This window comes from Methylobacterium sp. P5_C11 (genome assembly GCF_054049775.1).
Window position 1 is genome coordinate 1 of record NZ_JBFULS010000006.1, and the last position, 109,654, is coordinate 109,654.

The 109,654-nt window shown below is 70.8% G+C and carries 112 protein-coding genes, 1 tRNA gene, 1 other RNA gene and 1 pseudogene (1 of these 115 cut by a window edge); 59 read left to right on the forward strand and 56 right to left on the reverse strand.

Annotation, left to right across the window (positions count from 1 at the left end; all coding sequences use genetic code 11):
- On the reverse strand, window positions 1-231 hold a 231-nt coding region (locus ACXJKQ_RS05225; RefSeq protein ID WP_457104708.1), incomplete at its 3' end, for a sugar phosphate nucleotidyltransferase.
- Window positions 232-417: 186 nt separating this feature from the next.
- On the opposite strand from ACXJKQ_RS05225, the gene selA reads away from it, so the two are divergent.
- Both selA and ACXJKQ_RS05235 read left to right on the forward strand, forming a co-directional pair.
- Complete coding sequence (gene selA, locus ACXJKQ_RS05230; protein ID WP_457104709.1) at window positions 418-1,848, forward strand: L-seryl-tRNA(Sec) selenium transferase; 1,431 nt, start codon at window positions 418-420, stop codon at window positions 1,846-1,848.
- Between the two features lie 135 nt (window positions 1,849-1,983).
- Complete coding sequence (locus tag ACXJKQ_RS05235; protein WP_457104710.1) at window positions 1,984-2,454, forward strand: MarR family winged helix-turn-helix transcriptional regulator; 471 nt, start codon at window positions 1,984-1,986, stop codon at window positions 2,452-2,454.
- Window positions 2,455-2,475: 21 nt separating this feature from the next.
- Here ACXJKQ_RS05235 and ACXJKQ_RS05240 read toward each other — a convergent pair whose 3' ends face one another.
- Window positions 2,476-3,834 (reverse strand): pentapeptide repeat-containing protein, encoded by a 1,359-nt coding sequence (locus tag ACXJKQ_RS05240; RefSeq protein WP_457104711.1) that lies wholly within the window; start codon window positions 3,832-3,834, stop codon window positions 2,476-2,478.
- A 44-nt stretch (window positions 3,835-3,878) separates the two neighbouring features.
- Window positions 3,879-6,197 (reverse strand): FdhF/YdeP family oxidoreductase, encoded by a 2,319-nt coding sequence (locus tag ACXJKQ_RS05245; protein WP_457104712.1) that lies wholly within the window; start codon window positions 6,195-6,197, stop codon window positions 3,879-3,881.
- Window positions 6,198-6,352: 155 nt separating this feature from the next.
- Here ACXJKQ_RS05245 and ACXJKQ_RS05250 point away from each other — a divergent pair, with 155 nt between their 5' ends.
- A complete protein-coding gene (locus tag ACXJKQ_RS05250) occupies window positions 6,353-6,526 on the forward strand; it encodes a metallothionein (protein ID WP_457104713.1) in 174 nt (57 codons plus the stop codon).
- A 410-nt stretch (window positions 6,527-6,936) separates the two neighbouring features.
- On the opposite strand, the gene ACXJKQ_RS05255 is transcribed toward ACXJKQ_RS05250, so the two are convergent.
- Window positions 6,937-7,224 carry an MTH1187 family thiamine-binding protein gene (locus ACXJKQ_RS05255; protein ID WP_457104714.1) on the reverse strand — a complete coding sequence of 96 codons (288 nt, stop codon included), beginning with the start codon at window positions 7,222-7,224 and terminating at the stop codon, window positions 6,937-6,939.
- A 117-nt stretch (window positions 7,225-7,341) separates the two neighbouring features.
- Window positions 7,342-8,244: a LysR substrate-binding domain-containing protein gene (locus ACXJKQ_RS05260; protein WP_457104715.1), complete on the reverse strand. Its 903-nt coding sequence runs from the start codon at window positions 8,242-8,244 to the stop codon at window positions 7,342-7,344.
- Window positions 8,245-8,352: 108 nt separating this feature from the next.
- On the opposite strand from ACXJKQ_RS05260, the gene kdgD reads away from it, so the two are divergent.
- The 3 genes from kdgD (at window position 8,353) to gudD (ending at window position 12,164) form a co-directional block, all read left to right on the forward strand.
- Window positions 8,353-9,267, forward strand: a complete 915-nt coding sequence (kdgD, locus tag ACXJKQ_RS05265; RefSeq protein ID WP_457104716.1) for a 5-dehydro-4-deoxyglucarate dehydratase — start codon at window positions 8,353-8,355, stop codon at window positions 9,265-9,267.
- Between the two features lie 98 nt (window positions 9,268-9,365).
- Window positions 9,366-10,721: an MFS transporter gene (locus tag ACXJKQ_RS05270; protein ID WP_457104717.1), complete on the forward strand. Its 1,356-nt coding sequence runs from the start codon at window positions 9,366-9,368 to the stop codon at window positions 10,719-10,721.
- 93 nt (window positions 10,722-10,814) lie between these two features.
- Window positions 10,815-12,164, forward strand: a complete 1,350-nt coding sequence (gene gudD, locus ACXJKQ_RS05275; RefSeq protein WP_457104718.1) for a glucarate dehydratase — start codon at window positions 10,815-10,817, stop codon at window positions 12,162-12,164.
- Between the two features lie 21 nt (window positions 12,165-12,185).
- Here gudD and ACXJKQ_RS05280 read toward each other — a convergent pair whose 3' ends face one another.
- The 8 genes from ACXJKQ_RS05280 to ACXJKQ_RS05315 form a co-directional block, all read right to left on the reverse strand.
- Complete coding sequence (locus tag ACXJKQ_RS05280; RefSeq protein ID WP_457104719.1) at window positions 12,186-13,727, reverse strand: amidohydrolase family protein; 1,542 nt, start codon at window positions 13,725-13,727, stop codon at window positions 12,186-12,188.
- A 26-nt stretch (window positions 13,728-13,753) separates the two neighbouring features.
- A complete protein-coding gene (locus ACXJKQ_RS05285; RefSeq protein WP_457104720.1) occupies window positions 13,754-14,560 on the reverse strand; it encodes an ABC transporter ATP-binding protein in 807 nt (268 codons plus the stop codon).
- Between the two features lie 19 nt (window positions 14,561-14,579).
- Window positions 14,580-15,506: an ABC transporter permease gene (locus tag ACXJKQ_RS05290; RefSeq protein ID WP_457104721.1), complete on the reverse strand. Its 927-nt coding sequence runs from the start codon at window positions 15,504-15,506 to the stop codon at window positions 14,580-14,582.
- 4 nt (window positions 15,507-15,510) lie between these two features.
- Entirely contained in the window at window positions 15,511-16,563 is a 1,053-nt protein-coding gene (locus ACXJKQ_RS05295; RefSeq protein WP_457104722.1) for an ABC transporter substrate-binding protein, read from the reverse strand.
- Window positions 16,564-17,015: 452 nt separating this feature from the next.
- Entirely contained in the window at window positions 17,016-17,561 is a 546-nt protein-coding gene (locus ACXJKQ_RS05300; RefSeq protein ID WP_457104723.1) for a GNAT family N-acetyltransferase, read from the reverse strand.
- A gap of 22 nt (window positions 17,562-17,583) precedes the next feature.
- On the reverse strand, window positions 17,584-18,477 hold the full coding sequence (locus ACXJKQ_RS05305) for a hypothetical protein (protein ID WP_457104724.1): 894 nt from the start codon (window positions 18,475-18,477) through the stop codon (window positions 17,584-17,586).
- 11 nt (window positions 18,478-18,488) lie between these two features.
- On the reverse strand, window positions 18,489-19,475 hold the full coding sequence (locus tag ACXJKQ_RS05310) for an SPFH domain-containing protein (RefSeq protein ID WP_457104725.1): 987 nt from the start codon (window positions 19,473-19,475) through the stop codon (window positions 18,489-18,491).
- A 73-nt stretch (window positions 19,476-19,548) separates the two neighbouring features.
- A complete protein-coding gene (locus ACXJKQ_RS05315) occupies window positions 19,549-20,280 on the reverse strand; it encodes an NUDIX hydrolase (protein WP_457104726.1) in 732 nt (243 codons plus the stop codon).
- A 250-nt stretch (window positions 20,281-20,530) separates the two neighbouring features.
- Between ACXJKQ_RS05315 and ACXJKQ_RS05320 the strand changes: the two genes are divergently transcribed.
- From ACXJKQ_RS05320 to ACXJKQ_RS05330, 3 genes are all read left to right on the forward strand, one after another.
- Window positions 20,531-22,708 carry a marine proteobacterial sortase target protein gene (locus ACXJKQ_RS05320; RefSeq protein ID WP_457104727.1) on the forward strand — a complete coding sequence of 726 codons (2,178 nt, stop codon included), beginning with the start codon at window positions 20,531-20,533 and terminating at the stop codon, window positions 22,706-22,708.
- Window positions 22,705-23,295, forward strand: coding sequence for a class GN sortase (locus tag ACXJKQ_RS05325; RefSeq protein WP_457104728.1), 591 nt, complete (start codon window positions 22,705-22,707; stop codon window positions 23,293-23,295). Before ACXJKQ_RS05320 ends, ACXJKQ_RS05325 begins: the two co-directional genes overlap by 4 nt.
- 92 nt (window positions 23,296-23,387) lie before the next feature.
- Window positions 23,388-24,140 (forward strand): helix-turn-helix domain-containing protein, encoded by a 753-nt coding sequence (locus tag ACXJKQ_RS05330; RefSeq protein ID WP_457104729.1) that lies wholly within the window; start codon window positions 23,388-23,390, stop codon window positions 24,138-24,140.
- Between the two features lie 46 nt (window positions 24,141-24,186).
- Here ACXJKQ_RS05330 and ACXJKQ_RS05335 read toward each other — a convergent pair.
- A tRNA-Gly gene (locus tag ACXJKQ_RS05335) sits at window positions 24,187-24,260 on the reverse strand.
- A 45-nt stretch (window positions 24,261-24,305) separates the two neighbouring features.
- Entirely contained in the window at window positions 24,306-25,148 is an 843-nt protein-coding gene (locus ACXJKQ_RS05340; protein ID WP_457104730.1) for a 3-keto-5-aminohexanoate cleavage protein, read from the reverse strand.
- Between the two features lie 175 nt (window positions 25,149-25,323).
- Between ACXJKQ_RS05340 and aroQ the strand changes: the two genes are divergently transcribed.
- The 12 genes from aroQ to ACXJKQ_RS05400 all read left to right on the forward strand — a co-directional run bounded on the left by aroQ (window position 25,324) and on the right by ACXJKQ_RS05400 (window position 36,387).
- Window positions 25,324-25,791, forward strand: coding sequence for a type II 3-dehydroquinate dehydratase (aroQ, locus tag ACXJKQ_RS05345; protein WP_457104731.1), 468 nt, complete (start codon window positions 25,324-25,326; stop codon window positions 25,789-25,791).
- 143 nt (window positions 25,792-25,934) lie between these two features.
- Window positions 25,935-26,636 carry an orotate phosphoribosyltransferase gene (locus ACXJKQ_RS05350; RefSeq protein ID WP_457104732.1) on the forward strand — a complete coding sequence of 234 codons (702 nt, stop codon included), beginning with the start codon at window positions 25,935-25,937 and terminating at the stop codon, window positions 26,634-26,636.
- A gap of 13 nt (window positions 26,637-26,649) precedes the next feature.
- Window positions 26,650-27,729 carry a dihydroorotase gene (pyrC, locus tag ACXJKQ_RS05355; RefSeq protein WP_457104733.1) on the forward strand — a complete coding sequence of 360 codons (1,080 nt, stop codon included), beginning with the start codon at window positions 26,650-26,652 and terminating at the stop codon, window positions 27,727-27,729.
- 143 nt (window positions 27,730-27,872) lie between these two features.
- Window positions 27,873-29,318 carry an amidase gene (locus ACXJKQ_RS05360; protein ID WP_457104734.1) on the forward strand — a complete coding sequence of 482 codons (1,446 nt, stop codon included), beginning with the start codon at window positions 27,873-27,875 and terminating at the stop codon, window positions 29,316-29,318.
- A gap of 423 nt (window positions 29,319-29,741) precedes the next feature.
- Window positions 29,742-31,517 (forward strand): acetolactate synthase 3 large subunit, encoded by a 1,776-nt coding sequence (locus ACXJKQ_RS05365; protein ID WP_457104735.1) that lies wholly within the window; start codon window positions 29,742-29,744, stop codon window positions 31,515-31,517.
- 82 nt (window positions 31,518-31,599) lie between these two features.
- Complete coding sequence (gene ilvN, locus ACXJKQ_RS05370; RefSeq protein WP_210032530.1) at window positions 31,600-32,142, forward strand: acetolactate synthase small subunit; 543 nt, start codon at window positions 31,600-31,602, stop codon at window positions 32,140-32,142.
- Between the two features lie 121 nt (window positions 32,143-32,263).
- Window positions 32,264-32,527 (forward strand): AbrB/MazE/SpoVT family DNA-binding domain-containing protein, encoded by a 264-nt coding sequence (locus ACXJKQ_RS05375; protein WP_457104736.1) that lies wholly within the window; start codon window positions 32,264-32,266, stop codon window positions 32,525-32,527.
- Window positions 32,517-32,906, forward strand: coding sequence for a type II toxin-antitoxin system PemK/MazF family toxin (locus ACXJKQ_RS05380; RefSeq protein WP_457104737.1), 390 nt, complete (start codon window positions 32,517-32,519; stop codon window positions 32,904-32,906). Before ACXJKQ_RS05375 ends, ACXJKQ_RS05380 begins: the two co-directional genes overlap by 11 nt.
- Window positions 32,903-33,547, forward strand: a complete 645-nt coding sequence (locus ACXJKQ_RS05385; protein ID WP_457104738.1) for a glutathione S-transferase family protein — start codon at window positions 32,903-32,905, stop codon at window positions 33,545-33,547. Before ACXJKQ_RS05380 ends, ACXJKQ_RS05385 begins: the two co-directional genes overlap by 4 nt.
- 81 nt (window positions 33,548-33,628) lie before the next feature.
- Entirely contained in the window at window positions 33,629-34,285 is a 657-nt protein-coding gene (locus tag ACXJKQ_RS05390; protein ID WP_457104739.1) for a TetR/AcrR family transcriptional regulator C-terminal domain-containing protein, read from the forward strand.
- Window positions 34,286-34,297: 12 nt separating this feature from the next.
- On the forward strand, window positions 34,298-35,317 hold the full coding sequence (ilvC, locus tag ACXJKQ_RS05395; protein WP_457104740.1) for a ketol-acid reductoisomerase: 1,020 nt from the start codon (window positions 34,298-34,300) through the stop codon (window positions 35,315-35,317).
- Between the two features lie 416 nt (window positions 35,318-35,733).
- Entirely contained in the window at window positions 35,734-36,387 is a 654-nt protein-coding gene (locus ACXJKQ_RS05400) for a pyridoxamine 5'-phosphate oxidase family protein (protein ID WP_457104741.1), read from the forward strand.
- Between the two features lie 4 nt (window positions 36,388-36,391).
- Here the strand turns inward: ACXJKQ_RS05400 and tam are convergent, their stop codons facing one another.
- The 5 genes from tam to ACXJKQ_RS05425 form a co-directional block, all read right to left on the reverse strand.
- The gene (tam, locus tag ACXJKQ_RS05405; protein WP_457104742.1) at window positions 36,392-37,171 is read right to left on the reverse strand and encodes a trans-aconitate 2-methyltransferase; all 780 of its coding nucleotides are present in this window, start codon (window positions 37,169-37,171) and stop codon (window positions 36,392-36,394) included.
- 22 nt (window positions 37,172-37,193) lie between these two features.
- A complete protein-coding gene (locus ACXJKQ_RS05410) occupies window positions 37,194-37,895 on the reverse strand; it encodes a haloacid dehalogenase type II (protein ID WP_457104743.1) in 702 nt (233 codons plus the stop codon).
- A complete protein-coding gene (gene trpS, locus ACXJKQ_RS05415) occupies window positions 37,892-38,956 on the reverse strand; it encodes a tryptophan--tRNA ligase (protein WP_457104744.1) in 1,065 nt (354 codons plus the stop codon). Before trpS ends, ACXJKQ_RS05410 begins: the two co-directional genes overlap by 4 nt.
- A gap of 93 nt (window positions 38,957-39,049) precedes the next feature.
- Window positions 39,050-39,811 carry an endonuclease III domain-containing protein gene (locus ACXJKQ_RS05420; protein ID WP_457104745.1) on the reverse strand — a complete coding sequence of 254 codons (762 nt, stop codon included), beginning with the start codon at window positions 39,809-39,811 and terminating at the stop codon, window positions 39,050-39,052.
- Window positions 39,812-40,027: 216 nt separating this feature from the next.
- A complete protein-coding gene (locus ACXJKQ_RS05425) occupies window positions 40,028-40,771 on the reverse strand; it encodes a GyrI-like domain-containing protein (protein WP_457104746.1) in 744 nt (247 codons plus the stop codon).
- 194 nt (window positions 40,772-40,965) lie between these two features.
- Between ACXJKQ_RS05425 and dapF the strand changes: the two genes are divergently transcribed.
- Both dapF and mtaB read left to right on the forward strand, forming a co-directional pair.
- On the forward strand, window positions 40,966-41,853 hold the full coding sequence (gene dapF, locus ACXJKQ_RS05430) for a diaminopimelate epimerase (protein ID WP_457104747.1): 888 nt from the start codon (window positions 40,966-40,968) through the stop codon (window positions 41,851-41,853).
- Window positions 41,853-43,079 (forward strand): tRNA (N(6)-L-threonylcarbamoyladenosine(37)-C(2))-methylthiotransferase MtaB, encoded by a 1,227-nt coding sequence (gene mtaB / locus ACXJKQ_RS05435; protein ID WP_457104748.1) that lies wholly within the window; start codon window positions 41,853-41,855, stop codon window positions 43,077-43,079. The genes dapF and mtaB overlap by 1 nt, the downstream gene beginning before the upstream one ends.
- 304 nt (window positions 43,080-43,383) lie before the next feature.
- Here mtaB and ACXJKQ_RS05440 read toward each other — a convergent pair whose 3' ends face one another.
- The gene (locus tag ACXJKQ_RS05440) at window positions 43,384-44,058 is read right to left on the reverse strand and encodes an RluA family pseudouridine synthase (RefSeq protein WP_457104749.1); all 675 of its coding nucleotides are present in this window, start codon (window positions 44,056-44,058) and stop codon (window positions 43,384-43,386) included.
- 57 nt (window positions 44,059-44,115) lie between these two features.
- Here ACXJKQ_RS05440 and ftsY point away from each other — a divergent pair, with 57 nt between their 5' ends.
- Both ftsY and ACXJKQ_RS05450 read left to right on the forward strand, forming a co-directional pair.
- Window positions 44,116-45,480, forward strand: a complete 1,365-nt coding sequence (ftsY, locus tag ACXJKQ_RS05445; RefSeq protein WP_457104750.1) for a signal recognition particle-docking protein FtsY — start codon at window positions 44,116-44,118, stop codon at window positions 45,478-45,480.
- A 131-nt stretch (window positions 45,481-45,611) separates the two neighbouring features.
- On the forward strand, window positions 45,612-46,226 hold the full coding sequence (locus ACXJKQ_RS05450; protein WP_457104751.1) for a septation protein A: 615 nt from the start codon (window positions 45,612-45,614) through the stop codon (window positions 46,224-46,226).
- 2 nt (window positions 46,227-46,228) lie between these two features.
- Here the strand turns inward: ACXJKQ_RS05450 and ACXJKQ_RS05455 are convergent, their stop codons facing one another.
- The 3 genes from ACXJKQ_RS05455 to ACXJKQ_RS05465 are packed head-to-tail and all read right to left on the reverse strand — an operon-like array spanning window position 46,229 to window position 47,791.
- Window positions 46,229-46,843, reverse strand: coding sequence for a DsbE family thiol:disulfide interchange protein (locus ACXJKQ_RS05455; protein ID WP_457104752.1), 615 nt, complete (start codon window positions 46,841-46,843; stop codon window positions 46,229-46,231).
- A complete protein-coding gene (gene ccmD / locus ACXJKQ_RS05460; protein ID WP_457104753.1) occupies window positions 46,840-46,983 on the reverse strand; it encodes a heme exporter protein CcmD in 144 nt (47 codons plus the stop codon). The genes ACXJKQ_RS05455 and ccmD overlap by 4 nt, the downstream gene beginning before the upstream one ends.
- Window positions 46,984-46,993: 10 nt before the next feature.
- Entirely contained in the window at window positions 46,994-47,791 is a 798-nt protein-coding gene (locus tag ACXJKQ_RS05465) for a heme ABC transporter permease (protein ID WP_457104754.1), read from the reverse strand.
- A gap of 256 nt (window positions 47,792-48,047) precedes the next feature.
- On the opposite strand from ACXJKQ_RS05465, the gene ACXJKQ_RS05470 reads away from it, so the two are divergent.
- Window positions 48,048-48,722 (forward strand): trna delta -isopentenylpyrophosphate transferase, encoded by a 675-nt coding sequence (locus ACXJKQ_RS05470; RefSeq protein WP_457104755.1) that lies wholly within the window; start codon window positions 48,048-48,050, stop codon window positions 48,720-48,722.
- 31 nt (window positions 48,723-48,753) lie between these two features.
- Window positions 48,754-49,065 (forward strand): hypothetical protein, encoded by a 312-nt coding sequence (locus ACXJKQ_RS05475; RefSeq protein ID WP_457104756.1) that lies wholly within the window; start codon window positions 48,754-48,756, stop codon window positions 49,063-49,065.
- Window positions 49,066-49,074: 9 nt separating this feature from the next.
- Here ACXJKQ_RS05475 and ACXJKQ_RS05480 read toward each other — a convergent pair whose 3' ends face one another.
- Both ACXJKQ_RS05480 and ACXJKQ_RS05485 read right to left on the reverse strand, forming a co-directional pair.
- The gene (locus ACXJKQ_RS05480; RefSeq protein WP_457104757.1) at window positions 49,075-49,821 is read right to left on the reverse strand and encodes a tRNA1(Val) (adenine(37)-N6)-methyltransferase; all 747 of its coding nucleotides are present in this window, start codon (window positions 49,819-49,821) and stop codon (window positions 49,075-49,077) included.
- Window positions 49,818-50,042, reverse strand: a complete 225-nt coding sequence (locus ACXJKQ_RS05485) for a putative signal transducing protein (RefSeq protein ID WP_457104849.1) — start codon at window positions 50,040-50,042, stop codon at window positions 49,818-49,820. Before ACXJKQ_RS05485 ends, ACXJKQ_RS05480 begins: the two co-directional genes overlap by 4 nt.
- 168 nt (window positions 50,043-50,210) lie before the next feature.
- Here ACXJKQ_RS05485 and ACXJKQ_RS05490 point away from each other — a divergent pair, with 168 nt between their 5' ends.
- Window positions 50,211-51,230, forward strand: a complete 1,020-nt coding sequence (locus ACXJKQ_RS05490) for a polyprenyl synthetase family protein (protein WP_457104758.1) — start codon at window positions 50,211-50,213, stop codon at window positions 51,228-51,230.
- Between the two features lie 185 nt (window positions 51,231-51,415).
- On the opposite strand, the pseudogene ACXJKQ_RS05495 reads toward ACXJKQ_RS05490, so the two are convergent.
- Window positions 51,416-51,843 (reverse strand): annotated as a pseudogene (locus tag ACXJKQ_RS05495) (MarR family winged helix-turn-helix transcriptional regulator).
- A 133-nt stretch (window positions 51,844-51,976) separates the two neighbouring features.
- On the opposite strand from ACXJKQ_RS05495, the gene ACXJKQ_RS05500 reads away from it, so the two are divergent.
- Together ACXJKQ_RS05500 and ACXJKQ_RS05505 are read left to right on the forward strand one after the other, a co-directional pair.
- Window positions 51,977-53,794: a chloride channel protein gene (locus ACXJKQ_RS05500; RefSeq protein ID WP_457104759.1), complete on the forward strand. Its 1,818-nt coding sequence runs from the start codon at window positions 51,977-51,979 to the stop codon at window positions 53,792-53,794.
- A gap of 14 nt (window positions 53,795-53,808) precedes the next feature.
- A complete protein-coding gene (locus tag ACXJKQ_RS05505) occupies window positions 53,809-54,270 on the forward strand; it encodes a hypothetical protein (RefSeq protein ID WP_457104760.1) in 462 nt (153 codons plus the stop codon).
- 19 nt (window positions 54,271-54,289) lie between these two features.
- Here ACXJKQ_RS05505 and ACXJKQ_RS05510 read toward each other — a convergent pair whose 3' ends face one another.
- Both ACXJKQ_RS05510 and ACXJKQ_RS05515 read right to left on the reverse strand, forming a co-directional pair.
- Window positions 54,290-55,162 carry a 4-(cytidine 5'-diphospho)-2-C-methyl-D-erythritol kinase gene (locus ACXJKQ_RS05510; protein WP_457104761.1) on the reverse strand — a complete coding sequence of 291 codons (873 nt, stop codon included), beginning with the start codon at window positions 55,160-55,162 and terminating at the stop codon, window positions 54,290-54,292.
- Between the two features lie 66 nt (window positions 55,163-55,228).
- Window positions 55,229-56,479 (reverse strand): molybdopterin molybdotransferase MoeA, encoded by a 1,251-nt coding sequence (locus ACXJKQ_RS05515; RefSeq protein ID WP_457104762.1) that lies wholly within the window; start codon window positions 56,477-56,479, stop codon window positions 55,229-55,231.
- 143 nt (window positions 56,480-56,622) lie between these two features.
- Between ACXJKQ_RS05515 and ACXJKQ_RS05520 the strand changes: the two genes are divergently transcribed.
- Both ACXJKQ_RS05520 and ACXJKQ_RS05525 read left to right on the forward strand, forming a co-directional pair.
- Window positions 56,623-57,762: an aminotransferase class V-fold PLP-dependent enzyme gene (locus ACXJKQ_RS05520; protein WP_457104763.1), complete on the forward strand. Its 1,140-nt coding sequence runs from the start codon at window positions 56,623-56,625 to the stop codon at window positions 57,760-57,762.
- Window positions 57,763-57,892: 130 nt separating this feature from the next.
- Window positions 57,893-59,230 (forward strand): hypothetical protein, encoded by a 1,338-nt coding sequence (locus ACXJKQ_RS05525; RefSeq protein WP_457104764.1) that lies wholly within the window; start codon window positions 57,893-57,895, stop codon window positions 59,228-59,230.
- 43 nt (window positions 59,231-59,273) lie between these two features.
- On the opposite strand, the gene ACXJKQ_RS05530 is transcribed toward ACXJKQ_RS05525, so the two are convergent.
- A complete protein-coding gene (locus ACXJKQ_RS05530; protein ID WP_457104765.1) occupies window positions 59,274-60,272 on the reverse strand; it encodes a lipid II:glycine glycyltransferase FemX in 999 nt (332 codons plus the stop codon).
- Between the two features lie 296 nt (window positions 60,273-60,568).
- Window positions 60,569-61,834, reverse strand: a complete 1,266-nt coding sequence (locus ACXJKQ_RS05535) for a glycosyltransferase family 4 protein (protein WP_457104766.1) — start codon at window positions 61,832-61,834, stop codon at window positions 60,569-60,571.
- Window positions 61,835-61,940: 106 nt separating this feature from the next.
- Here ACXJKQ_RS05535 and ACXJKQ_RS05540 point away from each other — a divergent pair, with 106 nt between their 5' ends.
- The gene (locus tag ACXJKQ_RS05540; protein ID WP_457104767.1) at window positions 61,941-63,113 is read left to right on the forward strand and encodes a DUF1972 domain-containing protein; all 1,173 of its coding nucleotides are present in this window, start codon (window positions 61,941-61,943) and stop codon (window positions 63,111-63,113) included.
- A complete protein-coding gene (locus ACXJKQ_RS05545; protein ID WP_457104768.1) occupies window positions 63,107-64,354 on the forward strand; it encodes a glycoside hydrolase family 5 protein in 1,248 nt (415 codons plus the stop codon). Before ACXJKQ_RS05540 ends, ACXJKQ_RS05545 begins: the two co-directional genes overlap by 7 nt.
- A 75-nt stretch (window positions 64,355-64,429) precedes the next feature.
- Here the strand turns inward: ACXJKQ_RS05545 and ACXJKQ_RS05550 are convergent, their stop codons facing one another.
- On the reverse strand, window positions 64,430-65,728 hold the full coding sequence (locus tag ACXJKQ_RS05550; protein WP_457104769.1) for a VpsF family polysaccharide biosynthesis protein: 1,299 nt from the start codon (window positions 65,726-65,728) through the stop codon (window positions 64,430-64,432).
- A complete protein-coding gene (locus tag ACXJKQ_RS05555) occupies window positions 65,725-67,830 on the reverse strand; it encodes a GumC family protein (protein ID WP_457104770.1) in 2,106 nt (701 codons plus the stop codon). The genes ACXJKQ_RS05550 and ACXJKQ_RS05555 overlap by 4 nt, the downstream gene beginning before the upstream one ends.
- Before the next feature lie 457 nt (window positions 67,831-68,287).
- On the opposite strand from ACXJKQ_RS05555, the gene ACXJKQ_RS05560 reads away from it, so the two are divergent.
- The 7 genes from ACXJKQ_RS05560 to ACXJKQ_RS05590 all read left to right on the forward strand — a co-directional run bounded on the left by ACXJKQ_RS05560 (window position 68,288) and on the right by ACXJKQ_RS05590 (window position 73,150).
- Window positions 68,288-68,539 carry a hypothetical protein gene (locus tag ACXJKQ_RS05560; protein ID WP_457104771.1) on the forward strand — a complete coding sequence of 84 codons (252 nt, stop codon included), beginning with the start codon at window positions 68,288-68,290 and terminating at the stop codon, window positions 68,537-68,539.
- 68 nt (window positions 68,540-68,607) lie between these two features.
- Window positions 68,608-68,764: non-coding RNA, 6S RNA (gene ssrS / locus ACXJKQ_RS05565), on the forward strand.
- Window positions 68,754-69,371 carry a 5-formyltetrahydrofolate cyclo-ligase gene (locus ACXJKQ_RS05570; RefSeq protein ID WP_457104772.1) on the forward strand — a complete coding sequence of 206 codons (618 nt, stop codon included), beginning with the start codon at window positions 68,754-68,756 and terminating at the stop codon, window positions 69,369-69,371. The genes ssrS and ACXJKQ_RS05570 overlap by 11 nt, the downstream gene beginning before the upstream one ends.
- A gap of 3 nt (window positions 69,372-69,374) precedes the next feature.
- Entirely contained in the window at window positions 69,375-70,193 is an 819-nt protein-coding gene (locus ACXJKQ_RS05575) for a TIGR00282 family metallophosphoesterase (protein WP_457104773.1), read from the forward strand.
- A gap of 206 nt (window positions 70,194-70,399) precedes the next feature.
- Window positions 70,400-71,380, forward strand: coding sequence for a flagellar motor protein MotA (locus ACXJKQ_RS05580; RefSeq protein ID WP_457104774.1), 981 nt, complete (start codon window positions 70,400-70,402; stop codon window positions 71,378-71,380).
- On the forward strand, window positions 71,380-72,393 hold the full coding sequence (locus tag ACXJKQ_RS05585) for a peptidoglycan -binding protein (RefSeq protein ID WP_457104775.1): 1,014 nt from the start codon (window positions 71,380-71,382) through the stop codon (window positions 72,391-72,393). The genes ACXJKQ_RS05580 and ACXJKQ_RS05585 overlap by 1 nt, the downstream gene beginning before the upstream one ends.
- A 250-nt stretch (window positions 72,394-72,643) precedes the next feature.
- Window positions 72,644-73,150, forward strand: coding sequence for a methyl-accepting chemotaxis protein (locus ACXJKQ_RS05590; RefSeq protein WP_457104776.1), 507 nt, complete (start codon window positions 72,644-72,646; stop codon window positions 73,148-73,150).
- A gap of 63 nt (window positions 73,151-73,213) precedes the next feature.
- Here ACXJKQ_RS05590 and ACXJKQ_RS05595 read toward each other — a convergent pair whose 3' ends face one another.
- Complete coding sequence (locus tag ACXJKQ_RS05595) at window positions 73,214-75,058, reverse strand: ABC transporter transmembrane domain-containing protein (RefSeq protein ID WP_457104777.1); 1,845 nt, start codon at window positions 75,056-75,058, stop codon at window positions 73,214-73,216.
- A gap of 240 nt (window positions 75,059-75,298) precedes the next feature.
- Here ACXJKQ_RS05595 and rpmE point away from each other — a divergent pair, with 240 nt between their 5' ends.
- Both rpmE and ACXJKQ_RS05605 read left to right on the forward strand, forming a co-directional pair.
- The gene (rpmE, locus tag ACXJKQ_RS05600; RefSeq protein ID WP_012322259.1) at window positions 75,299-75,547 is read left to right on the forward strand and encodes a 50S ribosomal protein L31; all 249 of its coding nucleotides are present in this window, start codon (window positions 75,299-75,301) and stop codon (window positions 75,545-75,547) included.
- A 298-nt stretch (window positions 75,548-75,845) separates the two neighbouring features.
- Window positions 75,846-77,207, forward strand: coding sequence for a diguanylate cyclase domain-containing protein (locus ACXJKQ_RS05605; RefSeq protein ID WP_457104778.1), 1,362 nt, complete (start codon window positions 75,846-75,848; stop codon window positions 77,205-77,207).
- 12 nt (window positions 77,208-77,219) lie between these two features.
- Here the strand turns inward: ACXJKQ_RS05605 and rcdA are convergent, their stop codons facing one another.
- From rcdA to ACXJKQ_RS05630, 5 genes are all read right to left on the reverse strand, one after another.
- A complete protein-coding gene (gene rcdA, locus ACXJKQ_RS05610; protein ID WP_457104779.1) occupies window positions 77,220-77,750 on the reverse strand; it encodes a protease adaptor protein RcdA in 531 nt (176 codons plus the stop codon).
- A 185-nt stretch (window positions 77,751-77,935) separates the two neighbouring features.
- The gene (locus tag ACXJKQ_RS05615; RefSeq protein ID WP_457104780.1) at window positions 77,936-80,080 is read right to left on the reverse strand and encodes a TonB-dependent receptor family protein; all 2,145 of its coding nucleotides are present in this window, start codon (window positions 80,078-80,080) and stop codon (window positions 77,936-77,938) included.
- 44 nt (window positions 80,081-80,124) lie between these two features.
- Window positions 80,125-80,604: a hypothetical protein gene (locus ACXJKQ_RS05620; RefSeq protein ID WP_457104781.1), complete on the reverse strand. Its 480-nt coding sequence runs from the start codon at window positions 80,602-80,604 to the stop codon at window positions 80,125-80,127.
- Window positions 80,605-80,751: 147 nt separating this feature from the next.
- Complete coding sequence (locus ACXJKQ_RS05625; protein ID WP_457104782.1) at window positions 80,752-81,714, reverse strand: DUF1775 domain-containing protein; 963 nt, start codon at window positions 81,712-81,714, stop codon at window positions 80,752-80,754.
- A gap of 42 nt (window positions 81,715-81,756) precedes the next feature.
- Entirely contained in the window at window positions 81,757-82,143 is a 387-nt protein-coding gene (locus tag ACXJKQ_RS05630; RefSeq protein WP_457104783.1) for a hypothetical protein, read from the reverse strand.
- Between the two features lie 231 nt (window positions 82,144-82,374).
- Between ACXJKQ_RS05630 and ACXJKQ_RS05635 the strand changes: the two genes are divergently transcribed.
- Entirely contained in the window at window positions 82,375-83,673 is a 1,299-nt protein-coding gene (locus tag ACXJKQ_RS05635; protein ID WP_457104784.1) for a L,D-transpeptidase family protein, read from the forward strand.
- Between the two features lie 209 nt (window positions 83,674-83,882).
- Window positions 83,883-85,538 (forward strand): calcineurin-like phosphoesterase C-terminal domain-containing protein, encoded by a 1,656-nt coding sequence (locus ACXJKQ_RS05640; RefSeq protein WP_457104785.1) that lies wholly within the window; start codon window positions 83,883-83,885, stop codon window positions 85,536-85,538.
- A gap of 42 nt (window positions 85,539-85,580) precedes the next feature.
- Here the strand turns inward: ACXJKQ_RS05640 and ACXJKQ_RS05645 are convergent, their stop codons facing one another.
- A complete protein-coding gene (locus ACXJKQ_RS05645) occupies window positions 85,581-86,159 on the reverse strand; it encodes a type 1 glutamine amidotransferase domain-containing protein (RefSeq protein WP_457104850.1) in 579 nt (192 codons plus the stop codon).
- Window positions 86,160-86,313: 154 nt separating this feature from the next.
- Here ACXJKQ_RS05645 and ACXJKQ_RS05650 point away from each other — a divergent pair, with 154 nt between their 5' ends.
- A complete protein-coding gene (locus tag ACXJKQ_RS05650) occupies window positions 86,314-86,517 on the forward strand; it encodes a hypothetical protein (RefSeq protein WP_457104786.1) in 204 nt (67 codons plus the stop codon).
- 10 nt (window positions 86,518-86,527) lie between these two features.
- Here ACXJKQ_RS05650 and ACXJKQ_RS05655 read toward each other — a convergent pair whose 3' ends face one another.
- Window positions 86,528-86,917 (reverse strand): hypothetical protein, encoded by a 390-nt coding sequence (locus tag ACXJKQ_RS05655; protein ID WP_457104787.1) that lies wholly within the window; start codon window positions 86,915-86,917, stop codon window positions 86,528-86,530.
- Between the two features lie 317 nt (window positions 86,918-87,234).
- Here ACXJKQ_RS05655 and ACXJKQ_RS05660 point away from each other — a divergent pair, with 317 nt between their 5' ends.
- Both ACXJKQ_RS05660 and ACXJKQ_RS05665 read left to right on the forward strand, forming a co-directional pair.
- On the forward strand, window positions 87,235-87,444 hold the full coding sequence (locus ACXJKQ_RS05660; protein ID WP_091712733.1) for a cold-shock protein: 210 nt from the start codon (window positions 87,235-87,237) through the stop codon (window positions 87,442-87,444).
- Between the two features lie 221 nt (window positions 87,445-87,665).
- A complete protein-coding gene (locus ACXJKQ_RS05665; protein ID WP_457104788.1) occupies window positions 87,666-87,902 on the forward strand; it encodes an AsnC family transcriptional regulator in 237 nt (78 codons plus the stop codon).
- Window positions 87,903-87,930: 28 nt separating this feature from the next.
- Here the strand turns inward: ACXJKQ_RS05665 and ACXJKQ_RS05670 are convergent, their stop codons facing one another.
- Entirely contained in the window at window positions 87,931-88,746 is an 816-nt protein-coding gene (locus ACXJKQ_RS05670) for an inositol monophosphatase family protein (protein WP_457104789.1), read from the reverse strand.
- 407 nt (window positions 88,747-89,153) lie between these two features.
- Here ACXJKQ_RS05670 and ACXJKQ_RS05675 point away from each other — a divergent pair, with 407 nt between their 5' ends.
- Complete coding sequence (locus tag ACXJKQ_RS05675) at window positions 89,154-89,609, forward strand: DUF6101 family protein (RefSeq protein WP_457104790.1); 456 nt, start codon at window positions 89,154-89,156, stop codon at window positions 89,607-89,609.
- 11 nt (window positions 89,610-89,620) lie between these two features.
- On the opposite strand, the gene ubiA is transcribed toward ACXJKQ_RS05675, so the two are convergent.
- Window positions 89,621-90,571, reverse strand: a complete 951-nt coding sequence (gene ubiA / locus ACXJKQ_RS05680) for a 4-hydroxybenzoate octaprenyltransferase (protein ID WP_457104791.1) — start codon at window positions 90,569-90,571, stop codon at window positions 89,621-89,623.
- An 87-nt stretch (window positions 90,572-90,658) separates the two neighbouring features.
- Entirely contained in the window at window positions 90,659-91,141 is a 483-nt protein-coding gene (locus ACXJKQ_RS05685) for a hypothetical protein (protein WP_457104792.1), read from the reverse strand.
- A gap of 221 nt (window positions 91,142-91,362) precedes the next feature.
- Here ACXJKQ_RS05685 and ACXJKQ_RS05690 point away from each other — a divergent pair, with 221 nt between their 5' ends.
- The 5 genes from ACXJKQ_RS05690 to ACXJKQ_RS05710 all read left to right on the forward strand — a co-directional run bounded on the left by ACXJKQ_RS05690 (window position 91,363) and on the right by ACXJKQ_RS05710 (window position 95,163).
- A complete protein-coding gene (locus tag ACXJKQ_RS05690; RefSeq protein ID WP_457104793.1) occupies window positions 91,363-92,115 on the forward strand; it encodes a 16S rRNA (uracil(1498)-N(3))-methyltransferase in 753 nt (250 codons plus the stop codon).
- A 286-nt stretch (window positions 92,116-92,401) separates the two neighbouring features.
- Window positions 92,402-93,769: a glutamate--cysteine ligase gene (locus ACXJKQ_RS05695; protein ID WP_457104794.1), complete on the forward strand. Its 1,368-nt coding sequence runs from the start codon at window positions 92,402-92,404 to the stop codon at window positions 93,767-93,769.
- Between the two features lie 99 nt (window positions 93,770-93,868).
- A complete protein-coding gene (locus tag ACXJKQ_RS05700) occupies window positions 93,869-94,132 on the forward strand; it encodes a hypothetical protein (protein ID WP_457104795.1) in 264 nt (87 codons plus the stop codon).
- 159 nt (window positions 94,133-94,291) lie between these two features.
- Window positions 94,292-94,549: a sulfurtransferase TusA family protein gene (locus ACXJKQ_RS05705; protein WP_457104796.1), complete on the forward strand. Its 258-nt coding sequence runs from the start codon at window positions 94,292-94,294 to the stop codon at window positions 94,547-94,549.
- Window positions 94,550-94,587: 38 nt separating this feature from the next.
- The gene (locus tag ACXJKQ_RS05710) at window positions 94,588-95,163 is read left to right on the forward strand and encodes an NUDIX domain-containing protein (protein WP_457104797.1); all 576 of its coding nucleotides are present in this window, start codon (window positions 94,588-94,590) and stop codon (window positions 95,161-95,163) included.
- A 2-nt stretch (window positions 95,164-95,165) separates the two neighbouring features.
- Here ACXJKQ_RS05710 and ACXJKQ_RS05715 read toward each other — a convergent pair whose 3' ends face one another.
- From ACXJKQ_RS05715 to ACXJKQ_RS05740, 6 genes are all read right to left on the reverse strand, one after another.
- Entirely contained in the window at window positions 95,166-96,029 is an 864-nt protein-coding gene (locus ACXJKQ_RS05715; protein WP_457104798.1) for a WecB/TagA/CpsF family glycosyltransferase, read from the reverse strand.
- Window positions 96,022-97,497, reverse strand: coding sequence for a GumC family protein (locus ACXJKQ_RS05720; protein WP_457104799.1), 1,476 nt, complete (start codon window positions 97,495-97,497; stop codon window positions 96,022-96,024). The genes ACXJKQ_RS05715 and ACXJKQ_RS05720 overlap by 8 nt, the downstream gene beginning before the upstream one ends.
- 278 nt (window positions 97,498-97,775) lie before the next feature.
- Window positions 97,776-98,858, reverse strand: a complete 1,083-nt coding sequence (locus ACXJKQ_RS05725) for a glycosyltransferase (protein ID WP_457104800.1) — start codon at window positions 98,856-98,858, stop codon at window positions 97,776-97,778.
- Between the two features lie 44 nt (window positions 98,859-98,902).
- Window positions 98,903-100,867 (reverse strand): glycosyltransferase, encoded by a 1,965-nt coding sequence (locus ACXJKQ_RS05730; RefSeq protein WP_457104801.1) that lies wholly within the window; start codon window positions 100,865-100,867, stop codon window positions 98,903-98,905.
- Between the two features lie 104 nt (window positions 100,868-100,971).
- Window positions 100,972-102,018, reverse strand: coding sequence for a selenide, water dikinase SelD (gene selD / locus ACXJKQ_RS05735; RefSeq protein ID WP_457104802.1), 1,047 nt, complete (start codon window positions 102,016-102,018; stop codon window positions 100,972-100,974).
- A 41-nt stretch (window positions 102,019-102,059) separates the two neighbouring features.
- The gene (locus ACXJKQ_RS05740; RefSeq protein WP_457104803.1) at window positions 102,060-102,779 is read right to left on the reverse strand and encodes a cytochrome c biogenesis CcdA family protein; all 720 of its coding nucleotides are present in this window, start codon (window positions 102,777-102,779) and stop codon (window positions 102,060-102,062) included.
- Between the two features lie 160 nt (window positions 102,780-102,939).
- Between ACXJKQ_RS05740 and ACXJKQ_RS05745 the strand changes: the two genes are divergently transcribed.
- The 3 genes from ACXJKQ_RS05745 to ACXJKQ_RS05755 all read left to right on the forward strand — a co-directional run bounded on the left by ACXJKQ_RS05745 (window position 102,940) and on the right by ACXJKQ_RS05755 (window position 104,125).
- Window positions 102,940-103,449, forward strand: a complete 510-nt coding sequence (locus tag ACXJKQ_RS05745) for a metallophosphoesterase (RefSeq protein ID WP_457104804.1) — start codon at window positions 102,940-102,942, stop codon at window positions 103,447-103,449.
- 126 nt (window positions 103,450-103,575) lie between these two features.
- Window positions 103,576-103,899: a hypothetical protein gene (locus ACXJKQ_RS05750; protein ID WP_457104805.1), complete on the forward strand. Its 324-nt coding sequence runs from the start codon at window positions 103,576-103,578 to the stop codon at window positions 103,897-103,899.
- Between the two features lie 4 nt (window positions 103,900-103,903).
- A complete protein-coding gene (locus ACXJKQ_RS05755; protein ID WP_457104854.1) occupies window positions 103,904-104,125 on the forward strand; it encodes a hypothetical protein in 222 nt (73 codons plus the stop codon).
- Here the strand turns inward: ACXJKQ_RS05755 and ACXJKQ_RS05760 are convergent, their stop codons facing one another.
- Window positions 104,126-104,428: a hypothetical protein gene (locus ACXJKQ_RS05760; RefSeq protein ID WP_457104806.1), complete on the reverse strand. Its 303-nt coding sequence runs from the start codon at window positions 104,426-104,428 to the stop codon at window positions 104,126-104,128.
- Between the two features lie 111 nt (window positions 104,429-104,539).
- Between ACXJKQ_RS05760 and flaF the strand changes: the two genes are divergently transcribed.
- Window positions 104,540-104,911, forward strand: a complete 372-nt coding sequence (gene flaF / locus ACXJKQ_RS05765; RefSeq protein ID WP_457104807.1) for a flagellar biosynthesis regulator FlaF — start codon at window positions 104,540-104,542, stop codon at window positions 104,909-104,911.
- 13 nt (window positions 104,912-104,924) lie between these two features.
- On the opposite strand, the gene ACXJKQ_RS05770 is transcribed toward flaF, so the two are convergent.
- Window positions 104,925-105,335 carry a flagellar biosynthesis repressor FlbT gene (locus tag ACXJKQ_RS05770; RefSeq protein WP_457104808.1) on the reverse strand — a complete coding sequence of 137 codons (411 nt, stop codon included), beginning with the start codon at window positions 105,333-105,335 and terminating at the stop codon, window positions 104,925-104,927.
- A 156-nt stretch (window positions 105,336-105,491) separates the two neighbouring features.
- On the opposite strand from ACXJKQ_RS05770, the gene ACXJKQ_RS05775 reads away from it, so the two are divergent.
- A complete protein-coding gene (locus ACXJKQ_RS05775; protein WP_457104809.1) occupies window positions 105,492-106,265 on the forward strand; it encodes an SDR family NAD(P)-dependent oxidoreductase in 774 nt (257 codons plus the stop codon).
- A 79-nt stretch (window positions 106,266-106,344) separates the two neighbouring features.
- Here ACXJKQ_RS05775 and ACXJKQ_RS05780 read toward each other — a convergent pair whose 3' ends face one another.
- From ACXJKQ_RS05780 to uvrC, 4 genes are all read right to left on the reverse strand, one after another.
- Complete coding sequence (locus tag ACXJKQ_RS05780) at window positions 106,345-106,575, reverse strand: hypothetical protein (RefSeq protein WP_331294072.1); 231 nt, start codon at window positions 106,573-106,575, stop codon at window positions 106,345-106,347.
- A gap of 215 nt (window positions 106,576-106,790) precedes the next feature.
- The gene (gene moaD / locus ACXJKQ_RS05785) at window positions 106,791-107,042 is read right to left on the reverse strand and encodes a molybdopterin converting factor subunit 1 (protein ID WP_457104810.1); all 252 of its coding nucleotides are present in this window, start codon (window positions 107,040-107,042) and stop codon (window positions 106,791-106,793) included.
- A 54-nt stretch (window positions 107,043-107,096) separates the two neighbouring features.
- Window positions 107,097-107,696: a CDP-diacylglycerol--glycerol-3-phosphate 3-phosphatidyltransferase gene (pgsA, locus tag ACXJKQ_RS05790; RefSeq protein ID WP_457104851.1), complete on the reverse strand. Its 600-nt coding sequence runs from the start codon at window positions 107,694-107,696 to the stop codon at window positions 107,097-107,099.
- 73 nt (window positions 107,697-107,769) lie between these two features.
- Window positions 107,770-109,654 carry the 3' portion of an excinuclease ABC subunit UvrC gene (gene uvrC, locus ACXJKQ_RS05795; protein ID WP_457104811.1) on the reverse strand. 182 nt of this gene lie beyond the right edge of the window, so 1,885 of the gene's 2,067 nt are visible here — the last part of the coding sequence; its start codon lies off the right edge, out of view; the stop codon is at window positions 107,770-107,772.

Below are 109,654 nucleotides of genomic sequence, written 5' to 3' on the forward strand. Positions count from 1 at the left end.
GTCGCGCTGCTCGGCGACGATGAAGCGGGCCTCCGCCGAGGCGATCACGGTCGCCTTCGCGAACACGGAAGCGTCCGACACCCGCGCCAGCGTCGCCTGGAAGGTCGAGGTCGTCGCGTCCACCAGCCGGGCGAACTGCTTCGGCATGCTCTCCCGAGACGCCGGCCACAGACGCGTCCCCGTCCCCCCGCACAGGATCATCGGGTGGATCAGGATCGAAGGTCGGGACATGGCGGGGTCTCCCGAGAAGTCTGGGCGGTGTGGCGCGGCCAAGCCCGCTCCGCGCGCATGCGGATGGATGTCGGCCGGTTTCCGGCTCTGCCCTTACCGTCGGGCCGGTAGCTGAACAACCTGCGCGGATTATCCGCGCGTGGACGGACTGGCCCCATCGCGGGGGATGGTTATGTCTGGCCTGTCATGAATGCGCCCGTCCCCACCCGCCCGGCCGATGATCCGGCGCCGTCGCAGCGCCGGATCCCCGCGGTGGAGCGCCTCGTCGGCGCCGCGCCGCCGGAGGTTCTCGACGTCTACGGGCGGACGGCGTTCACCGGGGCGATACGGGATATCCTCTCGGAGATCCGGGCCGGAGGCGCTCCCGTGCCGGACGCGGCGGCGATCCGGGCCGACGCGGCCGCACGGCTTGCCGCCGCGCGCCGCCCGTCGCTGCGGCCGGTCTTCAACCTGACCGGAACGGTGCTGCACACCAATCTCGGCCGCGCCCTGCTGCCCCGCTCGGCCGCCGAGGCGGTGGCCGCCGTGATGGTGCAGGCGAGCAACCTCGAATTCGACCTCGCGACCGGCGCCCGCGGCGAGCGGGACGACCACGTCGAAGGCCTGATCTGCCGCCTGACCGGGGCCGAGGCCGCGGTGGTCGTCAACAATAACGCGGCTGCGGTCCTGCTGGTGCTGAACGCCCTGGCCATGCGCAAGGAGGTGGTGGTCTCCCGGGGCGAGCTCGTGGAGATCGGCGGCTCGTTCCGCGTGCCGGATGTGATGGTGCGAGCAGGCTGCCGGCTCCGTGAGGTCGGCACCACCAATCGCACGCATCTGCGCGACTACGCGGAGGCGATCGGCCCGCGCACCGGCCTCGTGATGAAGGTGCATCCGAGCAACTACGCCATCGCGGGTTTCACGGCCGCGGCGGATCCGGCCGCCCTGCATGCCCTCTGCCGCGAGCGGGGCGTGCCGCTCGCGGACGATCTCGGCAGCGGCAGCCTCGTCGACCTCGCCGCCTACGGTCTGCCTCCCGAACCGACGATCCGGGCGGCCCTGGAGCGGGCGGACGTTGTCACCTTCAGCGGGGACAAGCTCCTCGGCGCGGTCCAGTGCGGCATCGTCGCCGGCCGGAAGGACCTGATCGCCCGGGTGCGCAAGAATCCGCTGAAGCGGGCACTGCGCGTCGACAAGATGACCTACGCGGCGCTCGAAGCGGTGCTGCGGCTCTATCTCCATCCCGAGCGGCTACGGGAGGAGTTGCCGACCCTGCGGCTGCTGACCCGCGGTCGCGACGCAATCGCCGCGCAGGCCGCGCGTCTCGCCCCCGCGGTAGCGGAGCGGCTCGCCGGCCGGGCTGTGGTTTCGGTCGCCGACTGCATCAGCCAGATCGGATCGGGCGCCCTGCCGGTGGAGACGTTGCCGAGCGCGGCCCTGGTCCTGGCCCCGGAACCTGCGGGCGGCCGGGGTGCCGGCGGGCGCTGCCAGCGCCTCGCCGGTGATCTGCGCCGGCTGCCAACGCCGGTCATCGGCCGGATCGGCGATGATGCCGTCCGCCTCGATCTCCGGACGCTCGAGGACGAGGCGGCCTTCCTCGACACCCTGTCGGCACTCGGCCAAACACCGCACCGGTGACGGAACCCTTAGGGTTGTTGAGAGAAGGGACCGTGCGGCCTGACCTTGCGCGCCGCCTTCCCATGTTATGGTATGATGACGAACCCGCGGTCGCGGTTGAGAATGGCGGCGTCTGGACCGCGATGGGCGAACGACATGGCGTACACGGCCGATCCGGTGGAGGCAGAGCGGGAGACCGATCCCCTGCTCCTCGATAACCAGCTCTGCTACGCGCTCTATGCTGCCGCGCATCGGATGACCAAGTCGTACCGGCCGCTGCTCGAGCGGCTCGGCCTGACATACCCGCAATATCTCGTTCTGCTGGTGCTGTGGGAACAGGACGGCGTGACCGTCTCGGAGATCGGTCGTCGCCTGCGTCTTGATTCCGGCACGCTGACGCCGGTGCTGAAGCGCCTGGAGGGCGCGGGCTTCCTGCTCCGGACGCGCCGCCAGTCCGATGAACGCGAGGTCGAGATCGCCCTCACGCCCGCGGGCGCCGCCCTGCGTGCCGAGGCGGTTTCGGTCCGCGAGAGCGTGATGTGCCAGCTCGAGCTCAGCGAGCCGGAGATCCGAGCCCTGCGCAAGGACCTGAGCCTCGTCATCGAGCGGCTGAGCGTCAACGACTGAGGATCGCGCGGCGCGCGGGGCTCACCGCCGCAGGCGGTTCCCCAGGACGAAGCCGTAGAGTCCCATCAGGATGATGCCGACGGCGCCTTCGAGGCCGACCAGCAGGTTGGTAACGCGGCCGGTGGGCTTGAGGCCGATCTCCGGCGGGTTCGCGGTCATCATGTTGAGCGCGCTGTAGCTCAGGAGATCGAGGGGATTGTAGGTCGGCCCCGCCTCCGGCCCCTCCAGGATGAACAGGCCGCCGGTGAGCCCGAAGAGGCCCGCGAACACAACGATCAGAAGGGCGAAGGCCCGGGCGATGCGCGACAGGCTCTCGCCGTAATCGCAGAGCCATTCGACGAAGCGGTCCGCGGTCCAGCGATAGCCGTGCCGCAGAAGACCGGCCCAGTCCCGCGCGCCCCAGGCGGTGCGGGCCTGCCGTCCGGCATGAAAGCGGCCCATCCGGCGTCCGCGCTTGTAGGCCCAGCTCGCCGCGTCGTGGCTGCCGATGCTCTTCCAGTTCTGCTCCAGGGCGAGGTAGCTCGCCTGCGCCAGCTCGTATGCGCCGGCGACCTCCTCGCCCACGGCACCGCCGAGCTGCTCGACGCTCATCCGGGTGCCGTTGAGCCACGCGCCGGCGAAGCGAGCATGCCGCAGGCGGCAGGTCGCGAGGTTCAGCCGCACGAGATCGGTGTCCGAGAGATCGGCACCCGAGAGGTCGGCGCCGTCGAGCTTCGCCCCGGCGAAGTTTGCGCCCCGCAGTCGCGAGCCGGCCAAGCTCGCCTTGGTCAGGCTGGCATCGGCGAAATCCGCGTGGGTCAGGTTGGCGTCGGCGAGCTTGGCTTCATCGAGCCGCGCCGCGCGGAATACGGTGTCGTCGGCATCAGCCCCGGAGAAGTCGGCCCCCCATAGATCGGCGCCCGCGAAGTCCGTGCCGTCCAGGAGGGCGCCGGACAGGTTGGCGAAGCGCATCGCGGCCTGCCCGAAGCGGGCATCCTCCAGCATGGCGCCCGCGAATTTTACCTGACCGGCGACGACGCCGGTGAAGTCCGCCCCCGACAGGTCGGCCTCCGACAGGTCGGCCTCCTCAAGGATCGCGCCCGTAAAGCGGGCCGAGCGCCCGAGCGCGCCCGCGAGGTTCGCCCGGCGCAGATTGGCACCGGACAGGTCGGCCTCCTCCATCCGCGCGCGGGACAGGTCGGCGCCGGCGAGCGCGAGGCCGCCGGACTCGGCATCGGCGCCGGCCCCGCCGTCCAGCGCGTCCTGCCCGGCGCTCAGCTGCGACAGGTCCGAGCCCGGCTCCTGCACGGGTGCCCCGGTGGCGATGCGGTCGAGCAGCCCGCGCAGCCGCGGCTCGGTCTGAGCGTCCCGTCGCGCGTCGGGTGGGGTCACTTGGTCCATGGTGTTCCTTGCCGGAACGCGCGACCGGACGCCAGACGCGCTGCTCAGGCCGCGCGCGGCTCGGCCGTGACCCGGACGGCGATCGCCTTCGCGGCGGGAGTCTTGGACTGCTCGTCGTGATGCCAGAGCGGCAGCAGGACGTTCAGCTCAGGATAATAGCCTGCGCAATTGCCCTCGGGGATATCATAGGCCACCACCCGCAGGCCGCCGACGCGCCTCGGCACCTGATCGTAGGCCTCGGTTGCGACTTCGACGCTGCCGCCGTCCTTCAGGCCGAGGCGGGCGATGTCCCGGCGGTTCATGAACAACACGTCGCGGGTGCCCTTCACCCCGCGGAAGCGGTCGTCGTAGCCGTAGACCGTGGTGTTGAACTGATCGTTCGAGCGCAGGGTGATCAGGTCGAGCACGTCCGGACCGCGGGCGGGAAGGTCCGGATCGGCCTCCAGACCCTCGGGCACGGCGAAGTTGGCCTTGCCGGACTCCGTCTCCCACTTCCGGTCGCGGGCGCCCAGGGGCTTGAGGATCCCGCCCGGCTGGAACATCCGGCCGTTGAGGTCGTGGAACACGTTCGGGTAGGTCGCCTCGATCGCGGTGCGCACGCGACCATAATCAGCGACCCAGGCATCCCAGTCGATCCGCGGGTTCGGGGGCAGCGTCGCCTTGGCGATCTCCGCCACGATCCAGGGTTCGGAGCGCACGTGCGGCCCGACCGGGTCGGCCACGCCCCGCGAACCGTGGAATTGCGCGGTGGAGCTCTCGATCGAGACCGCCTGTGGCCCGCTCGCCTGCCGGTCGATCTCGATCCGGCCGAGACAGGGCAGGATGTAGGCGACGGCGCCGTTCACCAAGTGGGAGCGGTTGAGCTTGGTCGAGATCTGGACGGTGAGGCGCTGGCGGCGCCAGGCGGGCTCCATCCGGCCGGTATCGGGGATCGCCCGCAGGAAATTGCCGCCGAGCCCGATGAAGGCCTTCACGCGACCGTCGAGGAGGCCCTCGCAGGTCTCCACCGTGTTGAGCCCCTTCTCCCGCGGCGGCTCGAAGCCGTAGAGGTCCTTCAGCCTGTCGAGCGGCGCCAGTTCCGGCTTCTCGGTGATGCCGACGGTGCGCTGGCCCTGCACGTTCGAGTGGCCGCGCACTGGACAGATCCCGGCGCCGGGCTTCCCGATATTGCCGCGCAGGAGCAGCAAGTTGACGAGCATGCGGACCGTCTCGGTGCCCTTGCGGTGCTGGGTCAGGCCCATCCCGTAGATGCCGATCACCGCCTTCGCGCGGGCATAGACCGCGGCGGCGGCCTCCAGGGCGGTCCGGGTCAGGCCGGAGCGCCGCTCCAGCGTGGCCCAGTCCTGCCCGTCGCAGAACGTGATGAACGACTCGAAGCCGTGGGTGTGCTCGGCGATGAAGGCGTGGTCGAGCACCCGGGGCTTGCCATTGGCCTCCGCGGCCTGGTCCAGGGCGAACAGGGCCTTGCACAGCCCGGTGAGCGCCGCGAGGTCGCCGCCGGCCTTCACCTGGTGGTACTGGGTCGAGATCTTCGTGGACGAGCGGGTGAGCATCTCCACCGGCGATTGCGGGTCGGTAAAGCGCTCCAGCCCGCGCTCGCGCAGCGGGTTGAAGGTGATGATCTGCGCGCCCCGGCGCCGCGCCTCCTGGAGCGGGTGCAGCATCCGCGGGGAATTCGACCCGACGTTCTGGCCGAAGAAGAAGATCAGGTCGGTGGTCTCGAAATCCTCCAGCAGCACCGTGCCCACGGGTGCGCCGATCGATTGCGGCAGCGCCACCGAAGTGGGCTCGTGGCACATGTTGGAGGAGTCCGGCAGGTTGTTGTTGCCGTAGAGCCGCGCCAGCAGCGCCCACATGTAGCTGGTCTCGAGGGAGGCCCGTCCCGAGGCGTAGAACACCACCGAGCGCGGATCCTGCGCGCGCAGGTCCTTCAGCTCCCGGCCGATCTCGGCGACGGCCTCCGCCCAGGCGACAGGCCGGTAGCGATCCGTCGCCGGGTCGTAGCGCATCGGATGGGTCAGGCGGCCCTGCTCCTCGAGGGCGTAGTCGCTCCAGCCGAGAAGTTCCGTCACCGTGTGCTCGGCGAAGAAGTCCGGGGTCGCACGGCGGCGCGTCTGCTCCCAGGCGGTCGCCTTGGCGCCGTTCTCGCAATACTCGAAGGCCAGGGGCTTGGCGGGCTTCGCCCAGGCGCAGGAGGTGCACATATAGCCGTCCGGCTTGTTCTGCTTCAGCAGCATCGCCGAGCCGGTGACCGGCACGCCCTCGCGGGTCAGGATCTCGACGAGGGAGCGGGCCGAGCCCCAGCCGCCCGCCGGCCCGTCATAGGGCTCGATCCGGACGTCGTCGGTGTTCTGATCGGCCATGGCGCCCTCCACCCGGCACAGCGATCACCGGACCGGGGGAACGCGCGAGCGGGCGAATCGGATCACGGGCGCGGCACCGCGCCCCGGAATGGTTCCCTTGCCGCGGCCGCGGCTCTAACGTCGACGCATGGAGCGGACCGCCGGAGGAGGACATCATGGCCAGCGTCGACGTCGAGATGGTGAAGTGCGCCTGCCAGGACTGCGTCTGCGTGATTCCGGTTGCCAAGGCCGTGTCGCGGGACGGCAAAGCCTATTGCTGCGACGAGTGCGCGGACGGCCACAGGGATCACGCCGGCTGCGAGCATGCCGGCTGCGCCTGCCACGGCTAGAGCCGTTCCTGATCTTGTTGCAACGGTCTGAAGGACAGGCATCTCCGGTCGAGACAGTCGCGACGCGCCCCCCCTCTCCCGTGCGGGAGAGGGTTGGGGTGAGGGATCAGGTCTTTCCGGAAAGTACTCGCGACTCACCCTGTCCCTCTCCCGCACGAGAGAGTGGACCCGCGCCTCGCTCGGCCAGGGCACGGCTGTCGTCACCGTGCCAACCTGATCGGGAGCGACTCTGGGTCTGTTCCCGACCTCGGTAAGATCAGGCCTCCCAGAGGGTCAGGCGCTCTCGTTTTTGGCGCCGAAGGCGGACCCTGAATCCCGACGCTCTGTCGGTGTGAGACTTGCCGCTGCGGCGGGACTGGGTTTCCGAATCTTCTGCACGACCCCGGGACGACGGGCCGGGGCGGTCGCGGTCAGGAGACAGCGGCGAGCTTGTCGGCCATCGACTGATCCTTGTCCCGGCGCGTCGAGAAGATCAGCGTGAAGAAGGTCCGCTGGACGCCGAGTTCGGCGAGCTTCGCCTCGCACCGCTCGGCCAGCGCGCAGATCTCCGACAGCTCGCCCTCGATGTTGGTGCCGTTGGGATGCATCGCGGCGGTGAGGCCGCTCGACTCGATGATGTCCTTGATCGCCCGCACGTAGGGCGAGACCGACGGGCCGACGCCCATCGGCACGATGCAGAGGTCGGCCGAAACTTTCATGGTGCCTGCCTGATCCGGGAGGGGCGGCCCCGTCACGGTACCGCGACCGGCGGCGGGGCGAGCGGGCAGCCTATCGCCGGCCGCGGCGACTTTCCAGGCCGGCACCCGGACCGGCCGTCACGCGGCGCCGGTCTCCAGCGCCGCGGCGCGCACCGAGGGCAGGCACGGATTGGCGTTGTCGCTGCGCCACGCGAGCCACAGCTCCGGCCCGGTCGTGGCCGGCAGAGCGATCGGCCGGAGCCGGATGTCGGCCATGCTGTTGCCCCGGGCGCTGCCCGGCACCAGCGCGACGCCGATGCCGGCGCCGACGAGGGCCAGCATCGCGTGGACCTGGTTCACCCGCTGCACGATCCGCGGCTGCACGCCTCCGGCCTCGAACAGCCGGTCGAGGAGGTCGATGAAGTAGCGCCCACCCCGGGGCGACCACGTCACGAAGGCCTCGCCGTCGAGATCCCGCAGGGTCGGCGTACGGACTGTCGCGAGGCGATGCCCGCGCGGGACCGCGAGCAGGAACCGCTCCCGGGCGAGGGGAGCGGTCGCGATCGGGGTCTTCGGATCCTGGAGGACCGGGGCCGGTCGCAGGATCGCGAGATCGACCCGGTTGTCGCCAAGCGCCTGGATCTGCTCGTCCGAGACCATCTCCTCCAGCACGAGATCGACCTCCGGCAGCGTCCGGCGGACATGGGCCACGACCTGAGGCAGTGTCCGGTAGGCCGAGGCGGCGGTGAAGCTGAGGCGCAGCACCCCGCTCTCGCCCCGGGCGGCGCGCCGGGTGATGCGCGCGGCGTTCTCGGCCGCCGCCAGCACCCGGTAGGCCTCGGCCAGGAAGGTGCGGCCCGCCGGGGTCAGGCGCACCGCGCGCGTGGTCCGCTCCAGCAGCGTCACGCCCAGCGTCTGCTCCAGCATCTGGATCTGCCGCGACAGGGGCGACTGGGTCAGGTTCAGCCGCGCCGCGGCCCGGCCGAAATGCATCTCCTCGGCGACGGCGACGAAGCTGCGGGCGTGGCCGAGGTCGAACATTGATGCAGGATCCGGGATAATCCAGCCAAAATCAACGTTGGACGCATTTAACGCTGGCGCCTACCCCCGGACGCGACACCGAACGGTGCGATCCAGGGAGAGGAATCGATGGCGAGCATGACCCCGGCCGAGATGGCGCGCGTGCTGGGCTCCGGCCTGCTGTCCTTTCCGGTCACGCATTTCCGCGACGACCTCGGCTTCGACGAGACCGCCTATCGGGACAATCTCGGGCGCCTCGCCGACTACAAGGTGTCGGGCCTGTTCGCCGCCGGCGGCACCGGGGAGTTCTTCTCGCTGACGCCCGCCGAGATCGACCGCGTCCTGCGCGCCTGCGTCGAGGAGACCCGCGGACGGACCCCGGTCATCGCCCCCGCCGGCCAGGGCACCGCCCTGGCGGTCGAGATGGCGCGGGCCGCCGAGGCCGCCGGCGCGGACGGGATCCTGCTGCTGCCGCCCTACCTCGTCGGATCCGAGCAGGTGGGCCTCGCCGCCCATATCGAGGCGGTGTGCCGGGCGACCTCCCTGGGGATCATCGTCTACAACCGCGCCAACGCCCAGCTGAACGAGCAAACGCTCGCCGGCCTGTGCGAGCGCTGCCCGAATCTCGTCGGCTTCAAGGACGGCGTCGGCGACGTCGAGCTGATGACCCGGGTCTACGCCGCGCTCGGAGACCGCCTGACCTATATCGGCGGCCTGCCCACCGCCGAGACCTTCGCGCTGCCGTACCTGGAGATGGGCGTCACCACCTACTCCTCGGCGATCTTCAACTTCCTGCCCGAATGGGCGCTGTCCTTCTACGACAGCGTCCGCCGCCGGGACCGCGACGCCGTCTACCGGGAGCTGCGCGCCTTCGTCCTCCCCTACATCGCGATCCGCAACCGCAAGCGCGGCTACGCCGTCTCGATCGTCAAGGCGGGCATGAGCGCCGTCGGCCGCCACGCCGGGCCGGTCCGGCCGCCGCTGACCGAGCTCGACGCGGCCGAGCGCGCCGAGCTGACGGCCCTGATCGGCGACCGCCGCTGAGCCCCCGCAACACGCACAACGACGGACCCGCCGAGCCAACCGCGGCCACGACCCGCTTCCCGGATCAACCGGGCGGCGACGAGCCAGGGAGAACGTCCATGAGTGCCAGTTCGACCGGCGCGCCGAGCACCCTGCTCGCCGCCGCCGATGCGGGTCGCCGCACCCGCGTCCGCCTGCTGATCGTGGCGATGCTGTTCGCCGCCACGACGATCAACTACGCCGACCGCGCGACCATCTCGATCGCCGGGCCCGACATGGCCAAGGAACTCGGCCTCTCGCCGGTCCAGATGGGCTACGTCTTCTCGGCCTTCGCGTGGTCCTACGTCCTCGCCCAGATCCCGGGCGGCTGGCTCCTCGACCGCTACAGCGTCAAGTGGGTCTACGCCGCCGCCGTCGCCCTGTGGTCGGGCTTCACGCTGGTCCAGGGCGCCGTCGGCTTCTTCACCGGCCTGACCGCGGTGATCCTGCTCTTCGCCCTGCGGCTGGCCGTCGGCCTCACCGAGGCGCCGGTCTTCCCCGCCAACGCCCGGATCGTCGCCGCGTGGTTCCCGACCCGGGAGCGCGGCATGGCCTCGGCGTTCTTCAACTCGGCGCAGTACTTCGCCACGGTGCTGTTCACGCCGCTGATGGCGTGGATCGTCCACAATTTCGGCTGGCACCACGTCTTCACCAGCATGGGCCTGCTCGGCCTCGTCTTCGCGGTGGTGTGGCTGCGCGTCGTTGACAGTCCGAAGAACCACCCGTCGATGAACCAGGCGGAGCGAGACTACATCGAGGCCGGCGGCGCGCTGCTCGACATGGACGGCCAGAGCCGGACCAAGCAGGGCGATGCCGGCCGGACGCTGCGCCAGCTGCTCGCCAATCGCATGCTGCTCGGCATCTATGTCGGCCAGTACTGCATCACCGTGCTGACCTACTTCTTCCTGACCTGGTTCCCGGTCTACCTCGTCAAGGAGCGCGGCCTGTCGATCCTGCAGGCGGGCTTCGCGGCGGTGCTGCCGGCGCTGTGCGGCTTCATCGGCGGCATCCTCGGGGGCGTGATCTCCGACCTGCTCCTGCGCCGCGGCTTCTCGCTGACAGCGGCGCGCAAGATCCCGATCGTCGGCGGCATGCTGCTGTCGATGAGCATCATCGGCTGCAACTACGTCCAGACGGACGCGGTGGTGGTCGGGCTGATGGCGCTCGCCTTCTTCGGCAAGGGCATCGGGGCGCTCGGCTGGGCGGTCGTCGCCGACACCTCCCCGCGGGAGAGCGGCGGCCTCTCGGGTGGCCTGTTCAACACCTTCGGCAACACCGCCGGCATCACCACGCCGATCGCCATCGGCTACATCGTCCAGAGCACGGGCTCGTTCAATGGCGCCCTGGTCTTCGTCGGCCTGAACGCCCTCGTCGCCTGCTTCTGCTACCTCGTGGTGGTCGGCGAAATCCGCCGCGTCGAGCTCAAAGCCCACTGACCCGCGGCCCGGGCCGGTCCGCCGCGACCGGCCCCGTTCCGATCCCGCCTCGCGCCCGGCGCAGACCGGCCGGGGGCTCCCGAGGAGGATTCCATGCCGAACGACAGCCGCCACGCCGCCCGCCACACCCCGACCGTGACCGCCATGAATGTCGTGCCGGTGGCCGGCCACGACAGCATGCTGCTCAACCTCTCGGGCGCGCACGGGCCGTACTTCACCCGCAACCTCGTGATCCTCACCGACTCCACCGGCGCCACCGGCCTCGGCGAGGTTCCCGGCGGCGAGGGCATCCGCAAGACCCTGGAGGATGCCCGGGACCTCGTGGTCGGGCAGCCGCTCGGCGCCTGGAACGCGGTGCTCAACGCCATGCGGGCGCGCTTCGCCGACCGCGACGTCGGCGGGCGCGGCCTGCAGACCTTCGACCTGCGCGTCACCATCCACGCGGTGACGGCCGTCGAATCCGCCTTCCTCGACCTGCTCGGCCAGTACCTCGACGTGCCGGTCGCGGCGCTCCTGGGCGAGGGCCAGCAGCGCGACGCTGTCGAGATTCTGGGCTACCTGTTCTACGTCGGCGACCGCACCCGCACGGATCTCGATTACCGCGCGCCGACCGCCCGCGACGGCTGGTTCCGCCTGCGCGACGAGGAGGCGCTGACCCCGGAGGCCGTCGCCCGGCTCGCCGAGGCCGCCTACGACCAGTACGGCTTCAACGACTTCAAGCTGAAGGGCGGCGTGCTGCGCGGCGAGGAGGAGATCGCCGCCGTCACTGCGATCCACGAGCGGTTCCCCAAGGCGCGGGTCACGCTCGACCCGAACGGCGCGTGGTCCCTCGCGGAAGCGATCCGCCTCTGCAAGGGCCAGGGCCACGTCCTGGCCTACGCGGAGGATCCCTGCGGCGCCGAGGGCGGGTTCTCGGGCCGCGAGATCATGGCGGAGTTCCGCCGCGCCACCGGCCTGCCCACCGCCACCAACATGATCGCCACCGACTGGCGGCAGATGAACCACGCGATCCAGCTCGGCGCCGTCGACATCCCGCTGGCCGACCCGCATTTCTGGACGCTCGCCGGCTCGGTCCGGGTGGCCCAGCTGTGCCGCGATCACGGTCTCACCTGGGGCTCGCACTCGAACAACCATTTCGACGTGTCGCTCGCGATGTTCACCCACGTGGCCGCGGCCGCGCCCGGCAACGTCACGGCGATCGACACCCACTGGATCTGGCAGGACGGCGAGCGCCTGACCAGGGAGCCGCTGGCGATCCGCGGCGGCCTCGTGCGGGTGCCAGAGCGGCCGGGCCTCGGCATCGAGCTCGACATGTCGGCGGTCGAGGAGGCGCACGCCCTCTACCGCGACCACGGCCTCGGCGCCCGCGACGACGCGGCCGCCATGCAGTTCCTGATCCCGGGCTGGACCTTCGACAACAAGAAGCCCTGTCTGGTCCGCTGACGGCCGGCCCGGGCGCGCGCCTCAGACGCGCGAGCTCGGGCGGTAGAACGGCTCGTGCCGCGACGGGTCGATGTAGTCGGCGTAGAAGCGGCGGGCATGGGGCAGCAGCGCCTTCGAGAGCTGGCGCCGCTCGACCTCGTCGTCCGACAGCGCCCGCGACAGGTCGTCGTGGAGCGCCTTCAGGGCGGCGTCCTTGTCGACCCGGGTGAAGCGCCCGTCGGCGTAGAGTACCTCGCCCTCGCACAGCACCGTGGTGACGCCGCCGGTCTTGGCCCGCTGGATCACCGCGTCGAGGAGCGGCGTCTCCGGGTCGAGATACGGGTAGGCGATCTGGTCCCAGTCGATCAGGACCATGTCGGCGCCCTTGCCGACCTCGATCGTGCCCAGGCTGTCGCCGTACGGCGTGGTGCGGGCGCCGCCGACGGTCGCCATGCGCAGCACCTGCGCCATGCTCGGCACGTCGGCCTCGTCCATGCCGGGCACCCGGTGGGCGCGCAGCACGAGGCGCATCTCCTGCAGCATGTCGCGGTCGTCGTTGATCCCGGCCTCGTCGAGGCCGATCGCCGTGTTGATCCCCTTGGCCTCGAAGCGGTTGAGCGCCGCCACGCCCGAGCGCAGCCGGAAGTTCGACGAGCAATTGTGGCAGATGCAGGTGCCGGTCGCCGCCACCCGGTCGATGTCGGCTTCGTTGAGCCAGACGCCGTGGCCGAGCGTCAGGCGGAGCCCCAACATGCCGAACCGGTCGAGGTACTCGACGGCGGTTCCGCCGCCGCGCTTTTCCGCGTAGGCCTTCTGGTAGGCGGTCTCCACGAGGTGCATGTGCATCGGCACGTCGTAGGATTCGGACAGGCCGGCCAGCCCTTCGAGGGCCGCGTCGGAGCACCAGTGGAGGTTGGCCGGCGCGAGCTGGATCTTCGCCCGCGACGCGCCCTCCTGGGCGGAGTGCAGGCTGCGGAACAGGGAGAAATTGTCCTCCAGGGACATCTGGAAGCGCTCGAACCAGCGCTTCATCGGGTCCTGCAGCGGCGCCGGCAGGCTCGCCACGAAGTCCATGTCGGCCTGGTAGACGAGGCGGTTCTGGTCGCGGACCGCGAAGCAGTACGAGACCCGCATGCCGATGTCGCGGTAGGCCCGCAGCACCTCGTTGGAGCGCGCCTCGACCTCCTCCAGGCTGCCGGGCATCCAGCCGTGGATGTGCTGGACCGTGGTGATCCCGGAGCCGACCATCTCGAAGGCCGAGTACAGGGTGTCGAGGTAGAGGTTCAGGTTGCGCGTCACCATCCGGGTGACGAACCACAATTCGAGCGGCATGTCGGGGGAGCCGAGCTGCACCGGCGTCAGGCCGACATGGTGGTGGCCGTTGACGAAGCCCGGCAGCAGGATCTCGCGGCCCGAGCCGATCACGGGGGCGTCGGGGTAGCGGGCGTGCAGGTCCGCGTAGGTGCCGACCGCCGCGATGTTTCCGTCCTTCTGAAGGACCGCGCCGTCGGCGATCTCCTCCCAGCGGTCGTGATCGAGGGTGCGGGTGATCATCCGCCGGCTGCGGATCAGCGATGTGGCCATGGTCGTGTCCGTGTTGGGGATTGGGGTCAGACGAGCGCTTCCTGCTCGGCGAAGGCCCGGTCGACCTCGTCGCGCAGGAGCTCGGTGAGGTGCCGCCGCATCGCCTCGGCCTCGGGCGAGAACGGGTCGCGCGGGCGGGCGAGGTCGTTGCGGACGATGGTCTTGATCCGCCCGGGACGGGCGGTGAACACCACGACCCGGTCGGCGAGCGCGACCGCCTCGTCGATGTGGTGGGTCACGAACAGCACCGAGGCGCCGCTGTCGCGCCAGACGTCGAGCAGGAAGTCCTGCATCTTCTGGCGGGTCTGGACGTCGAGCGCCGCGAAGGGCTCGTCCATCAGCAGCACCTTCGGGCGCATGGCGAGCGCGCGCGCCACCGCCACCCGCTGGCGCATGCCGCCGGACAACTCGTCCGGCCGCTTGTCGAACGCCTCGGCGAGGCCGACGCGCTGGAGCGCGGTCCGCGCGATGCTCCGGCGCTCGGCCTCCGGCACGCCCTTCAGCGACAGGCCGAAGCTGACGTTCTGCCAGACGCTCAGCCAGGGCAGGAGCGAGGTCTCCTGGAAGATCAGGCTGCGCTCCGGCGAGGGGCCGGTGACGGCCTCGCCGAACGCCAGGAGCTCGCCCCCGGAGGCGGCCTCCAGCCCGGCGATCAGGTAGAGCAGCGTGCTCTTCCCGCAGCCCGACGGCCCGAGGAACACCACGAACTCGCCGGGCCGCACGGTGAGGTTGATGTCGCGCAGCGCCTCGTGGGCGCGGGCGGTGCCGCCCGCCCAGACCTTGGCGACGCCGCGGCAGGAGACGGCGTCGTCGGAGCCGAGATCAAAGGCCAAGGGATCAGAGGCCAAGGGATCAGAGGCCAAGGGAGGACCCCGCGTCGCGCGGAAGCCAGTACAGCAGCCGTCGCTGCACCACCCGGAACAGCAGGTCGAAGGCGAAGCCCAAGAGGCCGATCAGCGTGATGGTGAAGAACACGAGCGACGGGTTGAAGGTGTTGCGCGCCAGCATGATCACCTGGCCGAGCCCGTAGCCGACGCCGGTCGCCTCGGCGACGAGCACCACCATCCAGGCGCCGAACAGGTTGAGGCGCAGCACCGCGAGCAGCCCCGGCAGGATCGCCGGCACGATCACCCGCGCGTAGATCTGGCGCTTCGTTGCCCCCATGGTCCGGGCGACGTTGATGTAGTTCCGGTTGACCCCGTCGATCTGGTGAATGGTCGAGAGGACCATCGTGAAGAACAGGGCGATGAACACCATGAAGATCGCCGGGGCGTTGCCGATCCCGAACATGAAGATCGCCACCGGCAGCCACGCGATCGGCGAGACCGGCGCCAGGAGCGTGATGGTCGGCAGTGTCAGCCGCTCGAACAGCGCGACGTAGCGGATCGCGACGCCGACCAGGATCGACAGGGTCGCGGCCAGGGCGAGGCCCGCCAGCACCCGGCCCGTGGAGGCGAGCACCGTGATCAGCACCGCCATGGCGGGGCTCGGGCCGGCATTCATGCCGGTGCCGATCTGCCAGCGCTGGGCGGTGTTGAAGAAGCGCGCCTGCTCGGCGAGGTTGCCGAGGAAGATGTGCGGCGGCGGCAGCAGCTTGGCGTCGGCGATGCCGAAGGCCCAGAGCAGTTCCCAGAGGCCGGCGAAGCAGCCGACCGAGACCAGCATCCAGCCGGTCCGCTGCAGGAGCGGGACGAAGCCGTCGGGCAGCGCGAGGCGCTGACCGAACGGGAGGCGCGGCCGGACGTGCGGGACGGCGGCGCGGGCGAGGAAGATGGCCATCCGTTCAGGCCGACTTCAGCTTGAGCTTGCCGTAGAGGTCCGGGTTCTCGGCGATCACCTGCTCCAGCAGGGTCCAGTCGATCGCGTCGCGGCCGGGCTTCTTCTTGATGTAGCCCATCTCGGCGACGGAATCGGTCCGGTCGAGGATGAACTGCGTCTGGTTGCGGGCGTCGACCACCGAGGGCTGCCGGCCCATGGCGAGCTGGGCGTTGCTCATCGAGGTCTTGTAGTAGGAGCCGACGAGCTTGTTCAGGGCGGCCTGGGGGTCGCCCTCTGCCAGGGCCTGGGCCTTCATCATGCCCTTGATCAGCGCCTTCACGGCGGCCGGGTTCTTGGCGATCAGCTCGTTGCGGACCGCCAGCACGCAGTCGGTGTAGCCCTTGCCGTAGATGTCGGTGCCGTCGGAGAGCTTCACGGCGCCCTTCACGTCGGTGAGGAGCGCGGTGCCGTAGGGCTCGATCGTCGAGATGATGTCCAGCGCCCCGGCGCGGAACGCCTCCACGGCTTCCGGCGTCGAGCCCATGTAGCGGACCGTGATGTCCTTGAAGGCGACGCCGTTCTTCTTCAGCCAGTCGTAGGGCAGCACCTCAAGCGTATCGAGCTGGAAGGTGCCGAGCGTCTTACCCTTGAGCTTCTCCGGGCTGTCGAGGCCCGGCTGGGCGACCAGCACGCAGCCCTCGATGCCGCCGCCGGCCACGATCTTCACCGGGGCGCCCGCGTCGTAGAGCGCCATGAAGCTCGTGTAGGGCATCACGCCGGCATCGACCTGGCCCATGCCGAGGAAGGTGACCTGATCCGAGAAGGTCGGCGTGTTGACGAAGTCGATGGTCAGCCCGTCATCCTTGGCGAGCTGCATCGCCTCGGCCAGGAAGAAGTTCAGGTTGCAGAAGCCGGTGCCGTGGGTCGCCCGGATGCCGGTGGCCGCCGCGGCCGGGCTGGTCAGGCCCGGACCCACCGCCAGGGTCAGCGCTGCGGCGGTCCCGCCGAGGAAGCGCCTGCGGCTGGGCTTGAACCGCGTGAAATCCGGGACGCGATAATCGCCGTGACGGTCGCACATATCGACTCTCCTCAGAGGGCGGATCGCGCGATCCGCCGGACGGCGCGTGCCGGTGCTGAAACGGAGGGATCGGAGCTCGGGACAGGCTCAAGGCAGTCGCGGAGATCCGGTCGCCCGGCACCTCACCACATCGACGGCACGCCAACCTCTAGCCGCCGCCGGGGCGACGCTGCGCTGGTGAATACGAACCAAGAAGCGTGCCAGATGCGGGGATCGGCCGTATTGGCGGCGCGCCTTGCCCGTCGGCGCTGTCGAAGACCTGCACCGCTCCGTCCTTGCGAGCGGAGCGAAGCAATCCAGCCGCGCCACGCCTCCGGACGTCGGACTGCCCGGGGTCACGTCGCTGCGCTCGTGATGACGGACGTGTCGCACCGACCGGTCCGACGCCCGCGAAAGCGGCGGAATGCCGCCGGCGTATTCAGCCGGACTCTTCGAACGATGCCGGGCCGGCCTCAGCCGCGTGAAGAACGCGCCGCCCATTCCCGGCGCAGGATGGCGTACTGCAGCGTGTTCTCGAAGATCGGGTTGCCCTGATCGTCCTCCGCGAAGGCGATGAACTCGCGGAACAGACCCTCGGGGCGCATCCCCAGCGCCTCGCACAGGCGGCGCGAGGCGGCGTTGTCCTCCTCGACATAGGCGTAGAGCCGCCGCGCCCGCCGCTCGGAGAACAGGTATCCGAACAGAGCGGTCGCGGCCTCGCGGGCGTAGCCCGCGCCGCCGTAGGCGGCGTTGAAGTTCCAGCGGAGCGAGAAGGTGTCGGGCGGTTCGGGCAGGCAGAACAGGTCGCCGATCAGCCGGTCGGACGCGGCCAGACACACGGCCACGTGCTCGTCGTCGCGGCCGCGCCGATCGGCCTCCGCCCGCGCGTCGGCCGGCGTGTCGAGGCGGCCGCTCAGGAAGCAGCGCGCCCGCGGCCTGTGCAGGTAGGCGAACAGGTCGGCGGCGTCGTCCGGCCTGAAGCGCCGCAGGATCAGGCGGTCGGTCCGGATGGCGATCATCGGGCTTCCGGACGCGGCCGCCCTACGCGGCCACGAGGTTGAAGGTGCGGTCGGCCGGCGCGAGGCTCACCCGCCGCCCCCAGTCGAAGGGGACGAAATCCTGCTCGATCCCGTCCGAGAACACCACGCCGCCCTCGTTCATCCGCGACACCACCGTGAGGGGCGATCCGGCGAACTTGCCGCCGCGCAGGTCGGTGCCGGTGGCGACACTCGGGAACGGCTCGCGCACCCAGTAGCCGAAGGCCGCCTCCTCGATGCCCACTTCCACGGTGAGGTGCGTCGCCTCGCTGATCGAGCGCGCCCAGCCGGTCAGGCCGGTGCCCGAGGCCACGATCAGACCGCTTGACGCGTGGTCCTCCGCCCGCGCCCCGTCGTCGATGCGGTAGCGCGCCGACTGGTGGCTGCGGTGGCCGACGAAGATCTCGTTCAGGGCGAGGAGCCGCTCGCCGCCGTCGAAGGTCGCCTGCACCATGGTGCGCCGCTGCAGGGGGACGGCGCCGGCCGCGCTGGCGGGCAGCAGGGCGCGCAGGGCCTCGACCCGCGCCCGGGCCAGCACGCCGTCGTAGAGGTCGGGCGCCGGGTTGACGCCGACCACCGGCTGCCCGTCGAGGTACTTGGCGACGTTGGCCACGAGCCCGTCCTGCCCCACGGCCACGACCACGTCCTCGGGGGCGAACAGGAAGCGGTCGAGGTCGGGGCGCCGCACCAGGGCCTGCCGCCAGTCCAGGGGCACGGCGGACCGGGCCTCGGCGAGCACGGCCTGGAACTGGGCGTGGCGCGCCTCGACCTCCGCGAGCGTCTGGCCCCGGCTCTCCAGGAAGAACCGGACCTGGCCGCGGGTCGCGTGCCGGGCGATGAGCAGCGCGTAATCCGTGTCGCGGATCACGAAGACCACGCGGGGGGTGACTGCCGACATGACGGGCCTCCTCAGCGGGGCGCGAGCCGCGGGGAAACCGCGCCCCGGAACTCGCCGAGGACGGCCGCCAGCAGGTCGGGCGTGACGTTGACGTGCTCGATGGTCTCCAGCTTGCCGGCGAGTTCCCGGGCCGCCAGCCCGAGCAGGACGGCGGGCGGCATGTCCCGGTAGATTGCGGCGCGGCGCTGCTCCGCCTCGGCCCGGGCGCCCTCGACGAGCCGGATCCGCTCGGCCTCCGCGGCCGCCTCCAGGCCGCGGGCCTCGGCGACGCCGGCGGCGCGGTCGCGGGCGTTCTCGGCTTCCTGCGCGATCAGCACGGTCTCGCGCCGGGCCAGCTCGGTCTTCGTCGCGAGCTCGTTCTCGGCGATGGCGCGCTCCTTCTCGACCGCTAGGGCGCGCCGCGAGAAGGTCGCCTCGTCGGCCTTCTGCTGCAGGGCCTCGAAGGTCGGCGTCTGCAGGGCGCGCTCCAGCTCGCTGGTCGGCGCGAGGTTGGTGAGCCGCACCGACACCGCCGCGACGCCGATCTCGGCCAGCGCCGGGGCGTCGGACAGCACCCGTTCCAGCACGGCGCGCAGCGGCTCCGGCCCGGCGTCGAGGAGGGCGCCGATCGGGCTCGCCCCGAGATACTGGAGCGCCGCCTGGCTGGCGATGCCGCCGAGGCGGGCCTCGATCCGCTCGATCGGCTCGCCCTGCAGGCGCCCGGTGCGGAGGTCGATCGAGAAGTCGACCCGGCTCGCCAGCAGCTCCGGATCGACGACGTGCCAGCCGATCGTCCCCTGGACCACGACGGTCTGGAAGTCCCGGCTGCGGCCGCGGACGAAGAGCGTCATCTCGCGGTCGTCCACCGGCACCTCGCTGATGCTGGCGGTCTCGGGCCGGAACCAGAAGACCAGACCCCGCCCGCTCTGCCGGACGCGGCCGTTGCGGAAGCGGATGACGTGGCTGCTCGCCTCGCTCCGGAGCTGGGCGATGACGCCGATGTTGCGGACCGTGGCCATGATGGTCTCCTCGAAGCGCTCTCCGCCGAAGTGGATGCCGGTTCGGCTCAAGAGGGCGCGGTGAAACAAAGGCTTAGAACTGGCCTGACCTGTCGAAGCGGAAGAGTTCGGCGGGGCGGAACGCCGTCCCGGTCTCGCGGGCGCCCGTCGGCGCGATCCAGCCCCGGTCGCGCATGCGGCGGCGGAAGGCGGATTTGTTGAGGGGCGCGCCGCGGATCGCCGCGTGCACATCCTGGAGCTGCCGGAGGGTGAAGCTCTCCGGGAGTAGCGCGAAGCCGACATCCGTGTAGTCGAGCTTGCCGCGCAGCCGCTTCACGGCCAGCGCGAGGATGTCGGCGTGGTCGAAGGCGAGGGCGAGGGGGGCGCAGTCCTCCGCCTCGGCCGAGACCGGGCCGCCGGCCTCGCCCGACCACGGCACGACCAGCGTCGCCGCCGCGAGCCCGGCGCCGCTCGCCAGGGCCTCGGCGACGGCCACCTCCGGCAGCAGCGCCAGGTAGGCGACCGAGACGATCCGCATCCGCGGATCCCGGTCCACGGCGCCGAAGGTGTAGAGCTGCTCGAGCCGCGCCCGCCCGATCCCGGCCTTGTCGCGCAGGACGCGCACCGCGGCGGCGTCGAGGGTCTCGGCGATGCCCACGAACCCGCCCGGCAGCGCCCAGAGGCCTGCCTGCGGCTGCTGGCTCCGCCGCAGCAGGAGAGCGGCGAGCCGGCCCGCCCAGATCCCCAGCAGGACGAGATCCACCGCCAGGGCGGGCCGCTCGTAGGCCGCAGGATCGTAGGAAGCCAGGAACTCGGATTCGGTCATCGGTCTTTTCTGCTCATGTTGAGCATAACTAAGACGCAGATTGCGCATAGGTCAAGCCGAGGGTGGATCCGCCGGGAAGCGCCGAGGGGCGCACAGCTCCGCACCGGCTCCGCACAGATCCGCCCGGGCGCGGCCGGCCGGTGCGGTCCGAGCCTGGAAAAGGGCGAAGCTTCTCGTGGCGACGGAGGGGCTGGCGCGGGAGCTTCAGCGGCGAGCCGGCCCCGATCCGCCGGCGCAGGAGGTTTCCCCGATGCCGTTCTTCGCTCCACGATCCGCGGTCGAGCCGCCCCGCAACGCCGCGCTGTCGCCGCTCTTCCTCGCGCTGCTCGCGCTCCTCGTCATGCTAGCCTCGGCCCACGCGGAGCCGGGTCGAGATCGAGGTGGCCTCACGCTGCGCGGGCCGGCCGGCACCGCGCCGGTCGAGGCCGTCCAGCTCGCGACCGACATCAGCGTCGACGTCAGCGGCCCGACCGCCCGGGCCACCGTCACCCAGGCCTTCCGCAACGTCACGGCGGACTGGGTCGAGGGCACCTACGTGTATCCCCTGCCGGAGGACGCGGCCGTCGACGGGATGAAGCTCGTCGTCGGCTCCCGCGTCATCGTCGCCGAGATCCGCGAGCGGGCGGCGGCCAAGCGCGCCTACGAGGCCGCGAAGGCGGCCGGGCAGTCGGCGGCGCTGACCGCGCAGGAGCGGCCCAACGTCTTCACCAACGCGGTCGCCAATATTGGCCCCGGCGAGACGGTGGTGGTCCAGATCACCTATCAGCAGACGATCCCCGTCTCCGGCGAGACGCGGACGCTGCGCCTGCCCCTCGTGGTCGCGCCCCGCTACACTCCCGCCCCCGCCTCCGTGGACGCGGTCTCCCTCGACGGCGTGGCCGAAGCGGCCCGCGACCCGGTTCCGGATCGCGCCCGGATCAGCCCGCCGGTGCTCGACCCGGCCCTGTCCCTGCCGACCAACCCGGTCGCCGTCACCGTGCGGCTCCAGGCGGGTTTCGCGGTCGGCGCCGTTCAGAGCGCCACCCACGCGATCCGCGTGACCGAGACCGGCCCGGAGGCGCGGACCGTCACGCTCGCCGAGGGCGTCGTCCCGGCCGATCGCGACCTCGAGCTGACCTGGGCGCCGATCCCCAGCCGGGTGCCCGGCCTCGGCCTGTTCCGCGAGACCGTGGCGGGCCGGACCTACCTGCTGGCCACAGTGAACCCGCCGACGATCGAGGCCGACGCGGCCGCCCGGCCAGCGCGCGACGTCACCTTCGTCATCGACAATTCCGGCTCGATGTCGGGCGCCTCGATGCGGCAGGCCAAGGCCGGGCTGCTGGCCGGCCTCGGCCGCCTGACCCCGCGGGACCGCTTCAACGTCATCCGCTTCGACGATACCTGGGACGCGCTGCATCCCGAGCCGGTCCCGGCGACGCCGGCGGCCCTGGCGGAGGCTGAAGCCTTCGTCGCCGCCCTGGAGGCCCGCGGCGGCACCGAGATGCTGGCGCCGCTCAAGGCGGCCCTGGCCGATCCCCACCCGGAGGACGGGCGCGTGCGCCAGGTCGTGTTCCTCACCGACGGCGCCGTCGGCGACGAGGAGCGGATCTTCGCGGCGATCCACGCCAATCTCGGGCGCACGCGCCTGTTCATGGTCGGCATCGGCTCGGCGCCCAACGGCCACCTGATGCACCACGCCGCCGAGATCGGCCGCGGCAGCTTCACGGAGATCCGCGACCTCGCGCAGGTCGGCGAGCGGACCCGCGCGCTCTACGAGAAGCTGGAATCCCCCGCCGTCACCGACCTGACCGCGACCTTCTCGGTCCCGGGCGTCACGGTCACGCCGGGCGCGCTGCCCGACCTGTATCGCGGCGAGCCGCTGGTCTTCGCCGCGCTTCTGCCGGGGGCGTCGGAAGGAACCGTCACCGTCTCGGGCCGGGTGGGCGGCAGGACCTGGACCCGGACGCTTCCCCTCGCCGAGGCGGGCGCGGGGGCCGGCATCTCCAAGGTCTGGGCGCGCTCCCGGATCGGCGAGACCGAGACGGCGCGCATCACCGGGCGCCTCGGCGCGGACGCGGCCGACGCCACCATCCTGGCGCTGGCCCTGGAGCACGGCCTGACGACGCGGCTGACCAGCCTCGTGGCGATCGACGCCACCCCGCGCCGCGCGCCGGGCACGCCCCTCGTCGCCGCCGACCTGCCGCTGAACCTGCCGGCGGGCTGGGACTTCGCCAAGGTGTTCGGCACGGACCGGCCGGGCGTCGCGCCCGCCGACGAGGAAGCGGCGCGGATCGTGCCGATCCGGGCCGAGGGTGCGGCCGTCGACCTGCCGCGGACCGGGGCCGGGATCCTGGCGCGGCTCGGCCTGGGCCTGCTCCTCGCCCTGCTGGGCCTCCTGCTGGGCGCCGGCCTGACGGTCGGCGGCCGGCGGACCGGGGACGCGCGATGAGCCGCCGTCCGGTGACCGGACTGGGGAGGGCGCTGGCCGCCCTCCTCACTCTCGCGGGGCTCGGGCTCGCCGCGCAGGCCGCCTGGATCCCCGCCAAGGCCGCCCTGGCGCAGGTGCTGCTGGAGCGCGCCTTCGCCCGCACCCTGGCCGAGGGCCGGCCCGCCCGGCCCTGGCCCTGGGCCGATACCGAGCCGGTCGCCCGGCTCACCCTCGCGGGCCGCAGCTACGTGGTGCTGCGGGGCGGGAGCGGGCAGGCCCTGGCCTTCGGCCCCGGCCACCTGGACGGCACCCCGGAGGCCGGCGCGCCCGGAATCGCGGTCATCGCCGCCCACCGCGACACGCAGTTCGCGGTGCTGGGGCAGCTCGGTCCCGGCGATCCCGTCGCGGTCACCGGCCGCGACGGCCGGACCCTCCGCTTCCGCGTCACCGGCACGCGGGTGGCGCGCTGGGACGCCTCGGGCATCGACCCGCAGGCCCCCGGGCGGCACCTGGACCTCGTCACCTGCTGGCCCCTGGAGGCGCTGCAGGCCGGCCCGCTCCGGCTGATCGTCGAGACCGAGCTTGATCCGGAGGCGGGGCGTTCCTGACGGCTCGGCGTGGACAGTCAGCTTGGCCGCGCTTGCGCAAATGTGCGGTTTCGTGCGGATCTGTGCGGGTCAAGCCCGTGCGAGCCGTGCCTGTGAGCGAGATCGAACTGTCCGAGGCGCAGAGCCGCGCCATTGCCCAGACCGTGCGCGAGGCGCTGGCCCGCCGGCGCATCTCCCGGCAGACGCTGGCCGAAGAGGCCCGGATCAGCATCTCGACCCTGGAGAAGGCGCTCGCCGGTCGCCGGCCCTTCACCCTGGCGACGACGATCCGCCTGGAGGAGGCCCTCGGCCAGTCCCTCCGCCAGGAGCCGGGGCGACCGGCGCCGGAGGCGGCCCGCCACGCGCCCGACGAGCTCGGCTCCTACTCGCGGGAGAGCGTGGCCTGGATCGAGGGGCGCTACCTCACCCTGCGACCCTCGTTCGGGTCCGCGGGCGCGATCTTCGCCTACCGGACCGAGATCGCCTGGGATTCGGACGCGGCCCGCCTCGTGTTCCGCGAGGCCGAGCGGCTCGATGCCCCCTTCGCGCAATCCGGCAGCGTCGCCGTGCCGAGCCAGTCGGGCATGATCTACCTGGTGACCAACTGGCACGGGCAGCACCGCCTCGCGGTGCTGTGCCGCCCGAACATCCAGGGCGAGATGTACGGGGTCCTGACCACCCTCCACGCGGGGCGCGGCACGCAGCTGACCCCGGCGGCGGCGCCTCTGGCGCTGCTGCCCGAGCAGGCGGGCGCGCACGGGTACGGGCGGATCGGGCCGGAGGAGCCGGGCTACGCCCCGTACCGGGCCTCTCTCGCCCGGGTGCACGACGACGGCTACGCAACCTTCTTCAAGGGTGTCGCCTGACGGGATCTGATAGGGAGTGGCCCGGAGGCGCGGAGCGCGGCGGGCTTGGAGCGGGTACCGGGAATCGAACCCGGGTATTCAGCTTGGAAGGCTGCTGCTCTACCATTGAGCTACACCCGCGCGGGCGGACCGTTAGCACGCCGCTCCGCCCGTGAGAAGGTGGGTTCAGGCCAGACCCAGCGCGGCGCGGGCCTCCGCGGGGGTGGCGACGCGGCGGCCGTGACGGGCCACCGCCGCGGCGGCGAGCCCGACCAACTCGGCGTTGCTGGCCGCGAGGCGGTCCTTCGTCACCCGGATGTTGTCCTCCAGGCCGGTGCGGACCGCGTCGGCGCCGCGGGCGAGCGCCCAGTCCATCACGATCGCCTGGTTGCGGCCGATCCCGGCCGCCGTCCAGGTCGCCTCCGGTAGGATCCGCCGGGTCTCCGCGAGCAGGATGTCGAGGAGGTGCTCCTCGGCCGGCATCGCGTTCTGGACGCCCATGACGAACTGTACGTGCGGGCGCGCGTCGATCAGGCCCGCCGCCACGAGGCGCTTGGCGCCGTGCAGGTGCGAGAGGTCGAAGATCTCGATCTCGGGCCGGACGCCGTACTGCTTCATCTGGCTGGCGAGGTCCGTCACGAGGCTCGCGGAATTCTCGTAGACGATCGTCGGGAAGTTCACCGAGCCGGTGGACAGGGAGGCCATGTCGGGCCGGTGCTTGAGCGAGAGACCGCGGGCGGCCGGATCGCGCCCGCGCCCGCCCGTCGAGAACTGCACGATCATCCCCGGGCAATGCTTGCGCAGCCCCTCCTGCACGGCCGCGAACTTGTCCGGGTCGGAGGAGGGCGACTCGTCGTCGTTGCGAACGTGGATGTGGCAGAGCGTGGCGCCCGCCTCGAAGGCTTGGTGCGTCGACTCGATCTGCTCGGCGACGGTGACCGGAATGGCCGGGTTGTCTTTTTTGCGCGGCACGGAGCCGGTGATCGCCACCGCGATGACCACGGGCGCGTCGCTCCGGGATCCTGCCATTCGCCTGTCCTCCCTGCCTCAACGGGCTTCCGCGACCGGGATAGCGCCGTGGGATCCGGATCTGAACCGCCCGGCGCGGGCGGCAGGTCCGTGTGCGGGACATCTCCGGCCAGATGACAGCCTGGACTTGTGTCTCGCGGGCGCTTGCCGCACCTCTCGCTCCGCGAGGCACACGATGAACGACACCGTCCTGGTCCTGAACGGGCCGAACCTGAACCTGCTCGGCAAGCGCCAGCCGGAGATCTACGGCCGCGAGACGCTGGCCGACGTCGAGGCCCTGTGCCGGGAGACCGCCGCGGGCCTCGGCCTCGCGGTCGATTGCCGCCAGAGCAATGCCGAGCACGTGCTGATCGACGCGATCCACGAGTTTCGGGTCGGCTCGGCCGGCATCGTCATCAACGCGGGCGCCTACACCCACACCTCGGTGGCGCTCCTCGACGCGCTGAACACCTGCGAGGTGCCGGTGATCGAGTGCCACATCTCGAATGTCCACCGCCGCGAGGCCTTCCGCCACCACTCCTACATCTCCCTCTCGGCCACGGCCGTGCTGGCTGGGTTCGGGATCCACGGCTACGCGCTCGCCATCCGGCACCTCGCGCATCTGCGGGCCGACAAGCCCCCGCGGGTCGACGGGACCGCTTGAGGCGCGGATAGCGCCGCGATCAGGGTTGACGCTGGCGGAGACAGGGCGGAGGAGGGCGGTCAGGCCTCATTTCCACGCACGCTCCCCGGCCGGACCGGTCCTCTCGGCCCCGGAGAGCGCCCCAAGCGGAGCGCGCACGCCGCATGACCAGTCCCTTCCTGCCCCTCGACCGGACAGTGATCGCCCGGGAGGCGGCCAAGATGTTCCTCGAGATCGAGGCGGTGCTCTTCTACAAGGACGAGCCGTTCAAGTTCACCTCGGGTTGGGCGAGCCCTGTCTACACCGACAGTCGGAAGATCATCTCGTTCCCGCGCCTGCGCTCGGCACTGATGGACTTCGCCACCGCCACGATCGTGCGGGAGATCGGCTACGAGAAGCTCACGCACATCGCGGGCGGCGAGACCGCCGGCATCCCCTTCGCGGCCTGGATCGCCGACCGGATGATGCTGCCGATGCAGTACATCCGGAAGAAGCCCAAGGGCTTCGGCCGCAACGCCCAGATCGAGGGCGAGATCGTCGAGGGCGCCCGGACGCTGCTCGTCGAGGACCTCGCCACCGACGGGCGCAGCAAGGTCAATTTCTGCAAGGCCCTGCGCGATTCGGGCGCCCAGGTCGATCACTGCTTCGTGCTGTTCTACTACGACATCTTCCCCGACAGCGCCGCGCTGATGGAGGAGATCGGCATCAAGCTCCACTATCTCACCACCTGGTGGGACGTGCTGGCGGTGGCCAAGGAGATGGGCACCTTCGATCCGAAGACGCTCGACGAGGTCGAGCGTTTCCTCAACGCGCCGGCCGCGTGGTCGGCGGCCCACGGCGGCATCTCCGCCTTCGGCCAGGCCTGAGGGACAAATCACGATGGGCGTCGCCGAGCTGTTTCCCGCCGAGCGCCAGGAGGCGAAGCCGGTCGAGCGGATCACGATCCGCCGGCCGGACGACTGGCACATTCACCTGCGCGACGGCGCGATGCTAAAGGCGGTGCTGCCCTACACGGCGGCGCAGTTCGCCCGGGGCATCATCATGCCGAACCTCGTGCCGCCGGTGACCACGGTCGCGGCCGCGCGGGCTTACCGGGACCGGATCCTCGCCGCGCTGCCGGCCGGCATGGATTTCACGCCGCTGATGACCTGCTACCTGCGGGACGACACCGATCCGGACGAGATCGAGCGGGGCTTCGCCGAGAAGGTCTGGGTCGCCGCCAAGCTCTACCCGGCTGGCGCGACCACGAACTCGCACGCGGGCGTCACCGACCTCAACGGGATCGCGCCCGTGCTGGAGCGCATGGAGCGGATCGGCATGCCGCTGCTGATCCACGGCGAGGCGACCGACCCGGAGATCGACATCTTCGACCGCGAGGCCGCCTTCATGGAGGGCAGCCTGATCCCGCTGCTCGGCCGCCACCCGGGGCTGAAGGTCACCGTGGAGCACGCCACCACGGCGGAGATCCTCGACGTTGTCCGGGAGCACCGGAGCCGGTGCGCGGCCACGATCACCCCGCACCACCTCGTGATCAACCGCACCCACATCTTTCAGGGGGGCCTGCGCCCGCACCTGTACTGCCTGCCGGTGGCTAAGCGCGAGCGGCACCGGCTCGCCCTGCGCAAGGCCGCGACTTCCGGCGAGGCCTGCTTCTATCTCGGCACCGACACGGCTCCCCATGTCCGCGGCGCCAAGGAGGCGTCCTGCGGCTGCGCCGGCGTGTTCTGCGGGCCTTCCGCGCTCCAGACCTACGTGCAGGTCTTCGACGAGGAAGGGGCGCTGGACCGGTTCGAGGCCTTCGCGTCGCTGAACGGCGCCCGCTTCCACGGGCTGGAGCCGAATGCCGGGACCGTCACCCTGGAGCGCCGGGAGGGCCGCATCGCCGAGGCCGTCACAGTCGACGACACGGCGGTGGTTGTGTTCCGGGGTGAGGAGACGCTGCCGTGGTCGGTGGCGTGACGGCCGCAAAAAGGCTGCAAGCCGTCACCGCTTCGCTGCGCTCGCAAAGACGGTCATCAGCAATCCATCCTTTTAGCTAAAGCCATCTTTGCCTGGATCCGACCTCCGGTTACCGATCTTCCGTCGATCCGGAGGAGGGCAAGATGCAGGACGCGCGACAGGACGGCATCACGGCCATGGGCGCGGTAGACCTCGCCGCCGCCATCCGTGGCCGCGTGATCTCCTGCGTGGAGGTCATGCGCGCCTATCTGGAGCGGATCCATCGGATCAACCCGCAGGTGAACGCCCTCGTGGGCCTCGCCGACGACGCCGCGCTCCTGCGCGAGGCCGAGGCCGCCGACGCCGCCCTGGCGCGCGGTGATGCCATCGGCCCGCTGCACGGTTTCCCGCTGGCCGTGAAGGATCTCGACCCCGTCCGCGGCCTGCGATTCACCCAAGGCTCGCCGATCTTCGCCGACCGGATCGCCGAGACCGACTCGATCATGGTGACGCGCCTGCGCGCCGCCGGGGCGATCTTCATCGGCAAGACCAACATCCCCGAGTTCGGCCTCGGCTCGCATAGCTTCAACCCGGTCTACGGGGCCACCGGCAACGCCTACGATCCGGCCAAGACGGGGGGCGGGTCGAGCGGCGGCGCCGCCGTGGCGGTGGCCCTGCGGATGCAGCCGGTCGCCGACGGCAGCGACCATGCCGGCTCCCTGCGAAACCCCCCGGCGTTCAACAATTGCTACGGCCTGCGTCCGAGCTGGGGCCGGATTCCCGCCGAGGCCAAGGACGTGTTCAGCCCCGGCCTCGGCGTGCTCGGCGCCATCGGCCGCACGCCCGCCGATATCGGCCTGATGCTGTCCGTCCAGGCAGGCTACGATCCGCGTTGCCCGAACGCCATCCGCCAGGACCCGTCCGGTTTCGCGACGCCCCTCGCCCGGGACTTCCGCGGGACCCGAATTGCGTGGCTCGGCGATTGCGGAGGCCAGATCCCGTTCGATCCCGGCGTGCTCGACCTCGGTCGCTCCGCGCTCGCCACCTTCGTGGAGATCGGCTGTAGCGTCGAGGAGGCGGTGCCGCGCTTCGACATGGAGCAACTCTGGCAGGACTGGCTGGTGCTCCGCGCCCTGACGGTCGCGGCGGCGCTCCGTCCGTTCTACGACGAGCCCCGCCACCGGGCTCTGCTCAAACCGGAGGCCGCCTGGGAGGTGGAGCGGGGGCTCGCCCTCGGAGCCGATCGGATCATCGCGGCCCTGGAGGGCCGCACGCGCTGGTACGAGACCCTGCGGCGCTTCGCGGAGGCCTACGACTACCTCGTGATGCCGAGCGCGCAGGTCTTTCCCTTCGACAAAGCGTTGCGCTGGCCCGAGACGGTGGGCGGGCAGGCGATGGACACCTATCACCGCTGGATGCAGATCACGATCCCGGTGACGATGTCCGGCTTGCCGTCCCTCGATGTGCCGGCGGGTTTCGGAGAAAGCGGTCTGCCCACCGGCATCCAGATCGTTGGCCCCAACCACGGCGAACTCGCCTGCCTGCAGCTCGGCGCGGCCTACGACGCCGCGAGCAACTGGGTCCGGCGCTACCCGCCGCCGCTCGCGTGAGCAGCGCCGGGAATAGAAACCGCGCGCCCGGCCTGACGAACGCGTTGACCAGCCTCACATGCTCCGCTATGAGGCCCAACACTTCACGCGCGACCGGTGTCGATCCAAATCGGATCGCTGGCCGCCGCGAGGCGAGTTCGGATATCCGATGACCACGATCCTTATTGTAGCGGTAGCGTCACCGACGGGGCGGCCCTGAGATAGGGCCGCAATCCGAGTGGTGGCGCATGCAGGGTCCCTCGGGACCCTTTTTTATTGCCCGCTTCAGGACGGAGCGGGACCGGCGCAGACGGGATACCGAAGCGGACGGCACGTTCGGGCGAGGCGGGGACCGCCCCGCATGACGAGGGTGCGGTGGGAGAGGGCGGGGCAAGGCGGCGGTCTGAGGACCGCGGTGGCTCCGGAGAGCGCGAGGAGACGAGCATGAGCGGCGAGGTCATGACCGGGGCCGAGATGGTCATCCGGGCCTTCCAGGATCAGGGTGTCGACACGCTGTTCGGGTATCCGGGTGGCGCCGTACTTCCGATCTACGACGCGCTCTTCCACCAGAACGCCGTCAAGCACATCCTCGTCCGCCACGAGCAGGGCGCCGTCCACGCGGCCGAGGGCTACGCGCGCTCGTCCGGCAAGGTCGGCTGCGTCCTCGTCACCTCGGGTCCCGGCGCCACCAACATCGTCACCGGGCTGACCGACGCGATGCTGGATTCGATCCCGCTGGTCTGCATCACCGGCCAGGTCCCGACGCACCTGATCGGCACCGACGCGTTCCAGGAATGCGATACGGTCGGCATCACGCGCCACTGCACGAAGCACAATTACCTGGTCAAATCGATCGACGACCTGCCGCGCATCCTGCACGAGGCGTTCTACGTCGCCGCCAATGGCCGGCCGGGTCCGGTCGTCGTCGACCTGCCCAAGGACATCCAGTTCGCCTCCGGCCTCTACGAGCGCCCGGAGATCGCGAGCCACAAGACCTACCGCCCGGCCGTGAAGGGCGATTCCGACCGGATACGCGCGGCCGTCGAGCTGATGGCGACCGCGCGCCGGCCTGTCTTCTACACCGGCGGCGGCGTGATCAACTCGGGTCCGGAGGCCTCCCGCCTGCTGCGCGAGCTCGTCCGCGAGACCGGCTTCCCGATCACTTCGACGCTGATGGGCCTCGGCGCCTATCCGGGTACGGACGAGAAGTTCCTGGGCATGCTCGGCATGCACGGGACCTACGAGGCCAACCTCGCGATGCACGAGTGCGACGTGATGATCTGCGTCGGCGCCCGGTTCGACGACCGGATCACCGGCCGGCTCGACGCGTTCTCGCCCTTCTCCAAGAAGATCCACATCGACGTCGACGCCTCCTCGATCAACAAGGTGGTCAAGGTCGATATCGGGATCGTCGGCGACTGCGCCTCGGTGCTGGCCGACATGCTGGAGGCGTGGCGCGCCCTGCCGTCGCGGCCCGAGAAGTCCAACCTCGAATCGTGGTCCCAGAAGATCAGCACCTGGAAGGCGCGGGACTGCCTCGCCTACTGGCCGTCGGGCACGATCATCAAGCCGCAATACGCCGTGCAGCGCCTCTACGAGGCCTGCAAGGCCCGCGAGACCTACATCACCACCGAGGTCGGCCAGCACCAGATGTGGGCCGCCCAGTACTTCAAGTACGACGAGCCGAACCGCTGGATGACCTCCGGGGGCCTCGGCACGATGGGCTACGGCCTGCCGGCGGCGATCGGCACGCAGCTCGCGCATCCGGACGGGCTCGTGATCGACATCGCCGGCGAGGCCTCGATCCTGATGAACATGCAGGAGATGTCGACGGCGGTGCAGTACCGCCTGCCGATCAAGGTCTTCATCCTGAACAACGAGTACATGGGCATGGTCCGGCAGTGGCAGGAGCTGCTTCACGGCTCGCGCTACTCGCAGAGCTACTCGGAGAGCCTGCCGGACTTCGTCAAGCTGGCGGAGGCCTACGGCGCCAAGGGCATGCGCTGCGAGAAGCCGGGCGACCTCGACGGCGCCATCGCCGAGATGCTCGCCCATGACGGCCCGGTGATCTTCGACTGCATCGTCGACAAGACCGAGAACTGCTTCCCGATGATCCCATCGGGCAAGGCGCACAACGAGATGCTCCTGTCCGATTACCTCGGCGAGACCGGCGTCGAGCTCGGCGACGTGATCTCCGAGGAAGGCAAGATGCTGGTGTGAGGACGGGCGGCCCGGCGTCACCGCCGGGCCGCGATCCGCCGCTGCGGCGGCGATGGGTCGAGCGACGAGGACGAGGCCGGCGATGAACGCGATGAACACCCACTACCCCGATGCCGTCCGCGTCGAGCCGGTGAACCGGCACACGCTGGCGGTGATCGTCGACAACGAGCCCGGCGTGCTCGCCCGCATCTCGGGTCTGTTCTCCGGTCGCGGCTACAACATCGAGAGCCTGACCGTCTCCGAGACCGAGGAGGCGCGCCATATCTCGCGCATCACCATCGTGACCACCGGGACGAACGCCGTGATCGAGCAGATCAAGGCGCAGCTCGACCGGCTGGTGCCGGTGCACCGGGTCGTGGACCTGACGCTCCAGGGCAACGCCCTCGAGCGCGAGATCTGCCTCGTGAAGGTGAAGGGCGAGGGCGAGCATCGGAGCGAAGCGCTACGTCTCGCCGCCGCCTTCGGCGCCAAGACTTTGGACGCCACGCTCAACTCCTTCGTGTTCGAGCTGACCGGCGCCACCGAGGATGTCGACCGGTTCGTGCGCCTGATGAGCGTGATCGGGCTGGTGGAGATCTGCCGGACCGGCATCTCCGCGATGGGGCGCGGGGCGGAGCCGCTGTAGGTCTCGCAGGACGGTCTTGCCTACACCTGTCGACGTCGGACGGGCGATCGTCCCTGCATGTACGCTCCTCAACGGCCGATCACGTCTGCTATGATGTGGTCTCCGCAAGGGAGGCATTGCGATGGAAGCCAAGGTCGTCCGGTGGGGCGATGACTTCGCCATCAAGCTCACGCCCGTGGAGGCCGAAGAACTCGGCGTCCGTGAAGGCACGACCGTAGAGGTGAAAAGGGCAAGCTCGCCCGCGCCGCGCCCTGTCGTGAACGGGGAGCCCGTCATGACGCTCGCCGAGATGATCGCCGAGATGGAACGCCTCGGCCCCTCGCATCGACCGGAACTGGTCGATTGGGGACCGGATGTCGGTTCAGAGATCATCCGTGACGACTGATTCCGAACCGCTTGAAGCCGGCACCCTCGTCTGGGTTGATCTCAGGCCGAGCCTGGGCCGCGAGCAGGATGGCGTGCGACCGGCCGTTGTCGTATCGAGCAGAGACTTCCACAGGCTGAACGCAACGGCCATCGTCTGCCCGATCACCGGCAACGTGAAACCGTGGCCGACCAAGGTCATCCTGCCGCCCGGCCTCGCGGTCTCCGGCGCCGTCCTGACCGATCAGATCCGGTGTCTCGATCGCGCCAAGCGCGGCTTCCGTCGTGTTGGAGCTGTAACGGACGAAGTTCTGCTCGCCATCCGTATCAAGCTTCATGAGTTGATCGGGATTGCGGTCGTCCCACCGCTCGCGCCGTACCCCAACCAGGAGTCACAGTGACCGCCCGCACCCTCTACTACGCCCCCGGCGCCTGCTCGCTCGCCGCCCACATCATCCTGGAGGAATCCGGGCTGCCCTACGAGGGCGTCAAGCTCGATCTCGCCGCGGGCGACCAGCGGCGGCCGGAATACCTGTCCATCAACGACCGCGGCCGCGTGCCGGCGCTGACCGAGGACGGCTGGGTACTGACCGAGTGCGCGGCCATCATGCGCCACGTCGCCCGTCAGGTGCCGGACAAGGCGCTGTGGCCCACGGATCTCCGCGAGCAGGCCGCCGCCGACGAGTGGCTCGGCTGGCTCGCCTGCAACCACCACATCACCTACGCCCATGTCCGCCGCCCTGAGCGCTACACTGAGGACGAGAGCGCCTTCGACGGCATCAAGGCCAAGGCCGCCAACACCTACGCGGATCTCGCCACCATGACCGAGGTGCGCCTCTCGCACGGCGGCTGGGCCGTGGGCGACCGCTTCAGCGTCGTCGATGCCTACCTGACGGTCTTCTGGTTCTGGGCCAACGGCCCGGTGCTTCGGTTCGACATGGCCGGGCGCTTCCCGGCGTGGACCAGCCATGCGCGCCGCGTCGCCGAGCGACCGGCCGTGCAGGCCGTCTTCGCCCGCGAGGGGCTGCCGCTCCCGCGCTGACGGCGTCCGGTCGCGGCCCTCTTGCCGCGGCCGTCGAATCGGCCTACAGCGCGTACCGTACGGTACGGTACGCAATTCGCGATGATGCAGGCCAGCGCCACAGCAGAGCAGGACGCCCCGTCGGCACGCCAGCAGGCGGTGCTCGACGCCGTGCTCGGCCTGATGGTCGAGGACGGCGAGCAGCTCACCATGGACGCGGTTGCGCGCCGGGCGAGCTGCTCGAAGGAGACGCTCTACAAGTGGTTCGGCGACCGGGACGGGTTGCTGACCGCGACGGTGCGCTGGCAAGCCTCCCGGGTCCATGCCGGGACTGATAGCGCTCAGGTGCTCGACGGCGCGACCCTGCGGGAGCGCCTGCAGGACTTCGCCGTGACGTGGCTGGAGGTCATCACCGGCCCGACCTCGGTGGCGCTGAACCGCATCGCCATCGCGCATGCGGGCACGCGCAAGAGCAATCTCGGCGGCATCGTGCTCGCGAACGGCCGCTTCGCCATCGGCGAGCGGGTGAAGCCCGTGCTGGAGGCGGGGCGCGCCGCCGGCCTGCTCACCTTCGCCGACAGCGAGGCCGCCTTCCGCACCTTCTTCGGCCTCGTCGGCCGGGATATCCAGATTCGCCTTCTGCTCGGCGAGACCCTCGACCTCGACGGGGCCGAGATCCGGCGCGATGCGGGCCGCGCCGTCGAGCAGTTCCTGGCCCTCTACGGCCGGGCCAACCCCGACCCGAAACACCGAACTTAAGAGGAGACAGACATGCGGGTGTATTACGATCGCGACGCCGACCTGAACCTGATCAAGGGCAAGAAGGTCGCCATCGTCGGCTACGGCAGCCAGGGCCACGCCCACGCGCTCAACCTGCGCGATTCCGGCGTGAAGGACATCGTCATCGCGCTCCGCGAAGGCTCCGCCACCGCCAAGAAGGCCGAGCACGAGGGCTTCAAGGTCCTGTCGGTCGCCGAGGCCGCCAAGTGGGCCGACGTGGTGATGATGCTCACCCCCGACGAGTTGCAGGGCGACATCTACCGCGAGTCCCTCGAGGGCAACATGAAGCAGGGCGCCGCGCTCCTGTTCGCCCACGGACTCAACGTCCACTTCAACCTGATCGAGCCGCGCAAGGACCTCGACGTCCTTATGGTCGCCCCGAAGGGTCCGGGCCACACCGTGCGCTCCGAGTACCTCCGCGGCGGCGGCGTGCCGACCCTGATCGCCATCGCGCAGGACGCGTCCGGCAACGCCCACGACCTCGGCCTGTCCTACGCCTCGGCGAATGGCGGCGGCCGCGCCGGCATCATCGAGACAACCTTCAAGGAGGAGTGCGAGACCGACCTGTTCGGCGAGCAGGCCGTGCTCTGCGGCGGCCTCGTCGAGCTGATCAAGGCCGGCTTCGAGACCCTGGTCGAGGCGGGCTACGCCCCCGAGATGGCCTATTTCGAGTGCCTCCACGAGGTGAAGCTGATCGTCGACCTCATCTACGAGGGCGGCATCGCCAACATGAACTACTCGATCTCCAACACGGCCGAGTACGGCGAGTACGTCACCGGCCCGCGCATCGTCACGCCCGAGACCAAGGTCGAGATGAAGCGCGTGCTGAACGACATCCAGTCGGGCACCTTCACCCGCAACTGGATGCTGGAGAACAAGGTCAACCAGACCTCGTTCAAGGCGACCCGCGCCAAGCTCGCCGCCCACCCGATCGAGGAGGTCGGCGCCAAGCTCCGCGGCATGATGCCGTGGATCTCCGAGAAGGCGCTGGTCGACAAGACCCGCAACTGATCGCTTCGGATGACGACGCGGCCGGGCTTCGCTCGGCCGTCAGGGGCCCGGTCACGCGAAGGCGTGACCGGGTTTGCTCTTTTCCGTGGCGCACCCTTTCCCGGACGCCTGAAACGCAGTGGAAGGTGATCCGGGAACCAGCACAAGAAGCGCCGCGAAAGCGGCACAGGTTGTTGCAGGCAGACGCTTCGCGAAGTCTCTCGCTGGATCCCGGGTCGCATTCCGCTGACGCTCCCTGCGCCCGGGAAAGGGGCGCGCGTGAACGGTCTCACGGCTGGCCCGTCTGGCCGCGCCATATTGTGTCTGGGCAGGCAGGATCACCCGCCCAACGCCCAGGTTGCCGAAGGCGACCCTCATGACCATAAGCCCCGCAGCGGTCCCACCCCTACGAGGACCGGCACGCGGAGAGGACACCCATGGCATCGCTCTATTCCGACGCGCACCGGGCGCTGCAGGAGGAGTTCGGCACCACCAAGCTCGCCGTGCGCCTCGACGAGGACTGGGTCCACGAGAGCATCCAGCCGGACGAGGCCGCCTTCATCGGCTCCCGCGACATGTTCTTCCTCTCGACCGTCGATCCGGACGGGATGCCGACCGTCTCCTACAAGGGCGGCCCCACCGGCTTCGTGAAGGTGCTCGACCCCGGCACGCTGGTGTTCCCGGGCTTCGACGGCAACGGCATGTTCTACTCGATGGGCAACATCGAGGGTCAGGCCAAGGTCGGCCTGCTGTTCATCGACTTCGAGACGCCGCACCGCATCCGCGTGCAGGGCCACGCGACGCTGCTGCGCGACGACGCCCTGATGGCCGAATACACCGAGGCCAAGTACCTCGTGAAGGTCGCGGTGACGAAGATCTGGATCAACTGCCCGCGCTACATCCACAAGTACCGGAAGCTCGAGCAGAACAAGTACGTGCCGCGGCCCGGACGCGAGACCCCGCTCGCCGCCTGGAAGCGCCTCGACCTCGCGGGCGACGTGATCAGCGACGCCGACAAGGCCCGCGTCGCCCAGGAGGGCCGGCTGGAAGTCTCGGAGTACGAGGCGCTGATGGCCCGCGGCGAGGCCTGAGCCGCTACCGCGCCCGCGCCACGATGAACACCCGCGGGAAGGCGAGCAGGCGCCGCCCGTCGCTGCGCGGCGGGTAGGCGGCGTCGATCGCGCGGGTGTAGGCCGCCAGGAAGCCGGCCCGCTTCTCCGCATCCAGCGGGTCGAGGAACGGCCGGAGCCCGGTCGCGCTGACCCACTCCACGATGGCGGCGGCGTCCGCCATGCGGTGGTGGTAGGCGGTGCGCCAGACATCGACCTCGGCGGCGCGCGGCGCCAGCAGGTCGTAGTAGGCGGCGGGTTCCAGCATCCGCCCGAGGCGGCCGGCAATGGCCGGGCCGCCGATCGCGGCCGCCCAGGCGCCGTCCGCCGCGACCGCGCGCATCAGGCGGTGGGTGGGTTCGGAGAGGTTGTCGGGCATCTGCACGGCGAGGACGCCGCCCGGGGCGAGGAGGCCGAACAGCCGCGGCAGCAGGCTCGCGTGGTCCGGCAGCCACTGGAGGACGGCGTTGGCGTAGATCAGGTCCGGGGCGCGCTCGGGCACCCAGGTCGCGGCGTCGGCCTGCGCGAAGGCGAGGCCGGGCAGGCGGGCGCGGGCGCTCTTCAGCATGGCGGGCGACGTGTCGAGGCCAATCACCTCGGCGTCCGGATAGCGCGCCGCGATCAGCGCGGTGGAATTGCCCGGCCCGCAGCCGAGATCGACGGCCAGACGCGGCGCGTCGAGGGGCACGCGGGCGAGGAGCTCGGCGGCGGGGCGGGTCCGCTCGTCCTCGAAGCGGGTGTAGAGGGCGGGGTTCCAGTCGGCCATCACACCCTTTTGTCCGATCCGTTCAGCAGCCGAGCCGGTCGGCGAGGTCTGCCAGGTCCCGCGCCGCGTGGGTCACTGGCACCGTCGGCGCGGTCTCGCCGCCGGCCGGGCCATGCTCGTGCGGGCGGGCGATGTGGGCTGTGGCGAGCCCGTGGCTCGCGGCCGCCGCGAGGTCGTTCGCGTGGGCGGCGACCATCATGGTCTCGCCCGCCGCGAAGCCGAAGGCCGCGACGGCGTCGCGGTAGAGCGCCGGCTTCGGCTTGTAGTCGCGGGAATAGCCGGCGCCGAGGATGGCGTCGAAGATCAGGCCGTTGCGGCGGGCGAGGTCGGCCATCAGCCGGACAGGCCCGTTGGAGTTCGGCGCCAGGAGGTGCTTCTCGCGCAGGCGATGCAGCGCGTCCGGCACCTCGGGCCACGCGTCGAGCCGGTGCCACGCCTGGACCAGCTCGCCCCGCACGGCCTCGGAGACGCCCGCGATGCCGAACTGCGCCAGCACGTCGGGCAGCGATTCGGCCTGGAGCGTGTCGAGGTCGACGTAGGGTCGGGCGCCGGAGCGCACCGTCTCCATCGAGGGATTGTACCGCGCCCGCCACGCGTCCGCGAAGGCGCCGGCATCGAGGTCCGGCGCGAGGGGCGCGAGCAGCCGAGCCGCCTCGCGGGCGACGCCGGAGCGCCAGTCGACCAGCGTCCCGAAGACGTCGAAGACCAGCGCCCGGACGGTCACCGCACCGCCTGGAGGCTCGGACCGCGCCGGACGAAGCCGACGATGTCCTTGACCGCATCGAGCGTCTGCGCCGCGATAATCTCGGCCCGGGCGGAGCCATCGGCCAGCACGGCGTCGATATGGCCCGGATCGGCGGTGAGGCGGCGCATCTCCCCGGCGATCGGCGCGAGGCTCGTCACCGCGAGGTCGGCGAGCGCCGGCTTGAAGGCCGAGAATTGCGCCCCGCCGTAATCGCGCAGCACCTCTTCGCGGGTGATGCCGGCGAGCGCGGCGTAGATCCCCACGAGGTTGTCGGCCTCGGGCCGCTCCTTCAGCCCCGCCACATCGGAGGGCAGGGGCTCCGGATCGGTCTTGGCCCGGCGGATCTTCTGGGCGATGGCGTCCACGTCGTCCGTGAGGTTGATGCGGGAATTGTCGGACGGGTCCGACTTCGACATCTTCTTGGTGCCGTCGCGCAGGGACATGACCCGGGCGGCCGGGCCGCCGATCAGCGGCTCGGTGATCGGGAAGAACGCGTCGCCGTGGCCGTGCGCGGCGATCGAGCCCGAAAAATCGGTGTTGAACTTCTGGGCGATGTCCCGGGTCAGCTCCAGGTGCTGCTTCTGGTCCTCTCCGACGGGCACGTGCGTCGCCCGGTAGGCCAGGATGTCGGCGGCCATCAGGACCGGGTAGTCGTAGAGGCCGATCGAGGCGTTCTCCCGGTCCTTGCCGGCCTTCTCCTTGAACTGGGTCATGCGGTTCAGCCAGCCGAGGCGGGCGACGCAGTTGAACACCCAGGCGAGCTCGGCGTGCTGCGGCACCTGGCTCTGGTTGAACACGATCGACCGCTTCGGATCGATGCCGGCGGCGAGGAAGGCGGCCGTGACCTCGCGGATCTGGCCGCGCAGTGCCTCAGGGTCCTGCCAGACGGTGATCGCGTGCAGGTCGACCACGCAGTACAGGCACTGCGCGTCGCGCGCCTGCATCTCCACGAAGCGCTTCACGGCCCCGAGATAGTTGCCGAGATGCAGGTTGCCGGTGGGCTGGACGCCCGAGAAGACCAATTCGGTGAACGCGGCCATCGGCGCCGATCCTGAGCAAGGGAAGACCGGGGCTCCGCGCCGTCCGGGCGCGGGGTTACTCGCACCCGTAGGCCGGAATGGTCAAGGACGCGCTCACGGCTCCCGCGTGGGCAGCTTCGCGCTGGGGCAGAGGTCGACCAGCACGCAGCGCCCGCAGGCCGGGCGCTGATGATGGCAGACCTTCTGGCCGTGCAGCATCAGGATCTCGTGATTGTCGTAGAGATCCTGCGCGCTCCAGTCGGCGGGGAGCTGCGCCCGCAGGATCTGGTGCGCCGGGCCGACATCGACCCGCCCGCCGATCAGCCCGAGGCGCTGGGCGACCCGGTGATGGTGGCTGTCCACCGGCAGGGCCGGCATCCGCAGGGTGGAGAAGGACAGGACCGCCGCGCTGGTCTTCGGCCCGACGCCCGGGATCGCCTGCAGCCACGCCCGCGCGGCCTCGACCTCCATGTCGGCCAGGAAGGCGAGGTCGAGGCTGCCGCACCGGGCGCGCAGCGCCCGGAGCACGTCGCGGATGCGCGGCGCCTTCAGCTCCGGCCAGGTCACGCCCGCGATGGCGGCCTCGATCTCCGGCACCTCCGCGTCGATCACCGCCTCCCAGTCGGTGAAGCGCGCGCGCAGGGCCTTGAAGGCCCGGCCGGACTCGGCGTTGCGGGTCCGGTGCGACAGGAGCGAAGAGATGAGTTCGCTGACCGGATCCAGGCTGTGGAAGTACGGGATCGGGCAGCCGTAGACCGGGCAGAGCCGGGCATGGACCGCGAGCGCCTTCTCGGCGAGGGCGGGATCCGTGACGGCGGGGGCCGGCTTGCGGCGCGGATGCGGGGCGGTCCCGGTTCTAAGATCGGCGGCGGGCATGTCGGGCGAATCCGCGAGCCCGTATCGCTGTTCCTGGCAGTTCGAGGCAGCGGCGATCTGTCCGCCTGCCGGGCTCGCACGCTTCCGGCGGAGAGCACGGCCGGCGGCGACGCGCGACCTGTTCCCTCTCCCGCACGGGAGAGGGGACCCGCGCCCGATCCTGAAGCTATCGTCGGAGCAGAAGGGCGCCGCACGCCCGCGCCGGATGGCGGTCGCCTACTTCACTAGCGCATAAATATTCACATCCAGGTTGTCGTCGGTGCCGTCCTTGAGGTCTGTGGCGTATTCCTCGACGAACCGGTCCTGCACGACGATGTCCTTGGCGTCGAGATAGGCGGTCAGCGTCTCGTAGGTGCTGTCGATCGACTCGTAGGAGCCCTTGTGGGCGAAGCGCAGCGCCTTGCCGGAGGGCGTCGTGCCGAAGCGCAGGCCGTCGGTCTCGGCCGGCGCCGGGCTGGGCGCGGCCGCCACGGGGATCATCGCCTCGAACTCGAACCCGTCGTCGTCGGTGCGGGTGAAGACCGCCAAGGGCCGGCCCGCCGGCGCGACGCCGAGCTTGGCGAGGTCGGCCTCCATCCGCGCGAAGGCCTGCTTCAGGTTCGGCACGGCCTCCTCCCACTTGGTCTTGCCCGACAGGATCGCGGCGGGCTTGGCCGGCAGGGTGACCTCGTCGACGTCGCCCGGCTCGCCGGCCTTGTCGATGAGCGTCGGGCGCGCGGGCGTTCCCACGGCGGATTGTCCCGCGGGCGGGGGGGCCACCGATTGCTGCGGGGCCGGGGCCGCGCTCTTGTTCGGGTCGGCCACCGGGTTCGGCGCCGTCGTGGTCGGCAGCGGGTTCGTCTGGGCCGGCGCGGGCGCCGCGGACGGCGGCGGCGCGGGCTGCTGCTGCGCGGCGATCGGACCGCCCGACGCGAGCACGAGGGCGGTCGAGAGGGCAACGAGCGGACGAAGGCGGATCACGGGCGGCGCTCCGGTCGAGGCCCGCGGATGATCGCGCGGGCTCCCGCCGCGTAACCTAGTGGCGAACGGGACGGCCCGCGAGGGCGCCGTGGACGAGAGCCGCGGGTGCGGCGCATCTGCCACGCCGCTGCACCCCTCGCGTCGGGCGGTCGCTTTTGCGATATAGCCGGCCCCTTCCTCACCTGCGGGACCGCATGAGCGCACTCGCCCACAGACGCTTCCTGAAGATGCACGGCGCCGGCAACGCGATCGTGGTGCTGGACCTGCGCGGCTCCGTCGCGACGGTGCGGCCCGAGGAGGCGCGGGCGATCGCCCAGGATCCCGCCTCGGCCTTCGATCAGCTGATGGTCCTGCACGATCCCGTGAGCCCGGGCACGGACGCGTTCCTGCGAATCTACAACACCGACGGTTCGGAATCGGGCGCCTGCGGCAACGGCACGCGCTGCGTCGCCTACGCGATGCTCGACGACCCTGCCATGGCCCGGCCGGCCGAGGGCGGGCGGCTGACCCTGGAGACTCCCGCCGGCCTGCTGGGCGTGCGCCGCGTCTCGGAGCGGGCCTTCACGGTCGATATGGGCCGGCCGCGGCTCGCCTGGGACGAGATCCCCCTGTCGGAGCCCTTCCCCGACACGCGCCGGATCGAGCTGCAGATCGGCCCGATCGACGATCCGATCCTGCACTCGCCGGCCGTCGTGAACATGGGCAACCCGCACGCGGTGTTCTTCGTGGAGCAGGATCCGGGGTCCTTCGATCTCGCCCGGATCGGCCCAATGCTGGAGAATCATCCGCTGTTCCCGGAGCGCGCCAACATCTCGGTGGCGCAGGTGACGGGCCGCGAGACGATCAAGCTGCGCGTCTGGGAGCGCGGCGCCGGGCTGACGCTCGCCTGCGGCACCGCCGCCTGCGCCACCGTGGTGGCTGCCTCGCGCCTCCGGATGATCGGCCGGCAGGCCAGCGTCGCGCTGCCGGGCGGCGAACTGTTCGTCGAGTGGCGCGCCGACGACCACGTCCTGATGACCGGCCCGGTCGCGCTCGTCGCCGAGGGGACCCTGGCGCCGGAGCTGTTCGACAGCGCGGCCTGATGGCGGTCGAGACCCTCACCTTCGGCTGCCGCCTCAACACCGTCGAGTCCGAGGCGCTGCGGGCTCACGCGGCGGCGGACGGGCGCGACCGCGTGGTGGTGAACACCTGCGCGGTCACGGCCGAGGCCGGGCGGCAGGCCCGCAAGGCGATCCGGCGCATCGCGCGGGAACGGCCCGGGGCCGAGATCGTCGTCACCGGCTGCGGCGCCGAGGTCGAGACGGAGGCTTACGCGGCCATGCCGGAGGTGGCCCGCCTCGTCGGCAACGCCGAGAAGCTGCGGCCCGACGGCTGGTCGTCGGCCGCGACCGGCCCGGGCGCCGTCATGGCGGCGCGGGTGGCCGAGCCGACGCGGATCGAAGCCATGGCCGGGCACACCCGCGCCTTCGTGCCCGTGCAGAATGGCTGCGACCACCGTTGCACCTTCTGCGTGATCCCGTTCGGCCGCGGCGTCTCGCGCTCGGTGTCGGCTTCCGACGTGATCGCGCAGGTCCGGACCCTCGTGGCACATGGCGGCCGCGAGGTCGTGCTCACCGGCGTCGACCTCACCGCCTACGGCCGGGATCTCGCCGGCCCGGCCCCGTCGCTGGGTGGCCTCGTGCGGTCGATCCTCCGGGCGGTGCCCGACCTCCCGCGCCTGCGGCTCTCCTCCATCGATTCCGTGGAGGCCGACGACGCCCTGCTGGCGGCGATCGCCGAGGAGGAGCGGCTGATGCCCCACCTGCACCTGTCGCTGCAGGCCGGCGACGACCTGATCCTCAAGCGCATGAAGCGCCGGCACCTGCGCGCCGACGCGATCCGCTTCTGCGCGACGGTGCGGCGGCTGCGGCCCGACATGGTGTTCGGCGCCGACCTGATCGCGGGATTCCCGACGGAGACGGAGGCGCAGTTCGCCCGCTCCCTCGCCCTCGTGGCGGAATGCGGCCTGACGCACCTGCACGTCTTCCCCTATTCCCCGCGCCCCGGGACGCCGGCCGCGCGCATGCCGCCGGTGGCGCCGGATGCGATCCGCGCGCGGGCGGCGCGGCTGCGGGAGGCCGGGTCCGACGCCCTGCGCCGGCACCTCGACGCCCAGGTCGGCCGCCGTCTCACGGTGCTGGCGGAGCGCGGCGGCGTCGGGCGGAGCCCGGATTTCACCGCGGTGCGGTTGCCGGGCGCGGCCGAGGCGGGAACGTTCCACGACTTCGCCATCGCCGGCCACGACGGCGCGCGGCTGATCGGGGCCTAGCGCTACCCGTTCCCGTCGAGACAGAGCCTGCGTGGCCGACCGTGACGCGGGTCCCCTCTCCCGTGCGAGAGAGGGACAGGGTGAGGGATGTGCGGCATCCGCAGAAAGCTCGACGGACCCGCACGTCGACCGCGTGCTCGATCCTGACGCTTCTCGCCCCTCACCTCAGCCCTCTCCCGCACGGGAGAGGGGGCGCGTCGCGCTCTGCCGCTGCCGATATGCTCCGCCGGACGCGTGCGAACCGCGTCGCCTGTCCGCGGCATTGAGGCGGGCGCCGTAGCCCCGCGCCGGATCGCGCCGCGGCTCACGCCCCCATCGCCGCGACGGCCTCGGCGATGTGTGGCGGCGGCGGCGCCGTCACGGTGATCGCGTCGCGCTTCGGGTAGAGCGGGATCGACAAGGTCCGCGCGTGCAGGTGCAGGGCGCTGCCCCGCGGGGCCCCGCCGTAGATCGCGTCGCCCAGGATCGGCCAGCCGGAGGCGGCACAGTGCACGCGGAGCTGATGCGTCCGGCCGGTGACCGGCTTCAGCGCCAGCCAGGTCCGCCCGCCGGCGCGGCCGAGCACCCGCCAGTGCGTCAGCGACGGGTCGCCCGCGGGGTCGGCCTTCATCCACCACGAGCGCGGATCGTCCGAGCGGCGGGCGAGCGGCAGGTCGATGCTGCCGACCTCCTCCGCGGGGCCGCCCTCTACGATCGCCCAGTAGGTCTTGTCGATGGCGCTGCCGGAGAACAGCTTGCCGAGCCGCGCCAGGGCCTTGGCGTGGCGGCCGAGCGCGAGGCAGCCGGAGGTGTCGCTGTCGAGCCGGTGCGCGGCCTCGGGGCGGCGGGGCAGGCCGAACCGGAGGGCGTCGAGGTGGTCGGTGAGCGTCTCGCCGCCGCGGGGACCGGGATGGACCGGCAAACCCGCCGGCTTGTCGATGACGAGCAGCAGGGCATCGCGGTAGAGGAGGCGCGCGCCTATGTCGAAGGCGTTGGACATCCGGATCGGCTAGAGGGTCGGTGCCGGCGGGGCAAGGTGGGGCGAGGACGCGATTTCATGGCGAGCGAGGAGAAGCCCGGCTGGTTCGGACGCCTGTTCGGGCGCAAAGGCCAGCCCGGACCCGAGGATCAGCTCGCGGACAAGCCCGAGGACAAGCCGGAGGCCGAACTATCACCGGAGGCCGCCTCGCCCTCCGAGGGGGAGCCGGACTTCGCCACCGCCGCGGAGGATGTCGCGCACGTCCCGCTGCCGCCCGAGGAGACCGGCGAGCCGGTCCCGGACGCGGTCGAGGGCGCGGACCTGCTGCCCGTGGAGGGCGAGTCGGAGCGCCCGCCGGCCGGCACCGCCGGCGACGACCCCGCGCACGGGGCCGACCCGGTCGATACGGGCGATGTGGTCCGGGAGCCGGCGGTCGAGGCGATGCCCGACATCCAGCCCATCGACAGCGCCGCGGCCCTCGCCCACGACGCCGGCGCCGGGCCGGACCGCGAGCCGGAGGCCAAGGGCTGGTGGAACCGCCTCACCTCGGGGATGAAGCGGACCTCGTCGGCCCTGTCCGACCGGGTCACCGGCCTGTTCACCAAGCGCAAGCTCGACGCCACCACGCTGGAGGATCTTGAGGACGCGCTGATCCAGGCCGATTTCGGCCTGGAGACCGCGATGCGGGTCTCGGAGGCGGTCGGCAAGGGCCGCTACGAGAAGGGCATCTCGCCGGACGAGGTGCGGGCGATCCTGGCCGCGGAGGTCGAGCGGGCGCTGGAGCCCGTGGCGGTGCCGCTGGCGATCGATTCCGCGAAGAAGCCGTTCGTGATCCTCACCGTCGGGGTGAACGGCGCCGGCAAGACCACGACGCTCGGCAAGCTCGCCTCGAAGCTGCGCGCGGAGGGGCGCACCGTGATGCTGGCGGCGGGCGACACGTTCCGGGCGGCGGCGATCGACCAGCTCAAGGTCTGGGGCGCGCGCACCGGCACGCCGGTGATCAGCGGCGCGCAGGGTGCCGACGCGGCGGGCCTCGCCTTCGACGCCCTCAAGCAGGCCTCCGCCGCCGGGACCGACGTGCTGCTGATCGACACGGCGGGCCGCCTCCAGAACAAGGCCGGCCTGATGGACGAGTTGGAGAAGATCGTCCGGGTGCTGCGCAAGCAGGATCCGGAGGCGCCGCACGCCACGCTCCTCGTCCTCGACGCCACGGTCGGCCAGAACGCGCTCAGCCAGGTGGAGCTGTTCTCGCAGGCGGCCCCGGTCTCCGGCCTGGTGATGACCAAGCTCGACGGCACCGCCCGGGGCGGCATCCTGGTGGCGCTGGCGGCGAAGTTCGGCCTGCCGGTGCACTTCATCGGCGTCGGCGAGGGCGTGGAGGATCTGGAGCCCTTCGCGGCCCGGGACTTCGCCCGGGCGATCGCCGGGCTGGAGAAGGATTAGGACGCGGCCGCCCGCCGAGCTTTCGTGCGCGACGTCATGGACATCGCGCGCTCCGCGTTCCACACACCCCGGAAAATCCCGTTCGACGCGTCCAGCCCCTCGTGAGCGTCGTACCAGAGCCTATCGAGCGTATGCAGATCGAATCCGTCCCCCCGCACCGCCACCTGCCGCCGCTCGTGAAGCTGGCGCTGGAACTCGGCCCGCTGGTGCTGTTCTTCTTCGGCAACGCCTATTCCGAGAAGTTCGGCGTCGCTCCGGACCAGAAGTTGTTCGTGGCCACCGGCCTGTTTATCGCGGCGACCGTGGTGGCCCTGGCGATCCACTACGTGATGGTGCGGCGCCTGCCGATCATGCCGCTCGTGTCCGGCGTGGTGGTGGTGGTGTTCGGCGGCCTGACCCTGGCGCTGCAGGACAAGACCTTCATCATGGTCAAGCCGACCATCGTGAACGCCCTGTTCGGCACCGTGCTGCTCGGCGGCCTCGCCTTCGGGCGCTCGCTGCTGTCGGTGGTGCTCGATTCGATGTTCAGCCTCACCGACGAGGGCTGGCGCAAGCTGACCTTCCGCTGGGGCGTGTTCTTCTTCGTCCTGGCGGCCCTCAACGAGCTGGTGTGGCGGACCCAGACGGAGGATTTCTGGGTGAACTTCAAGGTGTTCGGCATCATGCCGATCACCGTGCTGTTCGCCCTGGCGCAGACGCCGCTGCTGACCCGCTACGAGCGCAAGAACCCGCAGCCGGAGGCGTAAGCCTACTGCGCCGCCGCGACCTTGCCGGCGGCGCGGATCCGTGTGAGCACGCTCGCGAAGTTCTCCGGTGTGAGGATGCCGACGAGCTTGTCGCGGATCACACCGTCCGGCCCGATGATGAAGGTCTCGGGCACGCCGTAGACGCCGAAATCGATCGCCGCCCGGCCGCCGGCATCGGCGCCCACCGCGCTGAACGGCACGCCGTGCCGCGCCAGGAAGCGCTGCCCGGCCTCCGGGTTCGGCTCCTTGTAGTCGATGCCGACGAGCCGGATGCCGGGCTCCTTCGCCAGACGCATCAGCATCGGGTGCTCCACCTGGCAGGGGGCGCACCACGAGGCGAAGACGTTGAGCACCGTGATCTGGCCCTTCAGATCCGCGCTGGACAGGCCGGGCACGGGCGCGCCGCCAGCCGTGAGCCCCGGGACGGCGGGCAGCGCGAATTGCGGCACCGGCTTGCCGATCATCACGGACGGCAGGGCGGCCGGGTCGACGCCGGAGCGCAGGCGCAGGAACAGCACGGCAGCGAGCGCCGCGAAGGCGAGCGCCGGCACGATCAGCAGCAGCGAGCGGCGGACCGGCGGCACCGGTCCGGTGGTCTCGTCGAGGGGCGCGGTCACCGCCGGTCCTCGCCGAAGCCCTTCAGGGCGCGCACCTGCGCCCGGCGGTCGCGCAGGGCGTTGCCGACCAGGGCGACCATCACGGCCGCCGTGAACACGTAGGCCGCGAGGATGAAGCCGCCGTGAGACCCGAGATCCATCGCCGCGATCCTAGACCGGTTGGCCGACCGGCATCGGCGCCGGTGTTGGGGTGATGCGCGGCTGGGCGCGGTCGAGGCGCTCGGCCTCGCGGATCGTGAGCGTCCGAACCCGGCGTCGCATGATCTCGGTGCGCATCGCGTAGAGATGCAGGGTCGTCCCGCCGAGCGTCGCGGCGCCGATCATGATCAGCAGGGGGTAGAGCATCGACGGATCGATGGTCGAGCCGCCCATGCGCAGGATCGAGGCCGGCTGGTGGAGGGTCGACCACCAGTTCACCGAGAACTTGATGATCGGCAGGTTCACGGCGCCGACGAGGGTCAGGATCGCCACCGCCCGCGCGGCGCGGTTCGGATCCTCGAGGGTCCGCCACAGGGCGATGATCCCGCAATAGATCAGCAGCAGGATCAGCATCGACGTCAGCCGCGCATCCCAGACCCAATAGGTGCCCCACATGGGCTTGCCCCAGAGGGAACCGGTGACGAGGCAGATCAGCGTGAAGGCCGCCCCGATCGGCGCCGCCGCCCGCTGGGCCACGTCGGCGAGCGGGTGCCGCCAGACCAGGGTGCCGATCGCCGACAGGCTCATCGCCCCGTAGAAGAACACCCCGAGCCACGCGGCCGGGACGTGGATGTACATGATCCGCACGGTCTCGCCCTGCTGGTAGTCGGGCGGCACCACGAAGAAGGTCTGGTACAGGCCGAGCGCCAGGACGCCGAGCGACAGGGCCGTGAGCCAAGGCACCAGCACCCCGGACCACCGCATGAAGTGGCTGGGATTGGACAGGCGGGTCCAGAGGGAAGGCGTCATCGCGGCTGCGGTCTCGGACATCGTCGCCAAGGGTCTACCCTAAGGTGCGGTGCAGCAACAATGCGAAGTCTGGCCGCGTCCGTCCGGCGCTTCGGAGGCGCGACGCCGCGGCGGCACGCGCACCACGAACCCGACGCACGACCCCTTGCGCATGGCGGGCAGATTGCGCATATAGATACGAACAAAAAGAGAACAAAAGAGCAAAATCCAACAAACCTGTGGATGATGCCGTCGAAATTTTCCGGAACGAGCCCGCATGCGAACCGCCGACAAGCAGATCGCCGACATCCTCGTCCGCTACGGCGAGCCCTTCGGGGGCAACGTCTGGCGCGTCCAGGGGACCGCGGTGATCTACCACAAGACCCTGGAGCGCATCGCCGCGCAGGCCGGGATCGTGTTCGAGCCGCCGACGGTCATCCGCGCCGAGCGGGACGAGGCCGTGATCCTGGTGACCGGCCGCCTGCCCGGCGCGAAGCCCGGGACCGACCGCGTCGAGTGGTCGATGGGCGAGGCCCTCGTCAACGTGAACTACCGCGTCTCAGGCAAGCAGGCGGCCTACGTCTACGCGATGGCCGAGAAGCGCGGGAAGGACCGCGTCATCCTCAAGCTCATCGAGCTACACGGTCTGGTCTACTCGGAAGAGGAGGCCGACGAGTTCCGCGCCCATCAGATTCCCGTCCGGGCGGTGGACGAGGATTTCGAGGAACCACCCGCCTTCGACGAGGTCACCGAGGCCGAGGGCGACCTCAAGCGCCGCATCGACGCGGCCGGGACGATCAACGCGGTCACCGACCTGATGCTGGATGGCGACACCCAGGCCGTGCTGGCGACGATGCCTCCCGGCACCCGCGACGAGGTGCGCGACTACGCCAAGGCGCGCCTCGTGGCGCTCGGCTGGCCGAAACGATCGGGTCGCCGCAGCGCCGCCTGAACCTGTTCTCACCCCACCGAAGGAGACCGCCATGCATCGCGCGACGAGCCGCCGCACCATGAAGGCCCGCCGGGATTCCCGCCACGGCTGGAGCATCGAGACCCTGTCCTACAGCCCGACCCGGATCGTCCGCCTGGGGTCCGAGAAGGTTGCGATCCTGTTCCCGCCGGTCGAGCCCGGGGCGTCCTGGCAGCTCTACCCGCATCCCGACACGTTTCCGGGCCTCAATTTCGAGGGTCTGCCCGAGCCGCTGCGCCCGGAATTCCTCGCCTTTCCGGATCTCCCGGAGGTCGAGCGGTTCCTCGGCATCCGCGTCGCGGAGTCTGTCGCGCTGGCGGCGTGAGCCGTCCGGTCAGCGCGGCGGCCAGGGCGCGCCGCGATGGAGCGCTTCGGCTTCCGGGGTAAAACGGCCGTCGGGACCGTGCAGTACCAGCGGCGGGAGCAGGGCCGCCGCCGCGCGGCTGCCCCGGGTCGCGGTGATCAGCACACGGATCGCGGCCGTATCGCCGCGGGCATGGACCGGGCGGATCGCCAGGCCGCCGTAGCGCCCCTTCAGGGCATCCAGGCAGGCCGGGAGCGCGTCGGCCCTGTGGATCAGCCCGAGACGGCCCCCGGGCCGCAGGATCGCCGTGCAGGCGCGGATCCAGGCCTCCAGGCTACCCTCCGCAAAGGTATGGGCGGAGGCCCGGCCGGGATGGGGCGACGCGCGGTGGCTGCCGGCCGCGAAGAACGGTGGATTGGTGAGAACCACGTCGAACCCGTCCGGCTGGAGGCCGGCGGCGCGGCGCTCCGCTGCCGGGGCGAGGACGTCGGCCACCAGAACCTGCGCGTCGATCCCGTTGCACGCTGCGTTCGCCCGCGCCTGCTCGGCAAGGGCGGGGTCTCGCTCCACCAGCGTCGGCTTGAGGCCTGGTACCAGCACGGCGCAGGCGAGGCCGACCGCGCCGGTCCCGGCGCCGACATCGCAGACCCGATCCCCGGCCCCCGGAACGAGCAGCCGAGCGAGCAGCACGGCATCGGTCCCGGCCCGGTGCGCGCCCTTGGGAGGCTGATGCAGGCGCAGGAGGCCGCCGAGGAAGGCGTCCGGCTCCGATGTCACGGCTGGCGCAACTCGTGGGCGATCCCGGCATCGGCCAGCAGCCGCCGGGCCTGCGCTTCGTGGTCGTGCGCGACGAGCAGACGCTGTCCGAAGACGCCGATCGAGCCCTCCATCAGGCTCATGTGGCTGTCCGCCACGAGGACCGGGATCTCGGCCGCCTCAAGGACCGAGCGGGCGAACCCGATCAGCACGACATCGTTGGCGCGGATCAGCTCGATCATCGCGGGTTGGCCCCCGTGAAGATCCGGATCGGCGGTTTCGTCGCGCGCGATCCGCGCGGTCGGCACCCCATATCCAGCCCGGGACGATGTTGCGGCGCCGCGGGGCGCGTGCGAAGGGATCGCCCGCCCCCCGTGGGGCGACCGGTCTGGAGGTCACGGATCTTGGGTATGGCCCTCTCCATCGAGAATCCGAAGCCCGAGGCGGAGGCGGGGCTCAACGACCTCGTCGCGCTCGTGGCCGACGGCATGGCGCGGGTCAACACCACGATCCTGTCGCGGACGGGATCCGACGTGGCGATGATCCCCGAGGTCGCCAACCACCTGATCGCCTCCGGCGGCAAGCGCCTGCGCCCGATCCTGACGCTGGCCTGCGCCCAGCTCTGCGGCTATGCGGGCGAGACCGACGGCGACGTGAAGCTCGCCGCCAGCGTCGAGTTCATGCACACCGCGACGCTCCTCCACGACGACGTGGTCGACGAGAGCGACATGCGCCGCGGCCGCGTCGCGGCCCGGATCAAGTGGGGCAACGAGGCCTCCGTGCTGGTCGGCGACTTCCTGCTCGGCCAGGCCTTCCGCATGATGGTGGAGGTCGGCTCCCTGCGGGCGCTCGACATCCTCTCGGCCGCCGCCACGGTGATCGCCGAGGGCGAGGTGATGCAGCTCACCAACGCCAAGAACCTGGAGACCGACGAGGCCGCCTATCTGGCGGTGATCCGCGGCAAGACAGCCGAGCTCTTCGCGGCCGCCTGCGAGGTCGGGCCGGTGCTCGCCGGACGGCCCGAGGCCGAGCAGGCGGCGGCCCGGTCCTACGGGATGAATCTTGGCATCGCCTTCCAGCTGATCGACGACGTGCTCGATTACGGCGGCACCTCCGCGGAACTCGGCAAGAACGTCGGCGACGATTTCCGCGAGGGCAAAATCACCCTGCCGATCGTCCTGGCCCATCGCCGGGCCAGCGAGGGCGAGCGCGGCTTCTGGCGGCGTACCCTGCAGCAGGGTGAGATCGGCGACGGCGATCTGGAGACGGCCCTCGACCTCCTGCAGCGCCATGGCGCCCTGGAGGAGACCGTGGCCCGCGCCCACCATTACGGTGCCGAGGCCCGGGCCGCCCTCGACGTCTTCCCCGACGGACCGGTCAAGGCCGCGCTGATCGGCGCCGTCGAGTTCTGCGTGGCCCGGGCGCGCTGAAACGCGACCTCACGGTTAACCCGGCGGCGACAACTCGTACCCAGGGCCACGGCCCGCCGTCGGCCGCGCTGCCGGCGACGCGTTCGGCGTAGAACCGCCAGAGCTTGATGCGGCGGTCCGCGACATCCTTGTCGTCCCCCATGCCGAGTCCCCTGCGGGATCGCTTCGACCGACTCGGTGATGCGTCAACGCGTCACGGGGGCGAGGGCATCGGCCAATGCGGGCGCGAGCCCGCGCAGTTCCTCCAGGTGCGCGGCCGTCAAGGTCCGCAGGAGCGCCTCGGCGTGGGAGGTGAGCGCGAGCGCGCTTCGCCGCCTGTCCTCGACGGCGCGCGTCTTGGACAGCAGGCCGGCCTCCACCATCCGGGCGACCAACTCGGCGGCGCTGTGGGGCGCGATCAGCAGCTGCTCGCCAGCAGGCCGACCGTGGCGGGTGCCCGTCCGGCATGGCCCGCCAGGGTCAGCAGGGCCTGATGCTGCTGCGGCGGCAGACCCGCCCGGGCCGCCGCGGCCTCGCTGAAGGCGAGGAAACGGCGGAGCCGGAACCGGAAATCCGCGAGCGCTGCATATTGCTCGCGTGACATCGCCCAGTGCCCGGGCGCATCCGCCGCCATGACAGCCTTCGTGAAGAATTCCCGTCCGGACGATGCCCCGGGTTCGGTGCCATGTCGTGTCCCATCGCCCAAAGCCGTGTTTTAATATATCGGATAACGACATAAATGACGGGTTTGGGGACAGGAGACCTTGATGAGCGGCGGGACCGATCGGGAACGCGGTGGCGATCAGCCACTGCGTCGGGCGCTGGGGGATTGCAGCGCGGACCGGAGGGTCCTGACGCTGGCCGGGATGGCGGTCGTGACCGGGACCGCTGCCAGCGGCACCGCCTGGATCCTGCTCACCCTCATCGGCCTGGTGACTAATCTCGCGTGGTACGACCGCCTCGACACGGCCCTGACCTCCCTGGCCGGCGCGACGCCCGAGCTCTGGATGGTGGCGATCCCCGTGATCGGGGCGCTGATCGTCGCTGCCATGGCGCGCTACGGCTCGGAGAAGATCCGCGGGCACGGGATCCCCGAGGCGATGGAGGCGATCCTGATCGGCGGCAGCCGCATGTCGCCCAAGGTGGCCGTGCTCAAGCCCCTGTCCTCGGCGGTGGCGATCAGCACCGGCGGCCCGTTTGGCGCCGAAGGGCCGATCATCGTGACCGGCGGCGCCGTCGGCTCGCTGTTCGCGCAGTTCTTCCACCTCATCGCCGCCGAGCGGAAGACCCTGCTGGTGGCGGGGGCTGCCGCCGGCATGACAGCGATCTTCGGGACGCCCGTCGCGGCCGTGCTGCTCGCCGTCGAGGTCCTGCTGTTCGAGTGGCGGCCCCGCAGCCTGGTTCCGGTGGCGGTCGGCGCGGTGACGGCGGCTTGCTGGCGGCCTGACCTGTTCGGTGCCGGACCGCTCTTCCCCTTCGTCGACAACCCGACCCTGCCGTGGTGGGGCCTGCCCGCCTGCGCGGCGCTCGGCATCGCCTGCGGGCTGATCTCCGGCGCGCTCACACGGGCTGTCTACGCCCTGGAGGACGGATTCGGCCGGCTGCCCCTGCACTGGATGTGGTGGCCGGCCCTCGGCGCCGTCGTGGTCGGCCTCGGCGGCCTCGTCGAACCCCGGGCGCTCGGCGTCGGCTACGACGTGATCCACGATCTGCTCTCCGGCCACCTCCTGGTTGGCGCCGTCGCGACGATCCTGGTGGTCAAGGCGGTGATCTGGCTCGCCGCCCTGTCGTCGGGGACCTCCGGGGGCGTGCTGGCACCGCTCCTGATCCTCGGCGGTGCGGTGGGCTGGCTGATTGGTCTCGTCCTGCCGGGCGCTCACGGCTTCTGGGCGCTGATGGGCATGGCGGCGATGCTGGGCGGCACGCTGCCGGCGCCCCTCACCGGCGTCGTCTTCGCCGTCGAGGTGACCGGTGACGTCGCGGCCCTGGCGCCGCTCCTGGCGGCCACCATGGCGGCCTACGCGGTGACGGTGCTGCTCCTCAAGCGCTCGATCCTCACGGAAAAGATCGCGCGGCGCGGGCAGCACGTGACGCGGGAATACGGCATCGATCCCTACGATCTCGCCCGGGTCGAGGCGGTGATGACCCGGACGGTCGAGACCCTGGACGCGGATCTGCCCCTGGCGGAAGCGCTCGCCGCCATCGAGACCGGCAGCCACCATGCCTATCCGGTCGTGGACGGCGCGGGCCGTCCCGTGGGCCTCGTCTCGCGCAGCGACGCCCTGGGCTGGACCCTGGAGGAGCGCGACGGCGACGCGCAGGACGGGACGCTCGGGGAGCGCGTCTCCGATGCCGATCTCGCAACCGTCCATCCGGGTGACGTGGTCTCGCACGCCATCGACGTGATGCTGGCTGCCGGTCAGGGGCACCTGCCGGTCACGGATCCGCACAGCGGCGAACTCGTCGGCCTGTCGACCCGCAAGGACCTGCTGCAGGTGCGCGCCACCGTCGTGCCGGCCGAGGCCGAGCGCCGCGCGTTCTACCGGAAGGGGCTCGGTGCGCGCCGCGCACGAACGGGAGCATGACCATGACGCCGCGCATGCCCGGGCGACCCATCAGCCTCGACCGGCTCGATCCGGGCGGTTGCTACCTGATAGCCGGTCAAGACGGGCCGGATCTCGCTCTGCTGGTCACGCGGGACGGGCGGCGGGAAGCGCTGCTCCTGAACCGACGCGACGGCGAAGGCCATCTGCGGATCGTTGCCGAACGCGCGGCCGACGCCGAAGTCCTGGTCCTCCAGCGCGCCTTCGTGGTGCCGAGCGGCGCCCTGGCCGACAGCACCTTCGTGCGCGACGCCCTCCCGCCGGCCGCGCTGCATCTCGCCGAGGGGTGCGCCTACCTGCGCGGCCGCGACGCATCCGGCCACCTGGCGACCTTCGAGGTCGGCAGCGGCCGCGCCCGCGCGATCGATCTCGCCGACCTGCCGCAGGCCCGGTGCTGGCGCGTCATGGTGCCGGAGGGACGGGGGGTGGTCACGGTCTACGAGGCCAAGCCCGCCTGAGGGGCGCCCTCCGGACGGCTCAGCGCAGGAAGGTCGGCGCCACCCACCACGCGGGATGGGCGGCGCGCAGGGCCGCGGCGGCCTGAACCGCTCCGCGCCGATCAGCGAAGAGTGCGAAGACCGTCGCGCCGGAACCCGACATCCGGGCCAGCCGGCAACCTCGGGCGCGCAGGGCCGCCAACACCTCGCCGATCACCGGCGCCACGGTCAGGGCCGGCGGCTCCAGATCGTTGCGGGCCTCGGCCAGCGCCGACAGCAGGGCGTCGGCGCCCATGTCCCGCGCGATCGCCGGGTGCGGCGCCCCGGCGAGGTCCTGGCCGACGGCGAGGCCCAGCGCCTTGAAGACGGGGGCCGTGGCGACCGGGACGCCGGGATTGATCAGCACCGCCGGCAGCGGCGCGAGTCCGAGGGCCGGCCCGATCGTCTCGCCGGCGCCGCGCATCATCCGGGCGCGCGGGTCGAGGCAGACCGGGACGTCGGCTCCGGTTTCCTGCGCCACCGCGACGACGGCATCGTGGTCGACGGGCAGATCGTTGAGGCGCGCCAGCAGTCGCAGGGCGGCGGCTGCGTCCGAGGAGCCGCCGCCGATCCCGGCCGCGACCGGCAGGCGTTTCACCAGATGGAAGGTGCCCGTCCGCAGACCCGGCAGACGGGCGGCGAGCCCCCGGGCCGCGCGCAGCACGAGATTGTCGTCCGTGGGGCCGGCCGGGCCGGCGGTGGGGCCACTGAYGGTCAGGCCGAGGGGCGCGTCGGCTTTTAGGGTCAGGCGGTCGGCGGTCCCCGCGAAGGCGACGAGGCTCTCGAGCGCGTGGTAGCCGTCGCCCGCGCGGCGGCCGAGGATGTGGAGCGTCAGGTTGACCTTGGCGGGGGCGCGATCGGCGAGCAGGGGCACGGGGTCTCGGACAGGTCGTGGCAGCGTGTCCCGAGGCTCTACAGGCTCGCGTGCAGGAACAACAGCTCAGCCGAGCGCCGCGCCCGGATCCCCGTGCGGCCGGTACGGCAGCGCGTCGCCAACTCGGACCATACGCAGGTCTTCGGCGAGTTCCACCAGCCCGTCGCTGGCCGCGAGGCCCGACAGGGCGCCGCCGGGCGCCGGGACCGCCTCCGGGAGGCCGTCCGGTCCCGGGCGCAGGCAGACGCGCAGGTATTCGCGTCGGCCGGGCCGCTTCTGCTGGTCGAAGCCGCTGCGGACCGTGACGGCGGGCGCCGTGTCCCGCGCACCCGAGAGGTGCAGGATGAGGGGGCGGACCACGGCGACGGCGGTCACGTAGGCGGCGGCCGGATTACCCGGCAGCCCGACGAAGGGCGTGCCGGCCACGGTCCCGAGCGCCACCGGACGGCCGGGTTTGATCGCCAGGCGCCAGAAGGTCAGCGCCCCGGCGGCCTCTACGGCGGCGCGGACGTGATCTTCCTCGCCGACCGAAACGCCCCCCGAGGTGAGGATCAGGTCATGGTCCGCGGCGGCCTCCGCGATGCGCGCCCGCAGAGGTGCGGGTTCGTCGCGCAGGATGCCGAGATCGACCGGCTCCGCGCCGAACCGCCTCAGGAGCGCGGCGAGCATCGGCCGGTTGGCGTCGTGGATCCCGGCGGGCGGCAGGGGTTCGCCGGGTGGCGTCAGCTCGTCGCCGGTGGAGAACAGCGCCACCGTCAGGGGCCTCCGCAGGCGCAGCGCGGGCACGCCCGACGCGGCGGCGAGCGCCAAATGCCGCGGTCCGAGGCGGGTTCCGGCGCGGATCACCACGCTGCCGCGGGCGACGTCCTCGCCGGCCCGCCGCCGGTGCGAGCCCGGCATGAGACCCTCGGGAAGGACCACGGTGCCGCCCTCGACCCGCACGTCCTCCTGCATCGCGACCGTGTCGGTTCCCGGCGGCATGGACGCCCCGGTGAAGATCCGCACCGCGACACTGGGCGCAGGATCGGAGGCCGGGTGGCCGGCCGGGACACGGCCCGCGAGGGGCAGGCGCGTCTCGCCCGCTCGGGCGAGGTCGGCGGCCCGCACGGCGTAGCCATCCACCGCAGCGTTGTCGAAGGGGGGCAGGTCGAGGGGCGCGATCAGGTCCTCCGCGAGGACCCGGCCCTCCGCGCCCGCGAGCGGAACGGTCTCGATCCCGGACAGGACCGGGAGGCGCTCCCGGATCAGCGCGACCGCATCGGCGACCCGCATGGGCGCGGGCGCGGCGTCGAAGCAGTCGGCGTTCAGGCGACCCATGGCGTTGCTGGGTGGGACGGGTGCGGGCGGGTCGGCACGGGCGGCCTCGCGGGCTGGGACGCGTCGGCTTGCGGCATCGGCGCCGCGCGATCAAGCCCACGCCGTGGCCGCGGTGCGCGCGATCCTCTAGGCTCCCGCCCGCCATGGCGCTTACCGAATCCACCGCAGCCCTCCCGTGCCAGCGTCATCTCTTCGAGGTGCCCGACGATGTCTGCTACCTCGATGCCGCCGCGTGGGCGCCGCTGCCGCGGGCCGTGCGCGCTGCGGGCGAGGCCGGCATCCTGACCAAGAGCCGCCCCTGGGACCATCCCCGGGAGGCGATCCCGGTCTGGGCCGAGCGGGCGCGCGGCGCGGCCGCCCGGCTGATCGAGGCTGACGCGGACGATGTCGCGATCGTCGGCGCGGTCAGCCACGCCATGGCGGTGGCCGCCCTCAACCTCGCCCCGAGGCCGGGGGGCCGCCTGCTGCGCGTCGCCGACGAGTTCCCGTCCCTCCGCTTCGCGTTCGACCGGCTCGCCGAGCGCACCGGCCTCATTGTGGAGGAGGTCCCGCGTCCGCCGGACGGAGACTGGACCGCCGCCGTCGCGGCCGCGATCACGCGGCCGGGTGCGGCGCCGCTCGCCCTCGCCACCCTCACGCCGCTGCACTGGACCGATGGCGGCCTGATCGACCTCGATCGTCTGGCGCCGGCGGTCCACGCCGCGGGCGCGGCCCTGGTGATCGACGCCACCCAGGCTGTCGGCGCCGTTCCGGTCAGCGTCGCCCGATGGCGCCCCGACTTTCTGGCCTTCCCGACCTACAAATGGGCGCTCGGACCCTACGGTCTCGCCTTCCTGTACGCCGCCCCGCACCGTCAGCTCGGTGTGCCGGTCGAGGACAATATCGGAAACCGGCCTCCCGCCGCGGGCGCGCGCCGCTACGACCGGGGCGAAGTCAACGACCCGGTGGCGCTGCGCATGGCGGCGACCGGGCTGGAGCAGATCGAGGAATGGGGCGTTGCGGCGGTCGCGGCCCGGCTGCGCGGGCTGACCGACCGTTTGGCGGAGGGGGGCGCCGCCCTCGGACTGACGCCGGCGCCGCCTTGCCTGCGCGCACCGCACATCCTCGGGTTGCGGCCCCCCGCGGGACTTCCGGCCGGCCTCGCCGATCGTCTGCGCCGGGACAAGATCTTCGTCAGCGAACGCTCGGGTGCTCTGCGCATCAGTCCCCATGTCTGGGCGCACGAGGACGACCTCGCGCGCTGCATTGCCGCACTGCGCACCGCACTCCCGGGACTCGCCTGAGACGGAGCGGAGACGCACCTCCAAAATATGGCTCGGACCGGAGGAATGCGGATGYTGCGCCGATTGTCGGGACTACATGGGGGAGCCGACGCGCCGGTCGCGCGTTCGCCCGGAGATCATCCGCCCCAGCATGCCAAGCACGATGCCGCGTCCCGGTGAGACGCCCCGGGTCCCGGGCGCCGTCCGCTTCCGGCTGCCCGATCTGATGCGCGCCGCCCTTTCAGGTCGCTTCGCCGTGATCCTGTCGGGCGAGCTGATCCAGAGCCTGTTCCACTTCCTCCTCAACATCCTGCTGGTGCGCGAACTCGACGCGCACGATTACGGATTGTTCGCCATCGTCTTCGCGGTCGGAGCGGTCGGCATCACCTACATCCGCGCGCTCGTGACGGTCCCAGCGACGATCCACGTCGCCCGGAGCCTGGGGCGACCGGCGGCCCGCGGCTACGACGTGATGTTCGGCTCGGGCGCGGTTCTGGTCTCGGGTGTCATGGCGGCCGGCGTCGGCGTGGCCCTGGCCCCGGTGATCGGCTTCGGCGCGCTTGTGGCCGGGGCCTTCGTCGGCCTCTACGCCTTCCGCAGCTATCTGCGGATCATGCTCCTCGCCCGCGGCCGCCCCCGGATCGCCGGCCTCAGCGACATGGTCTACGCGGTCTGCGGCGGCCTGCTCGTCGCGCGGTGGTTGAACGGGCAGGGGACGGCCCTCCTGGATCGGGCCTTCGCGGCCATCGCCCTCGCGCATGCGGTGGCGATCGCGGTGGCCTATGCGGCGCTTCGAGAGCGGGTTCGATTTTCCCTCCATGCGCGGTCGCGGGCGCGCTACCGGGCGATCTGGCGCACCCTGGCCTGGTCGCTCGCCGGCGTCACCAGTCTGACCGTGCAGGGCCAGGGCCTGACCCTGTTGCTGGCGCTCCTGGCCGGACCCGCCGCCTACGCGCCGATCGCCGCCACCATCGTGCTCTACGCCCCGCTGCGGATACCGGCGAGCGCGCTGCTGAACATGGTCCTGCCGGAGATCAGCCGCCTGCTCGCGGCCGGTCAGCGCGAAGCCGCCCGCCGTCTCGTCATCCGCAACGGAACCCTGCTCGGCTGCGGCTGTCTCGTCTACGGGGTTCTGATGGCGGCCGCCTTGCCGCTGATCGAGGACATCCTGTTCAAGGGGCGGTTCGCCGACCAGCCGATGGGCTGGATCGGGCTCGGCGTGTGGGCGGTGGTGACCGTCTCGCTCCTCTACGCGATCCCGCGGGCCTATCTCGAGGCCTCGGCGGCGTTCCGGACCATCACCGCGGGCGCTGTGGCGAGTGCGGTGCTGGGCATGGCCGTGATGGTGCCCGCGCTCCTGTTGCTGCCCCCCGCCACTGCGCTCATCGGCCTCCTCGCCTCGGAGGTGGCCACGCTGGTCTGGTCGGTCTCGGCCTTCCAGGGGCTCGCGCGGCGTTCACGGCCGGCGCCCGTGATCGGTGCCCTGTGACGGAACCCGGTCGCGCGCTCGTCCCGCGCACCGGACGCCGCCCTCAGCGGAGCGCGAGCAGCAGCGGTGCCAGCTTCCGGACCGCGGGCGACCGGCTGTAGATCCAGAGGGGATTGTGCTGGACGACGTGGCTGCACAGCCCGCGTTTGAAGTCGAAGACGGGGCGGTTCGACGCCGGGTCGATGCCGCCGAAATCGAAGGTCCGGCAGCCCTCCGCCTTGGCCCGCTCGACGAAGCGCCAGACCGCGAGGGTCGCGGCGCCGGTGGCGCGGGCGCGCTCGTTGGAGGCTGTGTAGAAATCGGTGCAGCGGGTGTCCGACAGGTGCGCGATCCGCACGAGGATGCGCTGTCCCTTCTCGCGAATGTCGAGGAACAGGAGATGCTCGTCCTCGGCCGCGATGTCCCGATAGGCTTGCGGCTGCAGCGTGGTGGCGAAGCCTTTGCGCTCGCGCAGGGCCGCGAACATCGCGGTGAAATCGTCGAAGGCCGCCAGCCGTTCGGCCCGGTCCGTCAGGAAATGCGTGGTCACGTCGGTGTTGCGCTCGGCCTTGCGCAGGGCCTTGCGCCAGCGCTGCTCCATCGCCGCCTGGATGGCGTCGAGGTCCTGGGTCAGGTCGAGTTCGAGGGTGTGGTCAGGCGCCCCGATCATCGGCGTGAAGCCGTGCATCAGCAGCGCCAGCGTCGCGTCCCGGCTCTCGAACTGCTCATAGTCGACGGCCAAGACGTCGAAGCGGCCGAGGGCCAGATGGTCGATGAATGCGGCGAACACCGCCTCCGCACGCCGTGTTCCGGCATCGGTCAGCAGCGGTCCGCCTTGGACGTGGACGAACCGGGCCGGTCCCTTGCGGCGGGTCTGCCACTGGACGAAGGCGAGGTCCTCACCGTCCCCCGTGACGACCGCGCGCCGCACCTCCAGGCCGCGCCGGGCCTTGTAGGTACCCCAGGGACTGCTGCAGTAGATGTTAGCACCCGGGCAAGCCCAGATCCGTCGGTCCCAGTCCAGGACATCCGCAGTCTCCTGGACTGCGAGTTTGGCCGCCATGTCGTTCCTCGTCCTGACCGGGCAGGGTAATCCGCGCTGCCTGCCTCATCGGCCAAGGGCGGCCGCATTGCATCCTGGCTAACCGGATCGTCCACAAGGTGGCCTGCCGAGGCCGGCCCGCTGATCCGTCGGCGGGACGCACAACGCCGACGGTCGAAGCGGGCACCGGCGGTGACGCGGGCGGCCGACGCATCGGCAGGCCCGAGCGGTCGCGGGGTGTCGCCTGGACCTGTGCCGCTGCACTTCGCCGCGGCCGATGATGACCGCGGCCGAGCCCGGTCCCGCGCCGTTCGTCGCTATGCGGCCGGACGCGCCGGGATCTCCGCCCCGCGCGTCGGGTCGGTCGCCCGCGGGCGACGCAGCGTCGTGCGCACCATGGCGTCGATGCCCTCCGCCGCCGAGGCCTCCGAGAACTGGGTCTCGTAGCGCATCCGCGCCGCCCGACCGAAGCCGCGCCAGCCCGCCGGATCCGCGACCAGACCCGCCAGGACCGCCGCGATCGGCTCCGGGCCACCCGGGGGAACGATCCAGCCGGTCTTGCCGGATTCCACCACCTCAGGCAGGCCGCCGATCGCCGTGACGAGGGGCGGCACCCCGTAAGACATGGCCTCGATCGCCACGCGACCGAGGGATTCCGGGCGCTGCGACGGCATCGTCACCACATCCGCCCAGCGATAGAGCGGTGCCGGATCGGCCACGAAGGGCTCGAGACTCACCTGATCGGCGAGACCGGCTTCGCCGATCCGCTCCCGCAGGGCCTGCTCCCGGGCATCGTCCTCGAAGGCGCTGCCGACGATGCGCAGGGCGATCCGCCGGCGCACAGGCTCCGGCAGGGAGGCCATCGCTTCCACCAGAACGTCCTGTCCCTTGATCCGGCTGATCCGCCCGAGCATCAGCACCCGGAGCGGGCGAGACCCGTCGTAGCCCCCCGGGTTCGGTCCGGCCGGTCCGGCGATGCCGTTATAGACGACCCGGGCGGTCGTCCCCTCGGGCAGGGCATAGGCCTGCTCCGTGGCGCGCGAGTTGAACACGACGTTGGCGCCGCTCCAGCGGATCAGCCCGCGGAGCACCGTCAGGACGGCGCCTTCCGGAATCTCGTGGACGTGGACGATGCTTCGACCCGGCGCCAGCCGCGCGGCCAGCAGGTGGTCGGCCACAACGGTGGTGTTGATGTAGACCAGGTCGCTCGCGCGGATGCGGCGCAGCGCACGGAGCACCGCGACGGGCAGGGTCAACAGGCCCAGGGTCGCGAGGCGCCAGAGATTTTTCCGCCTCAGGATCCAGAGCGGCGTGATGACGATGGCGCTGGCGAAGGGACGCAGCGCGGCCACGATGGGACCGTCCTGCGGCAGGACCACGTCGATCCGCGCCGTCGGATGGACCGCCCGGATGGTGCGGACGGTCTCGATGAAGCACCGGTCGGAGCCGTAAAGTTCGAACCCCTGGTGGACGCAGGTGATGCGCAACTGCCGCCCGCCCTCGGCGATGACCGGCGGCGCGCCCCCGAGGTCTCGCCCGCCATCGGCGACGCGCGACGTCCCAAGTATCGGACCATGTACCATAAGATGATTACTTACTTAAAACAACAACCAGCGGTTGTAATTGCCGGCGGCTGGGCTCGTATGCTTGGACTTTACAATAGGGGCTTCAAGTCGGAAAGGAAGCTCCATGCCTGACCGCGCACCGGAACTACTTATTCTTGGCACGCGCGGGATCCCGGCCGCCCATGGCGGCTTCGAGACTTTCGCCGAACGTCTCGCGCTTCACTTGACCGGCCGCGGATGGCGCGTCGGGGTCTACTGCCAGCGCGAGGTCGAGACGGTGCGCGAGCGGGTGTCGCGCCGCCGCTGGAACGGCATCGACCTGATCACCGTGGAGGTCGGCCTGCGGGGTCCCCTCGCGACCCTCGCCTTCGACGCCGTCTGCGTCCGCGATGCCGCGACCCGCGGCGGCGTTTGCCTCGTGCTCGGCTACAACGGCGCGGCGTTCCTGCCCTATCTGCGAGCCCGCGGAGGCCGGATCCTGACCAACATGGACGGGATCGAGTGGCGCCGTCCGAAATGGTCATGGCCCGTCCGGGCGTTCTTCTACGCGAGCGAGTGGATCGCCGCGGGGTCCTCGCAGCGGCTCGTCGCCGACCATCCGGCCATCGCCGACCACCTCGCCCGGCGGCGCCCGCGCAGCGCCATCACGACGATCCCCTATGGCGGCGATCCCCCGCCCGCGGAACTCGGACCGCCGCCGCTGGGTCTCGTCCCCGACCGCTATCTCGTCTCGATCGCCCGCATCGAGCCGGACAACAACATCCTGACCCTCGTCGAGGCGTTCTCGCGCCGGCACAGAGGCGTGCGGCTGGTGGTGCTCGGCACGCTGAAGGTCGGCAATCCGTATCACCGCGCCGTCGAGGCGGCCGCCTCGCCCGAAGTGCTGTTCCCCGGGGCCATCTACGAGCCCGAGCAGGTGCAAGCCCTGCGGTTTCACGCGCGCGCCTACCTGCACGGCCACACGGTGGGTGGCACCAATCCGTCGCTGGTCGAGGCGCTGTGGGCCGGCAACGCCGTCATCGCGCACGACAACCCGTTCAACCGCGGCACAGCCGGCGACGGGCAGTTCTATTTCTCGGATCCGGACGGCTGCGCCGCGGCGATCGAGCAGGTGCTCGCCGACGAGGCCGCGGTCGCCGGAGCCCGCGCGGCGGCGCGGCGGCGCGCCGAGCGGTTCCGCTGGGACGACGTCCTGGCCGCCTACGAGCAGGCGCTGCGGCAGGTTGGCGGCTACCCGCCGATGCCGGCGACCCGGGCCGACGCTCCCGCCGGCGCCACGGCTGGTCCGGCATGGTAGAGGCGAGCCGGCGGGCCGTGCTGGCCGGGACGCTCGCCGTGGCCGGCGCCGCAACGTGCCCCGCTCGCGCCGCGCCCGCACCGCTCGCCCTGCGCCGGGGCATCGCCCTCTGGCCGTGGTTTTCGCTCACCACCGAGTTCCCGGCCCCGCGCACCGACTACGCATGGCCGCCCTTCCAGGCCGACCGACCCGTGCCCACCGCCGCGGACCTGCGCCGGCTCGCCGATCTCGGCCTGGACTTCGTTCGGCTGCCGCTCGATCCGGGGCCGTTCGTGGCGTTCACGGGCGCCCGGCGCGCCGAACTCCTCGGCGACCTGTCGGCCGCGATCGATGCGGCGCTCGGGGCCGGGCTGCGGGTCCTCGTCAACGTCCAGGCGAACGCCGCGACCCACCACTACACGCCGGACGCGTTCTACGGCTCCGACACGGCTCCGCTGTTCCCGGTCTATCGCCTTCTGGTCGGCGACCTCGCGCGCCTCTGCGCCCGGAAGGGCACGGACCGCGTGGCCCTGGAGCCGGTGAACGAGCCCCCGCAGGGCTGCGGTGCCCTCGCGTGGCGCCGGGTCCAAGAGGGACTCTTAACGGCCGCGCGGGCGGCCGCACCGGCGCTGACGCTGGTGGCGACGGGCGCCTGCGGAAGCCTCGTTGCCGGCCTGACGGCCCTCGATCCGGCCGCGCTCGCACGGTTCGCGCCCCTGCTCTACACCTTCCATTTCTACGAGCCGTACCTGTTCTCCCACCAGGGCGCGACCTGGCTCACCGAGGAACCGTTCTACCGGTGGCTCAACGCGGTCCCCTGGCCCGCATCGCGGGGCAGCCTCCGGGAAACGCTCGCCGCGGTGCAGGCCCGCATGGACGCCGACCGCACGATCCCGCAGGCCCAGAAGGGGAGCGACCGCGCCGTCATCGAAGGGAAGCTGCGGGAATATTTCGAGGCCGCGCCCGGCCCCGCCTACATCGCCGACGCGATGGCGCCGGTGGCGACCTGGGCGGACCTCTACGCGATCCCGCCGGGGCAGGTCCTGATGGGCGAGTTCGGCGCCCTGCGCACCGATGCCCGCTTCACGGCGTCCCGCCCGCCCAACCGGGCCGCCTACATCCGGGACGTGCGGCTGGCGGCCGAGGCGAACCGGTTCGCGTGGTCGTTCTGGAACCTGTTCGACGGTCTCGGTCTCATGGACGACGCGCATCAGATCGATCCGGCCATGGTCGCGGCGCTCGGCCTGCGGTCTCGGTCCTAGCGCGGGCTCGTCCGTCGCAGGGATCGCGGCTCCGCCGGGACCCCGCGCGTCGATCCGGAACGGCCCCGGATACGCTCAGCGGCGCCCAGGGAGGGGCGGGAACAGGAGGACGAGCATCAGGGCGAACTTGGCGAGCAGCGTGGTCTTGCCGGCCAGGCCCTCGAAGGTGTTCACGAGGATCGCGAAGGCCAGAATCGGCAGCCAGACGCCGCGCCGACAGCCGCGTGCGACCTCCGCGAGGAAGAGGGTCACGGCGATCACCAGGACAGCGGTCACCAGGATGCCGTGGTAGAGCACGGCAGAGATGATCGAATTCTCGATGCCCCATTCCAGGCCGTAGATCCGGCGCAGCGTGTTCACCTGCAGGATATCGGGGGCGAGCAGGAGCTGCCGGAACGGGATCGCGTCAAACACTGCGAGCATGTCGACCCGGGCTTGGGCGCTGCCGCCGTCCGAGACGAATCGGTCCAGCAGCGTGTCGAAGAAGCCTGCGCCAGCCAGGACGGCGATCAGCGCCGGCACCAGGGTCAGGGCGAAGCAGGCGCAGGCCGCCGCCGCGAGCGGTACGCGGCCGGTGCGCAGGGTGCGGTTCAGGGCCACGAGACCGACGCCGCCCCCGAGGACCAGCGTCGTGACGGTGGCCGAACGGCCGCCGAACGTGACCAGGGCGACGAGCTGCAGGGCGATCGTCCCGGCGCGCGCCATCGGCCCCAGGCGGCTGCCGCCCGTGGCGAGGGCGAGAATGTAGCACGCCGTCATGGTGGCGTTGGCGAGCGGGTGCCCCTGGAGCGCCGCCGAGCGGGTGTCGGACTCGAACGCCATGCCGTCGAACCGGTACGGGAAGAAGCGCTGGCCGCTCGCGAGTTCGAACAGGCCGAGCAGGGCGTTGGCGACCATCACGAGGTGGAACACGGTCTCGAGCCGCCCGAGCGTCGCGGCGTCCCGGTCCATGAGGAGGATCGGCACGAGCCCGGCCAGGACGAAGGTGTCGATCGAGCCGGCGAGCCCGGCACCGCCCCGGGCGGCGATGAGCACGAGGAGCAGGACGCCGCAGGCGGCCAGCAACACGCTGGCCGGGCGTCGATTCAGCGCCCCCGCCACCGGGATCACGGGATTGCCCGCCCGCAGCAGCGTCCACCCGAGCAGGATCACCGCCAGATAGGTCGCCGGGTGGATCTTGGAGGCTGCCGAGCCCGTGATCCCTTCGTAGTTGAGGCCCAGCGCCCACAGGAGGCCGCCCGAGACCCCGACGAGGAGCAGCGCCCAGACGGGCAGCGCCATCGCCTCCGCCGCCAGGAGCGCGCGCAGGACCGGACCCGTCCGCGTCGCCCGATCGGGGCGTCGCGCGAAGGCGGTCTGCCCCGGGCTCCTCACGCGCGCCGCCGCGTCAGGAGCAGGGAGCCGGAGATCGGCCGGCCGAGGGCCTCCGAGGTGTCGACGAGGTCGATCAGGTCGCGCTGGCGCGTGGCGCCGTTGCAGGCGACCAGCAGCAGCCCATCGGCCGCGGCCGCCAGGGGGCCGAGCCGGAGGTTCTCGGTCAGGACGCCGCCATCCACGATCACGAGCTCGAACCGTCCCTTCACGCCGGCGATGAAGCGCTCGATGTTGGCCGGTGTCAGGGCGTCGCGCATGGGCTTCTGGGTGTCGCCGAGCCCGATCCGACGGACGCCGGAGGCCGGGTCGGTCTGGGTCACCGCGTTGAGGCTCTGCTCGCCGCGCAGCACGTCGAGCAGGCCGCCGGTGCCGGAGCCGTCGGCGCGCAGGTCCGCGTCGACGCGCAGGACCCGATCGCCGCGCCCGACCGCCACCGCGGCGAGGAGCGCGATCACCGCCCGGCGCTCCGCCTCGTCCGACTCGCCCGAGGTCACGAGCAGCGCCAGGGAGCGGCCGCGGCTGCCGGAGGTCGCGGCAAGGTGGTCGAGGGTGAAGCTCGCCGCCGCCGCGCTCGGACCCCGCGCACGCAGGCCGGGCAGCACCGCGACCACCGGGGCGTTCGACAGCCGCTCCAGCTGGCGGGACGACAGCACGGTCGGCGCGAGGTATTCCCGGGTCAGCGCGAGGCCGGCACCGAGGCCGAGGCCGCCCACCAGGGCGGCGGCGACCAGGATCAGCCGCGGCGGCCAGCTCGGATCCTGCGGTGGCCGCGCCGTGGTGATGATCCGTGCGTTCGAGCTGTCGATGCTGGTCTGCTCCTTCATCTCCCGGGCGCGGACCAGGAAGGCGTTGTAGACGGAGCGGGCCGCCTCGACCTCCCGTTCCAGCTCGCGCTGCTGCACGGACGACTGGGCGTTCACTGCCGATTGCCGCTGGAGGCGCTCCAGCTCCGCCGCGAGGGTCCGCTCGTTGGATTGGGCACGCTGGAACTCGGTCTCGGCGGCGCCCGCGATCCGGTTCAGCTCGGCGTCGATCAGGCGGCGGACGTCCTGCATCTGCGTGCGCACGGCGGCGATGAACGGGTGGCGTTCGCCGAGATTGGTGCGCAGGTCGGCCTCCTTGGCGGCGAGTTCGGCGTACTGGCCGCGCAGGCGGTCGATCGCCGAGGACTGGACCGCCTCCGGCATGGCCCCGGATCCGATCGCCTGGCCCCGCGCATCCTTGATCCCCTGCAGGCGCGCCTTGGCCTCCGCGGTCCGCGCCCGCGCCGCCACGAGCCGCGCGTTGAGGTCCGTCAACTGCTGCTCGTTCACGAGCCGGCCGCTCGCGGCGATCAGGCCGTTACGGGCCTTGTAGTCCTCGAGCTTCTTGTCGGCGGTGTTGACGGCCTTGCGCAGCTCGTCGAGGCGGCCCCGCAGGTCGCCTGCGGCACGCTTGGCGGCGTCGGAGCGGGCTTCTGTCTGGTCGGCCAGATAGGCGTTCGCGATGGCATTCACGATCCGCGCCGAGAGATCTGGGTCCTCCGTGGTGACGACGAGATCGATCACGAAGACCTTGTCGGCCCGCTTGACCGCGAGCCTGCGGCGCAGCTGGTCGAGGGCGCGGCCGCGGGCGTCGTCGTGCCGCTCGGGCTTCGGCCCGGTCACGAGGCTTCGCAGGGCGGCGAGGGTCTGCGCGATGCGGCTCTCCCGCGGCACGCCGAAGCCCGGTACGGTTTCGAGCCCGGCCTGTGCGACCGCGCGACCCAGGACCGCATCCGACTCGATCACCTTCACCTGGCTCTCGACCTGCGCGATGCCGCCGTCCGGCGAGAGCGCCCCGGGATTGACGTCGTTCGAGATGACCTGTCGGTCGCGTGGATCGATCAGAAGCTGCGCTGACGCCGTGTAGAGAGACGGCGTGACCAGGGCGTAAGCCAGAACCGCGAGACCCAGCAGGAGCGCCGTTCCGAAGACCAGTCCCTTGCGCCGCCACAGGATGCGCCACAGGTCGCCCAGCTCGGCCGTCGTGTCCGGCCGGTTCGGGCCGGGGCGCTCAGGATGCGCCGGCGGCACCGGGGCGAGCCAGGTTGCGACAGCGATGTTATGGTCGATCTGTGCCACGATCGGTCACCAACGTCTCGATTCAGGTCGGTCCCTCGCGGGTGCCTTCTCTACTGCAAAACTCGCGCGCAAGACTCGCGCGCAAGACTCGCGGGCAAGACTCGCGGGCAAGCCTCACGTGCAACACTCGCGCAGCCTGCTGACAATCCATCGAGACCGCGATCCGCGCCACGGCATCCTGGCGGACTGGGCGCGTGGTAAACGATCCGCCGGGAGAGCGGATGCGCGCAGTGGCCGCAGCAGTCTCGGCCTCGCATCGCCATCGGCCCGGGGAGGCGGCGCGGGCCGCGCACGGGCGACGGCGTCGCCGATCCTGGAACCCGTCCCTGCGCGATGCCATCGGCGTGGATAACAAGGCCGATATGCGTTATTCTCCGATTGGATAAATTGAATTCGCGTTTCTAAGCTCTAATAATTGTTCGCCGGACAGCCTGTGTTTCGGGTGGAAGCTGTAGTCATGGAAGCGATCGACCTCAAAGATCGGATCGACGGGCAAGGTGCCGTCCCGGCCCGTCTGAAAGGGATCGCGGCCGCAACCGGTGTCCCGGTCGCGGCCTTCTTCGGCGCGCCGGCGCCACGCCCGCTCGCCGAGCTCAGCGAGCTGATCAGCCTGTGGCAATCGATTGCCGATGAGGAAAGCCGGACCGAGATCCTCGCCCTGGTCCGCGCCAGGGCGGCCGTGATCGAGACGGCGCGCAGACGGGGCTGACGCGGCGATTCGCGTTTTTGGTGCGCATGGCCCTGGCGGGATCGCGGCCGGACCGCTACATGATGGCGGCGGGGCTGCAGAGTTCGTCAGGAGCACTATCCCCGGGGCCTTATCGACTCCCTCGGGAGCTGTCCCTGGCCTCGTCCCTGGACTTGGCCAACACGGCGCCCACCTACGCTGTAGGTTTCCCGGGATCGATCCTCCAACGGCTCACGTGGCTCCGCACTCGTCTTCTCCCAGCACCGGCTCCGAAGCGCAGGGCATGGCCCGCAAGGCCGAGCTGCGGCGTGCGGCGCTCGCCGCCCGCGATGCCCTCGATCCCGAGGCCCGGGCCGCGGCTTCGGCGGCGATCGCGCGCACCCTTCTCGCACTGCCCCAACTCGCCCAGGCACGCCTGATCGGGGCCTTCTGGCCGATCCGCAGCGAGGTCGATTCGCGTCCCGCCGCCGAGGGCCTGCGCGCCCGCGGTCAGGCCGTGGCGCTGCCCCACGTCACGCCGGAGGGCTTGGTGTTTCGCCCCTGGCGCGCCGGGGATGCGCTGGTGGCCGGCCGGTTCGGCCTCAGCGAGCCGGATCCGTCTCTGCCGCCCGTCGAACCCGACGCCCTGATCGTGCCGCTCGCCGCCTTCGACCGCTCCGGACAGCGCATCGGCTACGGCCGCGGGTACTATGACGGCGCGATCACGCGCCTGTCCGGGACCCGCCCGGTCCTGACCGTCGGCATCGGCTTCGCCGCCCAGGAAGTCGAACGCGTCCCGGCGGAGCCGCATGACCGTGCCCTCCAGTTCGTGATCACCGAGGCCGGTTTGATCCGCTGCGACGGGACCGCCTGACCGATGCGGCTGCTTTTTCTCGGCGACGTCGTCGGGCGTTCGGGCCGCACCGTGGTGTGCGAGCGTCTGCCCCGCCTGCGGGAGCGCTGGCGGCTCGACTGCGTGGTCGTCAACGGTGAGAACGCGGCCGGCGGTTTCGGCATCTCCGAGACGATCTGCGACGAACTGATTCAGGCCGGGGCCGATGCCGTGACCCTCGGCAACCACAGCTTCGACCAGCGCGAGGCCCTGGTGTTCATCGCCCGGCAACCGCGGCTGGTGCGCCCGGCGAACTATCCCCCGGGAACACCCGGTCGCGGCGCGACGGTCGTCGAGACTCAGGGGGGCGCCCGCGTCCTGGTGGTCAACGTGATGGGCCGCGTCTTCCTCGACCCGATGGACGATCCGTTCACGGCGGTGGAGCGCGAACTCACCGCATGCCCCCTGGGGGCGGCGGCCGACGCCGTCATCGTCGACGTCCACGCCGAGGCGACGAGCGAGAAGCAGGCCTTCGGCCACTACCTCGACGGCCGCGCGAGCCTCGTCGTCGGGACGCACACCCACACCCCCACCGCGGACCACCGGATCCTGCCCGGCGGCACGGCCTACATGTCGGATGCCGGCATGTGCGGCGATTACGATTCGGTGATCGGCATGCAGAAGGACGAGCCGATCCGCCGGATGCTTCAGAAGACGCCGGGCTCGCGCTGGGAAGTCGCCGTCGGCGAAGGCACCCTGTCCGGCATCGCCGTGGAAACGGATGGGCGCGGGCTCGCCACGCGGGTCGCGGCCCTCCGCCTCGGGCCAAATCTCGAAGAGAGTGTCCCGCACTTCTGGGATTAGGGGCCGGTTCGGCCAAGTCGATGCCGGTTCGGCGTAAGTCGGCCCTGCGCGGCTAAGCCTTTTGTGCGGAGCCGGTCTCGATGCGGGTGGGCATAGGTCTCGGGTGACCTTCGCGAGACTTGATCGCGTGAGGGCCTGCCCCCACAGTGACCCCGACGGGCGCCGCGTACCGGCTGCCGCGCGATGAGATCATGCTAGAGCGACCGATGGCCGCCCGAGAAACCGGCGACGACAAAAATGGGCCGGTGGCACAACCCGGGATTTATCTCGGGCGCATGCTCATCTTCCTGATCCTGGTGGGCTTCCTGGCCTTCATCCTGTTCAGGCAGATCACCCCGGCCTTCCTGGCCAATCCCGGACTTAACGGCCTCATCCTCGGGGTGCTGCTGATCGCGGTCCTGATCGCCTTCGGGCAGGTCGTCCGGCTGTTCCGCGAGACCGCCTACATCAACGCGGTCGCCGGCGGCACGCCGGTCAAGCGGCCGCCGGCCCTGCTCGCGCCCATGGTGCCGATGATCGCGGCCCGGGCGGACGGAACCACCCTGGCGGGCACGACCGGCTATCTGGACACGATCGCGGTGCGCCTCGACGAGGGCCGCGAGATCCTGCGCTACATCGCCGGCATCCTGATCCTCCTGGGCCTCCTCGGCACCTTCTGGGGCCTCATCGACACGCTGTCCGCCGTCGGCGGCGTGATCAAGGGCATGCGCGGCGGCGGCGATGCCGGCGTGATGTTCGACGAGCTGAAATCCGGCCTCGCGGTGCCGCTCTCCGGGATCGGGCTCGCGTTCTCGGCCTCCCTGTTCGGCCTCGCCTCCTCGCTGATCACCGGCTTCCTGGAGCTGCAGGCCGGGCAGGCCCATGCGCGTTTCCACAACGAATTGCAGGACTGGCTGATGTCCGGCGCGACCGCCACCGAGGTGGCGCCCGCCGTGGGGACGGCGCGGCCTGCGGCCGGAACGCAGGAGCTGAAGGACGCCGTCGACCGCCTGACCGCCCTGGTGGCCGAGGGCGGCGGCAGCCGCGCGGCGACCCAGGCCATGACCAACCTTGCCGAGGGCATCCAGGGCCTCGTCCAGCACATGCGCGCCGAGCAGCAGATGATCCGCGACTGGGTGGAGGCGCAGGCGAGCCGGGAGCGCGAGCTGAAGCAGGTGCTCGACCGGCTCGGCCGGGAGCGGGTGTAGTGGCCTCGACCGCGACGCGCACCCGCCGCACGCTCAATGTCTGGCCAGGCTATGTCGACGCGCTGGCGACGCTGCTTCTGTCGGTGGTGTTCCTCCTCACCGTGTTCGTGGTCGGGCAGTTCTTCCTGTCGCAGGAGCTGACCGGCCGGGACGAGACCCTGGCCAAGCTCAACCGCCAGATCTCCGACCTCACCGATCTACTCGCCCTGGAACGCACCAACCGGCGCAATCAGGAGGAGGAGGTGCGCTCCCTGCGCACCACGCTCGCCGGCGTCGAGAGCGAGCGCGACCAAGCGAGGACCCAGGCCGAGGCCGCCACGGTCAGCCAGGGCGCGGCGGGCACGCTCGACAAGCAATTGGAGGCCGAGCGCGGTGCGAGCCGACGGGCGCAGTCCCAGATCGACCTGCTGAACGAGCAGATCAGCGCCATGCGCCGTCAGCTCGCCGCCCTGGAGGAGGCCCTCGCGGCGTCCGAGAGCCGCGATCGGGAATCCCAGGTCCGGATCGCCGAACTCGGAAGCCGCCTGAACGTCGCCCTGGCCCAGAAGGTCCAGGAGCTGGCGCGCTACCGGTCCGATTTCTTCGGCCGCCTGCGCCAGATCCTCGGCAATCGACCCGATATCCGCGTGGTCGGCGACCGCTTCGTGCTGCAATCGGAGGTTCTGTTCCCGGCCGGCTCCGCGATCCTGAAGCCCGAGGCGGGTCCCGAACTCGATCGCATCGCCGGGGCCGTCGCCGACCTCGCCAAGCAGATCCCGGCCGATCTGCCTTGGGTTCTTCGGGTCGACGGGCACACCGACGCCCGACCGATTAGCACGTCGCAATTCCCGTCGAACTGGGCACTCTCGGCCGCGCGCGCGATCGCGGTGGTGCAGTACCTCGCCGGCAAGGGCATCCCACCGCAGCATCTCCTGGCCGGAGCCTTCGGCGAGTTCCAGCCCCTCGATGCCGGCACCACCGAGGAGGCCTATGCGCGCAACCGCCGGATCGAGATGAAGCTCACCGAGCGGTAGGGACGCCCCATTGCGGCGGGGCTGTCGGCCCCCGGGGTGATGAGCCTGAAATTTTTCAAGTGTATCTGTTGCATTGAAAGATTAATCTGGCCGGACTTGGAGAAGAGGAACGATATTTTTTGTCGAATGCAACGGTATATATATTTGAGAAGTCTGAATTTTTTATTGGGAATAATCGAAGCGAAGCCAAATTAACGTATCGTTATCCCTGTCGCTGCATGGTGCGGGCGATCCGGGGAGTCTGTCGTCGATGTCGAAACTCAACGTGTCCATGAACGCCGCACCGCACGGTGCCGGCGATACCCGGGATGCGGCCGGCACAGGGGCGCCGCCCGCGCGGCGCGCTGCGACCGGCGGCGGTGCGGGGACATCACCGGCGGCTGAACCGCTCCACACCGAAGACAGGGCGATCGCCGCCGCCATGCAGGTGTTCGAGGACGGACTGTGTCGCCTGCGGACGAGCGCGACCATTACGGCCGATTCGGCTCCGAGAGGGACGGCTGCTGACGAGGCCACGGGGCTTCTGGCATCCATCGCCGGACAGACAAGCCTGATGGCTCTCCGGGCCGCGATCGAATCGGCCCGCGACGGCGGTGCGGGACGGAGCTTCGCGGCGGCCGCCGCGGAGGTCAGGGATCTCGCCGGTCAGATGGCGCGGGCGACGGATACGATCGTGGCGCAGGTCGGTCTGATCCAGGCCGCCACCGAGCGGGCGCAGGAAACCGGCCTGGGCCAACGCCGGGGCACCGAGGCCTGAGAGGCCGAAGCGCCGTCGATCGATCCAGCCGTGCGGTCCGGGTGGTCCCGGAGCGTCTCCCGGCTACTCCGCGACCGGGAGGCGCTCGCCCCGGCTGCGGGGCTCCTTGCCGCGCGCCGTCTCGTCCAGCGCGTCGGTGAACTGCAGGTTGGCGAGCTGGGCGTAGAGCGCCCCCTGGCCCAGCAGGCTCTCATGGGTTCCGGTCTCGACGATGCGGCCGTCATCGAGGACCAGGATGCGATCGGCGGCGCGGATCGTGGCAAGCCTGTGGGCGATGACCAGGGTGGTGCGGCCCTGCATCAGGGTGGCGAGGGCGGCCTGGACGGCGCGCTCGGATTCGGCGTCCAGAGCCGAGGTCGCCTCGTCGAGGAGCAGGATCGGCGCGTCCTTGAGGATGGCCCGCGCGATGGCGACGCGCTGCCGTTGGCCGCCGGAGAGCGTCACGCCGCGCTCACCCACCTGGGTCTCGTAGCCCTGCGGCAGGGCCGTGATGAAGCCGTGGGCGTTGGCGAGTTCGGCCGCCCGCCGGACCTCGGCCTCGTCGGCCTCCGGGCGGCCGTAGCGGATGTTCTCCGTCACCGTGCCGGAGAAAACCACCGGGTCCTGCGGAACCAGCGCGATGCGCGACCGCAGGCGTTCCGGGTCGACCTGGACGATGTCGGAGCCGTCGACCAGGATCCGGCCGCCCTGCGGATCGTAGAAGCGCAGGAGCAGCTGGAAGACCGTCGACTTGCCGGCCCCCGAGGGGCCGACGATGGCGATGCGCTCGCCGGGGGCGGCCGCGAAGGTCAGGCCGTCGAGGGCGGCGTGGCCGGGTCGGGTCGGATAGGCGAAGCGCACGGCTTCGAAGTCCACGGACCCGCGCGCGGGTTCCGGCAACGGCAGCGCCGGGGATGGCGCGCGGATCGCCGGCGTCGTGGCCAGGATCTCGGTGAGGCGCTCGGCGGCTCCGGCCGACATGGCGAGGTCGCCGTAGACTTCGGAGAGCTGGCCGAGGGCGCCGGCCCCGAAGACCGCGTAGAGCACGAACTGCGAAAGTTCGCCGCCGGTCATCGTGTGATTGAGGACGCCCTGAGCGCCGTACCACATCACGCCGACCACCGAGGCGGAGATCAGGAAGATCGCTACGCCGGTCAGGAGAGCCCGCGCCCGGATCGAGGCGCGAGCGGCGGCGTAAGCCTCCTCGGAGGCCGCGGCGAACCGGGCCGCCGTCGTCCCCGACCGTCCGAAGGCCTGCATGGTCCGCACCGCCCCGACCGCCTCGGCGGCATACGCTGAGGCATCGGCGAGCCGGTCCTGGGCCGCCCTGGAGCGCCGACGGACGCCCCGGCCAGAGACGATGAGCGGGAAGACGATGACGGGGATCGCGGCCAGGACCATCACGGACAGCCACGGGCTCGTGATCACCATCATGGCAGTGGCGCCCACGAACAGGAACAGGTTGCGCAGCAGGATCGAGACCGAGACGCCGAAGGCCGATTTGATCTGCGTCGCGTCCGCGGTGAGCCGGGAGACGATCTCGCCCGACTGTGCCCGGTCGAAAAAGGCAGGATCCAGCATCGTCAGCCGGGCGAAGACGGCGCTGCGGAGGTCCGCGACCACCCGTTCGCCCAGCGTCACCACCGTATAGACCCGGGCGGCACTCGACAGGGCGAAGGCGGCGACGACGCCGAGCAGGGCGAGGAAGTAGGCGTCGATCACCCCGGAGCCGTCGGCGGTGAAACCGTGATCGATGACGCGGCGCATGGCGATCGGCACGACCAGGGTCGAGGCCGAAGCGCAGACGAGGGCGATCAGGCCGGCGGCGATCCGCACCCGGTAGCGCAGCGCGAAGGGGAGGAGCGGCCGGAGGGCGCTCAGCGGGGCTTTGGGGCGGCCATCCGCGGCTGCCTTGGTCTTACGGGCCATCACGCCTCACGTGTCATCGATCTCCCGGTCCGCGGCGCTTGTGACCGGGGAGCGGCTGCGGTATACGCCGCCGCTCATCCGATTGCGTGTGTTCAATGGCCGCGGGCCGCCACCACGGTCGGCTTGGACGTGCCGTTGCCACGAACCCATGGTTCGGTGCAACCGGTGACATCTTCCGCATTCCGGGCCGGGCGGCGCCTCCTGCGCTTCCCGCCGGCGTGCCAGACAGGGACCAAGGTCATGGCGAAGGACGCGGCCGCAAAGGCCAAGGGGACTGAGCACCCCGATTACCACTTCATCAAGGTCGTGATGACGGACGGTACAGAGTACCAGACCCGTTCGACCTACGGGAAAGAGGGCGATACCCTCAATCTCGACATCGACCCGCTGACCCATCCGGCCTGGACGGGCGGCGAGCAGAAGATGCTCGACCGCGGCGGCCGGGTCTCGCGCTTCAACTCGCGGTTCGGCAACCTCGGCAAGCGCTGAGCCCCGAGAACGTCCCTCACGCGACTCTCACATTCAGGCGGGCGGCCTCGGTTCGGGGCCGCCCGTTTTCGTGTGCGCTATCCATCGGGCGCAGACGTGCCTCGGAGCGAGCCATCGCGTTCAGCTTGAAGTCGCCTTTATTGTGCAGAAATTTCCCGCGTAAGTTGTTTTTGACGTTGGACTTGAGGATTATTGATTTTTTGAAGAGAAAAACATAGGGACGTCAAAGGCGACTTAAGCAAAGGCAGTACGACTGCCGTCGCGGGCGGAACTTTTGCGTCGGGGGACGGCTGCGGCGATGAGTGGGGCACCGTCGATCGAGCCAGCCAGCCGCGGGACTGAGGCGCGCCCTCGTTCGATCCGGCGTCGGGATCTCAGTGCGGCCGGCTACGGATACGCCATCGCGATTGCCGCGGTTCTCTGCGCGCTGGCTGTGCGTGCGGTGCTGCCGCCTGGCCTCCCGTTCGTCACGTTCTATCCCGCGGTGATCCTCACCGCTTATTTCTGCGGTCCCCGTCCGGCTGTCGTCTGCGCGCTCCTGTCGGGTCTGGTCGCGTGGTACGCCGTGCTGCCGTCGAATCTTCCGGCCACGGGCGCATCGTCGGCCGCCGTCGCCCTGATCCTGTATGGCGGCGTCGTGGGCATCAACCTGATCCTCATTTTCAGGTTGCAGCGTTCCTCGGACGCCAACGTGGCGTTAGCTCACTCCGAGCGGCGGCTCATCGTCGAGCTTCAGCGTGAGACCGGGCTGCGCGTTGCCAACGAGCAGCTCGCCGAGAAGACGCTGCTCCTCGATCTTGCTCTGCAGGCCGCCGATGCCGGGACATGGCGATACTGCGTCCGGACCGGACGCGCCCAGCTGTCGGAGCGGATGGCGCGTCACCACGGCTTCGGCGACGAGCCCATCGAGATCGATGTCGAGCGCGACTGGCGACCGCGCGTTCATCCCGACGATGCCGAGCGCACCTTGGCCGCCCTTCGGGCGGCGGTTGCCGGCAAAACCAAGTTCGTCACGGATTTCCGCGTCCTCCTGCCGGAGGGAGGCGTGCGCTGGATCACCGGCCTCGGGCAGGTGGAGACCGACGCGGCCGGCGCGCCGACCGAGGTGGTCGGTCTCAGCCTGGACATCACCGCCCGCAAGGAGGCCGAGGCGAAGATCGCCCACATGGCGTCCCACGATCCCCTAACCGGGCTCGCCAATCGGATCCTGTTCCACGCTTGTCTCGACGCGGAGCTTGCCCGTGTCCGCCGGCATAGCGCGGCCTTCGCGCTGCTTTGCCTGGACCTCGACCGGTTCAAGGCCGTGAACGACACCCATGGCCACCTCGTGGGCGACGCGCTGCTCCGGATCGTCGCCGGCCGCCTCCGGTCCGTCATCCGCACGGAGGACACGCTGGCGCGGATCGGCGGCGACGAGTTCGTGATCATCCAGACCGAGGCCGACCAGCCTGAGAGCGCGGCCGCCCTCGCCAAACGTCTGATCGGCGCCGTGCAGCAGCCGATCGAGCATGAGGGGCATGCCCTCTCGGTGGGCCTCAGCGTCGGGATCGCCCTGGCGCCCGCCTGCGGCGACGATCCGCTGAGCCTCTACAACAGCGCCGACCGCGCCCTGTACCGTGCGAAGGCGGAAGGCCGGAACACCTTCCGTTTCGCGGGCTGAAGCCGGAGGCGATCAGCCCTCGGCCATCCGAAACGCCATGCGCAGCAGGCCCTGCTGCTGCGCCACCGGACTCTCGACCGGCACCGGCGTCGGCCGATCCTCGGCGATCAGCGAATCGAGGTGAAGGATGCGGGTGTGGAGGCGGCGCGCCCGCATGATGAGATGCTGGAGGCGCATCGGCAGCAGATTGAAATCCTGCGGCTTCGGCGGCTCGGTGGTGCCGAGCTTGACCCGGTGCTTCTCCTGGAGGGCTTCGGCCGGGGTCATCTCCCCTTCGGCGACCGCGCGCTGCACGAGGAGCCACGAGGCGATCTGCATCAGCACGGTGGTGAGGCGCATGCTCTCGGCCGCGTAGCTGAGCGTCGCGTCGCGGGATACGAGGCGCGATTCGTCGCGGCCTTCGCCGTCGAGATAGGCGGCCGTCTCTTCGACCAGCGTCATCCCATCGCGGAACAGCGCCTTGAAGGCTTCCGAGTTGACGTAGGACCTGCCGAAATCGACCCAGTCCTGATCGTCCCGGAACGTGACATCGAAGCCGTTCATCTGCCTCTCCTGCGCCGCCCGACGGCCCGGTTCGTTCCGATCCGGGACGTTCCGTCCTTGGCTTTCGGGCGACACCGCAATCCTAGCGCCGATTGGCCCGAACTTCAGGGTTCATCCTTTCTTAACCTTAACCCGCCGCTCGGGGTATCGAGAAGGCCGAAGGCGCCGAGCGGCGGAGTTCGCCCTCAGAACGAGGCGCGGATACCTCCGAATATGCTGCGCCCGCTCCCCGGATAGAACGCTGCGAGCGCGCCCGCCCCGCCAGCCGTCGCGGCGGCGTTGGCCACGACGGCGATGTCCGACACGTAGCGTGCGTCCGTGAGATTGCGGGCATCCACGAACACCGAGACGCCGTTGGCGAAATCGATGCCGGCCTCGACACCCAGCAAGGCGTATCCCGGGACCCGGAGCGTATTGGCGTGATCGGCGAAGGCGCCCTGCGGAACCCAGTCGAGCGCCGGCGCGAGGTGGAATCCGTTCGGGTGGCGGTAGCTCAGGACGGTCCGCAGCACGTCGGTCGGGATCCCGGCGATGCGGTTGTTGCCGAAGACCGGGTCGCCGACGAACCGGAAATCGTTGTGGGTCCAGATCTGGGTGAGGCTGAGGCCATCGCCGGGGCCGGCGAGATCGCGGGCAAGGTCGACGGTGACGGCCGCCTCGACGCCCTGGTGGACGGAGCGCGGGGTGTTGAACGTGGCCGCCGGGATGTTGAGGCCCGGATTGGTCGCGAAGTTGATCAGCTCGTCCCGCAGGTCCGACCGGTAGAGCGTCACGTCGAAGGCGAGGCGGTCGATGCGCCCGCGGGCACCGGCTTCGTAGGTCCAGGCGCGCTGCGCCCGCAGGGGTACGAAGGTGGTGCCCAGAAGATTCTGCTGAACGAGGTCCGAGAAATCCGGCACGTCCCGGGATCGGACGATGTCGCCGAAGATCTGGATGTCGGGCCGCGGCTGCCATAGCAGGCCGACCTTCGGGTTGAGCCCCTCGTAGGTCACGTCGGCGAAGCGGGGACGGGGGTTGCCGGGGAGCCCGCCCTTGTCGCTGAACGTGCGGTTCGACGAGAACGCCTTCGCGCCGGTCATCAGCGCCACGTCCGGCAGGAACCAGAACCGGTTCTCGCCATAGGCCTCGACGCTCGAGGCGCTCTGGAGGGAGTTGAGCGTCTGCGCGCCCCGCTGTCCGCGGACATTGACGAATTGCAGAGCCGAGTTCTGGCCCGCGAAGGCGCGCAGCCCGAGCACGACGTCGTCGCGGAACCCACCGAGATCGAAGGTGCCAGCCCAGTGCGGGCTGATCCCGTAGGTCCAGCCGTCCTGGTCGATCGCCTGGAAGATCGGGTGGTAGAGGCTCTTGTGGATCGCCCAGGTGTCGACGTCGAGCTTGCCGACATCGAGGAGGAACGACGTGCGGTTGGCGATCCGCTCGGTCTCGACCTTGCGGGACTGGTTGCCCGTGATGGCCGTGGGGTTGGCCAGCGTCGGGGTGATGAGGCTCTGTCCCAGCGTCAGGGTGCCGGGCAGCTTCTGGTCGGTGAGGTAGGTGCCGAGATAGAAGCGGGTCTCGATGTCGGGGGCGATCCGGTAGCCGATATTGGCGTTGAAGTTCTTCGTCGCCTGGGCCTCGTGGGCGCGGAACCCGTCGGAATTGGTCAGCGTCGCGTTGACCATGACGTCGAGCGGCCCGTCGATGCGGGACATCTGCGCCTGCTCGCGGATCGTGCCGAAGCTGCCGCCGTCGACCCGCAGGATGTTCGGTGCGAGCGCCGTGTAGGCCGTGGGCGTGACGGCGTTGACGGCCCCGCCGAGCGTCGTCGCCCCGAAGGTGAGGGCGTTGCCGCCCTTGTAGACCTCCACCGAACGCAGGGCGAGCGGGTCGACCTGATAGAAGTCGCCGCTCCCGTCCGCGAGGTTGAGCGGGATCCCGTCCTGCAGCAGTTCGATGCCACGCAGGTGGAAGGCGCGGGCGATGCCCGAGCCGCGGACCGAGAGGCGCAGTTCCTGGCCGTAGCGTTCCTGCACGTACACGCCGGGCACGTCCTTGAGCACGTCCCGGATGGTGTTGGCGTAGCGGTCCTGGAGCGTCGCGGCGTCCACGAACGCCACGGCGCCGACGGTTTGTGAAAGGTCCGCCCGCTGACGGTCGACGCTCGGCACGGAGAGCGAGCCGCGGGCTTCGCCCGGTCGCGCGTCCCCGGGTGTCGCGTCGCCGACGACGCTCAGTTCGGAGAGCGTGACGGCCGCAGCGGGCGATGTCTGGGTCTGGGCGGCGGCCGGCGCCGTGCAGGCGAAGAGGGAGAGCGCGGCGCGGCGGCCGGCCCGGAGCAGGGGGGGCATGAATTGGGGTCCGTGTCTGGAGATCGGATGGGGACTGCGATCGATCAGACGACGGGTGGGGCGCGGGCTCCGAGACCGTGGCGCGGCGGCGCCCGCGGGCGGGCGATGCGTCGCGGCCGCTGCCGCGTGATGAGGGTCGGGCGGGCGACCGGCCCGGTTGTGGCGGGTGCCCGCGGGGGCAGGGCGGCGGGGCCGGCGACGTGGCACGCCACGCAGCAGGCCAGGGTGCCCGGGACCGGCAGGTGTTTGCCGGCCGCCGCCGCACCTTCCGGGTCGGGTGTGGTGACGCAGCGGACGTGGTCCGGCCCGACGGCGGCCGCGGCCATGCCGCCCAGGATGCCCTGGAGGGCGAGGGCGTACAGGGCGAGGACGGCGACGATCCGTGCGAGGGTCCGCGTCCGCAGCGCGACGGACGCCGTTCCAAGGCCGGACGACAGGGCGGGATCGCACGCGCGACGGATCCTAGAGTCTCCCGAATTCCGCGGCTGGTTCTCGCGCCCCGGCCGGGTCGATCGGCTCGGCAAGACGCTGCGCCCTATCGCCTGGGTCAGGCGCGATGCCCGAGCGGCGGCGGGCCGGGCATCCGCGCAGCCGCGAGAGCCCGGCGCCCCGGCGGCCCGGCTTCGTGCGATCGTCCCGTCCATGTCCGCCGGCCCGCGCCCGGGGGACCGCTAGTGCTGGTGCGGGCCGCCCGGGGCAGCGGCACCGATCGGCGCCACCGCGAAGGTTACTGGCACGGAGCCGGCCCGCTGGAAGGTCAGCGTCCCCGAGACGGTCTCGCCGGCCTTTGGCGCGGCGGTGAGGTCTTCGAACATCAGGTGGTAGCCGCCGGGCTTCAGCTCCACGGTCTCGCCGGGCTTGATCGTCAGGCCGTTCGAGACCGGCGCCATCTTCATGACGCCGCCCTCCATCGACATGGCGTGGATGTCGCTGCTCTTGGCAAAGGGCACCGTTGCGCCCGTGAGCGTGTCGGGCACGCTCCCGGTATTCGTGATGCGCACGTATCCGCCCGCGACCTTGGCGCCGTTCGGCGTGGCGCGGAGCCAGGGCGTCTCGATGGTCAGATCGCCGGCCTTCACGGACGCCGTGCCTGCGGGAGCCGCCATCGCCCCGCCCATCTGCGCGGCCTGGACGATGCGGAAGGCGGGGGCCGCCGCCTTCAGGTCATGGGCGTCCTGGCCGGGCTTCGGCACGTCGGTCCAGGAGTGGCTGCCTTCCGAGCAATCCTGCTGCACCGGAACATAGACCGTCGCGCCCGGCTCGAACGTGTCGGCGACCTGCGCAAGGAACGTGAACTCGTCGACCTGGTCGTCCGGCAGGGAGCCGCCGCTCCAGGTGATCGCGGTCACCCCCTCCGAGGCGGTGCCGTGGTGGGTCGTGTAGGTCCTGGCATAGGCGCCCCGCGTCGTCGCCAGCGTCCAGCCCGGCTTCGGCATCGGCTTGGCGCCGATCAGCCCTTCCGGAATGGTGACGCTCACCCGCGTGGTCGGCTTGCCGCCGCAACCATGCATGATCTGGACGACGCCGCGATACGCCGCGCCGGGGCTCGCCTGCTTGCGTTCCAGGACTGCGTGAGCCTGCGCCGCGGAGGCGAGCAGGCCGAGGCCGATGGCGGCCGAGACAAGGGTCTTCATGGGAATGCATCCGTCCTGAGTGATCCGAGGAAACGTGATCGCTCAGGCGGCGGGTGGGCCTCGCGGTGCCGCAAGGCCGTCGGGTGGCGCGCGGGCTCGGCGCCGGTCGGGCATGGTCCAATTTGGTTGGAACGCCGCCTCGGGATCCCACGCGAGGACGGCGGGAGCCGGCCGCGCCGGGAGCGCCGCCCCGGTGGCCTGCGCCGCCGTGCAGCAGTCGCCGTGGCCATGGGGCAGGGTCTTGCCGGGCTCGGCATCGCTCGCGGCATGCTGGGCGCACAGCCCGTCGGCCGCGGCCGGAACCGGCATCAGGCCGCCGAGGAAAGCCTGTAGCACGAAGGCGTAGAGGGCCAGCACGGCGATCGCCGCACGCAGGGATGCCGCGGCGGATCCGTCATGGCGCTGCCAAGTGGACGAGCCCGATCCCATGGTGCTCCCGCGCGTCGGCCGGCTCGGACCGCTATGGCTTCCCTGCCACACCCGAATGGTCCTGGCTGTTGCCGGGGTGCCGCACCCGAGCGCGGCGTGCGCTGCCGCACCGCGATGCCACAATCCGGCCCCTTCGATAGGGAGTCTTAACGCCAGACCGACACCGTGGCGACCGAGACGACCGCTCCCGCCACACTCTTCTAACGAACTCCGGACCAGAGCCAGCGACCGATGCGCATGAAGGCACCCAACCGGTTCACCACCCTCGTGAGTGTCGCGGCACTCAGCGCGCTGGGCCTCGGCGCCGCCGAAGCCCGCGACCAGGGCGGTTACGCCCAGGCCGAATGGGCGCAGGACTACGCGTCGCCCGCCGGCATGCAGGTGCAGCGCGAGACGGTGCCGATCCTCTCGCCCCAGACCGTGGCGGCCACCGAGCAGATGGCCGAGCGCTACAAGGACATCGTCTCCCGCGGCGGCTGGAAGCAGGTTTCCGGCGCCGACCATCTGCGGATCGGCTCCCGCGGACCGGCCGTGGCCGCCATCCGCCAGCGCCTGATCGTCACCGGCGACCTCGACCCGGCCGCCGGCGGCTCCGGCGTGTACGATTCCTACGTCGCGGCCGGCGTGAAGCGCTTCCAGGCCCGCCACGGTCTCAGCCAGACCGGCACCATGAGCCTCGCGACCCAGCAGGCCATGAACGTGCCCGCCGAGGTGCGCCTGCGCCAGCTCGAGACGAACGTCGTGCGCCTGCGCTCCTACTCGGGTGACCTCGGACGGCGCTTCGTGATCACCAACATCCCGGCGGCCCTGGTCGAGACCGTCGAGAACGGTCAGGTCGTCACGCTCCACGCCGCCGGCGTGGGCAAGATCGACCGCCAGTCGCCGATCATGAACACCAAGGCGACGCAGATCAATTTCAACCCGACCTGGACGGTCCCGGCTTCCATCGTGAAGAAGGACCTGATCCCGAAGATGCAGAAGGATCCGAACTACCTCACGGACAACAAGATCCGGATCCTGTCGAACGGCTCCGAGGTCTCGCCGAAGTCGGTGAACTGGTTCTCGGACGAGGGCACCCGCTACACCTACCGGCAGGATTCGGGCGCAGACTTCAACTCGATGGGCATCGTCCGCATCAACATCCCGAATCCATACGGCGTGTTCATGCACGATACGAACACCAAGGGCGTGTTCGGTGACGATTTCCGCTTCATCTCCTCGGGCTGCGTGCGCGTGCAGAACGTGCGCGAGTACATCACGTGGCTTCTGAAGGACACGCCCGGCTGGGGCCGTCAGCAGGTCGAGGAGGCGATCGAGAGCGGCAAGCGCATCGACGCCAACATCGCCCAGCCTGTCCCGGTCTACTGGACCTACATCACCGCCTGGTCGACCCCGGACGGCGTCGTCCAGTTCCGCGACGACATCTACAAGCGCGACGGCGTGAACGTCCCCTCGACCATCGGCGCGCCGACTCCGGTGGCGAGCGCCGAGCCGATGCCGCAATCCTTCGAGCCCGGCGACGAGGAGTGACCGGTCCGCGGCCGCGCCGGGTCTCCTAGCCGGTCGGCACCATCGAGGACCCTTATCGAGGCCCGCATCTCCGGCGAGATGCGGGCCTCGCGCGTTTGCGGCCCTGCTGTCATCCGACGGTCAACTCCGTCTGCTTGGCCGCTCCAGGTTCGCCCCGGTCGCCGACGCGGCATGGGGCGATGTGTGTCGAAGCCGTGCAGGAGCCGATCATGGCGCGCGATTCCCAGTCCGGAGGCCTCACCCGCCGGGACACCATGGCGGGCGCGGCCGCCCTCGGCCTCGTCGCCGGCCGTGCGTCCGCCCAGGAGGCTGCGGAGGCCACCGGTATCGTGTTCGGGATCGATGCGGCCGGCGTGGATCGGACGCCGCTGCCGGGCGTGCTGGTGTCCAACGGCCGCGAGGTCGTGCGCACGGACGATCGGGGCCGCTACCGCCTGCCGATGCCCGGCGACGGGACCGTCTTCGTGATCAAGCCGCCGGGCTACGCCCTGCCGCGCGACGCCGACAACGTGCCGCGCCATTCCTACATCCACCAGCCGGGCGGCACGCCCGCGGAACTGGATCTGCGCTATCGTGGGATCGCGCCCACCGGCCCGCTTCCGACCTCGATCGACTTCACCCTGACCCGCGTCGTCGAGCCGGCCGACTTCGACGTGCTGCTGTTCACCGACCCCCAACCCGAGAGCCGGCTCGAACTCGACCACGTCCGGGATACGGCGGTCGCCCGCGCCATGGCGATCCCGGCGGCGTTCGGGCTGACGACCGGCGACGTGTTGTTCGACGATCTGTCGCTCTACGGCCGCTCCAACCGGATCATCGGACGTATCAGCCTGCCCTGGTACAGCCTGCCGGGCAATCACGACCTCAACATGCAGGCGCCCGACGCCCATTACAGCCGCGAGACCTGGAAGCGGGTTTTCGGTGCGCCGACCTTCGCGTTCCGGCATGGGCGGGCGTGGTTCGTGATGCTCGACAACGTCGAGTGGCTTGGGCCGCCGGTGCCGGTCGGCGCCAACACCTATCGGGGCCGGGTCGGCGAGCGCAGCCTGGCCTTCCTGCAGAACCTCGTGGCCGAGATTCCCAGGGACGACCTGATCGTCCTCGCCATGCACATCCCGCTGCACACCGACACCGCGCCGGACGATCCCCGCAACACGACCACCGACCGCGCCGCGCTCCTCGATCTGCTCGCCGGCCGCAAGGTGCTGAGCCTCGCCGGCCACACCCACACCACCGAGCATCACTACCCGGCGGACGGACACCATCATCACGTCCTGACCGCGGTCTCGGGCTCGTGGTGGAGTGGTCCGGATACCCGCACGGGGATCCCCTCGGCCGACAGCCGCGACGGCACGCCGAACGGCTTCCATGTCCTGTCGATCCGCGGCACCGACTACACGACGCGCTACGTCGCCGCGCAGGGTCAGCCGGACGAGACGATGCGGATCCTGTTCGAGAGCGAGTTGCGGGCCGGCGCGCCGGAGGTGGTCCGGTGGACCCGGCCCCTGCAAGGCCTGCGGCCGCCGGTGCCGCAGGAGGCGCTGGCCGACACGACGCTCGTGGTCAACGTGTTCGACGGCGGACCGCGCACCAGTCTCGCCTTTCGGATCGGCGAGGCGGCGCCTCGACCCATGATGCGCACCCGGCGGCCGGACCCCTTCGTCAACGAACTGTTCGAACGCTATCCGGAGACGAAGAAGAGCTGGGTCAAGGCCACGCCCTCGACCCATATCTGGACAGCCCGTCTTCCGGACGACCTCGCGCCCGGCGCCCACCGCGTGACCGTCGAGGGCGCGGACGAGTACGGACGCTCGATCCGAGGATACACCGTGCTGGAAATCACCGGCGAGCGCGGCCGCGGCTGAGCGGATGTGACCGCACCGCGGCCGCGCCGCGCCGTGCCGGGCTCAGGCCGCCAGCTGCCGGGCGCCGTGGCCGCCTTCCTGGATCTCCTCGATCACCTTCGCGCAGAAGGCATCCAGGTCGCCGGGATTGCGGCTCGTGACGATGCCGTCGTCGGTCACGACCGCCTTGTCGTGCCAGCGGCCGCCCGCATTGATCACGTCAGTGCGGATCGAACCGAACGACGTCAGGTCGCGGCCCTTGGCCGCGCCTGTCTCGATCAGCAGCCAGGGGGCATGGCAGATCGCGGCCACGACCTTGCCGGAGGTGAGAAAGCTCCTGATCACCGCGAGCGCCTTCGGCTCGAGGCGCAGCTTGTCCGGATTGATCTGGCCGCCCGGTAGAACCAGCGCGTCGTAGGCCGACGGGTCGACCTGCTCAAGATCGGTATCGACCGCGACCTCCTTGCCCCAGTCGGTCTTGTCCCAGCCTCGGATCGTGCCCGTGCTCTGACGGGATTGCGGGGCGGCCACAGTGACCGTCGCGCCGGCCTGGGACAGTTTGGCCTGCGGAACGGTCAGTTCGCTCTCTTCGAAACCGTCCGTGGCGAGAATCAGGATCTTGGCTTGGCGGATGTTGGGCATGGTTGTCCTCCGGGTGGGGATTTGCCCGGCTAACGGAGGGCGGCTGTCTCCGTTCCTGCGGCCCTGAGCCGCCCGTCCGTGGCGGGAAACGGGATCGGAACCCCGAAGGAACGCCGTCCGTTGGTGACCATCCCGGACCATCAGGAGTCGTGCCATGGCCAATCCCGGCCTTCCCGAGCCCACGCCCGGCGATCTGCCGCCGCCCCCGCCCATTCCCGAGGAGGAGCCCGACATCGGCCCGACCGGACCACGCACGCCCTACCCGGTGAACGATCCCGGCATCGGCGAACCAGGCGGCCCCGGCTCGGAGCCCGACATCTTCCCCGGGACGCCGACGGATCCGGGCACCCGCATGTGACCTGCCGCCGTCAGTGGCCGCCGTGCGAGGTGCGGACGTCACGCGGTGCGTTGAGGATTTCGGAGAGGCTCGTCACCACATGGCGGGCCTCTTCGTCCGTCAGGCGAAGCTGGAAGGGCGGCAGGGCTCCAGCCTGGAGGGCGACCACGGCCTGGCCCTCGTCGTCGGTCCCGATCTCGATCGCGGACGACGTCACGTCGAGCATGGCGACCTCCTCGTCGCCCATCTCGTCGGCCACATCCGGCTCGTCCGTGTCGTCGATCGCCGTAAGGAGCTGCCCGACGGCGCGCACCAGCGCACGAGCGGCGCGGGCATCCATCACCACCGCCGTCGCCTGATCGTCCTTCTGGAAAGACAGCTGGATGTTCGCACCGTCCAGCGAGACCGAGATGCCTGCCATGTATCGTCCAGAGCCACGCGCCCTAACTGCTTGAGCGCATTCCGTATATGCATCGCGGATGCCCAAAAACACAGGGGGCGGCGCGCGCGTTCAACGTTCCGATGCCGGTCCGCGGCGACCATGATGGGCCACACATGCCTTGTTGCGGCCGCAGCCAGCGCTTAAATAGCTCCTCGGGGGGCTTACCCACCGAGGCTGACGCCGTTCAAGGTTCAGCGACTCGCGCCCCGCCGCACTGGCCAAATCCAGAAAGACCGTGATGCATCACGCGGCCCTCGTGGCGCGCGGATGGCCTATGGACGAACGAGGTAAACTACGTGAATACCGGCACTGTAAAGTGGTTCAATGAGACCAAGGGCTACGGTTTCATCCAGCCCGATGACGGCGGCAAGGACGTGTTCGTGCACATCTCGGCTGTCGAGCGCGCCGGGATGCGCAACCTGATCGAAGGTCAGCGGGTCACCTACGAGATCCTCACGGACAAGCGCAGCGGCAAGGACGCTGCCGGCAACCTGCAGGCGGCCTGACCGCCTCAGGGATCTGACGGCGTCCCTCCCGACGCCCCCCTCAGCGCCAGCGTGCGCGACCGGGGTCTTGGGGGGAAGCCTGAAGCGGCCGCCTGATGCGGTTCCCCCTTCCGACGCTGCCATCCCGGGCGAGACAGTCCGGGGCAGGTCGCGTCGGAGGCAATATCCCAGAAACGACGCCGGGCGGAGCCAACGTCCGGGCAGAGAAGAAAAGTCAGTTCATGTTATTCGAGTTCACGCGGCGCCGCGGCGTCCGCTCCCCCGTCACCGATGCGCCCACCTTTCGGGTCGGCACTCTGGCACGGGCCAAGACCGCAAATCAGACCGGGATCGATGTCAGCGACCTGATCGACCGATCCTACAACTACCACTCCCCACGGGAACTGCACTGGCATCTCGCCGATCGGCTCGGGCTGACGCCCGCCGCGGTGAAGCTGCGCGAGGCTGCGGCGGCCTGAGGCCACCGCCATTCCCATCTACGCGTCCTCAGCGGCCCCAGGCCGCCAGGACGGGGTCGCGCAGAGCCACCGGCGCGGCGAGCAACTCGCCGTGAACCGGATCGGCGCGGTTGTAAGGGGTCGCCGCACCGCCGAAATCGCACACGATCCCGCCGGCCTCGCGCAGAACGAGGTCGGCCGCGGCGAGGTCCCAATCGCGGGCATTGCCGGAAATCATCCCGACATCGACCGTCCCGTCGGCCACGCGGGCAAGCCGCAAGGCCAGAGACGGGATGCGTTGGATCACCTCGAAATCCGGATCGGGCGCCGCACCCTGTGCCAAGCGGTCGAGCATCGGCTTCGGCCCGGTGACGCGGGCGCCTGCGAGGCTTTGCCGGGCATCGACGCGGATCGGCTCCCCGTTCCGCGTCGCACCGCGTCCGCGCACCGCTTCGTAATCTGCATCGCCCACCGGGGCGTGCACAAAACCGATCAGCGGCTCGCCGGCGGACAGGAGCGCCACCGCGATCGACCAGTCCGGGTGACCCGAGAGGAAGGCCCGCGTTCCGTCGATCGGATCGACGATCCAGACGAGGTCGTGGCGCAGGCGCGCCGGATCGTCGGCGGTCTCCTCCGAGAGCCAGGCCGCCCGCGGCACGAGGGCGCTCAGACGCACTTTCAGGAAGGCATCCACCGCGACGTCGGCCTCCGTCACCGGCGAGCCGCCGGCCTTCGACCAGATGCGGGCCGAGGTCTGACCGCCGAGCCGGAAGAACGGCCGCGCGATGTCGGCAGCGTCGCGCATCACGGCGCGCAGTTCCGGCATCAGGGCCGATACGGCGTCGTCGGTGAGAGAATCGGGCATTGCGCTCCGCGTGGAATCCGTCAGGCCCGCGAGGGGCTCGCGGCGCTGTCCATCCATTGGCTCGGATGTCCGGGCGCGCCTGGGCTGAGAAGACCGGGTGCGGAGGATCGCGCGCCCGGCCGTCCCGTTGTACGGCGCCTCCCGCACCGCCACAAGGATGCTGGTTGATTGATCGATAATGATCGTTCGCCGCAAGGAAATGTTGAGCATTCAAGGAAGCATTGAGCATTCCACAAATGACAGCGCTGTCCAGAATCGCTTAACGACGGCTCTTAAGCGGTGCGGAGGAGTTCGGGTGCGAGTTTGCTTGGCATAACGGACGGCCCGACAGGGGCCGCCACTTGCTCCAGGGACTCGGACCGATGAACACTTCCTTGGTCACGGACACAGGCCACGCGGGACATGCCATGCACGGTGCCGACACCGCGCCCTGTTACACCGCCGCGCCGCTCCCGGTGATCGGCCGCGCCCCCGGAGCACGCCGCGCCGTCGGCATCGCGCTGGCCTACGCCGCCGAGGACGCGGAGATCACGGGCGCCGACCGGTTCAACCTGATCCTGGTCGATGCCGAGGGTGATGAACTCCACCGCCTCGGCAGTTTCGAGGAGGACGACGTGGTCGCCGTGTGGCGCGACATCGCGGCTCGGGCCGGACTGGTGCGGATGATCGTCCGCGAGGACGGACTCCTCGTCCCGGTCTCCCAGCAGATCGGACGGGTGATCCTCGGCCAGATCCGCATCCGTCGCCGCCATGCCGGCCTCGGCCGCCGCCGCCCCCGGTTCCTCGCCCGCCGCAAGACCGGCCGGCTTCCCGCCCGTCCGCAGATCTTCCGCGGCGAGAACGAGATCATCGCCCGCAGCTGAAGCCCTCGACCCTACGAGACGAGCCCGCGCAGCAGCGCGTCTGCGGTCAGGCCGACGAACAGAATCAGTCCGGCATCCCGGTTCGACCGGAACAGGCTCAGCGCCCCGCGCCCGTCGCGCGCCCGCAGCGACAGGACCTGCCAGGCGAGATGTCCGGCGAACGCCGCGACTCCCAGGAACCCGACCGGTCCCGCGCCGGCCCCACGGGCTGCGAGCGTCACGAAGACCGCCGCCAGGGCGTAGCACAGGCCGACGGCAGGCCGCACGTGCCGGCCGAACAGGCGGGCTGAGGAACGGATCCCGGCGATCTCGTCGTCCTCGATGTCCTGCACGGCGTAGATCGTGTCGTACCCGATCACCCAGCACAGGGCGCCCGCGTAGAGCAGGAGCGCCGGCGGATCGAGGCGGGCGAACACGGCAGCCCAACCCATCAGCGCGCCCCAGGCGAAGGCCAGACCCAGGATCGCCTGCGGCATCGGCATGATGCGCTTCATGAACGGATAGATCGCCACCGGCAGAAGCGAACACAAACCGATGACGATCGCCTCCGCGTTGAATTGCAGCAGCACGGCGAGGCCGATCAAGGCCTGGATCACCAGAAACAGCGCCGCGTGGCGCGGCCGGACCTGCCCCGAGGGCAGGGGGCGCAGGCGCGTCCGCTCGACCTGAGCGTCGAGGTCCCGGTCGGCGATGTCGTTGTAGGTCGAGCCCGCCCCGCGCATCGCCACGGCGCCGATCAGGAACAGCAGGCAGTGCCAAGGATCGGGGAAGGACTGATCCGCCGCAATCGCCGCCAGGGCGGCCGACCACCAGCAGGGCAGGAGCAGGAGCCACCAGCCGATCGGCCGGTCGATCCGGGCGAGGCGCAGATACGGGCGCCAGGGCCGGGGCGCCCGCCGGTCGACCCAGTGCCCGGAAACGGCGTCGGCCGGCCGCCCGTCATCAATGGCCGTCCCGTTCATCGATCGGATCTCCGGTCGTGGCGCACGGTTGTCACCCTCCGCTGCAGAGGGGGACCCGCGCCGGATCCGCGATCCTCTCAGACGAACTTACAGAGCGCCCTGCGGCAGCTTGAAGCTCCCGGTCAAGCCCGGGCCGCCGAGCAGGCCGCCGCCGCCGCCGCCATTGGCCTGGGCCTGGGCCTGGGCGCGGGCCTGCGCCTCCATTTTGGTCGCCTGGGCGGCGACGCTGCAGATCTTGGTGCGGATGCCGCTGACCTTCAGATGGTCGGCCTTGAAGCCCTCGGCGAAGGAATCCGGGATCGAGCACCATTCCTTGTTGGCCGTGATCCACTTCAGGCCCTCGGCGCCGTTCGCCTGGAGCTTCCCGAACAGGGCACAGGCCTCCTGCGGAGTCATCTTCTTCTTGGACTGCGAGGCCGCATTGGCCCGGCTGACCAGCGCCTTACGATCGGCCAGCGTCTTCTGGATGGTCCCGCATTCCGGCGCCGCGCCCTGCGCAAAGGCCGCCGTGCCGAACAGGACGGTGCCGACGAGCACCGCGGCCCCCAGATTCAAGCTCCCCTTCGCCATTCCGCAAACTCCCTCGACGCCCCTGCCGAATCCGCCAGCGGCCGGCTTTCTTCCGTTCACCTGGGTTCGCCATAGGATTGTGGCGTCAATCGAGCGGCAAACCGGCTGCGCCATGCACCGGTGGACCGACGGCGGAAAACCGGCGTTCGTAACCATTTGGCAACACATCGGGGCGCGGCCGATCCGTTGACAGGTCCGCCGGCCCGCGCGACCACGCCACCATGCCGGCCTATGACTTCACCGCACCGCGCCTCCACGTCGCGGCCGATCTCGCCGCGGGCGTGATTCTCCCCCTGGATCGGGCGCAGGCCAATTACCTCCTCAACGTCCTGCGTCGCGGGCCGGAAGATCCCGTCCTGGTCTTCAACGGACGCGACGGCGAGTGGCGCAGTCACGTGGTCCAGACCGGGCGCAAGGCAGCCGACCTGCACGTGACCGCGCAGACGCGCGGGCAAACCCCACGCGCCGACCTGCACTACATCTTCGCCCCGCTGAAGAGCGCGCGCCTCGATTACCTCGCACAGAAGGCGGTGGAGATGGGCGCGGGCACGATCCGCCCCGTCATCACGCGCTATACGCAGGGCGAGCGCGTCAACATGGACCGGCTGCGCGCCAACGCCGTGGAGGCCGCCGAGCAATGCGGCATCCTGGCGATCCCCGATTGTCCGGAGCCCGAGCGTCTCGACCCGGTCCTGGCGGGGCTGGCGCCGGAGCGCCTTCTGGTGTTCTGCGACGAGGACGCGCCGGTGCGCGATCCCGTGCAGGCTCTGCGGGCGGCCGCCGATCCGCTCGCGTCGCCGCCGCTCGCCGTGCTGGTCGGTCCGGAGGGCGGCTTCTCGGAGGAGGAGCGGGCGCTGATCCGGGCGCGGCCGAACACCGTGGCACTCTCCCTCGGACCCCGCATCCTGCGGGCGGACACCGCCGCCGTCGCCGTTCTGGCCCTGGTCCAGGCCGTGCTGGGGGATGGGCGCTGATCGGCATGCGCCTCTATCCATGTGTGCCCGCGCACATCAGGGCTGTCCCCCGGCCGATTGTTTCCTCCGATCGGACGTGAAGCGCCGCCCCGGTCGAGACCGCCGCGTTGTGGGTTCCCGGCGCGTCGATTATGTCCCTGAGCGGACGCCGCGCGCTCATCGGGGTCGGTAGCGAATCTCCGCCCCCGACCCAGCGCGCGACAGCGGGTTTGTACCGGGCGGATCCGCCGAAGCAGTTCGGCGCGCCCGCTTCCAAGCACATGTCAGACGCACGGGCAGGCAGCGCATGGCGCGCGACAGCAACGACACCACGCCGCTCACCACGCGCGCCGAACTGATCGAATGGTTCGCGGCCGGCGAGAAGCCACGCGCGCGCTTCGCGATCGGCACCGAGCACGAGAAGATCCCCTTCTACCGGGAGAGCCGGGCTCCGGTTCCCTATGACGGGGATCGCGGCATCAAGGCCCTTCTGGAAGGGCTCGCCCGAGAGACGGGCTGGGAGCCGATCCTCGATCTCGGCAACATCATCGGCCTGTCGGCGGAGGAAGGCGGTGCGATCTCGATCGAGCCCGGCGGCCAGTTCGAGCTGTCCGGCGCCGCGCTTCCCGACGTCCATGCCACCGCGGCGGAACTTGCCGCCCATCTGGCCGCGACGAAGCGGGCGGCCGATCCTCTGGGCATCGAGTTTCTCACCCTCGGCATGAGCCCGAAATGGCGGCGGGACGAGACCCCGGTCATGCCCAAGAGCCGCTACCGGATCATGGCGGGCTACATGCCGAAGGTCGGATCGCTCGGCCTCGACATGATGCTGCGCACCGCCACCGTGCAGGTGAACCTCGATTTCGCCTCCGAGGCCGACATGGTGCGCAAGATGCGCGCCTCCCTGGCCCTGCAGCCGGTCGCCACCGCGCTCTTCGCCAACTCCCCGTTCACCGACGGACGGCCGAACGGATTCCTGTCGCGTCGCTCCGAGATCTGGCGCGACACGGATGCCGACCGGACCGGCATGCTGCCCTTCGCCTTCGATGCGGGGTTCGGCTACGAGGCCTATGTCGACTGGCTGCTCGCCATGCCGATGTACTTCGTCAAGCGCGGCGACACCTATCACGACGTGTCCGGCGCCTCGTTCCGCGACCTGATGGCCGGCAAGCTGCCGCAACTCCCCGGCGAATTCGCGACCGTCGCGGATTGGGCCAACCATGCCTCGACGGCCTTCCCTGAGGTGCGCCTCAAGCGCTTCCTGGAGATGCGCGGCGCCGATGTCGGCGATCCCGGAATGATCGCCGCCCAGGCGGCCTTCTGGACCGGCCTCCTCTACGACGAGGCGGCCCTCGACGCCGCCCTCGACCTCGTGAAGGGGTGGAGCCCGGCCAATCGCGAGGCCGCCCGCGCCACAGCGCCCCGCCTCGGTCTCGCGACTCCGGTGGCCAACACCACCCTCGGCGTCGTCGCGGCCGAGGCCCTGGCGATCGCTCGGGCGGGCCTGCGGGCGCGGGGCCGGCGCGACGCCGAGGGGCGGAACGAGTCCGTCTTTCTGCAGCCGCTCGAGGCGATCGTCGCGGCGGGCCGCACCCGGGCCGAGGATCTGCTCGCCGATTACGAAGGTCGCTGGGGCGCCTGCGTGCGTCCGGCCTTCACGGAATGCGTCTTCTGAGTTTCCAGTAACCGTCTGACACCGGCGGAGGCGACTCGCTCTTGAAACGTGCTAATGGAACGTTCCAACGGAGCAACGCGCCCCTTGGGAGACCGGACCATGAACCGCACGATCGCCGTCATCCTCCTCGGGATGGCTTCCTTGTCGGTGAGCTCGGCCGTCGGCCTCGCCGCCGATCCGGCGCGGTTCGAGGCTTTCGGTCCAGCACCCGGCCCCTGGCATGATGCACCCGGCGGCCGCATCGCCGGCACCGTCGCCGCGCGAGGCCGGCCGCAATACAGCTACTATGGCGAATACGGATATCCGGCGCCGTTCGGTTACGGCTATGCCTACGCCCCGGTGCCCAGTCGCGGTTTCGACTAAGGGTATTACGGTCCGCGCTACGTCTGGTCCGAGCCGGATGGCTATTACGGCCCGGCCTTCGGCTATCACACGTGGTGAGTGGGGCTGCTGGCGTCGCCGCGCGGTGATGCCTATGACGCGTCCGGGGCCGGCACCTGCGCCGGTTCGGGAGCTTCCGGCATGCGGGACGCGGATCCGGACTGTGTCGACCTCGATCTCAGCGGTCTGAAATGCCCGCTCCCGGTCCTTCGGACGCGCAAGGCCCTGCGCGGCCTTCAGGCCGGTCGAACCCTGGTGGTGACGTGCACCGATCCGCTGGCGGCGCTCGATATCCCGAACCTCGTCCGGGAGGAGGGCGCCCGTCTCGACCGCGTCGAGCGGATCGAGGGAGGCCTGCGTTTCCGCATCGCGGTGTCCGCAAGGCCGCCGCAATCCTGAACGATCCGTGAGCCTTCCAGGGGTAAGGTAGGATCGGCATGGCACCGCGGATCGGGGGCGTGCGCCTCGTGCACGACGGTTGGGCGCGCTACCTCGTGGCCGAGGTGATGCAGGACGACGGAACCCGCATCACGCGGGAGATGGAGGATCACGGCCGCGCGGTCGCGGTGCTGCCGTATGATCCGGACAAGCGGGTGGCCACCTTGGTTTCGCAGTTTCGGGCGCCGGTGCTCTATTCGGGCGGACCGCCGAGCCATGTCGAAGTGCCGGCCGGCCTTCTCGACGAGGGGGCTTCCGAGGACGAGGCGCGGCGCGAGGCGATGGAGGAGACAGGGTTGCGCCTGGGCCAACTCGATTTCGTCGCCAGCGCGTGGTCGATGCCGGGCATCTCCACCGAGCGGATGGACCTGTTCCTCGCAGCTTACGGCGAGGTCGACCGGACCGGTGCCGGCGGCGGCCTCGCGGGCGAGGGCGAGGCGGTGGCCGTGCACGAGATCCCGCTGCCGGAACTCGCCGCCATGGGCCGCCGCGGCGCGATCACCGACATGAAGTCGCTGACGCTTCTGTTCGCGCTGCAATTGCGGCGGCCGGACCTGTTCGTGGAAACGCGCTGACGTCAGCCGACGCGCCGCTGCGACCGGTCCCGCATGGCGATGCCGATGAAGCGCCAGGATTTGATGAAGTAGCGGCTGAACAGCCGCCGCGGGGCCTGCAGGAACCGGTAGATCCATTCGAGGCCGAGGCGCTGGATCAGCGCCGGCGCGCGCGGCAGAAAGCCGGCGGCGACGTTCAGGGCGTCACCGACGCAGAACACCACGGGCGCGCCGAGCATCTGGCCGTGCCGGTCCACCCAGATCTCGGATTTGGGCGCTCCGACCCCCATGACCAGGAGCGTCGTCCCATGGGCGCGGATCCGTTCCGCCAGGGTGCGGCTGTAGCCCGGGTCGTTCTCGAACCCGAAGGGCGGCACGGCACTGGCCACGGCGCCCGCCGGAAGGCCCGCCGCCTGCAGCCGGATGGCCAGCGCGTCCGCCGCGTCCTGGCGGGCGCAGACGAAGAAAACCCGCCGTGCGAAGGTTGGCGGATCAGCGAGGACGCAGCCCAGCAGATCGTGGCCGGTGATCCGATGGACCGGCTGGCGCCAGCGCCTCCGGGCCAGCCAGACCAGCGGCATGCCGTCCAGCGTCCTGGCAGCGGCCCGGGCGTAGGCCTCGCGGAAGGGAGCGTTCTCGCTCAGCTGGACGATATGATCGACATTCGCCGTGACAATCATCCGCGGCCGGCCGTCCTGCCGCGCCGCGACGGTAGCGACCAGCGCCGCGGCCGTGCCCGTGTGGAAGCGGTATCCGAACAGCTCGACGGTCGCACCCATCGGCGCCGCCCCAGAGGCCGGGGCGGCCGGGGCGCTCACGGTGTGCGCCTCCTCGCGGACCTGATCCATGGCGCCCAGGTAGAGGCTGACCTCGCCGGTGTCACGCATCGGCGGCCCGGAAGCTCGCGGCCGGCCGGGTGGCAGCCCGCAGGCTGCGGCGGCGGTCGCTGTCGGCGCCGAGGAGCAGGGCGATGCCGCCGCCGAGCATCAGGCCGAGGATCAGGGCCACGGGGAGGACGATCTTGGGCGAGGGCGGGAAGGTCCGCTGGCGCGCCGGAGTCGCGGCCGAGATGATGCGGACATTGGTGGTGTTGAGCCGCTCCTGCTCGCTCGCCTCCCGGGCGCGCTTCAGGTACGATTCGTAGATGCCACGGCGGGCATCGAGGGTGCGCTCCAGTTCGCGCAGGCCGACATAGGCGCGGTCGCTGCTCACCGTCTCGTTCTTCACCCGGTCGAGGCTGGCCCGGATCGCCGCCTCGCTCGCCGCGGCGCGGTCGTAATCCTTCTGCGTCGTGTCGATGATCCGCTCCTTCTCGCGCTGGATCAGGCGCTGCAGGTCGCGCTGCTGGGCGTATTGCTCGGCCATGGCCGGGTGGCGCTCGCCGAGCCGGGTGGCGAGCTCGGCGGTGTTGCGGGAGAGCGTGGCGTATTGCTGCCGCAGGGCCTGCATCTCCAGGGATTGCAGCATCTCCGGCAGCGCTGTGCTGGGATCCGCCGAGCGCATCCGGCGGGCCTGCTCGAGGCGCGACTTCGCCTCTGCGGTCTTGATCGAGGCGGTGACGAGCTGCTGGTTGAGGTCGCCGAGCTGCTGGTCGGTGAGCAGGCGGCCGCTCGCGGCCACGAGCCTGTGGTCCTCGCGGTAGCGCACCACGGCGCTCTCCGCCTGCTCGACATCCCGCTTCAGGCTGTTGAGCCTCCCGGCGAGGGCATCGGACGCCCGGCGCGCGGTCTCGGTGCGGGCTGCGGTCTCCTCGGTGAAGTAGGCGTCGCCGACGGCGTTGGCGATTCGGGCGGCCTTCTCGGGGTCGCGGGACTGTACCGAGACGTCGATCACGAAGGTCCGCTCGGCCCGCCGGACGCTGAGCCGGTTCTGCAGCGTGTCGAGGGCGGTGATGACCGGATCCCGGCTCGCGGGCGGCGGCAGCATGCCCAGGGCACCCTTGATCCAGTTGAGCGTCGGGTTGTTGCCATCGGGCAGGACGAACTCGTCGTCCTGGTCGAGGTGAAGCTTCGCGATGACCCGGCGCAGGACGCTGTCGGACTGGATCACCCGCACCTGGCTCTCGGCGATCGAGACGCCGCTGTCGGCCTGCGGTTGGCGCGCGTTGACGTCGTTCTCGACGACACGCAGGTCGCTGGGATCCACGAGGATCTGGATGCTCGACGTGTAGCGCGGCGGGATCAGGCCAAGGAGCGCCACGGCCGCCGCCACCATGAACAGCGCCCCAAGCACGATGAAGCCGCTGCCGCGCCACAGGCGCCGCAGGATCACCCGGCCGTCGGCCGGCGGGGTCACCTGCGGCAGCACCATCCGGACGGGCTGCTCCCCGCTCATTCGTGTCGAGAAGTCGAACATACGCCTCGCTCCCTGACCTGCCGGGGCGGAAACGACCGCCCTTTACCGCCTTCGTCGTCTGTCCCCTTCTGACCAGCTTTGTGCCGATCCGGAACAGGTTCTCGCCCGATGCGGTGCCTTCGCGGACAGTCCAGCAATCAGCATACCGGACCTGACCTGTCGCCCCGAGGGAGTCCTGCTTCAGGAAGCCTGTCGATATCGCATACAGACGTCGTTCAAAGTGTCACGACATCGGGACGGGGACAGGCCAGGTTTTGCTGGGGACTACGTGGCGCGTCTCACGGGCGCGCATCGGATGCGACAATTGAATCCAGTGCGTCGTAGGCGGTCCGGTCGCCCGCCAGGAACCGCCGGAAACGCCGGCCGTCCGCCGCCGCTGCCCCGTTCCAGGTCGCCACATTGGCCCGGCTCACCGCGGCCGCGCGGGTCAGGCCGCCGTCCCCGACCCAGGTCGCAACCGTGCGGGCGGCGACCTCGGGATCCTCCGGGCGGATCAACAGGCCCGATGTCCCCAGAACCTCGCGGAACACGGGATCGTCCGGCGCCACCACCGGCAGACCGCCGTGCTGCACCTCGAGCAGCGGAAGGCCAAGCCCCTCCGCCTTGGACGTCGAAACCATCAGGTGGCACGAGCCCGCGAGCGTCCGAAGCTCCGCATCCGTGCGGTAGCCGTGCCGGTGCAGGAACGGCGGCGGCGCGGCCAGGAAGGCATGGTGGCCCCAGCCGACCCGGCCCACGAGATGGAGTTCCGCCCGGATGCCAGAGCGGATGAGCGCCGCCGTCAGGGCGAGGGCCGCCGGATAGTTCTTACGTGGCTCGATGGTTCCGATGGCGAGGAGCCGGAGCGGTTCGCCCGGGATGTAGGCCGCCGGCCCCGGAAGATCGGCGAGTCCGAAGGCGTCGCGGACGGGCGGGCGCAGCAGGGCAACGCGGGCGCGGGTCGCGCAGAGCGCGCGCACGGCCGCGCCGGTGGTGCGGCTGTTGACGAACAGGTTCGGGCACCAGCGCAGGGCCAGGGCGAAGCTCGGGCTCATGTAGAGCCGGCTCCGCAGGCTCAGATCCTCCGGACGGGTCAGCAGGAAGGTGTCGTGGACGTAGAGCAGGCAGCGGGTCGCCGCGACGGCGCAGAGCGGACCCGGCGGGAAGCCCGGGAACAGAAACAGCGCTTCCCGATCCGCCAGGGCGCGGGCGGGGAGGCCGAGATGCTGCGCGGCGACCATGCCGGGAAGCGAGCCGGCCGTCACCGGCCTCACCTCATGCGGGGCGAGCCGGTCCGGGGCGAACAGGTCGAGGGTGATTCGCTCGATCCCCGTGACGTGGGCGCGCAAATGGGTCTGATCGAGATAGATGCGCCGTCTCACGCCATCCGCGTCCGCTCGGTCTCCTGCCTCGTCTTCGGCTGGGGTCACGGAGCGCTCCGCCGCAGCGTGCCGGCGAGGTAGAGGCAGCGGCGCACGAAGAGCGGCATCCGGCGCCCGAGGACCATCTGCTTGGCCCGTCGCAGCCGGCGCACGAACGGCCGCGAGACCGCCGGAACCGTGCCTGTCGCGCCACGCCGCAGGGCGACCGCGAAGGGAAAGTGCCCGAGCATCTCCGGGGCGAAGCGCGGCCGTTCCGGCACGTCCGGCAGGCTCCGCCGGCGGAAGGCCGCCTCCAGCGACAGGGCTGCCGCGGCCGGGCTGTAGCGGCCCTCCAGAGCGATGCGCGCGAAGGCGCCGAGCCGGATGCGGGCCTCCGGGTCTCCGATCAGCGCGGCCAGCGCTTCGGCGAGGGCGCCCGGCCGCATCGGCACGAGGCGGCCCGACACGCCGTCGATCACTGCGGAGGTCAGACCGGACGTGCGGTAGGCCAGGGTCGGCACGCCGCACAGGCCGGCCTCGATGGGGGTCTGCCCGAGGGTCTCGTGGCGGCTCGCCGTGACGTGGAGGTCGCAGGCACCGTACCATGCGGCCAGGGTTTCCTCGTCGGCGATGAGGCCGGGCGCGAACAGGTTCGCGACGCCGAGGCGTGCTGGATCGTCGAGCCGCCCGATTGCGACGACGCCGACGCCCGGCCCCGCCACGTCCCGGAGCGCCTCGCGCAGGTCGGGAAAGCCCTTATCGGGGCCATCGACGATCACTGAGGACACAAGAATCAGCACGTCGTCGGGTGGCAGCCCGAGCTGGCGGCGCAGGACAGCGCGATCTCCGGGCCGAAACACGGCGGTCGGGAAGGCCAGGCGAATCGGCTCAGCCGCGGTGCCGGGCGGAGCGAGTTCGCGCGCGCGCGCCAGCGTCCAGGCTGAATTCGCGAGCAGCCACGGTCCCGAGGGGGCTGCGAGGACGGCGCGCTTGCGGCCATGCATCCCGGCGATCCGGTCGGGCGCGAGTTGCGGGTACTCGTCGGGGCTGGGGCAGGCTGCGTCGCAGCCCATGGCCGCCCGGTCGCAATCCCGCGGATGACAGCATCGACCCGTCAGGGGAAACAGGTCGTGCAGGACGAGGCCGACCGGTCCCCGCCGGGCGAGGCGACCGACGACATCGAGGCTCCGGGTGGCGCCGTGCAGGTTGCCGGCGAGCACGAGGTCGGGGGCGACCGCCGCGATCGCCGCCTCCGCCTCGGGGAACGAATCGCGCCACTCGGCGGCCTCGGGGCGGCCGCTCAGCACGACCTCCGCCACACGATGGCCCGCCAGCGACAGCGCCTCGGCCAGCCGGCGCTGCGCCACGCCGGCGCCCCCCTGTGTGCCCGTCCCGGTGAGCGATACGATCGACAGGCCCGTCGCGGGCGGCTGCGGATCTGCGTGCAGCCGGTGGAGCAGGACCGGGCGGCCGATGAGGCTCCGCCGATCCTCGGGAACCCGCGACCAGGCCGCCCCGGTGTCGAGCATCCCGTCGGCCTCCAGCGGCGGATGGGCGCCCAGCGCCGCGCGGGTCCAGAGAACCGCGCCTCCGACAGGTGCGAGGTCCCCCGCTTCCGCCGCGCCGGCAGGCCCGTCGAGGCCTCGGACGGTGACGTCGAACAGGACGCGCAGCCCTGCCACCGCATCGACGTCGCTCAACGACCGCTCGAGCGCCAGGGCGGTCAGCGCCCCCGGGGCGAGCAGGTCGCCGGCGCGGAGCCAGAGCAGGTGATCCGTGTCCGGATCGGTCAGCAACCTGTCGATGGCGGCGCGGCCGGTGCCTGGGTTCAGGATGTCGTGCCGGAGTTCCGGATAGCCCTGCCGCAGGACCGAAGCGACGGTCTCGGCCAGCGCAGCCTCCGCCCGCGCCACCGTGACGATGCGGATCTTCGGCCAGGGGCGCCAATCGGGCAGCGATGCGGGACGGTGAGGTCCCACGGTGTTGCGTCCGAACGGCCAGCCGGCGACGCCGTGGGCGGGGGGTGACATGTCAGCGGCGTCGGTCACAGAGGCTCTGGCGGCGGCTCGCGTAGGGGCTGGGCGGTAGGTTGAACGGGAAGGTTGAAGATTGCCTGTCGTGTGCGGACGGCCTGTCATCCCGCCACGCGGATGCGGGCCGGACCGGCCGCGAACTGGCCGATAGTGGCGGCAGACGGGTAGCCCGCCGAGCGGATGCGCGCGAGGATCGCTTCGGCCTTGTCGGCCGAGCAGGTGACGAGAAGCCCGCCGGAGGTCTGCGGATCGGTGAGCAGGTGGCGGCGCCACTCGGGAAACGCATCCGGCAAATCTACCGCATCGCCGAAGGCGGCCCAGTTCCGGTGGGAGGCACCTGTGACGCAGCCCGCACGCACCAGGGCTTCCGCCTGCGGCAGGAGAGGCAGTGCGTCGAGTTCGAGCGTGAGGGTGAGACCGGCGCCGCGCGCGATCTCCAGGCCGTGACCCAGGATCCCGAAGCCGGTCACGTCCGTGAGGGCGTGGACGGCGGCCTCGGTGGCGAGGTCGGGGCCGATCCGGTTGAGCAGGGTGGTGGTTGCGATGAAGTCGCTGTAGCCGGCCTCGTCGAGGACGCCGCGCTTGATCGCCGCCGCGTAAACGCCGAGCCCGAGCGCCTTGGTGAGCAGGACCGCATCCCCGGCCTGCGCGTCGGCGTTGCGCCGCACCGCCTCCCGGCGACAGGTGCCGATCACCGCGAGGCCGTAGATCGGCTCCGGTGCGTCGATCGAGTGGCCGCCCGCCACCGGGATCCCGGCCTCGGCACATGTCTCGGCGCCGCCGCGCAGGATCCGGGCAACCACGTCCGGATCGATCTTGCCCAGGGGCATGCCCAGGATCGCGAGCGCGAGGAGCGGCCGTCCGCCCATGGCGTAGACGTCCGAGATGGCGTTCGTCGCGGCGATCCGGCCGAACGCGACGGGATCGTCCACCATCGGCGTGAAAAAGTCGGTGGTGGCGATGAGGCAGGTCCCGTCCTCGAGTTCCCACACCGCCGCATCGTCCGAGGTCTCGTTGCCGACCAGGAGCCGCTCGAACGGGCCGGCAACCGGCTGCTGCGCGAGGAGCTGGCGCAGGGTGGCCGGGTCGAGCTTGCAGCCGCAGCCGCCGCCATGGGCGAGGCTGGTCAGCCGGGGCGTATCGGGCATCGCTGGGCTCCGTTCCGGATGGTCCTCGGGCTTTCCGTGCGTCAGTAGCGCGTCGTCAGCGCGTTGAGCCAGTCCGGCGATGCCGAGACGGCGGCGGCCTCGACGCGCTTGTCGAGGCCGCTCAGCACCAGCAGGCCGAGGACAACCATCACGGCGCCCAGCGCAGCCTTGGCGGTCCGGCCGGCCGCGGCGAGGCCCCCGCGCCAGCGCATCAAGGCCTCGCGGGAGGCGAGCCCCAGGAGCATCAAAGGGGTCGCGGCCCCGATCCCGAAGGCCAGCATCGTCAGCGCCACGCTCCAGAGATGCTCGCCCCGCGCCGCCATCAGCGAGGCCGCGCCGAGTGTCGGTCCCACGCAGGGACTCCACGCCGCGCCGAGCAGCAGACCCACGGCGAACTGGCCGGACAATCCTCCGGCCGCGAAGCCGCCGAAGTGCTCCTCGGCCCAGGCGCCCACGGGACCGGCCGCGGTCGCGACCCTGGCCTGGACCTGCGGAAGCATCAGCACCACGCCCAGGAGCACGAGGAGCACCGCGCCGGCACGGCGGAACACGTCGCCGTCTAGTCCGATGGCGAAGCCGACGGTCGCGACGAACAGCCCGATGAGGGTGAAGGAGAGGGCCAGCCCCCCGGCCAGGGCGACCGGTCCGAGCCGATGCTCCGCGGCCGCAGTCCCGAGAACGATCGGGACCAGGGGCAGCACGCAGGGCGACAGCACCGAGAGCAGGCCCGCCAGGAACGCGAATCCCCCGCTCCCCAGCATGTCGCCCACCCTCTCGGTGCCCGCCGTCCGGACTAACGCTTCGCGCCTGCCGCGCCGGCCGTCAACGCGCCAGCCCGACGCGGGCCTGCGGGAACAAGGCGGCCCCCGCCCGATTTCGGGGCCAGTCCGGCGGCGGTTCCGGGCGGAGCGGAGCTGACCGGTGACCACCTTTTTCACGGGCGACACGCATTTCGGCGACCCGCGGGCGCTGCGCTTCGATCACCGACCCTACCCGGATCTCGCCGCCCACGATGCCGGCCTGATCGCCGCCTGGAACGAGGCGGTGACGCCCGGCGACACGGTCTGGCACCTCGGAGATTTCGCCCTGGGTCCGAGCGGGACGCGAATCCGCGAGATCCTCGATGGCCTGAACGGCGAGAAGCATCTGATCGTCGGCAATAATGACGGATCGGACACGGTGGCGGCCCCCGGCTGGGCATCGGTGCGGCACTACGCGGAACTCATGGTCGACGGGCGGATGGTGGTGCTCTGCCACTACGCGTTCCGGACCTGGAACGGGATGAGCCGTGGCGCCGTCAACCTCCACGGCCACAGCCACGGCAAGCTCAAGCCGACGCCGAAGCAATACGATGTCGGCGTGGACCCGATGGGACCTGCGCCTGTGACCCTCGCCATGATCCTCACTTCGCGCCTGCGGCGGAAGCCTTGATTCGGATCGGAACTTTCACGTGAGCTTCACCGTTTCAGCGCACAGAGAGGGAGTGGACCCGTGCCGCTCCGAGAAACCCGGCAGGCCCCGGCGGACCTGCCATCACAACCGTGTGTGAGTGTTCCCGTGAGTGCCAAGTCGGTCACTCTAACCCGCTGCCTCGCCAGCCTTCTGGCAGTCCTTGCCCTGACCTCCGCGGCGTCGGCCCTGCCGGCCTGCATCGAGGCGCAGCGCAAGGTAGACGAGGCGAATGCCCTGCGCTTCCAGGCGCGTCAGGAGGCACGTCTGGGCGACCACGACCGTGTCTGCGACACGCTGGACGAGGTCGGCGACCGCTACAACGACGCCCGCGACGCATTCGAGCGATGTGGCGAGGGCGTGGTTGCGATCGATCTCCGCAGCGAACTGCGGGGGTTGAGGATCGCCAAGAAAATCAACCGCTGCGACTGATCGGGTGCGGATCCGCACCTCGGCCGTCCCGTTTCTGCAGCATCACCCCCATACGCGCGACACAGGTCGCCGAAAAGGTTCCGCGCCGATGATCCCTGCCACGCTTTCGAACGAGATCGAACCCGCCGCCGTTCGGTCGGGGCCGTCCTTTGCTGCCGCGCTGTGCGGCTTCGTCAGCACCACCGTCGCGACGACGATGCTTCTCATGCTCCTCGGTACATTCTGATCAGGGCGCGACCGACCAGAACCGCTGGCGGTTAAACAACATATCCTGGGAGCCGACCTTGGGGGCCGGCTCCGTTCGGCGCCCGCAATCCACCTCGGCCGGCTTCGTGACGGCGGCGAGGGTGGCGGGAACCGGCGCATGTGCCAAGCCAAGGCGGGCCTGGATCTCGGGATGCCGCGACGCCGCGATGGTCAGCACGCAGGCGATCAGGCCGCCGGCAACAGTTCCGAGTAGGAAATTCAACATCGGGGTCGGGATCCGGGGGCCATTTCCTTGGGGCCTGGCAACGTCGTCGATGTCCAACCCGGCGGCATCATGGCGGATCGGACGCTCACGCGCTTTTAACGCCTGATGTGCGACAGCTCCGCGCCAGCTTGCACCCCAGGCAGGCCTTACGACGGGGCTGGACCGCCGATGAACTACGCTGCCAACGCTTACGCCAAGACCTCTCACAGCGCCCTGACACCCCGCGAAGCCGAATCCGCAGTTCTGCTGAAGGCGGCGCAGAAGCTCATCGGCGCCAGCCAGGGCCTCGCCGCCGGTGACGCCGGACGCATCAACGACGCCCTGACGTTCAACCAGCGTGTCTGGACGCTGCTGACCTCCGAGGCGACCTCCGACGAGAACCCGCTTCCCACCGACGTGAAGCAGGGCGTGGGCCGCCTGGGCGTTTTCGTTCTCCAGAGCTGCATCGACACGATGATCGCCCCGACGCCGGAGAAGATCGCCGCGCTCGTGTCGATCAACAATCACATCGCCGCGGGCCTGCAGGGCAATCCGGGCTGAGCCTGGACGGGCGTCAGGGAGCCGCCCGGGCCGGCGCGTCCGCCTGGGATGCCGGACCGGCGCACTCCCACTCGACGAGCTTGCGACTCAGCTTGAGCGCCCGATAGTGCTCGCCGGCCTCGACGGCCTGGGCGATGGCCGCGATTTGTGGGGCCGCCGCCGGCGCGATCCCGAGGAGGTCCGTCGCCTGCCGGAAGAACAGGTCGATGCCCTGCGTCGGATCGTCGGCGAGGTAGACGACCGTCAGCGTCAGATGCAGCCGCTTGCAGGCCGTGTCGGCCTCGCTCTCGGTGATGATCTCGCTCTCGCGCAGGAATTTGCACTGTGTCTCGATCAGGAAGGTCGAGCGGCGGTCGCCGTTACGCAGCAGCGCGCCGTTGATGATCAGCCTTTCGAACGGCTTGAGTTCCAGACGCAGGGGCATCGGGCTTTCCTTTCTAGAAGACCCGGCGATGTCATTCGTGAAACGTTAACGTTTCGCCAACCTGCGATGCGACCGCAGTCGTTGCGGGCTCCGTCCGGAATGGTAAAACTCCGACAAATCACCTCGCGATGACGGGTGTGCCGAGGAGTTCCGACGATGCCGCTGTCCGACACCCGCGCGCGCTATCCGAGCCTCGGCGGAAAGCGCGTGCTGGTGACCGGCGGCGCTTCCGGTATCGGCGCCGGTCTCGTCGCGGCATTCGTCGGTCAGGGTGCGCACGTCCTGTTCTGCGATATCGCGGACGACGCGGCCGACGCCCTGGTGGCGCACCTGACCCCCGCGGCAGCACACACGCCGCGCTACCGGCGCTGCGACCTGACCGACGTCGAGGCGGTCCGTGCCCTGGTCTCCGAGGCGGACAGGACGCTCGGCGGCCTCGACGTCCTCGTCGACAATGCCGGCAACGACGATCGTCACAGCCTTGCCGAGGTGACGCCTGCCTACTGGGACGATCGGATGGCGGTGAACCTGCGCCACCTGTTCTTCGCCGCCCAGGCGGCCGTTCCGGCGATGCGGCGAGGCGGCGGCGGGGTGATCCTCAATTTCGGATCGATCAGCTGGCATCTCGGACTCGAGGAGATGCCGCTCTATCAGACCGCCAAGGCGGCGATCGAGGGGATGACACGCGCCCTGGCCCGCGACCTTGGCCGCGACGGCATCCGGGTCGCGACCATCGTCCCCGGCAACGTCCAGACGTCGCGGCAGGAGAAGTGGTACACGCCGGAGGGCGAAGCCGAGATCGTCGCGTCGCAATGCCTCAATGGCCGGATCCAGCCCTTCGACGTCGCCGCGCTGACCCTCTTCCTCGCTTCGGACGACGCCCGAATGTGTACCGGGCACCCCTACTTCATCGACGCCGGCTGGCGCTGACCGAACCTCCCGCCCAACGGCGGTTCTCGAGCCGGATCGGACGTGCGGGCGGCGCTCCGGCGCCACCCGCAGACGTGCGTCAGTCGCACGTCTCCTTCTTCACGGTCTTGGAGTCGCCCATGTCGTTCTCCTTGCGCACCGTCTTGGTGACGCAGCCGTCGCCGTGCTCGTGGACGGTCACGGATTTCGACTCGGAAGCGGGACGGTCGACGACGACGGCGGGCCGATCGCGTTCAATCACGGTGGTCTGCGCCTGCGCGGCGGCGCCGAGGCTCAGGAGGGCGGCGGTCGCGAGCAAGATCGTGCGCATGCTGAAACTCCAGTGTCGGTTTCGATACCGACTAACTGCGGTCACAGCTTGAGCGTTCCGCGGATCTATTCGTGATGGCGGGCCGAACCCGTAAGGGAACTTGGCTCGGCCCGCGCGCCGTTCGGCATGAGGTGCAGCCGGAGCGACCGCGCCAATGATCCCGGAACCGGAGTCGATTCAAGTCCGGCCGACTACGTGCGCGGCGCGGTCGGTGCTCAGCCGCCCGTCATCGGAGGGAAGAAGGCGATTTCGCGGGCGCCGGCGATCGGCGCGTCCGGCTTGGCATGCGTCCGATCGATCGCGGCGCGGACGACGCCCGGATCCTCGAACGCGTAGGCGTATTCCTCGCCCCGGCCCCGGAGCCACGCGACGAGATCGGCGACGGTCGCGACCTCCGGCGGCGGTGCCAGCTCCTCCTCGGGGCGGCCGATCCGTTCGCGGACCCAGGCGAAATAGACGAGCTTCATCGCGTCACCGTAGCGAAGGCAGGGCAGGGACCGCGCCGGGCGCGGCCAGATCCATCACCGCGGATCGTCGATGACGTGCTTGATCCCGGCCCGCATGTAGTCCCAGCCGGTCCAGAGCGTGAGCGCGGCGGCGAGCCACAGCAGCGTCAGCCCGATCGGCTCGGTTCCCGGCAACACCGTCTCGCCCGCCGGGCCGGCCACCAGGAAGCCGAGGGCCACGAGCTGCACGGTGGTCTTCCACTTGGCGATCTTGCTGACCGGCACCCCGACCTTCAGCTCCGCGAGGTACTCGCGCAGGCCGGAGACCAGCACCTCCCGACACAGGATCACGATCGCCGCCCAGATGTTCGGGCCGACGATGGTGTGGTCCGCCGTCAGCATCAGCAGGCAGGCCGAGACCAGGAGCTTGTCGGCGATCGGATCGAGCATCCGGCCGAGCGCCGAGCTCTGGTGGTAGGTCCGGGCGACGTAGCCATCCAGGTAGTCGGTGATCGCCGCCGCGACGAACACGCCGAGCGCCGTCCACCGGGCGGTGTGGGATTCGGGCCAGAACAGCAGCGCGACCATCACCGGCACAGCAACGAGGCGCCCGTAGGTCAGGCAATTCGCGAGCGTCCAGGCCGGCGACCGTCGTCGAGGAAGGACGGCGTTCATCAGGGGGGTGAAATCAGAGCGCGGCCCGGCCGTCAACGCCTCCGCATCCGGCTCGGCCATCGCGGCCGGGTTCTCAGGCGCCGGCATGGAAGAAGTCGTAGACCGCCCGCGCCGTGGCGGCGTTCACGCCGGGGGTCTTGGCCAGGTCCTCGAAGGCGGCGCGCTCGATCGCCTTCACGGTCCCGAAGTGATGCAGAAGGGCGCGCTTTCGGCTGGGGCCGATTCCGGCGATCTCATCCAAGGGGTTCTTGACCATCTCACGCTTCCGCTTGGCCCGATGGCTGCCGATAGCGAAGCGGTGGGCCTCGTCGCGCAGCCGCTGCACGAAGTAGAGCGTCGGGTCGCGCGGCGGAAGCTTGAAGGGCGGTCGACCGGGCAGGAAAAACGTCTCGCGCCCGGCGTCCCGGTCCCGGCCCTTGGCGACGCCGATGAGCGGCACACCCGAGACGCCGACCTCGTCCAGCGCCGCCCGGGCGGCGTCGAGCTGGCCCTTGCCGCCGTCGATCAGCACGAGGTCCGGCCATGCCGGGAAGGCCTCGCTCTCCTCGCTCGGTGCCGGGACCGGTTCCTGCGCGCCGCCCTCGGCGGCGGCCGCCGACGCCTCGCGCTCCGCCCGCGGCGCCTCCTTCGCGAGCCGCTTGAACCGTCGCTGAAGAACTTCGCGCATCATGCCGTAATCGTCGCCCGGGGTGAGGTCCTCGGACTTGATGTTGAACGTGCGGTAATGCGCCTTCATGAAGCCCGTTGGGCCGGCGACGACCATGCCGCCGACCGCATTGGTGCCCATGATGTGCGAGTTGTCGTAGACCTCGATCCGACGCGGCGCCCGGTCGAGCCCGAAGGCCTGTCCCAGGGCCACCAGCAGCTTGCCCTGGGAGGCCGTGTCGGCGAGGCGCCGGGCCAGCGCCTCCTTGGCGTTGCGCTGGGCGTAATCGACGAGGTTCTTCCGCTCACCGCGGCTCGGTCGGTGGATCTCGACGCGGTGATCCACCCGGCTTGACAGCGCCGCTGCCACCAGTTCGGCATCCTCGATCCCGTGGCTGGTCAGGACGGTGCGTGGCGCGGGCTTGTCGTCGTAGAACTGGCCGATGAACGAGCCCAGCACCTCGTCGGGCGTCATCGTCCGATCGGCTTTGGGGAAGTAGGCGCGGTTGCCCCAATTCTGGAAGTTGCGGAAGAAGAAGACTTCGATGCAGAATTGGCCGGCCTGCTCGTCGAGGGCGAACACGTCCGCCTCCTCGACACCCTGGGTGTTCACGCCCTGCACGCCCTGGATCGCCGAGAGCGCGGCGATCCGGTCCCGGTAGCGGGCGGCGCGCTCGAACTCCATGGCGTCGGATGCCGCCTGCATCTCGGCGCGCATGCGGTCCTTCACGGCATTCGACTTGCCTGCCAGGAACGCCCGGGCGGCATCCGCCATGGCGGCGTAATCGTCGGCCGCGATCTCGCCCGTGCAGGGGCCGGAGCAACGCTTGATCTGGTAGAGCAGGCAGGGCCGGGTGCGGTTCTCGTAATAGCTGTCGGTGCAGGTGCGCAGCAGGAACGCCCGCTGCAGGGCGTTCACCGTGCGGTTGACCGCCCAGACGCTGGCGAAGGGACCGTAATAGTTGCCCTTCCGACGCCGCGCGCCCCGGTGCTTGACGATCTGCGGGGCCGGCCCGTCCTCAGTGACCAGGATGTAGGGGAACGACTTGTCGTCCCGCATCAGCACGTTGAAGCGGGGCTTCAGCTGCTTGATCAGGTTGGCTTCGAGGAGGAGCGCCTCGGTCTCGGTCGCGGTGGTGACGAACTCCATCGCCGCCGTCTGCGAGATCATCCGGGCGATGCGATTCGAATGCGCTTGGCCCCGGGCGTAGGAGCCGACCCGCGCCTTCAGATTCTTCGCCTTGCCGACGTAGAGGACGTCGCCGCGATGGTCGAACATCCGGTAGACACCGGGCGAGGACGGCAGCGTCGAC

Coding starts and splice junctions, on each gene's coding strand:
- ACXJKQ_RS05530 (WP_457104765.1), bottom strand. CDS start 60,272: ATGGCGGCCAAACTCGCAGTCCAGGAGACTGCGGATGTCCTGGACTGG.
- ACXJKQ_RS05450 (WP_457104751.1), top strand. CDS start 45,612: ATGCAGATCGAATCCGTCCCCCCGCACCGCCACCTGCCGCCGCTCGTG.
- ACXJKQ_RS05710 (WP_457104797.1), top strand. CDS start 94,588: ATGGCACCGCGGATCGGGGGCGTGCGCCTCGTGCACGACGGTTGGGCG.
- ACXJKQ_RS05780 (WP_331294072.1), bottom strand. CDS start 106,575: ATGCGCACGATCTTGCTCGCGACCGCCGCCCTCCTGAGCCTCGGCGCC.
- ccmD (WP_457104753.1), bottom strand. CDS start 46,983: ATGGATCTCGGGTCTCACGGCGGCTTCATCCTCGCGGCCTACGTGTTC.
- ACXJKQ_RS05515 (WP_457104762.1), bottom strand. CDS start 56,479: ATGGGTCGCCTGAACGCCGACTGCTTCGACGCCGCGCCCGCGCCCATG.
- ACXJKQ_RS05250 (WP_457104713.1), top strand. CDS start 6,353: ATGGCCAGCGTCGACGTCGAGATGGTGAAGTGCGCCTGCCAGGACTGC.
- ACXJKQ_RS05665 (WP_457104788.1), top strand. CDS start 87,666: ATGTTATTCGAGTTCACGCGGCGCCGCGGCGTCCGCTCCCCCGTCACC.
- ftsY (WP_457104750.1), top strand. CDS start 44,116: ATGGCGAGCGAGGAGAAGCCCGGCTGGTTCGGACGCCTGTTCGGGCGC.
- ACXJKQ_RS05630 (WP_457104783.1), bottom strand. CDS start 82,143: ATGGGATCGGGCTCGTCCACTTGGCAGCGCCATGACGGATCCGCCGCG.
- ACXJKQ_RS05270 (WP_457104717.1), top strand. CDS start 9,366: ATGAGTGCCAGTTCGACCGGCGCGCCGAGCACCCTGCTCGCCGCCGCC.
- ACXJKQ_RS05635 (WP_457104784.1), top strand. CDS start 82,375: ATGCGCATGAAGGCACCCAACCGGTTCACCACCCTCGTGAGTGTCGCG.
- ACXJKQ_RS05615 (WP_457104780.1), bottom strand. CDS start 80,080: ATGCCCCCCCTGCTCCGGGCCGGCCGCCGCGCCGCGCTCTCCCTCTTC.
- ACXJKQ_RS05545 (WP_457104768.1), top strand. CDS start 63,107: ATGGTAGAGGCGAGCCGGCGGGCCGTGCTGGCCGGGACGCTCGCCGTG.
- selD (WP_457104802.1), bottom strand. CDS start 102,018: ATGCCCGATACGCCCCGGCTGACCAGCCTCGCCCATGGCGGCGGCTGC.
- ACXJKQ_RS05255 (WP_457104714.1), bottom strand. CDS start 7,224: ATGAAAGTTTCGGCCGACCTCTGCATCGTGCCGATGGGCGTCGGCCCG.
- ACXJKQ_RS05740 (WP_457104803.1), bottom strand. CDS start 102,779: ATGCTGGGGAGCGGGGGATTCGCGTTCCTGGCGGGCCTGCTCTCGGTG.
- ACXJKQ_RS05645 (WP_457104850.1), bottom strand. CDS start 86,159: ATGCCCAACATCCGCCAAGCCAAGATCCTGATTCTCGCCACGGACGGT.
- ACXJKQ_RS05235 (WP_457104710.1), top strand. CDS start 1,984: ATGGCGTACACGGCCGATCCGGTGGAGGCAGAGCGGGAGACCGATCCC.
- ACXJKQ_RS05350 (WP_457104732.1), top strand. CDS start 25,935: ATGACCAGTCCCTTCCTGCCCCTCGACCGGACAGTGATCGCCCGGGAG.
- ACXJKQ_RS05485 (WP_457104849.1), bottom strand. CDS start 50,042: ATGATCGAGCTGATCCGCGCCAACGATGTCGTGCTGATCGGGTTCGCC.
- ACXJKQ_RS05290 (WP_457104721.1), bottom strand. CDS start 15,506: ATGGCCATCTTCCTCGCCCGCGCCGCCGTCCCGCACGTCCGGCCGCGC.
- ACXJKQ_RS05670 (WP_457104789.1), bottom strand. CDS start 88,746: ATGCCCGATTCTCTCACCGACGACGCCGTATCGGCCCTGATGCCGGAA.
- ACXJKQ_RS05655 (WP_457104787.1), bottom strand. CDS start 86,917: ATGGCAGGCATCTCGGTCTCGCTGGACGGTGCGAACATCCAGCTGTCT.
- ACXJKQ_RS05400 (WP_457104741.1), top strand. CDS start 35,734: ATGGCATCGCTCTATTCCGACGCGCACCGGGCGCTGCAGGAGGAGTTC.
- ubiA (WP_457104791.1), bottom strand. CDS start 90,571: ATGAACGGGACGGCCATTGATGACGGGCGGCCGGCCGACGCCGTTTCC.
- ACXJKQ_RS05245 (WP_457104712.1), bottom strand. CDS start 6,197: ATGGCCGATCAGAACACCGACGACGTCCGGATCGAGCCCTATGACGGG.
- ilvN (WP_210032530.1), top strand. CDS start 31,600: ATGAACGCGATGAACACCCACTACCCCGATGCCGTCCGCGTCGAGCCG.
- ACXJKQ_RS05520 (WP_457104763.1), top strand. CDS start 56,623: ATGGCGCTTACCGAATCCACCGCAGCCCTCCCGTGCCAGCGTCATCTC.
- ACXJKQ_RS05640 (WP_457104785.1), top strand. CDS start 83,883: ATGGCGCGCGATTCCCAGTCCGGAGGCCTCACCCGCCGGGACACCATG.
- ACXJKQ_RS05595 (WP_457104777.1), bottom strand. CDS start 75,058: ATGGCCCGTAAGACCAAGGCAGCCGCGGATGGCCGCCCCAAAGCCCCG.
- ACXJKQ_RS05685 (WP_457104792.1), bottom strand. CDS start 91,141: ATGGCGAAGGGGAGCTTGAATCTGGGGGCCGCGGTGCTCGTCGGCACC.
- ACXJKQ_RS05240 (WP_457104711.1), bottom strand. CDS start 3,834: ATGGACCAAGTGACCCCACCCGACGCGCGACGGGACGCTCAGACCGAG.
- ACXJKQ_RS05295 (WP_457104722.1), bottom strand. CDS start 16,563: ATGTGCGACCGTCACGGCGATTATCGCGTCCCGGATTTCACGCGGTTC.
- gudD (WP_457104718.1), top strand. CDS start 10,815: ATGCCGAACGACAGCCGCCACGCCGCCCGCCACACCCCGACCGTGACC.
- ACXJKQ_RS05375 (WP_457104736.1), top strand. CDS start 32,264: ATGGAAGCCAAGGTCGTCCGGTGGGGCGATGACTTCGCCATCAAGCTC.
- selA (WP_457104709.1), top strand. CDS start 418: ATGAATGCGCCCGTCCCCACCCGCCCGGCCGATGATCCGGCGCCGTCG.
- ACXJKQ_RS05590 (WP_457104776.1), top strand. CDS start 72,644: ATGTCGAAACTCAACGTGTCCATGAACGCCGCACCGCACGGTGCCGGC.
- trpS (WP_457104744.1), bottom strand. CDS start 38,956: ATGGCCGCGTTCACCGAATTGGTCTTCTCGGGCGTCCAGCCCACCGGC.
- ACXJKQ_RS05605 (WP_457104778.1), top strand. CDS start 75,846: ATGAGTGGGGCACCGTCGATCGAGCCAGCCAGCCGCGGGACTGAGGCG.
- ACXJKQ_RS05305 (WP_457104724.1), bottom strand. CDS start 18,477: ATGTCGGCAGTCACCCCCCGCGTGGTCTTCGTGATCCGCGACACGGAT.
- ACXJKQ_RS05650 (WP_457104786.1), top strand. CDS start 86,314: ATGGCCAATCCCGGCCTTCCCGAGCCCACGCCCGGCGATCTGCCGCCG.
- dapF (WP_457104747.1), top strand. CDS start 40,966: ATGAGCGCACTCGCCCACAGACGCTTCCTGAAGATGCACGGCGCCGGC.
- ACXJKQ_RS05700 (WP_457104795.1), top strand. CDS start 93,869: ATGAACCGCACGATCGCCGTCATCCTCCTCGGGATGGCTTCCTTGTCG.
- ACXJKQ_RS05525 (WP_457104764.1), top strand. CDS start 57,893: ATGCCAAGCACGATGCCGCGTCCCGGTGAGACGCCCCGGGTCCCGGGC.
- moaD (WP_457104810.1), bottom strand. CDS start 107,042: ATGAAGCTCGTCTATTTCGCCTGGGTCCGCGAACGGATCGGCCGCCCC.
- ACXJKQ_RS05705 (WP_457104796.1), top strand. CDS start 94,292: ATGCGGGACGCGGATCCGGACTGTGTCGACCTCGATCTCAGCGGTCTG.
- ACXJKQ_RS05260 (WP_457104715.1), bottom strand. CDS start 8,244: ATGTTCGACCTCGGCCACGCCCGCAGCTTCGTCGCCGTCGCCGAGGAG.
- ACXJKQ_RS05580 (WP_457104774.1), top strand. CDS start 70,400: ATGGCCGCCCGAGAAACCGGCGACGACAAAAATGGGCCGGTGGCACAA.
- ACXJKQ_RS05320 (WP_457104727.1), top strand. CDS start 20,531: ATGCCGTTCTTCGCTCCACGATCCGCGGTCGAGCCGCCCCGCAACGCC.
- flaF (WP_457104807.1), top strand. CDS start 104,540: ATGAACTACGCTGCCAACGCTTACGCCAAGACCTCTCACAGCGCCCTG.
- ACXJKQ_RS05490 (WP_457104758.1), top strand. CDS start 50,211: ATGGCCCTCTCCATCGAGAATCCGAAGCCCGAGGCGGAGGCGGGGCTC.
- ACXJKQ_RS05315 (WP_457104726.1), bottom strand. CDS start 20,280: ATGACCGAATCCGAGTTCCTGGCTTCCTACGATCCTGCGGCCTACGAG.
- ilvC (WP_457104740.1), top strand. CDS start 34,298: ATGCGGGTGTATTACGATCGCGACGCCGACCTGAACCTGATCAAGGGC.
- ACXJKQ_RS05720 (WP_457104799.1), bottom strand. CDS start 97,497: ATGTTCGACTTCTCGACACGAATGAGCGGGGAGCAGCCCGTCCGGATG.
- ACXJKQ_RS05575 (WP_457104773.1), top strand. CDS start 69,375: ATGCGGCTGCTTTTTCTCGGCGACGTCGTCGGGCGTTCGGGCCGCACC.
- ACXJKQ_RS05540 (WP_457104767.1), top strand. CDS start 61,941: ATGCCTGACCGCGCACCGGAACTACTTATTCTTGGCACGCGCGGGATC.
- rcdA (WP_457104779.1), bottom strand. CDS start 77,750: ATGAACGGCTTCGATGTCACGTTCCGGGACGATCAGGACTGGGTCGAT.
- ACXJKQ_RS05365 (WP_457104735.1), top strand. CDS start 29,742: ATGAGCGGCGAGGTCATGACCGGGGCCGAGATGGTCATCCGGGCCTTC.
- kdgD (WP_457104716.1), top strand. CDS start 8,353: ATGGCGAGCATGACCCCGGCCGAGATGGCGCGCGTGCTGGGCTCCGGC.
- ACXJKQ_RS05280 (WP_457104719.1), bottom strand. CDS start 13,727: ATGGCCACATCGCTGATCCGCAGCCGGCGGATGATCACCCGCACCCTC.
- rpmE (WP_012322259.1), top strand. CDS start 75,299: ATGGCGAAGGACGCGGCCGCAAAGGCCAAGGGGACTGAGCACCCCGAT.
- mtaB (WP_457104748.1), top strand. CDS start 41,853: ATGGCGGTCGAGACCCTCACCTTCGGCTGCCGCCTCAACACCGTCGAG.
- ACXJKQ_RS05505 (WP_457104760.1), top strand. CDS start 53,809: ATGCCCGGGCGACCCATCAGCCTCGACCGGCTCGATCCGGGCGGTTGC.
- ACXJKQ_RS05695 (WP_457104794.1), top strand. CDS start 92,402: ATGGCGCGCGACAGCAACGACACCACGCCGCTCACCACGCGCGCCGAA.
- ACXJKQ_RS05730 (WP_457104801.1), bottom strand. CDS start 100,867: ATGTCACCCCCCGCCCACGGCGTCGCCGGCTGGCCGTTCGGACGCAAC.
- ACXJKQ_RS05420 (WP_457104745.1), bottom strand. CDS start 39,811: ATGCCCGCCGCCGATCTTAGAACCGGGACCGCCCCGCATCCGCGCCGC.
- ACXJKQ_RS05715 (WP_457104798.1), bottom strand. CDS start 96,029: ATGCGTGACACCGGCGAGGTCAGCCTCTACCTGGGCGCCATGGATCAG.
- ACXJKQ_RS05475 (WP_457104756.1), top strand. CDS start 48,754: ATGCATCGCGCGACGAGCCGCCGCACCATGAAGGCCCGCCGGGATTCC.
- ACXJKQ_RS05560 (WP_457104771.1), top strand. CDS start 68,288: ATGGAAGCGATCGACCTCAAAGATCGGATCGACGGGCAAGGTGCCGTC.
- ACXJKQ_RS05300 (WP_457104723.1), bottom strand. CDS start 17,561: ATGATCGCCATCCGGACCGACCGCCTGATCCTGCGGCGCTTCAGGCCG.
- ACXJKQ_RS05625 (WP_457104782.1), bottom strand. CDS start 81,714: ATGAAGACCCTTGTCTCGGCCGCCATCGGCCTCGGCCTGCTCGCCTCC.
- ACXJKQ_RS05770 (WP_457104808.1), bottom strand. CDS start 105,335: ATGCCCCTGCGTCTGGAACTCAAGCCGTTCGAAAGGCTGATCATCAAC.
- pyrC (WP_457104733.1), top strand. CDS start 26,650: ATGGGCGTCGCCGAGCTGTTTCCCGCCGAGCGCCAGGAGGCGAAGCCG.
- ACXJKQ_RS05325 (WP_457104728.1), top strand. CDS start 22,705: ATGAGCCGCCGTCCGGTGACCGGACTGGGGAGGGCGCTGGCCGCCCTC.
- pgsA (WP_457104851.1), bottom strand. CDS start 107,696: ATGAACGCCGTCCTTCCTCGACGACGGTCGCCGGCCTGGACGCTCGCG.
- ACXJKQ_RS05340 (WP_457104730.1), bottom strand. CDS start 25,148: ATGGCAGGATCCCGGAGCGACGCGCCCGTGGTCATCGCGGTGGCGATC.
- ACXJKQ_RS05775 (WP_457104809.1), top strand. CDS start 105,492: ATGCCGCTGTCCGACACCCGCGCGCGCTATCCGAGCCTCGGCGGAAAG.
- tam (WP_457104742.1), bottom strand. CDS start 37,171: ATGGCCGACTGGAACCCCGCCCTCTACACCCGCTTCGAGGACGAGCGG.
- ACXJKQ_RS05535 (WP_457104766.1), bottom strand. CDS start 61,834: ATGGTACATGGTCCGATACTTGGGACGTCGCGCGTCGCCGATGGCGGG.
- ACXJKQ_RS05675 (WP_457104790.1), top strand. CDS start 89,154: ATGCACGGTGCCGACACCGCGCCCTGTTACACCGCCGCGCCGCTCCCG.
- ACXJKQ_RS05470 (WP_457104755.1), top strand. CDS start 48,048: ATGCGAACCGCCGACAAGCAGATCGCCGACATCCTCGTCCGCTACGGC.
- ACXJKQ_RS05440 (WP_457104749.1), bottom strand. CDS start 44,058: ATGTCCAACGCCTTCGACATAGGCGCGCGCCTCCTCTACCGCGATGCC.
- ACXJKQ_RS05360 (WP_457104734.1), top strand. CDS start 27,873: ATGCAGGACGCGCGACAGGACGGCATCACGGCCATGGGCGCGGTAGAC.
- aroQ (WP_457104731.1), top strand. CDS start 25,324: ATGAACGACACCGTCCTGGTCCTGAACGGGCCGAACCTGAACCTGCTC.
- ACXJKQ_RS05390 (WP_457104739.1), top strand. CDS start 33,629: ATGATGCAGGCCAGCGCCACAGCAGAGCAGGACGCCCCGTCGGCACGC.
- ACXJKQ_RS05500 (WP_457104759.1), top strand. CDS start 51,977: ATGAGCGGCGGGACCGATCGGGAACGCGGTGGCGATCAGCCACTGCGT.
- ACXJKQ_RS05690 (WP_457104793.1), top strand. CDS start 91,363: ATGCCGGCCTATGACTTCACCGCACCGCGCCTCCACGTCGCGGCCGAT.
- ACXJKQ_RS05465 (WP_457104754.1), bottom strand. CDS start 47,791: ATGACGCCTTCCCTCTGGACCCGCCTGTCCAATCCCAGCCACTTCATG.
- ACXJKQ_RS05310 (WP_457104725.1), bottom strand. CDS start 19,475: ATGGCCACGGTCCGCAACATCGGCGTCATCGCCCAGCTCCGGAGCGAG.